Below are 105,654 nucleotides of genomic sequence, written 5' to 3'. Positions count from 1 at the left end.
TACTCACTACCTGCGTGGCACTGGTCGTTGCCACGCCCGCCCGTGCCGCCGGTTCGTCCATGCCATGGGAAGCGCCGCTGCAGGCCATCCTTGAATCCATCCAAGGCCCGGTCGCCAAGATCGTCGCGGTGATCATCATCATCGCCACCGGCCTGGCGCTGGCTTTTGGTGACACATCGGGCGGGTTCCGGCGGCTGATCCAGATCGTCTTTGGCCTGTCGATCGCCTTTGCCGCGTCATCCTTCTTCCTGTCCTTCTTTTCCTTTGGTGGCGGAGCGCTGGTCTGATGGAGAGCGGTGCATCCAATTTGCCTAATGGCTTCGTGGCCCCGGTTCACCGCGCGCTGACCGAGCATATCCTGCTTGGCGGCGCACCGCGCGGGCTGGCGATTGCCAACGCCACGCTCGCGGGAGCCATCGGTCTGGGCCTGCAATTGTGGATTGCGGGGCTCGTCTTCTTCGCGCTCGGCCACATGGTGGCGGTCTGGGCAGCGCGGCGCGATCCGCAATTCGTAGACGTCGCACGGCGGCATCTGCGCTTTCCTGCTCTTTGCGGGGTGTGAGTGATGTTCTCGCTGCGTGAATATCGAAACAAGGCCGACCGGCTCGCGGACTTCCTGCCCTGGGCAGCGCTGGTCGCGCCGGGCGTCGTGCTCAACAAGGACGGCAGCTTCCAGCGCAGCGCGCGCTTTCGCGGGCCCGACCTCGACAGCGCAACGCCTGCCGAGCTGATCGCGACCACCGCGCGGCTCAACAGCGCATTGCGGCGGTTGGGATCTGGCTGGGCGATGTTCGTCGAAGCCGTGCGCCGTCCGGCGCTGGACTATCCGGTCTGTGACTTTCCCGATCCGGCATCGGCACTTGTCGAGCGCGAACGCGCCGCGCAATTCGCGGAGGAAGGCGCGCATTTCGAGAGCCGGTATTTTCTCACCTTCCTGTGGATGCCGCCCGCCGAGGACGCCGCACGGGCCGAAAGCTGGCTTTATGAGGGTAAGGCCGAGAAAGGCATTGTCCCACGTGAATTGCACGACGGCTTCGTGGATCGGACTGACCGGCTGCTGCGCCTGTTCGAAGGCTTCTTTCCGGAGGCTCATTGGCTCGATGATGGCGAAACGCTGACCTATCTCCACAGCTGCATTTCGACCCGGGCACAGTCCGTCCGCGTTCCTGAAACCCCGATGCATCTCGATGCGCTGCTCGCCGACGAGCCCCTCACCGGCGGGCTTGAGCCGCGTCTGGGCGAGGCGCACCTGCGCACGCTCAGCGTGATCGGTTTTCCGAGCGCGACCTTCCCCGGCCTGCTCGATGAATTGAACGCACAAGGCTTCGTCTATCGCTGGTCGACCCGGGCGATCATGCTCGACAAGAGCGACGCAACCAGGCTGCTCTCGAAGATCCGCCGCCAATGGTTTGCCAAGCGCAAATCGGTCGCAGCGATCCTCAAAGAGGTGATGACCAACGAGGCTTCGGTACTGGTCGACAGCGATGCGGCCAACAAGGCGGAGGATGCGGATACTGCGCTGCAGGAATTGGGCGCAGACCATGTCGGTCTGGCGCTGGTCACCGCGACCATCACCGTCTGGGATGAGGATGCAGCGCTTGCTGCTGAAAAGCTGCGCCTTGTCGAGAAGGTCGTCCAGGGGCGCGATTTCACCTGCGTGACCGAAGGCATGAACGCGATCGAGGCGTGGCTCGGATCGCTGCCCGGCCATGTCTATGCCAATGTCCGGCAGCCTCCAATATCGACGCTCAATCTGGCGCATATGATGCCACTATCGGCGGTCTGGGCCGGGCCCGAGAGCGATGCGCATTTTGCTGCGCCGCCGCTCTTCTATGCGAAGACCGAAGGCTCTACCCCGTTCCGCTTTTCGCTTCATGTGGGCGATGTCGGACACAGTCTGGTGGTCGGCCCCACCGGAGCAGGCAAGTCAGTGCTGCTGGCCATGATGGCGCTGCAGTTCCGCCGGTATGCTGGCTCGCAAATCTTCGCTTTCGATTTTGGCGGGTCGATCCGGGCGGCAGCGCTCGCATGCGGCGGCGACTGGCAGGACCTGGGATCAAGCCTTTCAGAGGACGGCGACGAGGCCGTGATGCTGCAACCGCTCGCGCGGATCGACGAGCCGGCGCAGCGCAACTGGGCATCCGAATGGCTGCAGGCAATCCTTGCTTCGGAAGGCGTCACCATTGACCCGGTTACCAAGGACCATCTCTGGTCCGCACTGACCTCGCTATCGACCGCGCCAATTTCCGAACGCACGCTTACTGGCCTCGCCGTCCTGCTCCAATCGCAGGGCTTGAAGCAGGCCCTCGCGCCCTATTGCATCGGCGGTCCTTTTGGTCGGCTGCTCGATGCTGAAAGCGAGCGGCTTGGCGAAGCGAGTTTTCAGGCTTTCGAGACCGAGGGGCTGACCGGATCGGCAGCGGCCCCCGCAGTCCTCTCCTATCTCTTCCACCGCATCGAAGGACGGCTCGATGGTTCGCCCACGCTGATCATCATCGATGAGGGCTGGTTGGTGCTCGACAGCCCAGCCTTTGCCGCGCAATTGCGCGAATGGCTCAAGACCCTGCGCAAGAAGAACGCGAGCGTCGTCTTCGCAACGCAGAGCCTTGCCGATATCGAGAGTTCGGCGATTGCGCCCGCGATCATCGAAAGCTGCCCGACCCGTATCTTCCTGCCCAATGAGCGCGCGGTCGAACCGCAAATCCTCGCCATCTACCGCCGCTTCGGGCTCAACGATCGCCAGATCGAAATCCTCAGCCGGGCAACCCCCAAGCGCGATTATTACTGTCAGTCAGCGCGCGGCAACCGTCTGTTCGAGCTGGGCCTGGGCGAAGTGGCGCTCGCCTTCACCGCCGCCTCGTCCAAGAGCGACCAGCTCGCCATAGCGCGGATCATCGAGAATTCTGGCCGCGCAGGGTTCGCCGCCGCCTGGCTGCGCCATCGCGGTCTCGACTGGGCCGCCGACCTTCTCGGCACCCCCGAGCACACCTCCCTTTCCCCCAGCCCCCAACAAGGAGACCTCCCATGATTCCCCGTAAATACTTCCGCAGCATTTTGACCGGCGTCGCGCTTGCCTGCGCTGGCTCGGGAGCCTTGGTTTCCGCGCCAGCAGAGGCGCAGTTTGGCGGCATTGTCTATGATCCGACGAACTATGCCCAGAACGTGCTCACCGCTGCGCGCACGCTCGAGCAGATCAACAACCAGATCCGCATGCTGCAAAACCAGGCCAACTCGCTCGTCAACGAGGCGCGCAATTTGCAGAGCCTGCCGGTTACCGTGCTCCAGCCCCTGCAGGACCAGATCAGGCAGACGCAGCAATTGCTGCAGCAAGCCCAGCGCATCGCTTATGATGTGCGCGCAATCGAAACGACTTTCGATGCCCAGTACAAGAATATTCCGCTGAATGCCTCCCAGCAGGCGATGGTCAATGGCGCCGAGGCGCGCTGGCAAAACAGCGTGGCCGGTTTCGAGGACGCATTGAAGGTCCAGGCGGGCGCGGTCGCCAACATCGAAGGCTCGCGCGAAGCGGTGGGCAATCTGGTCAGCGCCAGCCAGTCGGCCACCGGTGCCTTGCAGGCCGCGCAGGCAGGCAACCAGCTGCTGGCCGTGCAGGCAGGCCAGCTCGCCGATCTCACGGCCACGCTGGCGGCGATGAGCCGGGCGCAGGCGCTCGATGCTGCCGAAAGCGCAGCGGCCAAGGCTCAGGCGCGGGAACAGCTGCGGCGCTTTCTGGCCAATCGCCCGCGCTACCTGCCCAGCGGGCAAAAGTGATCCGCCATGGATAGCAAGCTCCTCGCGCGCGTCGGTGCCGCCGTCTTCGTCGGCCTCTCCTTCGCTATGACGCTCGTGCAGATGCGCGAGGAGCCTGCCACGCGGCCCGACTCCGTGCCTATTGCATGGGTGCCCGACGGCGACCCGCTGCCCTTACAGATCAAGGCCTGTGCAGAGATGGGCGAGTTGGCGCTGTCCTCACCCGATTGCCGCGCGGCCTGGGCCGAAAAGCGCCGCCGCTTCTTGGGCGTGGATCATCCAGAGGCCTATTCTGAGCTCGCTGATCCTGCGCCGCCGGACGCGCCTGACCTTCCGATACCAACCCCGGTTGGCGAACATCGAGGGGAGAACTGACGTGGGCGGCACCGGCGTCGTCGATCGCTTTCTGGCGATCTTCTCCCAATATATAGACAGCGGCTTTGGCCTGCTCTCTGGCGAAGTCGCGTTCATCGCGACCACGCTGATCGTGATCGATGTGACGCTCGCGGCTCTGTTTTGGAGCTGGGGCGAGAATGACGACATCATCGCCCGGCTCGTCAAGAAGACGCTCTTCGTCGGCATCTTCGCCTATATCATCGGCAATTGGAGCGCGCTCGCCAACATCATCTTCAACAGCTTTGCCGGGCTGGGCCTGAAGGCCAGTGGTTCGGGGCTTGGCGCTGCGGACTTGCTGCAGCCGGGCCGGGTCGCGCAGGTCGGCATCGATGCCGCCTGGCCACTGATCGAATCCATCGCCGATCTGATGGGCTATGTCGGCTTCTTCGAGAATTTCCTGCAGATCATCATTCTGCTGCTTGCCTGGGCGGTGGTTATCATCGCCTTCTTCATCCTCTCGATCCAGCTCTTCGTCACGCTGATCGAGTTCAAGCTGACAACGCTCGCGGGCTTTATACTTATCCCTTTCGGCCTGTTCGGCAAGACCGCCTTCATGGCTGAACGCGTGCTCGGCAATGTGGTTTCTTCGGGCATCAAGGTGCTGGTGCTCGCGGTCATTATCGGCATTGGCTCGACGCTCTTTGCTGAATTTACCAGCGCGATCCCTGGCGAGCCAACCATCGAGGATGCGCTTGCCATCGTGCTTGCAAGTCTGACCCTGCTCGGCCTGGGCATCTTCGGTCCCGGCATCGCCAACGGCATCGTGGCTGGCGGGCCGCAATTGGGAGCGGGCGCTGCAGCAGGCACCGCCTTGCTCGCAGGCGGCGCCGCCGTAGGCGGAATTGCCGGAGCCAAGCTGGCTGGCGGAGCGGTGGCGAGCGCAGCATCTTCGGTCGCGCAGGGCACATCGCGCGCTGCGGGCGGAGCGAGTATGGCCTATGCCACAGGTTCCGCAGGCAAGACCGGCGGTGCGGCTGTCGCAGGCGGTATGGCCGGTGTCGGCCGCGCCGCGGGAGGTGCCGCCATGTCGCCGCTGCGCAAAGCGGCTGAGAGCGCCAAAGACAACTTCCGCAGCGGAGCACGAGCGTCTGTCAGCAATATGGGCGGACGCATTGTGCCGGCATCAGGGAGTACGCCGTCGGGCCCACAGCCCGAAAGCGGGCAGCCCGCCTGGGCCAAATCCATGAAGCAGCGCCAGTCGCTCGGCCACTCGGCTTCACTCGCCGCGCACACTGTGCGCTCCGGTGACGGCCACGGCGCAGGCTCCTCCATCGACACCAAAGAGAAGGACTGACGGATCATGTTCAAACGCCCCTCGATCCGATACGGCAAGACGCCGCAACCCGAGACGCCCTATCAGCGCGCGGCACAGGTCTGGGACGAGCGCATCGGCTCGGCCCGCGTTCAAGCGAAGAGCTGGCGCTATGCCTTCTTCGGCGCGCTCGGCCTGTCGGCAGCGCTGACGGGCGGTCTCATCTGGCAAAATGCGCGCGGCACCATCGTCCCTTGGGTGGTCGAGGTCGACAAGCTTGGCGAAGCGCGCAGCGTCGCGCCTGCCGATGCCGAGTTCGCGCCGACCGATCCGCAGATCGCCTTCCACCTTGCCCGCTTTATCGAACATGTCCGCGCCATTCCCGACGATGCCATCGTCGTGCGGGAAAACTGGCTCAGAGCCTATGACTTCGCGAGCGACAAGGGCGCGCTGGCGCTCAATGACTATGCGCGGGCCAATGATCCCTTTTCCGTGATTGGACGCGAACAGGTGGCGGTCGATGTCACCAGCGTGATCCGTGCTTCGCCAAGGAGTTTCCGGGTCGCATGGGTCGAGCGCCGCTACCGTGACGGCGCACTGGCCGAGACGAGCCGCTGGACCGCAATCCTCGGCATCACCGTGCAGCCGCCCAATAATCCCGATGCGCTCACCAAGAATCCACTCGGCATCTTCGTCACATCCATCAACTGGTCAAAGGAGCTCGGCTGATGTCCCGCTCGCATACTCTGTCTCGCAAAATCTATGTTAGCCTGTTTGGCGCTGCCTCGCTGGCGCTGACTTCCTCGGCTTCGGCGACACCCGCACCTATGGCTCCAGCAATGCGGACGGCTCTTGGCGCGCTGGTAAAGCTGCGTCCTGTCGCTGCGATCCGATCGCTTGAGCACATCAATTCCCTTTCGCGGCAGGCCTCCCCCCCTGCCGCGCGCCGCTCCCGCCCCCCTGACCCCGAGGACGAGGTGGGAGCGGCAAACGATGCTGCCCGTATCCAGCCCGAAGATGCAGGGTTCCAGAACGCGATCCAGCGCTATACCTATAGCGAAGGCGCGCTGTTCCAGATCTATGCCAAGCCCGGTCAGGTGACCGATATCGCGCTGCAGGAAGGCGAGCAGCTGGTCGGCCCCGGCCCGGTTGCGGCAGGCGATACGGTACGCTGGATGATTGGCGATACGCTAAGCGGAGCGGGCTCCACACAGCGGGTGCATATCCTCGTCAAGCCGACCCGGGCTGACATCACCACCAATCTCGTGATCAACACCGACCGGCGCACCTATCACGTCGAACTGCGCGCCAACGCCCGCGTCTACATGGCCTCGGTCAGCTGGTCCTATCCCGAAGACGAGCTGATCGCATTGCGCCGGGCAGAAGCCGAAGCCGTGCGCACGGCGCCGATTGCGGACGGGTTCACGATCGAAAACCTCAATTTTGATTACCGGATATCGGGCGACAAACCCGATTGGCGGCCGCTGCGCGTGTTCGATGACGGCCAGCGCACACTCGTGGAGTTCCCGCCCGACATTGCCCAAGGCGAAATGCCGCCCTTCTTTGTCATTGGCGAGGAGGGCGAGGCCGAACTGGTCAATTACCGGGTGAACGGGCGCTATTTGATCGTCGACCGGCTGTTCCATAAGGCGGAATTGCGGCTTGGCGCGGGACGCAGGCAGGTGCGCGTCAAAATTTCCAATCGGGCGCGGAGCGAGTGATGAGCAGCGAGCCTGATCCCGAACGGCCCGTCGACGCCGAACCCATCACCAGCCTGCGCGGCGAGGGCCCGCGCGTCGTGCGGCTGTCGCGAAAGGCAATTGGTATCGCCAGCGCCGTCGGACTATCGCTGGTGGGAGGAGCTTTGCTCTATGCGCTGCAGCCTGCCTCGCAAGGGAGCGAGGAGGAGCTGTTCAACACCGATGGTGTAGCGGTGGCCGACGGTCTGGCATCGGCCCCGAGGGATTATTCGCAGGTACCAAGGCTTGGACCGCCGCTTCCCGGCGATCTCGGCAAGCCGATCCTCGATGCGCAGGAGCGCGGGGCCGTTGCTGCATTACCGCCTGTCGGCGCGCAACCGCCCCCACCGCCGCCGCAGGGCATCAGCCCTGAGGAAGCGGCGCGTCAGCGGCTAGAACAGGAACGTGAAGCCGCTCGCGGTAGTCGGCTGTTCTTTGGCGGCGGAACGCCCGCTGCCAGTCTAGCGCAGGCGCTCCCGCCCTCCGATCCATTGCCTGCATCAGCTCAGTCTTCGGTTTCTGCTGGTCAGCCTGCTTTTCTTGATCGCCCCGCCGAGCGCCGGACGGTTTCGCTCCAAAGGCTCGATGCCGCACCATCACCAGCCTTCTTGCAGGCCGGTTCAGTCATCCCCGCTGCGCTCATTACCGGTATCCGCTCCGACCAGCCCGGGCTTGTGACCGCGCAAGTGACCCAAAACGTCTATGACAGCCTAACCGGACGCCGCTTGCTGATCCCGCAGGGCGCGCGCCTGATCGGCGACTATGAATCCGATGTCGGCTTTGGCCAGCGCCGCGTGCTTCTCGCCTGGAACCGGCTTATCCTGCCCGATGGCCGTTCAATTGTGCTCGAACGCCAGCCCGCGGCCGATCCCTCCGGCTATGCCGGACTGGAAGACGGAGTCGACTATCACTGGGGCAGCGTGCTCAAGGCCGCGTTGGTCTCGACCTTGCTCGGCATCGGCGGCGAATTGGGTTCGGGCAGTGACAGCGATCTCGCACGAGCGCTGCGGCGCGGTAGTCAGGACAGCGTCAACCGTGCAGGTGAGCAAATCGTTTCGCGCGAGGTGAACATTCGCCCGACGCTGACCATTCGTTCGGGCTATCCTGTGCGCGTGCTGGTCACCCGCGATATCGTATTGGAGGGCGGGGTATGACCCGGCTCAAGCTTTCCGACATTACCGACGAGAAGCCGGTCAAGCTGACCATCGAGATACCCGCACGGCTGCATCGCGATCTGGTTGCCTATGGCGTAGTGCTGAATGGCGGGGAAGAAAGCGATGCGCCGGCACCAGAGCAGCTTGTCACGCCAATGCTTGAGCGGTTCATTGCGACCGATCGGGCTTTTGCGAAAGCCCGGCGGGCAACTCAGCCAGCCGCGGTTAGCGGATAGCGTTCATCGATCAGCTTGAAAAAGCGGGCGAGAGCGGGATTGTCGTTGTCCTCGCGCCACCAGGCTGCAAAATCGAGATGCGCAGCACCGCTTGGGTCGGTTATCTCGCGGAACACGACATCAGGCCGGGCAGCGCCGGTCGCGCTTTCGGGCACAACGGTAATGAACTTGCCGAAGGGCACCATCGCGGCGATGGTTTCGGCACTCGTCTCCTGCGTGATGATATTGGCCTTGAAGCCATTGCTGCCGAGTCGCTGGCGGATAACTTCGGCGATCCTCGGTCCGCTTCGCTCCTGCGGCATCACGAAGACCGACTTACGCAAATCGGTCCAGAACAAGCTTTCACTCTTGGTCAGGCGATCTTCCTTGGGCAAGACAACCATCAGCCGTTCGGACCACAGCCAGCGCTTGGTGACTCCGGGTTCCTCGATCTGGCTGGCATGGATGGCGATGTCGACGATGCGGGTTTGCAGCCCTGGCAGCATGCGTTCCGGACTGGCTTCAAGTGCATCGAGTTGCACATCGGGAAAGCGTTCAAGCAGATCGCCAAGCAGAAGGCGTAGATTGCCGGTGCTGAGCGAGCCGGAAAAGCCGACCATTAACCTTCCGACCTCGCCATATCGCACTGCCTTTGCCGTCGTCAGCAGATTGTCGGCATCGGTAACGATCCGCCGCGCGACTTCCAGGAAGGCCTTGCCGGTCTCTGTCGGGACGACACCTCTGGTGGAGCGTTCGAACAGGGTAATGCCAAGACGATGTTCGAGCGCCGAGACCGTTTTGCTCAGTGTCGACTGCTTGACGTTAAGCTGCTTCGCCGCGCGCAGGAAGCTGGCTGTATCTGCTGCGGTAACAGCGAAGCGAAGCTGGCGCAGCTCTATAGTCAAAGGCTTTGCCCCACCTTGCCCTTAATCATTGTTGCGGCCCCATAATTTGAACGAATGTTCCGTTGTCGATGCTGCATAGTTCATGCCAAGAACCACGGCTGAGTCAATTCACCGCACACGCAGCACAAGCTGTCGCGCTTACATTTTGCTTACACGAAGGAGCGCAGAGAGCCGTGTAAGCGCCCCTAGTTGGCGCCTACCGGCTATACACATTTGAATATACGAAGAAAAACTGGAGCGGGCGAGGCGATTCGAACGCCCGACCCCAACCTTGGCAAGGTTGTGCTCTACCCCTGAGCTACGCCCGCTCACTGACGCTCTGCAGAATCGGAAAAAGTCATCCGGCCCTGCTGGGGAGGCGGGCAATTAACAGCGGCGCGCGCAGCCTGCAAGCCCAAAGTTGCAGCAAATTTGCCTTGATCGTCTGCCAGACACACGCCAGCACGCGCATTCGGCAAACGCGCGCTTCAAATCGCGCGAATACGCCCCACATGGGGCCCAGGTTATTTCACGGACACGCAACAGGAGCATTCCTTTGGCCAGCATGGGTCTGAATATAGAAGAGCAAAAGGCCGTCGAGCGATTCCGCAAGGACGTCGTCGATCCATCGCAGACGAAACTCGTCATTCTGGATTTCTGGGCAGAGTGGTGCGGCCCGTGCAAGGCGCTTGCCCCGATGCTGGAAAAGGTCGCGGCGGAATACGCGGATAAAGGCGTGTTGCTTGCCAAGCTGAATGTCGATGAGGAACAGTTCATCGCTGGGCAATTCCAGGTCAAATCGATCCCCACCGTCTATGCGATGTTTCAGGGCCAGCCGGTCGCCGATTTGACCAGTGCGCGCACTGAATCGCAATTGAAACAGACGCTCGATCAACTGCTGGTGCAATTGCCTATTCAGGCCGGTGATGGAGAGGCGGGCGCACCGCAAGGGCCATCGGCGGAAGAAATCGAACAGGCGGTCAAAATGGCCGAAGATTCGCTTTCCGAAGGGGACGCGGAGCGTGCCGCAGGGATTTTTGCGCAGGTGACAGAATTTGCCCGCGACAATGGCCCTGCCCATGCCGGCCTTGTTCGCGCGTTGGTTCAATTGGGTCAGGTCGAAGAGGCCGAGCAGGTCATGGCCGCGATCGAAGCTGATCCTGCGCTTTCACAGGACCCTTCTATTGCCGCTGCGAAAAGCGCGCTGGAACTTGCCGGAACGCAGGTTGATGACGGTGAACTGGCGGCGCTGAAAACCGCTGCCGAAGCGGACGGCGCCGATATGGACGCAAAAATGGCTTATGCCGAGGCTGCTTTCGCTGCGGGTCAGCGCGATGCCGCCGCCGATATTCTGCTATCAATGGTTGAGCAGGACCGCGAGTGGAACGACGGTGCAGCACGGGCCAAGCTGGTCCAGATTTTCGAGGCAGTCGGCCTTGAAGACGAATGGGTGGTCGCAACGCGCCGCCGCCTTTCCAAAATCTTGTTCGGATAAAGCGATTGAGCACACGGCTTTCCATCTTCCCCCTTCCCGGCGCAGTCCTCTTCCCCGGACTGCAGCTGCCCCTGCACATATTCGAGCCGCGCTATCGCTCGCTAATCGGGGATTCTCTGGTCCGTGACCGCAAGATAGCCATGATCCAGCCTCAGGAAGCCATCGAAGGGTCGCCGCTGTTCAGCGTCGGCTGCGTTGGCCACATTGGCGAGATCGAGGCGATGGACGATGGCCGCTACAACCTCATCCTCGAGGGCAAGAGCCGGTTCAGGCTGATCCGCGAGCTGGATGTCGCAACGCCGTTTCGTCAGGTCGAAGGTGAAATGATCGATGACGATGAAAACGAAACGCTAAGTTACGCGCAGCGCGGCGGGTTCGAGATCGAGGCGCGGAAGTTTGCCGACAGGCAGGGCTATTCGGTTGATTGGGATTCGGTCGAGCGGCTTGATGATCAATCGCTGATTAACGGAGTGTCGCAAATCGCTCCGTTTGATTCCGCGTCGAAACAGGCCCTGCTTGAGGCTGAAAACCTTTCGGCGCGGTGCGAATTGCTGGTGCAACTGATGCAGTTTTTTGGCCGCAGGGATGGCGGCGAAGAGATCATGACGCTGCAATAGGACGCCGCACGCCAACAGACGCGTGATCGGCGCGCTTTACACCGATTAAACCGCGAAGCTGCCGCGCAGGCCGTCAATCACATATTGGGCGGCAAGCGCCGCCAGCAACACGCCCAGCAGCCGCGTGATGACCGCCTCCACCTTATCGCCAAGCAAACGGATGAGCGGACCCGCGGCAACCAGAGCGGCGGCCGTCAGGATCAGCACGGCGGCAAGGGCTGCGAACACTTCAAGCGTCTGTTCGACACCGTCAGCCTCATTCATCAACAGCATGATCGCTGCGATTGCGCCCGGCCCCGCCAGCATCGGCATAGCCATGGGGAACACGGACACGTCCTCAACCTCCGACGCGGTCACTTTTTCAGCGCGTTCTGTGCGGCGCTGGGTGCGTTTTTCGAAGACCATTTCAAAAGCGATGAAAAACAGCATCAATCCGCCCGCAATGCGGAAACTGTCGAGCTCGATATGCAGCGCGCCGAGCAGGTCTTCGCCGAAAAACGCGAAAATCGTCAGGATAACCGCCGCAATGCCCGTCGCCCGAAGCGCCATGTTGCGGGCCTGTGCGCGGGTCGCATCCTTGGTCAGCCCAGCATAAATCGGAGCGCAGCCCGGCGGGTCAATCACCACGAACAGGGTGATGAAGGCAGAGATGAAGAGTTCGGTCAGGACCATCGGGCCAGCCTATGCGTTTAGAGGGGCGGTTGTGAAGCGCCGCCCATCATCATCCTTCGGCTGGAGATGCAAGCAATTCTTCGATCGCGGTCACCCATTGGCCATTATAGTAATATTCCGCAGCAACGTATTTCGTGCCATCGGCGCGGTGTTCCCAGCGCCATCGCAGCGTTCCATCGCGCGATAGCTGCGCTAGTCCGGATATGTCCTCGCCAATGGAGAGCGGCGGTGGCGGCGGTATGGTTTCCCCGCCGCGCGGACATGTTGCCACTAGACCTTCAACAGAATCGATCGCGGTCACGACGATATCGCCGTCTTCGAATTCTTTGCGCGGAGGCGGCTGTGGATCGTCGCGGCCGGCCACATCGTAAATCCATTTGTATTCGCCGTCTTGCTGACGCACCCAAGCCGTCACGTAATTGCCGACGAATCCCTCGGTATCGACAAATCGCCCCTGGCTCAGGGCGATTTGCCCGTCGCAGCTCATCACGACCGCGCTCGGCGACCATTCGTTTGCCTGCTGGGGGTCAGGTAATCCCGCAAACAAAGCGGGCGCGGAAACAGGGCCGTTCCTACCGTGAAGCTGCGCGCCGGCGGCGGCAAAGTCCACTGCAGCGGTGTATTGCCCCTGTTCCTGCGCGGCACGGGCATAAGCGATCTCTGTCTTGACAATGGTGCTGGGCTGCGCAGCGCCCGGCGCGGATTGAAGCGCGCGCGCAATCACCCTGTCCGATGGACCGCGCGGCTGCGAACCGGCGCAGGCCGACAACGCCAATGCCAGTGTTCCGGCTGTCAGAGCGAGGGGGATTTTTGTCATGGAGCCTCCGCAAGCGATATCTGTTCGGCGGGATGCCCGCGCGCAGGTTTACCCTGCCTGACTATCGAAATAGATCAAAGGTCTTCCGGGACATCCAGTCCGGCATTGCGGTGCGCGGCGACCAGTGTGTTGCGCAGCAGCACGGCAATCGTCATTGGGCCTACGCCGCCGGGGACAGGCGTGATCGCGGCTGCGACCTCGCTCGCCTCGTCAAAGGCAACATCACCCACCAGCTTGCCCTTATCTTTGCCAGGCTCGGGCGGAAGGCGGTTGATGCCGACATCGATGACGGTCGCGCCGTCTTTCAGCCAATCCTTGCGGATCATTTCAGGGCGTCCGACCGCGGCGACCACGATGTCCGCGCGGCGCACAACGCCAGCCAGATATTTCGTCCGGCTATGCGCGATGGTGACGGTCGCGTTTGCATCAAGCAGCAATTGCGCCATCGGTTTGCCGACAATGTTCGACCGGCCAATCACAACCGCCTCCAGACCTGAAAGATCGCCCAGCCTGTCCGTCAGCAGCATCATGCAGCCGAGCGGAGTGCATGGGACAAAGCCGCTTTGTCCGACGCTGAGCCGGCCTGCATTGATAACGTGGAAGCCGTCCACATCCTTATCTGGGCTGATCGCGGCGATGATGCTTTGTTCATCGAGGTGATCTGGCAGCGGCAACTGGACGAGTATGCCATCGACGCTTTCATCGTTGTTCAGCCGCTCAACCAGAGCGAGCAGCGCCGCCGACGTGGTATCGGCTGGCATACGGTGTTCGAAACTGGCCATATTGGCCGCCAGCGTCGCCTTGCCTTTTGCGCCGACATAAACCTGGCTTGCGGCGTCTTCGCCCACCAGAACCACAGCCAGTCCCGCGCGGCGGCCAGCGGCTTCGGCAAAACGCGCGGCATACTCGCCCACACGCTCCCGCAATCGGGCTGCGAACGCCTTTCCGTCGATCCGCGTTGCGCTCATCAGTATGCGACCGATCGGATCACGGCTGCGAGAACAATTTCGAGAACCTGCAAAAGAATAATCAGCACCAGCGGCGAAAAATCGATTGCGCCCGTATTCGGCATCAGGTTGCGGATTGGTCTGAGCAAGGGGTCGAGCAGGCGATTGATCGCCTCGTAAACCTGCATCAAAAACTGGTTCGAGGTGTTGACCACATTGAATGCGAACAGCAGTCCGATCACGAACTGGACGATGATCAGCATGATCAGCGCGCTGGTTATGAGGCCGATGATTTGTTGAACTGCAATCAGTCCTGACATTGATGATTTCCTGTCTTTTAAACTCTGACGCCAACAGTCCCTGAGAGGCGTGTTATAGATGTAATACGCTTAAATCCAGTATCAAGCCAATATCGCGGCGATCACGCGCGCACCAGAGTGCCTGCGCCGCGGGCTGTGAAGAATTCCAGCAGCATGGCGTGCGGCACCCGCCCGTCCAGCACAACTGCCGCTTCGCAGCCCGATTCCACCGCCGAGACGCACGTCTCTAGCTTTGGCACCATGCCGCCCTTGATCACACCTTCGTCGCGCAATTTGGCAATGTCGGCAGGGCTCAGATCGCTCAGCAATTTGCCGTCCGCATCCAGCACGCCTGCGACATCTGTCAGCAGGAACAACCGCGCCGCGCCCAGCGCTGCGGCAATTGCGCCTGCCATGGTGTCGGCGTTGATGTTATAGGTTGATCCGTCTTCGCCGCCCGCAATCGGCGCGATAACCGGGATCATGCCCGCCGCGACCGCCGTATCGATGACGCTGGTGTCCACTTTTGCCGGTTCACCGACAAAGCCGAGGTCGATGACGCTTTCGATCAGGCTTTCGGGATCGCGCGTCGTCCTCTCGACCTTGCGCGCGGTCACCAGTCCGCCATCTTTCCCGGAGATGCCGATGGCTTTGCCGCCGGCATTGGAAAGCCAGCCGACCAGCTCTTTATTGATCGCGCCTGACAGGACCATTTCGGCAACCTTGGCGGTGGCTTCGTCCGTGACCCGCAGCCCATCGACAAAGGTGCTTTCCACGCCCAGCCGCGACAGCATTTCACCGATTTGCGGCCCGCCGCCGTGAACGACGACAGGGTTGATGCCGACCGCTTTCAGCAATACGATATCTTCGGCAAAATCACGCGCTGCCTGCGGTTCGCCCATCGCGTGACCGCCATATTTCACCACGAAAGTGCGCCCGGCATAACGCTGAAAATAAGGCAGCGCCTCGATCAGCGTTTCTGCTTTGGATAACCCCTGCGCCTGCGCTGAAGATTCCGCATCGCTCGTCATTCTCGAAATCCCTTTATCGATCCGTGATGCTGCCCGGTGGCCGCCGTGAAGGGGCCGGTTGCCGCGCCTAGCCGCTTAAGACAGCGACTGCAAAGGCGAAGCACCAGGGCGGCCTGTAACCAATTGCCCAATTTCGCCGAAACAATTGATGATGGCACCGCTTAAGGTTTGCCTGAAAACTTTTGAAGAGGAGGAATATATGACCACTACACGTATCATGGGTTCGATTACCTTAGCCGCAGCAGCGAGCCTTGCCGCGGCCTGTTCGGGCGGCGCGGATGCCCCCGCCACCACCGAAGCCGAAGCTCTCGCAGCGGCAGGCGGCGGGGAGAAAGAGAAATGCTACGGCGTGTCGAAGGCCGGCATGAATGATTGTGCAGCCGGACCGGGCACAAGCTGCGCGGGAACCAGCGTCGTCGATTATCAGGGCAATGCATGGACGTATGTTGACGCGGGCACCTGTCTTCAGATCGAAACGCCTGCTGGCACCGGATCGCTTGAGCCGATCAACGCCTGATCGGGCACGGCAGACGGAATAAGGCCGCAGGGGTTCATCCCTCGCGGCCTTTTTCGTGGCCAAGCCAGCCGGGTGAAACGCGGCTCGAACCGTTCAGGCCTGGCGCAGTTGCTGCTAAGCCTTCGCGCGATGCCAAAACGCCGCCTCCGCCTGGTGCGACCTAACCGTCCATCGCGACCCGAATCGCGGTGGCCCGCTGCGCGCGTGCCGGTGCTGCTACTGCTGGGCCTTGCAGCGTGGTGGGTCTTCGACAAAACGCACATTCAGGAACGCGGCTGGGTGCAGGCGAATTTCGATTTCGCACTTTGCGGGCAGCCTTGGGGCGGTGCGGCGGGCTGCGTTGTTGATGGTGACACCGTGGTAATCGGCAACGGACCGGGCAGGCGGCGCATCCGCCTGACCGGCTTCGACACGCCGGAACTGAACGGCCAGTGCGAGGCCGAAAAGGCTAAGGCCATGCGGGCACGCTCGGCCCTGCATCGCTGGCTCGCGCGCGGTTCATTTGAATGGAGCGGAGATACCGATCCGCCCTATGACAAATATGGCCGTGAATTGCGCCGCGTCAGGCGCGTGGATGCCGGCGGGAAGCGCGAATATCTGGAAGATCACATGACGCAGCGCGGCCTCGCGCAAGGCGATGGCTGGGGCGGCATGTATATCGACTGGTGCGACTGATATGGGTCCGCGCGCGCGCCTCCTTTCGCATTAGAGGCTTGTCCAATCGCCGCTTTTGCATAGACTGCACAGACACTGTCAGCGGCCAAAGGGGATCAGCCATGACCAGCCAACCTGTGAAAAGCGGATTTCAATTCAATAATCCGGCGATAATCAGCCTGCTTTATCTCGGCAGTTTCCTGACCGGGTTCAGCGGTTTGGTGGGCATCGTGCTTGCGCATATCTGGCAGGGCGAAGACAAGGAAGAATGGGCCGCGTCGCATTACACATACCTGATCCGCACCTTCTGGATCGGACTGGTTGGAAGCCTTATTAGTTTCATTTTGATGTTAGTGTTTATCGGCTTCCTCACGATGCTGGCCGTCGGCATGTGGTTCGGGGTGCGGAGTGTCCTCTCGCTTGTCAAAGCGCAGCGCTGCGAGCCGATGGCTGACCCGCAAACGCTGCTCTTTTAAATAGCGCCGCCGCGGCGGATTACCCTGCGGCGAACCCCGCATTGATCTCTTCGGCCAGCGATGCAAAATTGGAATGGCCGGTCTGCGGCGCGACCTGCTCAGCCCACATCGCATCGATTGCGTCCGCGAGCGCATCAGGCAGCGCCTCTGCCTTGCTGCCGGTTTTCTGCACCTTGGTGGAATCGCTTGCCGCCGGAATGCCGCATTTCTCTTCGAGCACTTTACAGACCATGCCATCGTCAAAGCGGTCTTTATGATCATGCATGAATTCGCGGGTCGTGCGCTCAATCACCAATGCCTCGCCCTGCGAGGTCAGCTCTATCCCGCACAAATGCGCCATCGCGCGGATCGCAGAAAGCCTGTTTTGCACCGCCCAGCGATAGGTCATGACGAGGCTATCTGGTTCATTGCGCCGTGAATACCAGCTGAGCAGGTGGGTAAAGTAATCGCATCCGCCGGGTCCGCCGCTCAGCCATAACGGCATGAACTCCTCCATCGAAACCGCACCGTCCTCCAGGTGCCAACCATTGATGAACCGGTAGAAAGAAACATACGTCTCCTTCGGATCGCGCAGGCTTACAATATATCGCATACCCTCGGGCAGCCGCTCGTATTCGCGGTGCGATTTGAAGCCGCGCGGTGCGGCTGGCTGGGATGCGGTCATGTCGAAATCGAGCAGTATTGCCATATCGTCCCATGGGACAACGCGGCATATGTCGTCGAAATCCATGTCGCCGCCTGATGCCGCAGTGCGCACCTGGTGGAACATTTGCTGCATCAACGTGGTGCCGCTTTTCGCCCAGCTGGTGATGAAAGTATCGCCTGCTTGCGGAGCGTATGGGCGGTGATTTGGTCTATCGCCCTGCATGGCGATACCCATGATTTCGCCGAACCCTTCAATACTGCGTGCCTGTCCGATTTTCGCGCCGGTCATGTCTCATTACCCCTCACCTGATCGCGCCCCGGCAACCGGTGTATAGGATGCAGGGGTTAGGGCAAGCTCGGCGACCTTTCGCAAAGCTGCGCTGGTCATGCGAATAGGCAAGAGAGTAATTGGCAGGTAGAGCGGAGCCATGAAACGCAATGCTACCGCTCCGCTGATCCTCGCCACCGCCTTCGTTCAAGCGAGCTGCGCCGAACCTGCGCCAAGCCGCGATGAAACGGCGGAATCCTCGTCCGCTGGCTCGGCAAGTGAGCAAGACGCATTTTTCAGCGCGCTTTCAAGCCACTGCGGCAATGCGTATTCAGGCCAACTGGTCAGCGATGATCCCGTCGACGCCGATTTCGCGAGTGCCGAGATGGTCATGCATGTGCGCGAATGTTCACCCGACGCCATATCTGTCCCCTTCCATGTCAAAACCGCCGAAGGCTGGGACCGGTCGCGCACCTGGGTGCTGAGCCGCACCGAAAGCGGGCTGCGCCTCAAACATGATCACCGTCACGAAGACGGCACGAGCGATGCGGTTACGATGTATGGCGGAGATACGGCGGATGCGGGCACATCCCAGTCGCAGGATTTCCCGATCGACCAAGAAAGCATCGACCTGTTCCAGCGCGAGGGGCTCACGGCGTCGCTTACGAATGTCTGGACGGTTGAGATTGATCCGGCCGGAACCGACGATGCCGCATTTGCCTATCAGCTCAGGCGTACGGTGGATGGCGGCGCCCCGGAAGAACGATTTTTCCGCGCAGAGTTCGACCTGACCGATCCTGTCATTGCACCGCCGCCTGCATGGGGCCACGACTGAACACGCGCACGCAAGGCAGTCCTTTTGAAACTGGTGGGAGCAGCGCATCGCCTCGTGCACCGCCCCCATAGATGTCCGCGCGTGCCCCGGCTGCTCTCCCAAACACGGGGGGCTCCGCGCGGACGGGCGGCCTTCATGCCGGTGGGCGTCAGGCCGCGTAAAGCATTGATAGGCGGTTGCGCCCGTTAGGCATGGGCAGGCGCCCCGACCATGGCGCAGTCAGCGCGCTCTATGATCAGGGTGATTTCATCCAGCATGGCAAGGCGCTGTTTCTTTAATCGCTCGACGTGGAAATCGCTGCACCGTTCAACCTCGGTTTCAAACCGGTGAATAGCGCGGTTAAGCGCGTGATATCGCCCCGCCAGGCGGTTGAAATGGGCATCGCCCAGCTTCAGCCGCCGCACCACCGCTGTGTCATGCGGAAATTCGTCATGCAGTTCGTGGGGGGTGTGGGCCGACATCGCGCTTTTCTCCGATTGGTTTCGGAGCCTGAATAGAGCTTACGATTACCGCATGTCTTTGATTTGGGTCAAACCACCGGGCTTGTCGGTATCGCCGCTTTAGAAAAGCACCGCAAACACGCACAATCCGCCCAGTAGGCCAAGCACGCATCCACCGATTGCTTCCAGAACGACCATCATATTTCCTTTATCTCGTTAACTAGGGGCCTTATCTGTCCCATCCGTTACCAAAACCTTAGGAAACCAAGGGAAATTACGTGTCTGGTAAGGCTATGTTGACCCTGCCGATTGGCCTTGCGTTAACACTTCGGCGTATGGCGGGTTAATACGTTAAGGCAGTTCTTACTATGCACCCGTAGGACCCGTGATGACCGTTCAGTCTTCGATGGGGACGGTCGGCTCTGCGCCCGATCCGCGCTCTTCTGGCATCGCACCTTCGGCGGAGGCTTCGGGCACAGCAGTCTCGGGGGATGCCTCGCCCTGTTTCTCGGGGATTCCGACAGCAGCAGCGTCCGCATCGGTGACGGTGGCTTCATCAAGCGGCGTTTCGGCGACCTCGTCAGGCTCAGTCGTGCAGGCGGCGAGAGAAAGGCTGGTTGCAGCGATTGCGGTCAGCAGGATGGGCGCGGATTTGGATGGGTGGCGCATAAGAATGTCTCTTTATGAATGTTGGTCTGATTGGGCGGAGGCGCGGCCGAATGCGCGGGATCAGTCGCCGGGCTGTGCTTCGCGGTCGGGATCGGCGTCTTCGGTGTAGACGATGTTGCCCTCTGCTTCGTTGAGGTCGGCGGTCGTGCCGGTTTCCCCTTCGGGCGCGGCCGCTTCTACGCCGGGCACCGCTTCTGAAATTTCCGCGCCGGTCAGATCGGCACCGTCGGCAGGCGCTTCGATCCCGGCTTCGGGCGCAGCCGCACCCTCTTCCGTTTCGGCAGTGCAAGCGGCCAGAGTGAAGCTGGCGGCGGTGACGGCGGTCATCATGGTGACGATGGGCTTGAATGTGGTGCGCATTAAATTGATCCTTGGAAATCTGTCTGGTTGATTAACCAATGCAAATGGGGGCCTGCCTGTTCCGAAAAGAAGTGGGCGGCATCAGTCAGCCCCCTTCACCGCCAAGATCCCGACCCTGGTCGATTCAGGCCGTTCCGGCCCGCGCGGCTGAAACAGTCGCGGTGATTTCATCGAGCAGTGCCCGGAGCTGTTTCTTCAGCGCCTCGGTCCGATGAACGCTGGCCGCTTCGGTTTCAACCTCGGTCCGGTGCGCTTGGCGGTTCGATTACAGCGGTCGTGCTTCAGTATTTCGGTGAGTTTATAGGCCGTTTGCCGAGACCTACCGGGGCCCTCCCGCTTTTGAATGTGATGTCAGTTTAGCGCAGCGTGCAGGCACGCCTTTGATATGGGTCAAATCTGCGCGGTAAGTTTCGGTGCTATAATGTGAATATGGAAAGTGACCCGGCAGCAGCGCCGATATCCCCCCGCCCAGCTTTGGTGCACGCTAGCATCACGTATTGGGCGGTCATTTTCAGCCTCGGCTTTATACTGGGCACGGCGCGGACGGTTTGGGGCGGCGACGCTGTGGGTGAAAGCACATTCATCCTGATTGAAATCCCGATCATTCTGGCAGCAAGCTGGATCGCGGCACGGCGAGTGATGCGGCGTATGAAGATAGACAACGCATGCTCAGCTCTGGCGATGGGCGCTCTTGCCTTTGCGCTGCTGATGGCATCGGAAATGGCGCTAGCTGCATTGCTGGCCCATGATGCGGGGCGATCAGAGGCAGTGCGCTCATGGCTTGCCTCACTGATTGCGCCGCCAGGTTTGTACGGGTTTCTCGGGCAGATCGCGTTTGGACTGATACCCCGGCTCGCGGCGAGGGGCCGGTAAAAGCCTTACGCGTTCGCTTTTTCGTGCGCGGCGAGCATATTTTGCAGCACGGCCACGCGCGCGCGCTCTTCGGGAAAAGCCTTGTCCGGATGCGCTTCAAGCTTGTCGAGCAGGTTTCGCAGTTCCTTCTTGCGGTCGGCGATAGTGGTTTCTTGCATGGAGTGGCTCCTTTCTGTTTGGAGCCGCAGCTTAGCACAACATCGGCGGACGAACGGACAATTACATTCCATTACCCGCACGGATCGCTGACGCTTGCGTCAGAATGACACCGGGCAGGCGAATGAAACGAGGTCGGGGGAAAGCATCGCGGCTCTCCCCCAAACACGGTGATTATTCAAATTTGAATTTGTCGTCTGTTGATCGCCTTAAGCAAGGCGATCAATGCAAATTACTCCGCCGCTTCGACAGCTCCGAACATATCCGGGCCTTCATCCGCCGCTTCGTCTTCGTTGACGGCTTTGGCCTTCTGGCGCTTGTCGAAGCTGGACCATACGGTGTTCCAGTCGCCGGTGGTGGCACCTTTGGAATATTCGGTGGCGCGCGCTTCGAAGAAGTTGGCGTGCTCCACACCGTTCAGCAGCGGGCTGAGCCATGGCAGCGGGTGCTCTTCGATCAGGTAGATCGGCTGCAATTTCAGCTGCTTGAGCCGCCAGTCGGCGATGTAGCGGATGTATTTCTTGATATCGGTCGGGGTCATCCCTTCAACCGGGCCCATTTCGAATGCGAGGTCGATGAAAGCATCTTCGAGACGGACGGTTTTCTGGCAGATATCGATGATGTCTTCCTTCACCGCCTTGGTGAGGCACTGGCGCTCCTCGCAGAAGGTGTGGAACATCTTGATGATGCCTTCGCAGTGCAGCGTTTCATCGCGGACCGACCACGATACGATCTGGCCCATGCCCTTCATCTTATTGAAGCGCGGGAAGTTCATCAGCATCGCAAAACTGGCGAACAGCTGCAGCCCTTCGGTAAAGCCGCCGAACATGGCGAGCGTGCGGGCGATATCCTCGTCCGTTTCGACGTTGAACTGGTGCATGTAGCTATGCTTGTCCGCCATCTCCTCATATTCGAGGAAGGCGCTGTATTCGCTTTCAGGCATCCCGATTGTGTCGAGCAGGTGGCTGTAGGCGGCGATATGCACGGTCTCCATATTGGAGAACGCGGCGAGCATCATCTTGATCTCGGTCGGTTTGAAGATCCGGCCATATTGTTCGTGATAGCAGTTCTGCACCTCGACATCGGCCTGGGTGAAGAACCGGAAGATCTGGGTGAGCAAATTGCGCTCATGCTCGGTGATTTTCTGCGCCCAATCGCGGCAGTCCTCTCCCAAAGGCACCTCTTCGGGCATCCAGTGGATTTGCTGCTGGCGTTTCCAGAAGTCGTAAGCCCACGGATATTCGAACGGCTTGTAGGTGGAGCGGGCTTCGAGCAACGACATGTTGTGTTTCCTTCGGTTCGTATTCGCTTACCCATATAGGGAAACAGAGCTACGAAACGAAGGCAACCACGTAGGTTTATGCGGGGATAAACCGTGTAAAATTTGAGTCGAACCGAGTCGGGTCAGGAGGCGAAGTGCGGGGCCGTGCGCGCTATGCAAGTGCGGTGATTGCACGGTGCGCAAACGCCGGTGTTTCTCACCCTTGCATGAACAATACGACGAGCCACAAAATCGGCAGGAAAGCGAGCACTACAGGGATGTGGATGCGCGCGGCATTGGCGGTGTGGCCGGTCTGGGCCGTGCGCAATTTGCGGATCGCGGCAATCAGAAACACGAGCGCCAGTGCGGTGCCAGCGATCCCGATCCAGGTGATTGGCGTCATGATGTCATCTTTCTTAATCGCAATCTCCGGGCCGGAATGCGGCCCAGTCAGCGAATGATGACACAATTATTGCCCGCGCGCGAGTGGGCCGCGCCCGCATTTTGGCGCGCCATCAGCGAAAACACGATATGCGTTCAGCAGAAACGGTGCGGCTTTGCCTTTGATAACTGGTCAAGCGTGTCCGCCTGCGCGGTGCCGGGTGTGCCGGGCTCTTCGCCGTTTTCGAACGCGTCGATTTGCGGCTGCGTAAACGGCGCGGCGAATGTCACGCCAACTTCGCCATTTTCACTCCAACGGACATTGGCGCGGTGGGGACCGGATGCGCCGATATACACTTGCAACGGAGTGCCCGGGATGAGCGCCTTTCCCGGTGCGGCAAAGCGGCAACCGCCCACCGATAGCTCACTCAAGGTGACATCGACGAGCTGGCCTGCGCCGGTGTAAAAGCGTCCGGGCAAGCTGATCGTTTTGCGCGAAGTCTGACGTGTCTGCATAACGCGCATGCGCTACAGCGATAGGCTTAAGTCTGCGTAAACGCGCAGCCACGTGCACGCCGAGGCGACCAAGAAAAACCCCGCGAAGCGCTTTGCCTCGCGGGGTTTTGCAAGATTGGAAAAACGTCACACGCTTACTGGCAGCTGAGGCATTCCTCGTAATCGGTCTGCTGTTCGCCAAGTTCGGCTTTCAGTGCGATTTCGGGCGCGTCTTTCGTGTTGTCAGCCTCGACGCCGCCGGCAAAGCCTGCGCGCTGCACCGATTTGGAGCGGAGGTAATAAAGCGATTTGATGCCTTTTTCCCACGCCTGGAAGTGCAGCATCATCAGGTCCCACTTGTCGACATCCGCCGGGATGAACAGGTTCAGCGACTGCGCCTGATCGATGTAGGGCGAACGGTCGGCGGCGAATTCGAGCAGCCAACGCTGGTCGATTTCAAAGCTGGTCTTGAAGCTCGCTTTTTCTTCCGCAGTCAGGAAGTCGAGGTGCTGGACGCTGCCGCCCTGCTCCAGGATCGAATTCCAGATGTTGTTTGAATTCTTCGATTTTTTATCGAGCACCTTTTCCAGATACGGGTTCTTCACGATGAAGCTGCCCGACAGGGTTTTGTGGGTGTAGATATTCGCCGGGATCGGCTCGATGCAGGCAGACGTACCGCCGCAAATGATGCTGATCGACGCCGTTGGTGCGATCGCCATCTTGCAACTGAACCGCTCCATCGCGCCCATATCGGCGGCGTCGGGGCACGGCCCGCGTTCCTGCGCCAGCAACATGCTCGCCTCGGACGCCTTGGCCTGAATATGCTTGAACATTTTGAGGTTCAGCGCCTTCGCCATCGCAGTTTCGAAGCCCAGCCCTTTTTGCTGAAGGAAGGAATGGAACCCCATGACGCCGAGGCCGACCGAACGTTCACGCTCTGCGGAGTACTTTGCGCGGGCCATCTCGTCCGGCGCGCGGTCGATATAATCCTGTAGAACGTTGTCGAGGAAACGCATTACGTCCTCGATGAATTGCTTGTCGCCGTTCCACTCATCCCACTTTTCGAGGTTGAGCGAGGATAGGCAGCATACCGCCGTACGGTCATTGCCAAGGTGATCGATACCCGTCGGCAGGGTAATTTCGCTGCAAAGGTTCGAGGTTGAAACCTTGAGGCCCAGGTCGCGGTGATGCTTTGGCATCATGCGGTTCACCGTGTCGTTGAACACGATGTATGGCTCACCAGTGGCAAGGCGGGTTTCGACCAGTTTCTGGAACAGCGAACGCGCATCCACTGTGCCGCGCACTTCGCCGGTCTTTGGTGATTTCAAATCAAACTCGGCGCCATCGCGCACGGCTTCCATGAAATCGTCGGTCAGCAGCACGCCGTGGTGCAGGTTCAACGCCTTGCGGTTAAAATCACCCGATGGTTTGCGGATTTCAAGGAATTCCTCGATTTCAGGGTGCGACACATCGAGATAACACGCCGCCGACCCGCGCCGCAGAGAGCCTTGCGAGATCGCCAGCGTCAGGCTGTCCATGACGCGCACGAACGGGATGATGCCGCTGGTCTTGCCGTTAAGGCCGACCGGTTCGCCAATGCCGCGCACATTGCCCCAATATGTGCCGATCCCGCCGCCCTTCGACGCGAGCCACACGTTCTCGTTCCAGGTGTCCACAATCCCGTTCAAGCTGTCGGACACGCTGTTGAGATAGCAGCTGATCGGCAGGCCGCGCGCGGTGCCGCCATTGGAAAGCACCGGGGTAGCCGGCATGAACCACAGGTTCGAGATGTAATCGTACAAGCGCTGCGCGTGTTCCTGATCGTCGGCATAGGCATCGGCCACGCGCGCAAACAGATCCTGGTATGTCTCACCCGGCAGCAGGTAACGATCGGTGAGCGTTTCCTTGCCGAATTCGGTCAGGTTCGCGTCTCGCGATGCGTCGGTCGTGATCGTGAAGCGGCGGTCATTGACCTTTTTGCTGTCGGTGTCGCCAGCGGCCTTGGCCACTGCGCCCATCGCGCCAGCAAGCGCCTCGCCCGCTTTTTGTGCGACCAGCTCTTCGCTGCCTTTGTCGCTCGTTTTCATGCTCACCGCTTTCGTTGCCGGGGGTGTTGTTCTCGTGGGGGCGCTATCGCTGGCCGCACCGGTATCAGTGTCGGTCAGCAGGTCGCCTGAAGTTTCGTTTGGCACGCCATCACTCGCTTTAAATTCCATCGTAGCCCCGCTCGGTTCGCGAATCGGGGTGCGACGCCCTTCTAGCGAAGAAAGTCCCATGTTCCGATTCTGTTCTCTACCAGACAATCCTCAGGATATCCCCGGTAAAGCCACAGCTTGTCCCGAAACTTATACCCCGATGTGCCCCCTGCCGGTGCCGCACAACCTGAAAGGGAGACTCCGATCCCCTGCGCAAAAGCCCCGATTGCCTATATGGGGCTCAAGCGCTGCGATCACTAGGTCTTGTGGGTGTGCAGCCCCGAACAACCACTAAATACTGAATCATGCGCTGCCAGCGCGCAAGAGGGTAAATGCCGATTAAGGGAAACTGCGCGGCCAAATCGCCGGTGTATTATCCGCCTGCAACGCCGCGACGCGCCGGTTTTCCTAGGCTTGTCAGACGCGCAAGCCCAAAAACGAATCTGCGAAAAAATTTTGGCGTGCAAAAGGATGTGCGCGGGCTTGTGAATCAATCGAATCCAGATGCGCAACAATCGAATCCGTAGCGCCCCCTCGGGGCGCCTCCGCTAGCCTGCGATCACAGCCGCGCAGGACGCTCCAATGCCGATTTGGCGCATCTGGTGCGATCTGCAGGCTCCGCTCTTCGCGATGCCGCTAATCGCGCCTCACACTATCAGGCGCTGGCCGCGCTGACCTCGGCATTCACAGATTTGGCATGGCCTACGATTTCCTGCGCGATCCGGTCCACCAGCTCAATCGGAAGATCGTGGCCCCAGCCGGGCATGGTGACCAGTTTCGCGCCAGAAATATGCGCAGCGGTGTCTTTCCCGCCCTCCAGCTTGACCAGCGGATCATCCTCTCCGTGCAGCACCAATGTTGGTGTAGTCACGGATTTAAGCCGCTCTCTGCGGTCGCCATCGTCTATGATCGCGGCCAGCTGGCGCGGCAGGCCGGCGGGATAAACGCTGCGGCGCACGGCTGTCTTCACCCGCTCGCGCCGGCGTTCAGGATCGGCAGGGAAGCCAGGACTGCCGATGCTTTGCTGAATATTGATGCCGTGCGCGATCAGGTCTTCTTCCTCCATCGACTTGATCGGGGCGATCAGCGCGTCCATCGCCTGTTTATCGGCAGTCGGCAGTTTCGGGTGGCCGGTGGTCGACATGATTGACGTCATCGACAGCAGTTTGTCCGCGTGATTGATCGCCATGAGCTGCGCGATCATTCCGCCCATCGACGCGCCGACGACATGCGCCCGGCCGATTTCCAGCGCATCAAGCAGCCCTGCGCCATCCGCCGCCATATCGGCCAGCGTATAGGGCACACGCGCAGGAAATCCGATCATCTTGCGCAGCACCTGTGTGCGGAGACCGGGCGCCTTCGCCCCTTCCATCTTCTGCGACAAACCGATGTCGCGATTGTCGTAACGGATAACGCGGAACCCGTGCCCGACGAGCGCCTCGACCAGTTCATCGGGCCACAGGATCATCTGCGCGCCAAGGCCCATCACCAGCAGGATCGGTTCATCGCCTGCATTTCCGTTGTCTTCGTAAAACAGCTCGACGCCGTTGGCGGTGGTGGTTGGCATTGCGTTCTCTCCGTAAAACTTCAGCAGAGACGAATGCCCTAAATTTGTCTGTGACCCAACCCCTTGGTCGTGAGGACCACCCATGTGCGCGGAAACACGCCGCACCCGGCCTGCCTACACGGGGTATCCGCGCGGGACTGGAGACAGGAGGATGCGGCGCGCCCGGCCCTTCTTTGCGAAGGCCAGCATTGGCGGCGGGTATTAACGGTTTCCAAGGGGCGGAACCGGTCAGCCGCCAAGCAGGATCACATTGGTTTCACCCTCTGCATAAGCAAACCGCTGGGCCGCGCGTTTCTGCTGCACCTGCTCTGCCAGCTTGCGATGCGCGGCGCGGTCATCGGCGAAGATTATGCTGGCGATAAAGCGGACATCCTTTGGCGCGGAAACCGGCACATCAGACAGCGAACGAAGGCGGGTGACAGCATAGGTCGCGGCTTTGCGCGCGGCCCAATTGCCTTTGCCTTTCAGCACTTCGACATTTTCGGCCCGGCCATCAGCGCCAAGGGTAAAGGCAACCTCGACGATGCCTTCATTGGGCACCATCGTCTGGCGAATTGGCGCATGGCCAAGGGCGCGGTTCAAATCTTTGGTGGTTTCGTCCTGCCACTTTTCCATGGCGGCGGCTGAGCGCACGACGATGGACGTTTGTTCCTTGGGTTCACCGGCAAAGGCAGGTGCGGCGAAAGTCAGGCTCGCAGTCGCAGCCAACGCGGCGGCGGACACGGTTTTGGACATGGTAATCATCAGATCATCCTCCTTAAAAGTTCGAAGACGATCGATCGCAAGGACCAGACGCGCCGAGCACCAGTCCCATTTACTCGTGCAGTGGCTCTGTCGGTCGATCAGACACGGCGGGCGGTTGTCGCAAGAGTTACCGTAAGGGCTGCCCGCCGCGTCCTTCATCAAAGTCGCAGAATGTTGGATTATTTCAAATATGTATCGTCCAGCGGCGGTTTATGTCGCCTAGCGGGGTATGGAGATCGATAAACTGCGTATTGCGCCTGCCGAGCGTCTTTGCCGCATCTGTGTGAAAGGCCCCGTCTAGCGCCAGGCAGGGCCGCCAATATCGAATCCGCGCTGTTCCAGCATGTCGAGCACGCCGCCGTCTTCGGCGAGCACCCTCAACGGCACAGCGGCCACCGTTACTCCGGTATCCGCAGCGGCGCTTTCAATGGCACCGACCCAGATGCCGCGCAATTCCTCGCCCAGTTGAGGATCAGCCCACGGCCAGCACCGGCCAAGCGCGATTTCTAGCGGGTTAGCCATGACCGCAGGCACATCGCGGGCGCGCCAGTCTTCCCCGCGCTGTATGATGACGTCGCTGCCCGCTTCGGTTGCGGCCATCGCGGCCTCGAGGCAGGGGATATGGCTTTCCGGCGGCGCTTCGGCGAGGTTGTCCAGCAGGTCTTCCCCGCGAAACCGTTCTGGCCGCGTGATCTGCACATCGGCGTTCTCCGCCGCCTCGCGCACGATGTCGGTCGCATCGTCGGTGGTATCGTCATCGAAATCGAGCCTGCGTGCGAGCAGGTCGAACGCCGTCATCAGCAGGCTGCGGCGATCATAATCCTGATCATACCGCTGTTCGAGCGCAGCGAGCCGAGCGCGCTGGGCTGCATCAAGGTAGTCGGCGGCGACCGTGTCATCGGGCAGTTTGGTGAAGCGGCCTCCGCGAAAAATCAGGCGGAACACGTCCCCTGGCGAAAACTTGGGCCGCGCGCGGATGATGACATTGTCCGCCTCGCCCACCGCCTCCTCCAACCGGTCCGGCTGCCACGGCGTCGCCTTGGGCACGTTGCGGATTTCTCCGACAAGGATGACGGTGCCGGTATCGGTGTGCACCGTCCAAAGCGGCGCACCGGACCGCTGCGCGGTGACGACGATCTGGTTCTGGGTGATTGGCGCAGTCTGGGCGCTCGCCAAAGATGGTACGATGGCGCAAGCCGCACTTAGAGAGATCACAAGAAGGTGTTTCAGCATTGCACCAGTCTAGCGTGCGCCGCATTGCGTGAAAATGTATGAAAGGTGGTGCCGGGTTCCAGTTGCCATTGCCAGATCGGCTACGAGCCGTGAACTCCGCAAGGGGATGGGACGATCGGGGCATTTCTTTTCCGAACCCCGGCGCCACCGAACTCCTGCACCGCCGAACCCCAGCACCGGCCACCTGTTTCTCCGCAGAATTCAGACAAGCACAGTGCTGGGGCCATTTCGCCTGAGTGCTCAGACGGAATGAAGAGCGGCAAGACCGCTTTTACGGATAGTGAATCAGGCTGCTCAGTAACCGAGCGCGATATATTTTTGCTTCTCGCCCGAAGAGGCGAAGCGGGCACGTTCCATCGATACTAGCCGTTCCATCAGACGGCCTTCGATCAATTTGTTGTCGGCAAAAATGATATTGGCCAGGAATTCGATATCTTGGGGATCAGATACCGGCACTTGATTCAGATCTCTCAACCGGCGGACCGCTCGAACAGCCACATGCCGTGCATACTGGTTGCCTTCATCGTTGTAGAACTGCAGATCTTTGGCCCTGCCATCAGGCCCCAGAGTGAAGGTTACCTGGACAATCGCGTTATCGGGCCGTCCGCGATAGGTATGGCCTGTCCGTTCAAGCACGCGGTTAAGTTGCCGCGCGGTTGCCTTTTGCCACTTTTCCATAGCGGGCTGTGACCGCACGACGATGTCATCGCTGTCGTCCGAAGCGACCGCATTTACCGGCATGGCAAGCAGCATTGCCGCGCCAAGAGCGCGGTATATCAGGGTGGATTTTTTCGTATTCGTAGTCATGGCGTCATCCTCTCGATTGAACGTTGGATGATCGGCCAGGAAAAGACCTTCGCAGTATATCTTCGCGACCCATTATCGTTAGCGAGGAGATTTCAGGTCGATCTCAGCAAAGCGCCTGCGGAACGCTTCGACGTATAAATTCCCACCTAATCACGGCAAAATAAAGGCAAGCGCTGCGCCGCCGGGCCGAGGTTAGGTTAAAGAGCTAAAACCATTCACTAAGTTTATATTGTGATTTTGAGGCAAGGTCATGTTTTACTTGTATGAATGCGCCAAATTTTACTGCGACTCCGAATGCGGTCTTGGCTTGGTTTGCTTTTGGCTATTTGCGTCCTTTCGCGGTTTACTTTCGCGCCAAACGGTTAACTCCTTGGCCGACGCACGATGTGTGCCATGGCTTTAAGGCACTAGCACCGTATCGCGCGCCACCTCATCCGTGTTGGGATAGTCGAGCGTGTAATGCAGACCGCGGCTTTCGTGCCGTTCGAGCGCGGATTGCACGATCAACTCTGCCGCCTGCAGGAGATTGCGCAGCTCGATGAGGTCGGTGGTGACGCGGAACGAACCGTAGTAATCTTCGACCTCGCGCGACAGCAGCTCAATCCGGTGCTTGGCACGCTCCAGCCGTTTGGTGGTGCGGACGATACCGACATAGTTCCACATGAAGCGGCGAATTTCGGTCCAGTTCTGTTTGATGACGACCTCTTCATCGGAATCGGTCACGCGGCTTTCATCCCACGGCAGGATCGCGGGTGGCTCTTCGAGACTGTCCCAGCGCGACAGGATGTCTTCCGCTGCCGCCTCGCCAAACACAAAGCATTCTAGCAGGCTGTTGGAGGCCAGCCGGTTCGCGCCGTGCAGGCCGCTTTCGGTGACTTCGCCTGCCGCCCACAGGCCGGGCAGGTCGGTTCTTGCGTTCAGATCCACCACCACTCCGCCGCAGGTATAATGCTGCGCCGGCACGACCGGGATCGGGCCGGTCGTCATGTCGATGCCCAGACCCGTCAGTTTTTCATGGATCGTCGGGAAGTGTTCTCGCACGAATTCAGCCGGCTGATGACTGATGTCGAGATGGACGAAATCAAGTCCGAACCGCTTAATCTGGTCGTCGATCGCGCGCGCCACAACATCGCGCGGGGCGAGCTCCATGCGCTCGGGATCGTAATCTGCCATGAACCGGTGGCCGGTTTCCGGGTGCAGCAAATGCCCGCCTTCCCCGCGCACAGCCTCTGTAATCAGGAAGTTTTTGACCTCCAGATTGTAAAGGCAGGTGGGGTGGAATTGCATCATCTCCATATTGGAGACACGCGCACCCGCCCGCCATGCCATGGCAATGCCGTCTCCCGTAGCGCCGCGCGGGGCAGTGGAAAATAGATAACAGCGGCCCGCCCCGCCAGCGGCCAGAATGGTCGCGCGGGCGATGTGGCGTTCGACCCGCCCGGTTTCCTCGTTCAGCGCGTAAACGCCCCAGACGCGGCCAGCGGCGGAAAACTTCTCGCGGTGGCGATCTGTTATGAAATCGATGCAGGTCCGCCCGGCCAGCATGGTAATGTTCTCGCTGGCCTCCGCCGCTTTCAACAGAGCGTCCTGAACCGCCCAGCCGGTGGCATCGTTCACATGCACAATCCGGCGGTGTGAATGCCCGCCCTCGCGCGTCAGGTGCAGCGCATCTTCATCGCGGTTAAACGGAACGCCCAGTTCGCATAGCCGATCAATCGCTTTAGGCGCGCCTTCGATGACGAATTCCACCGCTTCGATGTCGTTCAGACCCGCGCCTGCCACCATCGTATCGCGCACATGGTTGTCGAATGTGTCGCCTGCATCCAGCACGGCGGCAATCCCGCCCTGCGCCCAAGCTGTCGATCCGCCGGTTAACAAGCCTTTCGCCAGAACCAGCACTCGTTTCGTCTCGGCAAGTTCCAATGCGGCGGTTAGCCCGGCGGCGCCGGAGCCGATAACGATCACGTCGTAGCTTTGCGGATTTTCGGTTTGTGCAGACATTGCAGAGCCATGGCGCGCAATTCGTCACGGGGCAAGAGCGCGATATCGCGCCGAAGCGAAGCAGCCAGCGGCGGCGACCGAAGGCGCTGCGTCAGCTTCCGGTGCCGGTAAGCTGGACGAATACGTCTTCCAGATCGGCTTCACGAGTCGTCACATCCTCGACCGTCAGGCCCTGGTCCTGAAGGATGCCCAGCACCTGGCCTGCGCTCATCTTGTCCTTGTCATAGGTCACTTCGAGCGCGCGGTCGTTCAGCTTTTCAACTTTGGCAAATGCTTCATGCGAGGGCGTTTGCGCGATGTCTGCATCGGTTTCGACCCGCACGATTTTTTCGCGCGCCATCTCGATCAGCTCCCGCGTCGGTTTATTCGCGATCAGCTTGCCGTGATTGATGATCGCGATACGATCACACAATTCCTCCGCCTCTTCCAGATAATGAGTGGTCAGCACCACTGTCACGCCTTCGCGGTTCATTTGCGTGACCAGCTCCCACAGCTGGCGGCGCAGCTCAACATCGACGCCGGCGGTGGGTTCATCCAGCACGAGGATCGGCGGAGAATGGACCATCGCCTTTGCTACCAGCAGGCGGCGTTTCATTCCGCCCGATAGCGTCCGGGCGTAAGCGTTGCGTTTATCCGCCAGACGCACTGCGGCGAGCAATTCCTCGCTACGCCGGTCGCGGGCGGGAATGCCGTAGAACCCGCCTTGGTTTTCCAGCACTTCATAAGGCGTGAAGAACGGATCGAATACGATTTCTTGCGGGACAATCCCGATAGCGCGGCTGGCGTTGCGCCGCTGCTGATCAATATCGAAACCCCAGATGTTCGCTGATCCGCCGGTTTTGTTCACCAGTCCGGCAAGGATATTGATCAGCGTCGATTTGCCCGCGCCATTCGGCCCTAGCAAGCCAAAGATCGACCCTTCAGGCACATCGAAGCTGACCCCGTCGAGCGCCAGCTTGCCTTGTGCCTCGTCGCCCTTTGCGCCTTTGGGCGGGGCATAGCGTTTGGCGAGATTGTCGATGCGGATGGCTGGCGGGGTCGGCATAGGCCGTGCACTATGTCAGCCACTCGCCGGGGGCAAGTGCCTGCCGCGGGCGGAGTTAATGAGGGCGCGGCGACACAGGAAGCATTTCGCGCATGATAGCGATTGAATTCGCAAGCCTGCGGGATTATTCGCCTGACGCATGAACACACCTCCACCCGAAGTGATTATGGTAGAAACCAAGCGTGTGAGCTGCGACGGCGCAAGCTCCATTCGCGGGGGCGCGGGCTATCGCCCCGCAGCCCTCGGACATCCGCGCATCTATCTGGAAATCGACGAGCACGGCTATGTCGATTGCGGCTATTGCGACCGGCGTTTCGTCCTGAAAGGCGGACCGGCTGACGGCGCGGATCAGGCCAGCCTGCCCGACATTTCCGAAGGGGCCGATCCCGGCCACCGGTAAAGCTCCGGGAATTTTTGCGGGAACGCGGCAAACGCTCCGTCCGGTAAATGTGGTCAGCATGCGTTCAGCCGTGATATGCTGTATCGGGCGATCAGGCCCGTTCAAGTCCTGCGAAAAGGAGAATGCTATGTCCCGTTCCCCCCTCCTAACCAAAGCGTCGCTTCCGGTTGCTGGCGCTGCTGCTGCGCTCGCTCTTGTCGCCAGCCAGCCTGCCTCTGCTGAAAGCGATCAGGATGCCAGCGCGGAAATGTCCGAGCTGACCGAGGGTGAGCAAAAACTTGCCGAAATGCTGGAAGGACGCGTTGCAGGGGAGCCGAAACGCTGCATTCGCACCCGTCCGAATTACCGTCTCCGCGTGATCGATGAAACCGCTTATGTCTATGGCAGCGGCAACACGATCTATGTCCAGCGCACCAAAGATCCCGAGCGGATCGACCGTGACGACATCCTGGTATCGCGCCGCTTCAACGCGTCGCAGATTTGCAAGCTGGACATTGTGAGCACCGCCGAACGCACGCTGGGCATCTTTACCGGCAACGTGTTCCTCGATGACTTCATCCCTTATACGCGGGTGAAGCAAGACTCAGGCGCCAGTTGACCTTTACCACGCGGACGCGCCGGCTTCACTGACCCATGCGGGTTGACGATTATAGGTGCGTTCGGTGCGAAGTGACTGCAGGCTCTCTGCGTCAATAGTGCGCGACACCGGGGCGACATCCGAAATGCGCGGAGATTCTTCACCAGGCGCGATGTAGATGGCGCCGGCAGCGGAATCGTCCATTTGCCCGTTAGCGTAAGCGTCCAGCATACGGAACGATTTCTCGTAATGGTTGAGAATGTGCGCTGCTCCGGGATCGGGCTTGGCGCCGTCCTCATACGCATCGAGGTTGAAACGTCCGTAACGAGGTGCCGGGCGCTGCGCAGCCGAAAAGGCCTGAGCGCGATCATTGGTTCTGTACTCGGGCTGGGGTTGCGGCTGGGCTTCCGGCTGGGGCACTTCGACCGAAGCGAGCGAAGAGGATGCAAATTCTCGCGCCTTCATCAGCTGGCCCAGAGGGTCCAGCTGCGCATCGCTGGCAGAACGCACCGGCTGCACATTCTGAAAAAGCGACGCGACACCGGCGGGCGATTCAGCCCGCGCGCGGCTCATCAGGCGTTTCATCCGCCATGCGCCCAGCATCTCTCCAGAAAACAGGCTGAGAACACTGGATGCCGCAATCAGCACCATCCACATTTCGAGCGATAATTCCTGCACCCTTGTCATACTCCCCAGCGCGGATCGGACGCGTTCAACGCAGCCCTGCCCGGTTTACAGATCCCTGCCAAAAGGGGCAGTGACCAGCCGCCTCCCCGAATAGACGGTGACTATCGCGCGCACTTTTAAAGAGAGCTTAGGCGTCCCCTACGTAATTCCCCCAAGCACCACGCAGGATCGGCGAAGGGTAATATTCAGGCTTTCGTTATGGAATTCATGCGGGCAATGATGTCATCCGCCTCTTTCATGATGCCGTCGATCAGTTCCTGACAGGTGGGCACATCATTGATGAGACCGGCAACCATGCCGCACGACCATGCGCCCTTGTCCATCTCACCCTCCATCATGATCGACGGATACACGCCCGCGACCTCTGGCAGGATATCCTGAATGGTGATCGCATCGCCCAACTCTTTTTCCTTTTCCAGCAGGCGTTCCACGGCATCATTGGCAAGCACGCGTTCGGTGTTGCGCAGCGGACGCATGACAAGCCGCGTGTCCAGCTCTGATGCCTCAACAATCGCCTGTTTCACATTTTCGTGCACGGGCGCCTCCTTGGTCGCGATAAAGCGTGTGCCCATGTTCATGCCTTGTGCGCCCATGGCGAGGCTGGCGACGAGGCTGCGACCATCGGCCATACCGCCGCTCGATACAAATGGAATGTCCAGCTCGTCTGCGGCGCGCGGCAGCAAGATAAAGTTTGGAATATCGTCCTCACCCGGATGTCCGCCGCATTCAAAGCCATCGACCGAAACAGCATCGCAGCCGATGTCCTGCGCTTTCAGGGAATGGCGCACGCTGGTGCATTTGTGGATCACCTTGATCCCTGCATCTTTCAGCGGGCCAAGCAGTTCGACCGGATTGCGGCCTGCGGTCTCGACCACTTTCACACCGCCGTCGATAACGGCTTTTACAAGGCCGGGATAATCAGGCGGGGTTAGTGTCGGCAGGATGGTAAGGTTCACGCCAAATGGCTTGTCCGTCATGTCGTGACAGCGCGCAATTTCATTGGCGAGTTTCTCCGGCGTGCCCTGCGTCAGGCCGGTGATGATACCCAGCCCCCCGGCATTGGAAACCGCCGCCGCCATTTCGGCAAATCCGACATAATGCATGCCGCCCTGAATGATGGGATGCTGGATGCCGAACATTTCGGTGATGGCGGTCTTCATTGCGGTGTTTCCTCTCGTGATTGCGTAATTTGGACGCGAAACAAGCGGAAGTTGGGTGGTCTTGCAAGCGCGGTTTTGATGAGGCGCAAAGCCGTAGCGTCAGGCAGCGGCTTTCTTCGGCTTGATTATGGTGAGCACGATCCCCGCAACGATTAGAGCGCCGCCGGCCACCAGCCGCCAGCCCAGCGGCTCACCCAGCAAGATGATGCCGCCAATCGCAGCGACAACCGGGGTTGCCAGTTGCACGCTTGCCGTCGTCCCCAGCCCCAGTCGCGGCGTCACTTTGTACCACAGCACGTATCCGAGCCCCGATGTCAGCGCGCCTGCAATGATGGCCAATAGAATGCCATGCATACTAGGCAAGGCTGTGTCGATCAGCAGCATCGGCAGAACCAGCGGCGACGCGAGCAGAAAATTGCGGGCCGTGCTGCCCGCAGGATCGCCGCCGACCCGCCCAATCAATGTGTAAGCGCCCCAAGCGGCACCAGCGACGCCCATCATGATCGTAGGCAGCAATTCAACCGCTTCGCCTCCGGGCGCGAGTAGCACCAACAAGCCGGCCATCGCCATGGCAAACCCGGTCCAGCCAAGCCGGTTCAGCGCCCCGCCGCGCGTATACCCCACCGTTAGAATCGTCGCCTGCACACACGCAAAGAGGATGAGCGCACCCGTGCCTGCGTCGAGGCTTAGATAAGCTAGCGAGAACCCTCCAACATAGACGGCGAGCGATACGGCTCCGGGAAAGTCGCGTTTGTCAGGAAAGCGGCCCAGAAACGGCAGCAGGACAATCGCGCCTGCCGCCAGCCGGATCGCCGAAAACGCGCCAGCTTCTATGGCTCCATCCGCCAGCGCAGCGCGTGCGATCAGCGAATTGCCCGCAAAAGCGGCAATCGCGAAACTTGCCAGAATAAAGGTGAGGCCCGCGCCGCGCATCGCTTGTCCATGAATTACGCCGCATCGTCTCCTTCGCGGCTTATCGGCCCCGTCTCGCACAAATCGCTGACCGGGCAAATCCCGCATTTCGGAACACGCGCGCGGCACACTTTCTTCCCAAACTGGATCAGCCAGAAATGACCATCCGCCATGGCCCATTGAGGGCTGCGATCTTCAAGCTGCTGCGCAGTTTTTTCCGCGGTCTTCGCCTCTGTCAGACCGGTCCGGTTGCAAAAGCGGTGTACGTGCGTATCGACCGCGATCACGTCTTTGCCGAAGGTGAAGCTCATCACGATATCGGCACATTTTCGGCCAATGCCGGGCAGGCTCATCAATCCTTCGCGCGTGTCAGGGACCACGCCGCCATGATCGCCGAGCAAGGCGGTGCAGAACTTGCGAATGCTTTTGGTCTTGTTGTTGTAAAGCCCGCACGGCTTGATCGCGGCGGCAATCGCCTCATCTTCCAGCGCGAGCATTTCCTCGGGCGTCGTGGCAAGCGCAAACAGCGCGCGCGTCGCGGCGGCAGTGTTCCGATCGAGCGACTGGGCAGACAGCATACAGGAAATGCAAGACCGGAACGCATCGGGCTGCCCCTTTGGCCCCTTGGCATTCTTCGTCCGCCCCGGCATTTTTTCCGAAAGGATGCGGTAAACCTGTTCGACCTGTTCTTCGCTCAGCATAGTGCCAGAGCGATTTGCGGGCCGAAGCGGTTCCCGCGCACCGTCAACCTTTAGGTTTGAGCAGCTTGTCCGGCCTGATCCGGCGCGCCTCGCCAAACATCGAATAGGTCTTGTTCACGTAATTCGAAACATCGACGATGCTCTTGAGATATTTGTCCAGCTCCTCGGTGTCTTCCTGCTCGACCAGCCGAATATGCGCCGCCGGATTTTCGGTTTCAAAGCGGACATAGAACCACGGCTCCCCGCGTTTCAGCACCAGCGGTTTGCTCACGTCGTGCCATTCAAAACCCCAGCTAAGGGGGCGCGGCCAGATATGGACCGGGAAACGCCCGCCCATCTGCACACCGGGCCGCGGAGTGGGAAAATAGTCGAGATAGGGCGCGGTCTGCACGACATAGCACGGCTCATCCGCGACAAAGACATACGGCGCAACGATCTGGATGATGGGCCGTTCGGGATGCCGCCATTCGCTTTGCGGATGCAGCAGCATCATGCTGTTGCGGCCCTGCGGACGCATCGCGGATTTCTGTCCGTCGGCGTCCATCAGTTGCAATTGCCCATTCGGCTGGCGGCCAATAGTCAGGGTGAGGTCGATTGGGCAGGGAATGACAAAATGCCGCCGGTCGAAATCAATCGCCGCCGGGCAGACCTGCACCGATTTTGCCGAGGCTGGCTTTGGGTCTTTGCGGGAAAACGGCTTTGGCGGGGACCAGATCGCATCGCCGCCTTGGGGAAAGCGCACCGTCCAGCCAACAGTTACGCTGCGCGATTTGCCCTGCGCATCGCCTTCGCGTCGGTCGGCTTCCTCGGCAAATTGGTCTTCCCAGCTCATCGTCCCATCCTTCGTAACCTTGAAGATGACGTCATGGCGCGGCTGACCCCAGCTTGCAATCCTGCCTCACCGGACAGCCATCACACATGGGTTTGCGCGGGCGGCAATAGGTCTGGCCCAGTTTTTTGAGCAGCAGGTGGTGTTCGTCCATGTCCGCCGCGCTCCATTCCTCCGGGACAATAGGCATCAGCGCGTCATAGGTTTTGGCCGTATCAGCCTTCGGCGGCACGATCCCCATGCGCTGCATGATCCGGCGGTGGTGCCCGTCAATCACCATCGCGCGGCGATTAAAGGTGCTGGCGTTCATCACTCCAGCCGAATTTTTGCGCGCGACACCGGGCAATTGCTCCATCCAGGCCATCGCCTCTGCGGTTTCCAAATTGGAGAGGTGCCGCAGATCCGCGCTGCCGCGTGCCGCGATGATTGCATTCAGGCAATCCTTCAGCCTTCTGGCTGCAACGGTTGGAAAGGTCTGCCGCTGAAGCCGTTCTTCAAGGTCCGAAACCGGAGCCTGTGCCGCCGCCTCCCACGATCCATATTCTTCCAGCAGCGCATCGGTAGAGGCGTTGGACGCCGCAGTTTTCGTCTGCGCACCAATCACGCCGTGGACCAGCACCCAGACCGGATCGCGGCGTTTTTCAGGGGGACGTACGACCCTCCCAAACTCCGCAATCAGCGCAGCCTGCATCCGGCGAAGGATACCGGTGCGCGGATCAGGGCCGAGGTCGAGTTGCATGGAGCCGGAAAACCACGCCTCTACTGGCTGCGCTAAATACTATTGTTCAAGCTGGCCGCGAATTGCGCCCTTGGGATATTCGGCAGTGTGCACATTCACGTAGTAGTTGGAGAGGCCCTCATCGAATGCCTGCTGCACCCATGACGTATCAGTACTGCAGCCGCGCCAGCCGCCTTCTGTTGCCTGTGCGAGAGCGAGCACGACCGGCCCATCAATTCCAGCAGCACCCCGGTGGATGTGTGCACCCGTAATCGGGCCTAGCCCCTTGAGCTTGTTAAGATCCCAACAGACCCGTGAAAGTTCATCGGCAAAGCTGATTTCCGCCGAGCCGGAGCCATCGGGATCGCCCGCATGAACCTCATTTGCGCCCGAAAGCTGGGCTTCATATGTAGACGAAGTCGTCTCGGTATAAGCTTCCTGCAGAGTTTCGCATCCCGAAAGGGAAATGGCTGCGGTGCCGAGCAGGGCGATAGTGAAAGTTCGTGTGCGGGTCATGGAATACAGGCTCCTTAGCTGGTTTGGTCCACCTGATCCGTAACGTGCGGGAATCAGGGGCGTTCTGGTCTACCCGCCTATTGAGATGGCAGGCATCACTCCCATTCGATAGTACCCGGCGGTTTGCTGGTGTAGTCATACACCACACGGTTGATGCCTTGAACCTCGTTAACGATGCGGGTTGCGCATTGCGTCAGGAAGCTCGCGTCGAAGGGGTAGACATCCGCCGTCATTCCGTCAGTCGAGGTTACGGCGCGCAGCCCGCAGACGCTGTCGTAGGTGCGGCTATCACCCATTACGCCGACTGTCTTGACCGGCAGCAGCACCGCAAATGCCTGCCAGATCGCATCGTATAATCCGGCGTTGCGGATTTCTTCGAGATAGATCGCGTCCGCCTTGCGAAGGATATCGCAGCGTTCTTTGGTCACTTCGCCGGGAATGCGGATGGCGAGGCCGGGGCCGGGGAACGGGTGGCGGCCCACAAATGCTTCGGGCAGGCCAAGCTCGCGGCCCAGATCGCGGACCTCGTCCTTGAACAATTCGCGCAGCGGCTCGACCAGCTGCATGTTCATGCGTTCGGGTAGGCCGCCGACATTGTGGTGGCTTTTGATTGTAACGCTCGGTCCGCCGGTGAAGCTGACGCTTTCGATAACATCGGGGTAGAGCGTGCCTTGGGCGAGGAATTCGGCCCCGCCGACCTTTTTGGCTTCGGCCTCGAACAGGTCGATGAACGCGCCGCCGATAAACTTGCGCTTTTTCTCAGGATCAGTGACCCCGGCGAGGCCGCTGAGGAATGTTTCCTCGGCATCCACTGCCACCAGCGGGATGTTGTAATGATCGCGGAACAGCGAGACGACCTGCTCTGTCTCATTGAGGCGCATCAAACCATGATCGACGTAAACGCAGGTTAACTGATCGCCGACCGCTTCATGGATCAGCACCGCGGCAACCGCAGAATCGACGCCGCCGGATAGACCGCAAATTACGCGGCCAGAGCCAACCTGGGCGCGGATTTCTTCAATCTTGGTCTTGCGGAACTCCGCCATGGTCCAGTCACCTGTCAGACCGCAGACATGGCGCACGAAATTGGCAAGCAGTTTGCCGCCATCGGGGGTATGAACAACCTCCGGGTGGAACTGAGTGCCGTAAAATTTGCGCTCTTCATCGGCGATAACAGCGAACGGTGCGCCGTCGCTGGTAGCGACAATTTCGAAACCGGGCGCGAATTCGGTGACCTTGTCCCCGTGGCTCATCCAGACCTGATGCCGCTCGCCTTCTTTCCAGAGGCCGTCGAACAGGGCGCAGTCTTTTGTCACGGTTAGGTAAGCGCGGCCAAATTCGCCGCCTTCTCCCGTTTCATGGCCCGGGCGCACTTCGCCGCCGAGCTGCTGGCTCATGACCTGCTGGCCGTAACATATGCCAAGGATCGGCACGCCCGCCTCGAAAAAGCTTTGCGGAGCGCGCGGCGATCCGTCGTCGGGCACGCTTGCCGGAGAACCGGAAAGGATAATGCCTTTCGGTTTCATCCGTTTGAACGCGTCTTCAGCCATGCTGAACGGCGCGATTTCGCTGTATACGCCTGCCTCGCGCACGCGGCGGGCAATAAGCTGGGTAACCTGGCTGCCGAAATCGACGATCAGGATCGAATCTGGGAGGTGCTCTGCGTCCATCGGGCCGAGTTACGGAGCAAGCCCGATCCTGTCCAGCATGCCGTAACGTCAGCGCAAGACCTTTCGACAGATATTGCACTGCAGCACGCTAGACCTGCCGCAAAAGTGGGAAAAAATGTTGCATCTGCGGGAACCGATGCTGCGTAGTTCGCATTTGCAACATATCATTGTGCATTGCACCACAGTTTCTGACAACAATCGAGCGCCGGACAGCGGTGCCAATCAACCTCTCATCCCTCGGAGTTTATCAATATGCGTTTCTCTCTCCCGATCATCGCTCTCGCCGCAATCGCCGCCCCTGCCGCAGCTACACCGCAGTCCGGCGACGTTACCGTGCCAGTACGCATCGCATTCGCTGATATCGACGTGACCAGCAATGAAGGCCGCGCCGTTCTTGAACAGCGCATCGAAACCAAAATCGAAGCCGCCTGCACAGTTGAGCGTAATTCACGTTACAGCTTTGGCCGCGACGTAGTGGATCAGACCTGCGTCAAGAATGCCCGCGCAGAAGCTTTCGCCGCGGTTGAGCGGGTTGCTGCTGCAAAGTCACGCGGTGGCCGCGAAATTGCCGCCAACTAAACGGCTCTGCGCATCTCGCGCAGCCTGAATGCAAAAATCGGCCGTCGGAGCGTTCCGGCGGCCGTTTTGCGTCTATCCATTCAAATCCGATTGGCGCGATACCACGGCCACCTGGATGCCACCACCTATGTTGCAAAATATGCAAACAATTTCGATATTTTCGCATTTGAGTTTTATGTAATCGAACATCATTTAGCGGCTCTCAGCACGGTTCGGGCGTATCTCTCTCCACCCTCGAACGTGCTGTCGGTGCAATAACTGCCCCTCCCCGGACAGTAAGTTGCCAAACTGCTTGCTGCCTTTCAGCAGCCAGCCCTGAACATCAGGCAATTGCTTTCGTGCAATCAGCCGCTGTTTACGGGCACATGGCGCACTCCCCCTGCGCGCGGCTCTATCAGGCAATGCCAATTCGGCAGCAACGCAGCGAGTGAGACGCGGCCACCATACTCTCCCCCCTCCCCCTTGGTGGCCGCGTCTCCCTTCAAATCGCATCACGGAGCGATAGGCGGTGTTCCTCTGGAGCGGTGATCGCAAATAGCGATTACAGCGACCGGTAATTACTGTGCATCGTATAGTAACAATCTTGCCCTGCGCTTCGTATTTATAACCAGAACCACGGCGCAATCACGCGCCGGGCCGCCCCGCATCCAGGGCGCGGAACGGAGTAAAGACTATGACCGTCATCACTGAAAAGGCGATTGCTTTCGCCATCGCTCTCAGCGTCAGTGCAGTCTCGCTCAACACACTCATCGTGTAAGCGACTGCGCAATAGAAGTGCGGCGACTGCCAACCGGCAGCGCCGCACTTTTCACGTCTCAATCAATGCCGGCTCAAGCTGTGCTGGTTTGGTGTTCGGCCCGTTCGCGCAGTTCGGTTTTCAGCAATTTGCCGATATGGCTGCGCGGCATTTCGTCTACTGCGTAAAGCGCAGAAAGACGCTGCGTCTTGCCGACCCGCGCATTGACCGCGCCGCAAATCTCTTCGCAGCTGCGCGCGCCGCCTTTCAGCACCACGAAACCGACCGGCGTTTCCCCCCATTGCTTTGAAGCGATACCGACAACGGCAGCTTCTCTCACCTCCGCTTCCTTTTCCAGTTCCTCTTCAAGGTCGCTGGGATAGATGTTGAACCCGCCGGAGATGATCATGTCCTTCGCGCGCCCGACCAGATCGACAAAGCCGTCCTCGTCCACCCGGCCGATATCGCCCATTCGCATCCATGCCTCGCCGGTTTCTGGATCGATCCACTGCGCCTCTGCCGTTTTGTCCGGGCGGTTCTTGTACCCGCTCATCATCGTCATTGACCGTCCGATCATGTTTCCCGGCGTACCCGGGGGCACTTCGCGATCATCATCGTCCAGCACCCTCAGCTCGCTCCCCGGCGCAGGCCGCCCGACCGTGTGCAGCTTGTCAGGGAATTTATGCGCCTCCAGCAGGCAGACGACCCCGCCTTCGGTCATGGAGTAAATCTCTATGAGACCGCCCGGCATCCGGCGCAGGACCTCACCTTTCAATTCGGCAGAAAACGGCGCGGAGGTGCAATATTTCAGCGTGAGCGAAGACAGGTCGAAATCATCGAAGCCTGCAAAATCCATCAAACGCTGATATTGCACCGGCACCAACATCGTTACCGTCGAACGATCGGCTTGGGCATTGGTGAGCCAGCGCGCGCAATCGAACTTACCCATGATACGCACCGTGCCGCCCGCTGCCAGCACCGGCAGAAATGCGACCATCGTGGTGTTGGAATAGAGCGGGGTCGAGGCGATCGACCGGATTTCGATGCCCGCCTGCAGATACGAAAGCCCAGTCGCGGCGAATTGGGTCCAGCGCATCTGGTGCGAATGCACGATCCCTTTGGGAATGCCGGTCGTGCCGGAGGAATAGATGATGTTGAACGGATCGCGTTTATCCGGCTGGAAATCGGGTGCGCTCGTTCCAGCCGGCGCCATCCAGCCGCGCACGTCCTCCAGCGCGATGTGCTGCATGTCCGGCATGAAGGCTTCGTCCATCTCCGCCGATTTTGCTGCATCGATGAACAGGTGCCGTGCACCGGAATCGCGCGCCATCCCGGCAAGCTGCTCGGTCGATGCACTGGTGGTGAGCGGCGCAGCAACCCCGCCTGCGCGCACTGCGGCGAGGAAAACCAGCGCGTAATTGATCGATGACGTGCCAAGGATCGCCACCGACTGACCGCGTTCCAGCCCGGTCTCCACCAGACGCGTGGCGAGCCGTTCCACCATGTCCGCCAGATCGCGCCAGTTCAGCGTGCCCGCATCATCAATCAGGGAGGTTTTGTCCGGCTGAACTTGCGCCCATTCGCGCAGCAACGCTGGATACGAACCAAACGGGCCTGCAAGTTTTTCCTGCATGGATTGCACGCGATTATCTCCCACAAACTTTCTTTGCGGCAAGACTAAAGCGGACCGGCAATCTTGACCAGTGGTTGCGCCCGTCGCAGTGTCGCGTCCGTCAGTGGAAAACCGGCCAGAAATCCCCGTTGAAAGTTTGGGTTTCTCGGTTGCAGCGCCTATATAAATAGGATGAAAGAAAACACTGAAACTCCGCCTGAAAAAGCAAAGATGCAGGGCGAATACGGCGCCGATTCAATCAAGGTTCTCAAGGGACTAGATGCGGTCCGCAAACGGCCCGGCATGTATATCGGCGATACCGATGACGGATCGGGCCTGCACCATATGGTGTTTGAAGTGTCCGATAACGCCATTGATGAGGCGCTGGCCGGCCACTGCGACCTTGTTCTGATCGAACTGAATGCCGATGGCAGCGTATCTGTTGAGGACAACGGCCGCGGCATCCCTGTTGGCATGCACAAAGGCGAAGGCGTTTCGGCAGCCGAGGTCATCATGACCCAGCTGCATGCGGGCGGAAAGTTCGAAAACACCTCCGATGACAACGCCTACAAGGTGTCGGGCGGCCTGCACGGGGTTGGTGTTTCAGTGGTGAACGCCCTGTCTGACTGGCTGGAGCTGGTCATTTGGCGGGACGGCACAGAACACTGGATGCGGTTTGAAAACGGCGATGCAGTAAATAGTCTCGAAGTGCGCGGCGATGCGCCCAAGGTTGATCGCAATCCTGACGAAAATGGCTTTAAAAAAGGCACGCGGGTAACCTTCCACGCCTCTGACAGCACATTCAAGAATGTGACCGTGTTCGATTTCGACAAGCTGGAGCACCGTTACCGAGAATTGGCTTTTCTCAATTCCGGCGTCCGCATCCTGCTGCGCGACAATCGCGGCGAGGAAGTGCTGGAGCATGACCTGTTTTACGAAGGCGGCATTGCAGCCTTTGTCAGCTATCTCGACCGTAACAAAGAGCCGCTGATCGCAGCGCCAATCTCTGTTTCGGCTGAAAAGGACGGGATCGGGATCGATGTCGCTCTGGAATGGAACGACAGTTACTACGAAAATGTACTCACGTTCACCAACAACATCCCTCAGCGCGATGGCGGCACACACCTGGCCGCATTCCGCGCTGCATTGACGCGCACGCTTAACAATTACGCCGCCTCCAGCGGGCTTTTGAAAAAAGAGAAAGTCAGCCTTTCAGGTGAAGACATGCGCGAAGGGCTCACCGCCATTGTCAGCGTGAAACTGCCCGATCCCAAATTCGGTTCACAGACCAAGGACAAGCTGGTCAGCTCCGAAGTGCGACAGCCGCTCGAATCGCTGATGGGCGAGAAGATGAGCGAATGGCTTGAAGAAAACCCCGGTGAGGCGAAGATCATCATCCAGAAGATCATCGACGCTGCCGCCGCACGCGAGGCTGCGAAACGCGCCCGCGAAATGAGCCGCAAGGGCGCGATGAGCGTCGCCTCGCTCCCCGGTAAACTTTCCGATTGCCGCGAACGCGATGCAACGAAGGCCGAGATTTTCCTGGTCGAGGGCGATTCGGCAGGTGGTTCGGCCAAGGGTGGGCGTGACAGCCAGTATCAGGCGATCCTCCCGCTCAAGGGCAAGATCCTCAATGTCGAGCGCGCGCGGTTCGACCGGATAATTTCATCCAAGGAAGTCGGCACGCTGATCCAGGCGATGGGCACCGGCATTCGCGATGAATTCGATATCGAGAAACTGCGCTATCACAAGATCGTGATCATGACCGATGCCGATGTCGACGGGGCGCACATCCGCACCTTGTTGCTGACATTCTTCCATCGCCAGATGCCGGAAATCATCAAGGCAGGCCATCTCTACATCGCCCAGCCACCTTTGTTCAAAGTCGCCAAGGGACGCAGCGAGGTTTACCTGAAAGATCAGGCCGCGCTGGACCGGCATCTGGTCAGCGCCGGGCTTTCGGGCCGCGTGCTGGAAACGGCGACTGGCGCCCGCTCTGGTGAAGACCTGCATAGTCTGGTCGAACACGCACTGCAGATCCGCAATCTCATCGCGTTCGTGCCGCGCAAATACGACGTTTCAATTGTCGAACAGATGGCACTGTCCGGCGCACTCGACCCTGCGATAAACGACAGTGAGCGGGAAGCCGCTCTTGCTCTGACAGCACAGCGGCTTCAAAAATCCGATGAGGATGCAAAATGGTCCGCCGATCTGCGCGCCGATGGGTCGGTCATGTTTGCCCGCGTCTGGCGCGGTGTAACAGACGCACACGAGATCGAGGCGAAGTTCCTGACCAGCGCCGAGGCACGCAAGCTGCACACGCTTACCGCTGAACATGCCGAAGTTTATGCAAGCGCCGCCCAACTGGTGAAGGCCGGGGCGGTCAGTGAGGAAGAGCCGGAAGTGTCCGCCGACGATGAGGAAGTCATCGATGCCAGCTCGGATGATGCAATCTTCCGCCCGACCGAGCTTCTCGACAATGTCCTCGCCGCCGGACGCAAAGGTCTTTCGATTGCACGCTACAAAGGCCTGGGTGAAATGAACCCCGAGCAATTGTGGGAGACCACTCTCGATCCCGAAGCGCGCGTTCTGCTGCAGGTAAAGGTCGAGGACGCCGATGTGACCGACGAAATCTTCACCCGCCTGATGGGCGACGTAGTTGAGCCGCGCCGCGAGTTCATTCAGAACAATGCGCTGAATGTCGCCAATCTCGACGTGTAATTTGGCCACAGGCCGCCCGATTTGAGTTCTTTGACGCTTGATGTTTGGCTGATTTGGCCCGACATCAAGCGTCATGAGCAGCAAACCGCATCACACCCAGGATCTTCAACAGATCAGCTTTCTGATGGTGCTGGCCGCTGTCACCTTCCTGCTGGTGTGGATCGCGTGGCCTTTTGCCACGCCGCTCTTGTGGTCGGCGCTGGCTGCGATCATGTTCCAGCCGCTTTACAAATGGGCGCTGGTCAAATGCCGGGGGCGGCGAAATCCCGCAGCGCTGTTATCGCTGCTTATCATCCTGCTCGCCGTGATTCTTCCGGCGCTGTGGGTCGGGTCGCTGGTCGTGCGTGAGGCGTTATCTGCGATTGCGATGCTTCAGGAAAATCCCATCGACCTCGCCGCGCTGGCAAACGATATTTATGCCATGCTGCCCCGCGCCGCGCAGGAACTGGCCGAAGAAAGCGGCTGGACCGATGTCAGCGAGGCGCAGGAACGGCTTCAGGATATGCTTGGTGAAAGCGCCGGGATGCTCGCGAGCGAGGCTGTTTCGATCGGCAGCGGTGCTCTGGGCTTCATACTCAGCTTCGGTCTTGCCCTTTATGTGACCTATTTCCTGTTGCGCGACGGATCACGCATTGGTGAGACTTTGCTGCATTCTGCCCCTGTGGAGCGCGAAATTGCGGACCGGCTCGCTGAACGTTTCCTCGGCATTGTCCGCGCAACGATCAAGGGGTCCGGCGTGGTCGGCCTGGTTCAGGGCACGTTGGGCGGCATCACCATGGCGATTGCCGGCGTGCCATCGCCGCTATTGCTGGGTGTGATGATGGCGATCCTCGCGCTGATCCCGGCAGTGGGGACGGCGCTGGTGTGGGGACCGGTCGGGATATGGTTGCTGGTTTCGGGCGAGGTCTGGCAGGGCGTATTCGTGCTGGGCGCGGGCTCTATCGTGATCAGTTCCGCCGACAACGTCCTGCGCCCGATACTGGTTGGCCGCGATACCGGCATTCCCGACTGGATCATTCTGGTGACGACGCTGGGCGGGCTTTCGATTGCGGGCTTTTCCGGCATCGTGCTTGGCCCACTGGTCGCAGGCTTGTTCCTTGCGAGCTGGTCAATCCTGCAGGAACAGCGCGCAGAGGATGAGGAGGCAGCCGAGAAATACCGCACCCGTGTCGGCGTTGATGGCAAAGCGCGGCCACAGGTGGACACACAGCTGGACCAGAAACCTGTTCGCCGCCAGGAAGACGCCTAGACGATGCAGTCACTGGTCGCACCCGGCAGTCAGGCAGAACAGCTTGGGCGGCTGATGCTGGCCGGGATATTGGTGATCGTCCTGCCGGGCCTGCCTTTCGGCAATTACCTCATCTATCCCTTCGTGATCCTGACCACCTGGTTTCATGAAATGGGCCACGGCCTCGCTGCAATCGCGATGGGTCAGGAATTTGTGCAGCTGCGTATCTACCCCACCGGATCGGGCGTGGCGGAAAGTCTGGTCGATCCCAATGCCGGTGTTCTGACCCGCGCAGCCATTGCAGCGGGCGGGCCGCTCGCCCCAAGTTTCGTTGGCGCGGCGCTTATCATGGCCAGCGCCCATTCCCGGCTATGGCGACCTGCCCTGTGGGGTGTTGCCGCTGCAATCGTTCTATCGGTGCTGATCTATGTCCGCTCGTTCGTCGGCATTACCGTCCTGCCGCTGGTAGCAGCCGGGCTAGCACTGATCGCATGGCGGGCGAGCGCGGGTGCGGCGCGGTTTATGCTGCAATTTGTCGGCGTGCTGGGCGCGATGAGCATGCTGGCCGATTTCAATTACCTCTTCACAGAACGCGCGGTGATCGGCGGCAGTTCGATGCTGTCCGATACAGGACAAATCGAGGCCGCGCTTTTCCTGCCCCATTGGGTCTGGGCAAGCCTGATCCTGTTGCTATCGGCGCTGATGGTCGGGGGCAGTCTGAAATATGCGCTGAGCGAAAACCGGGGCCGCCCGCGCCGGCCAAAACCGCCGGCCAATGTGGTGCAATTCAAACGAAAGCCCTGATCCGCTTCCGAATGAGCCTAGGTCGCAATCCGCAGCTTGTTAACCCCGGCTGCCTCTGATCCGGCCTCATCACACAGACCTGTGAAGATGGTGTCGATGATCCGCGCAAGCTTTTCTTCTGACAGCTTTTCGCCAAGATAGATGACGGCATCGGGCATGGTGTAATTCGCCACCATCTGGTTGATCAGCGAAAGCGTTTCATCGATGCCCAGCCCGGCGAAATACCCGTCCGCCTGCGCCTCTGCGATGATTTCGCACTGGTAGTGATCGGCAAGGTCGACATAGGACCGGACGCGCTCGAAATTGGCAGCGCCCATTTCGCAGACATTGGTGAAAAATTCGGGGTCGGTGCGGAACCGTTCACGCGAAATCTCGAAGCGTCTGCGGAAAAACTCATACATCTTGCGATTCGGCGGAAGATCGGTCGCCAGCACCTCTTCCATCGCGGTCATGTGTGGTTTCAGCCAGACCTGCGCGATGGCATCGAACAAATCGTCATAATCATCGAAAATCTGATCAAATCGCGGGCGGGAAAGGCCGCTTTCGCTGACGGCGACCGCGTGCGGAATTTCAGCGCCGCGTTCCTTCACCAGGTCGAGCACCAGCAGCGCGATCCGCTCACGCTCGCTCTGCCGTGTTTGCTGGCTAAGTGCCATTGCGAAAGCCCTTCCTCATTTGCGCCCATTTAGGAAGCGGGCGCTGCGGATTAAAGGCTATAGCAGGATAATGTGTGCACCGCAGTATCGCGGTGCTCGCACTGTCTAGTCTGCGGGTGATTTGGGCGGAAGCGGGAAGAATGACGAGGTCCGCCGCTTGTAATCGGCGTATTTGTCACCTTTCGATTTATCCATATTCTTTTCGGTCAGCGACACGCCCGACCATTTCGTCAGGGTGAAGGTGAGGAACAGCGGTCCGACCACGGTATACAGCGCGTATTCCCAGCCTGCGCTCGCGCAGACCAGCCAAATGCCCCACCATGCCATGAAATCCCCGAAGTAATTCGGGTGGCGGGTATACCGCCAAAGGCCGGTATTCAGCACCTTGTCTTCGTTATCAGGATCGGATTTGAAACGGACCAACTGCCAGTCGCCGACCCATTCGAAAAAGATGCCGATCAGATAAACCGCCAGCCCAGCATAAGCGAGCGCGGTTATGGGCGCGGGCTGCGCGCTGGCTAGAATGCCGACTTGCGCAGGGCTGGACACCGCCATCAGCAGCGCCGCCTGCCCCAGCCACACTTTGGTCAGCGCGGCGAAGGCAAAGCTTTCTTTCTCGCGGTCTTTCTTGAGGATTTGTTTATAGCGTTTATCCTCGCCCTCTTTCCACCAGCGCGCGAATAGGTACGCACCCAGGCGAAATCCCCAAGCGCAAGTCATCACCGTCAGCAACACGGCGAGCGCGCCAGGGGTGTCGAGCTGGAAATAGCTGACGAGCGCCATTACGCCCATTCCTGCGCCCCAGAACGCATCAACAAATGACACGTCATTGATACGAACGGAAAGGCGCCACTGGATCAGGACCAGCGCGACAAGGATCGCTGTATTCAGCAGCAGGGCTTCAAATATCATTCTTGCCTTCGATGATCGCTTTCGCCTGCGCCTCGAGCACCTTGAACCGGTCGTAATCGGGGAGCTTTGAACGGAACCACTGAGCGAGCCTCAGTAGGTCTTCTCCATAATTCCCGGTCGGGATCAGAGGTTCCCCGAAACCGATGACCATCTTGTCATTATCGGCATAGGCCGGAACGATCGGCACGGCTGCGGCCTGGGCAATGTTGTAAAACCCGGATTTCCATTTGCCGTCCGAGGACCGCGTGCCCTCACACGCAATTACCAGCGCCAATTCGTCGCGCGCTTCGAATTCGGCCGCAACTTGATCGACGGCATTGGTCTTTTTGGTGCGGTCAATGGGGATGCCGCCCATGTCGAACATGAAGTTGCGCATCATCCCTTGAAACAGCGTGTGTTTGCCCATGAAGTTGGGCTGCACGTCCTCTTCGTGTGTTGCCCCTGCAAAAAACACGAAATCCCAATTCGACGTATGCGGCGCGCCAGCGATCACGTATTTCTTGAGGTCTTTCGGCAGCGAGCTTTCAACCTTCCAGCCTTTGAAATGGTAAATCCAAATGATGATCCGCCGCACTATGCGCGACAGCAGAGTAGGCCTGCGGGTTTCGTTTTGTGGCAATTGTCTCTCCCCGAGCGCCGCTGTCTCTCAATCGGGGGAGTTACGCAAGGGAAAGAGCGAGGGTTGCACTGCTGACGGGCACTGGAGTTAAAGCCCGCCGATCCTGACCCATCGCCAAGGCTGGATCAGTTAGCAGTACAGGCCTGGGTAAACATGCGGCTCTGTTCAATCTGCTGGCCGGCCCTGAAACCGGCGAGCGGATTGCGCAGCGTATACCAGTCGGTTGACGGATCGGACCGTAGCGCGATGAACGATGCCTCATAGCCAGACTCTATCCGCCCCGCTTTCCGGTCTTCACCAAATGCAATTTTGATACCGTTTTCAGTGCCGATCCGAAGCAATTCCGGCCCTTCGAAAAGGCCGGTGGCGCGCAGCAGGTCCAGCTCATCCAATGCATCGGCGCTGTAGCGATCCGATCCTGCACCGATCACCACACCGGCATCGCGTAGCAATTTCAGATTGTAGGCCTGCAATTCCTGAGCGTCTTTGAGCGCCTGCCCCGATGCACCGTTGAAAGCGATTGCGACGGTCGGGACGACAGCGACATTATTCCTCGCCGCAATCGCCGCGTCTTCCGCCGTCAGCCGATACGCGTCGATCAAATCGCGCCGCGCACCTGCATGTCCGGGCATATGCACAATCGCCGCCACGCCCAGTTCAAATGCAAGACGCGCATCGGCTGCGAATTCGACATGAACCATTGGTCTCAGCCCCAGCTTTTTCGCCTCGTCCACCGCCGCGCGAAAGCGTTCCCCGTCCAGCGCCTTGGTATCGGGTGACTTGTGATCGTAAAGCATCAACTTGACCGCAGTCGCGCGGGTCGCGGCCACAGCACGCACCGCAGCGCGGACATCTTCGGCGGTAGCAGCCTCGTGATAGGCACGGCCCGGCAGTTCCTCGACCGTGATCTCGCGGTAGATGCGAGCGCGCACCAGCCCTTCGTAAAGCGGGCGCGGATGGCCGCCCGGTCCGGTGATGCCGCCCCCGGTATAGGCCATTTCGACCTGATCTGGGGCCAGCGGCAACGCCGCGTCATCGTCACGTAGGATGCTGTTGGGGTTGAGCGCGTAATAGATGCCGCGATCCAGAAATCCGCGATGCACCGAACTGCCGGGCCGCATCACTTCGTCGAGCGTATGGGTATGGGCATCGACCAACGGCGGAATAATATACATCCACCCAGCCTCAATCTCAGGTGCTCCGACAGGATGCTCACTAACAAAGCGCCTACCGTCGATCGACACATCGCGCGTCTCGAACCCATCACCTGTAAAGACGTTCGCATCTTTCAGAGTGAACTGGCAGGTCGGGATTTCCTGCGCAGCGGCTGGCGCTGCAAGGACCGCACCCATCAAAGAAATCGGTGCGAGGAAGGTTTTGAGGTTGCTGTGTTTTGTCATGCCCGATTGTTAGCTTGGCATGACGAAATCGGCGAAATTTTGCGGCGAACGGTCAATTCATCCCGTGAATGAACCGCTGTCAGAGGCTACGATCGCGCAGAACTTTGGCACCCGTCTTGCTCGTGGTGACACTGCGCCCCTCTTCCAGGTGAAGCACCATGCGCCCGCCTCCGGCAGGCTCTGCCCGCACGATCCGATCGAGATTGACGATGGCGCCGCGATGAACCCGGGCGAAGGTATCGGGCAATTCTTCTTCCATCTGACGCATGGTCCGCCGGACTGTGAGCACACGCGCGCCGACATCAATCTCCACATAATCGTCGGCGGATGTGACGAGCAGGATATCATCCAGTGCCAAAGTAACCAGTTCATCGCCGCTTCGCACGAGCAGATTGTTCCCGCTAGAAAGTTGCACCGGACTGCCCGTTGCCGCCGCTATCTTCGGCACGGCGCGCGGGATAGCGGCATAAACCAGCGCAGCGAGCGCGCCGTAGATCGCAAAACCCTGAAAATACTGCCACAAGAATGCAGGGCCGCGAAATGGCTCGATCAAGGCTCCGCTCACAAGGGAACCGTCGCGCCAGCCCAGTATCGAGATGTCGAAGATATACCAGACCAGGGAGAATGTCGGCGCAAGCACGACGTGCGCAGCAACTTGCACAATCACGCGCTGGGTTAGGACTACCCGGCGAATAATGACCGCAAAAGCAAGACCAGCAGCCCAGCTCGACCCGGTGTTGATCAGTGCGCTTGAAAGCGCCTCGGGAACGCTGTCAGCGCGTCTGGCGAGGAAGAGCCAAAGATATCCCATTGCGAGAGTGACGTGGCCCAATGTCCATGCCGCCAGAAAGGCGTGCCTCACCAACCACGCTTCGATTGCGAAGAGGTTGGATGCGCGAGGCATTGGGTTGGACTTACTGGCGCGCGAGGCCATTGATGATCCTCCTAATAGCGGGATCGCAGTTCTGCTGGCGCACGGCATCGTTGGTTAGGCGATGATGCAGGTCACACCGTTTGTTCATCCGAGCTACGCAAATGGCAGTGCACGGGTTGCAGGGTGCGAGCGTTCTTTGATCCAGAGCTCTTCCCAGCGTTCCTCGGCTCACATCCTGAACACACCAAACGCGGGCCGCTCGGCAATCGGAGCTTCCAGCGTTGCGGCAAAGGCAAGGCCGAGCACGTCGCGGGTCTGTGCCGGGTCGATCACGCCGTCATCCCAAAGCCGCGCTGTGGCATAATACGGGTTGCCTTCTTCTTCGTATTTTTGCCGGATCGGGGCTTTGAAAGCCTCGGCCTCTTCCTCGCTCCAGCTGTCCGCATCGCGGTGGACGGTCGCAAGCACACTTGCGGCTTGCTCGCCGCCCATCACGCTGATCCGCGCATTGGGCCATGTGAACAGGAAACGCGGAGAATAGGCGCGGCCCGCCATGCCGTAATTGCCCGCGCCAAAGCTGCCGCCGATCACTACGGTAATCTTGGGCACGGTCGCGGTGGCGACAGCAGTGACGAGTTTCGCGCCATGCTTGGCTATGCCCTCCGCTTCGTATTTCCCGCCGACCATGAAGCCGGAGATGTTTTGCAGGAACAACAGCGGAATGCGGCGCTGGCAAGCAAGCTCGATGAAATGCGCGCCCTTTTGCGCGCTTTCGGAAAACAGCACGCCGTTATTGGCGAGGATCGCGACCGGCATCCCCCAGATATGCGCAAAGCCGCACACCAGTGTTGAGCCGTATTGCGCTTTGAATTCATGGAACTCGGAGCCATCGACCAACCGCGCAATCACTTCTTTCACGTCATAGGGCGCGCGCACATCGTCCGGGATGATCGAATACAGGTCGTCCGCATCGAATTTTGGCGGGCGCGGGTCTTTGAGGGCTATGTTGGTGGCAGCATCGGTGTTCTCGCCAAGGTGGCTGACGATATCGCGCACGATGGTGAGCGCGTGTTCGTCATTCTCGGCCAAGTGATCGACCACGCCCGATTTCTTAGCATGGAGGTCCCCGCCGCCGAGATCCTCAGCAGTGATCTCTTCCCCCGTTGCGGCTTTCACCAGCGGGGGTCCAGCAAGGAAGATCGTGCCCTGATCCCGCACAATCACAGTCTCGTCCGACATGGCAGGCACATAGGCGCCGCCCGCGGTGCAACTGCCCATCACGCAGGCGATCTGCGGAATGCCGAGCGCGGACATATTCGCCTGGTTGAAGAAGATGCGGCCAAAGTGGTCGCGATCGGGAAAGACCTCCGCCTGGTGCGGCAGGTTCGCCCCGCCGCTATCGACCAGATAAATACAAGGCAGGCGGTTTTCCTGCGCAATTTCCTGCGCGCGGAGGTGCTTCTTCACCGTCATCGGGTAGTAAGTGCCGCCCTTAACGGTGGCATCGTTGCATACGATCATGACCTGACGGCCCGAGACACGCCCGATCCCGCAAATCAGCGATGCGCCGTTGATGTCACCTTCATACATGCCGTTAGCGGCAAGCTGACCCACTTCAAGAAACGGCGATCCGGGATCAAGCAGCCGCTCCACACGCTCGCGCGGCAGCAATTTCCCGCGCGAGACATGACGTTCACGGCTTCGCTCGGGCCCGCCCAGCGCGGCCTCGGCCACATTTGAGCGCAAATCACCGGCCAGCGCCCTGTTATGCTCCGCGCGGGCTTTAGTCTCCGGGCCTTCACGATCGAGCGTTGATTTGAGCACAGGAGCGGTCATTCAGTGTCTTCTTTTTCCTCGGGCGCTTTCACAAACAAATAACGATAGACGCCAACACCGTTGATGCACAGCAGGCCAACATTCTGCCATCCCACTGCGAGACCCTGTTCGCCAAGAAATGCCCATGCGACCAGCGCCGCCGAGCTCGTCACAAAAATGACAAAGCCCCAGCCGGTCCATTGCGCGCCGAGGTTAAGCGAGACGATCAAAGCCGCCACCAGTCCCGATGCCGCGCCGTAAATCTGCAAGGCGGTCAGCAAGCTGTCGCTCACCCCGCCGCTCCGATCAGCTCGCGCCCGATTAGCATACGGCGGATCTCGTTCGTCCCCGCCCCAATGTCCAGCAGCTTCGCATCGCGCATGTAGCGTTCGACTGGCCAATCGAGCGTGTAGCCTGCGCCGCCCAGCGCCTGAACACTTTCAGCGGCGACGCGAAAAGCGTTTTCCGATGCCAGCAGTATTACCCCCGCCGCATCGAAGCGTGTCGTGTTGCCCGCATCGCAGGCTTTCGCCACAGCGTAAGTATACGCCCGCGCCGATTGCAGCGCGACATACATATCGGCGACCTTCGCCTGCATCAGCTGGAAACTGCCGATCGGTTTGCCGAACTGTGTGCGCTCTCGCAGATACGGGATGACAGTATCGAGACACGCCTGCATGATGCCAAGCTGCAATCCGGCGAGCACGACGCGCTCGTAATCCAGCCCGCTCATGAGGACCCCGACCCCGCCATTGACCGGTCCCATCACGCGGTCTTCGGGTATATGGCAATCATCGAACACCAGCTCTGCTGTGGGCGAGCCTTTCATGCCGACTTTCTCGATCTTCTGACCGATGGAGAAGCCTTCATCGCCTTTTTCAATCAGGAAGGCGGTGATTCCGCGCGATCCGGCGTGGCCATCGGTTTTGGCATAGACGACCAGCGTGTCAGCCTCAGGCGCATTGGTGATCCAGAATTTGGTACCGTTGAGCACGTATCCGCCCTGCACTTCCTCGGCTTTCAGCTTCATCGATACCACGTCCGAACCGGCGCTGGCTTCGCTCATGGCGAGGCTGCCGACATGCTCGCCGCTAATGAGGCCGGGGAGGTATTTCGCTTTCTGTTCTTCATTGCCCCAACGGCGGATCTGGTTGAGGCACAGATTGGAGTGTGCGCCATACGACAGGCCCAGCGATGCGCTCGCGCGGCTGACCTCTTCAACCGCGATCACGTGTTCCAGATAGCCGAGACCAAGCCCGCCATCTTCCTCTTCGACCGTAATGCCGTGCAAACCCATCTCGCCCATGGGTTGCCACAGGCCGCGCGGGAACCAGTCTTCGCGGTCAATCTTTGCCGCGAGCGGAGCGATCTGTTCGTCGGCAAAGCGGCCAACGCTCTCGCGGATCATCTCGGCGCTCTCGCCAAGCTGGAAATCGAAATCGGGGGTAGCTCGCATTGATCCTCTGTCCATTTGTATGCCCGGCCTCGCCGCGCCCGGCTTATGCGATAGCGGTGGCTGACAATTGACTTGCATTGCGCCTTAGCAACGCCGTCAGCAAACGCCAACGCCTTGGCTGACGAAGCAGCGGGTTGAATATGGTCGCACAGGCATACCGTTTTGACGTGCCGAAACTTTCATGTATTGCCCGGGACGTAAGTCTCGCTCCCGGAGGTAAGGCGCTGTGACTGTTGCAGAAAATGCTACTTGGCCTGTAGGCACTCCGCCAGCGAGTAACTTTTGTTCCGACGATGAACGCCTCATGGTGCTCGCCAGCTACGGATTCGATGCGCTCGCCGGGGACGATGAACTGGCAGGGATCGCAGGTTTTGCCGCAAAATTATGCGAAGCGCCCATAGCCCTTGTCAGCATTGTCGAGGCGGAACGGCAACGTTTCCTTGTGGCAGAAGGACTGGAAGAAACGGAAACGCCGCGCGAATGGAGCTTCTGTGCGCATGCCATGCAGGGCGGCGTGCCGATGATAGTGCAGAACGCGCTGGATCATCCAACCTTTGCCGCGAACCCTCTGGTCACTGGCCCGCCGCACATCCGCTTTTATGCAGGTATCCCGCTTATCAGTAGCGAGGGCGCGCCGCTCGGCACGTTGTGCGTGATCGATACTGAGCCGCGTTCCGAGCCGCTGTCCGACATCCAGCTGGAAGGTTTCACTGTGCTTGCGCAGGCGACCAGGCGCCGTCTGGATGCGCACAGGCAGGCCGGGATAGCCGGTGCAGAAATGGAACAGAGCGCGGAACGAGTGAATTTCGTGCTGAATAGCGTGCCCGATATTGCATGGTCGGCCGACGCGAACGGAGCGTTCGATTACGTCAACGCGCGCTGGGGCGAGATAACAGGCCTACCCGCCCCCACCAATGTCGAGGATTGGCGCGCCGCAATCCATCCCGATGAATATGAAAGCTCGTTGGCCAAATTCACTCACGCCTTGGCCAATACGGAAATGTTCGAGGACGAATGGCGACTGCGGCGGGCTGACGGATCGTATCGCTGGGTGCTGTCGCGCGCAGTCCCCTCGTCCAGCGACCAGAAAACCGCGCGTTGGTATGGGACAATCACCGATATCGACGATGCCCACAGGATTTCCGAGGAGCGCGAGTTGCTGGCCGGGGAACTCGCGCACCGGATCAAGAACATCTTTACCGTCATCATCGGGCTGATTTCGATGCATTCGCGCGGCGATGCCACGATCCAGGCCTTTGGCGAAATGCTGTCCGACAACATTCGTGCACTATCGCGCGCGCAGGAATTTGCGCTCAAATTGGACGGCCCGACCGACGATGATCTCGCCGCACTGCTCGCGATCCTGATGGCGCCGTATGGTGTGGCCGGGAAAAGCGCGATCAACATCAGCGGAGAAGAGGTCGCCGTGGGCAAACGCGCCGCCACTCCGCTCGCGCTCGTCTTCCATGAGCTGGCTACAAATTCCGCCAAATATGGCTCGCTCAGCGTGGCTGAAGGCCGGCTTGCGATATCGGTGACGCGGGCGGGCGACAATGTGGTGATCAAGTGGTGCGAGACAAATGGTCCCGCGACTCTCGCGCCGGAGGCGACCGGATTCGGTTCGCGGCTCATTAACATGGCGATCCGTAACCAGCTGACAGGCGGCATTGAACATGACTGGCGGGCAGAGGGTCTGTGCGCGGTTATCACCATTCCGGCAGAGCGGCTGGCCGAATAGCGCATCAACCGCTATCGCCTACGGACCATGGCAGCCGATCCCGACGCTTCATCCCCCATCCTGACATTTAACCGCGCCGAAAAAAGCTACGGCGATGATGGTGACGTGATCGCGGTAGGCGGGGTCGATTGCACCATCGCCGCGCGCAGCTTTGTCGCACTTGTCGGCGCGTCGGGATCCGGCAAATCAACATTACTCAAAATGGTCAACACGCTGGTCGAGCCAAGCGCGGGCAGGGTGTTGTTCGGCGGTGAGGATGTCACCGCGCTCAACCAATCGCATTTGCGCCGGCGCGTCGGCTATGTCTTTCAGGGCATCGGCCTGTTTCCCCATATTACGGTGAGGGAGAATATCGCCATCGGGCCGCGCCTTGCGGGAGAGCGGCTCCAACCCTCACGCATTGAGGAACTGCTCACGCTGGTAGAGTTGGAGCCGGAAATGGCCGGCCGGATGCCCGATGAATTGTCAGGCGGACAGCGTCAGCGCGTCGGCGTGGCGCGCGCGCTGGCGGGCGATCCAGAGATGCTGTTGATGGACGAACCGTTCGGCGCGCTCGACCCGATCACGCGCGATGCGCTGGGCGAGAAAGTGCGCGAGCTGCATAACAGGCTTGGCCTGACCACGGTCATGGTGACGCACGATATGGCCGAGGCGCTGCTATTGGCAGACCGGGTTCTGGTCATGGACGGCGGCTTTCTGGTGGCAGATGAAACACCTGCATCGCTGCTTGCGGGAGGCGGCGGAGAAATCGCGCAAGGGCTGGTCGCGGTGCCGCGCCAGCAGGCCGAACGGCTTGCTGCGATGGAAGCGGCGGGCGCGAACCATGGGAACACGGCCCCATGAATGGATTTTGGGAAACACTGTTCGGTTTGGGCGACAAGCTGGCGGCGCACGTTATCCTGTCCGCCAGCGCGATCGGATTGGGCATAGCAGTGGCTTTGCCGCTGGCTGTCTGGGCGAGCCGTTCGCGCAATGTAAATCGCATCGCACTTGGCTTTGCCAGTCTGGTGCAGACCATCCCGGCGCTGGCTCTGCTGGCGCTGTTTTTCCCGATCCTGCTCAGCCTGCGGTCCGTATTCGGAGAAGGTCTGCCAACCTTGGGATTTCTGCCTGCGCTGCTGGCGCTTGCGCTTTATGCGTTGCTGCCGATTTTGCGCAATGCCGTTACCGCGCAGGCCAATCTCGACCCCGGCATCTTAGAGGCTGCGGACGGTGTCGGCATGACCGCATGGCAAAAACTGCGGCTGGTTGAGGCGCCGCTTTCCGCGCCGTTCATCATGGCCGGCATCCGCACCGCGAGTGTCTGGACGATCGGCGCAGCAACGCTGTCCACCACGATCGGCCAGCCGAGCCTGGGCGATCCAATCTTTGCCGGATTGCAGACCCAGAACTGGGTGTTGGTGCTGGCCGGATGCTTTGCAAGCGCGGCGCTGGCATTGGTCACCGATTTGCTGCTGGGCCAGATCGAGCGCGGGCTGGCCGCGCGTAAACGCTGGCAATGGGGCGGAGGATTGTTGGCGGTGGCGCTCGGCCTGATAGCAGCGCTCGTATATCAGTTCGGCGATGACTGGTTCGGTGAAGAACGCGAGGAGGGCGATATCGGCCCTGTCATCATCGCCTCGAAACAGTTTTCCGAACAATATATCCTCGCGCGTTTGATCGGTTCGCAGCTTGAGCAAGCAGGCTTTGATGTCGATTACCGCGACGGGCTGGGATCAGCGGTGGTCCACAATGCTGTCGCGTCTTCTAACATCGACATCTCGGTGGACTACACCGGCACAATCTGGACCAACAATCTCAAACGAACGGACAACCCCGGGCGCGAGGCGATGTATGAAACGATCAAGGCGTGGGAGGCCGAAGAAAACGGCGTCCGCGTTCTGGGACGGCTTGGTTTTGAAAATGCCTATGCCTTTGCCATGCGGGAAGACCGCGCAGCATCGCTGGGGGTGGTTTCGCTGGAGGATCTCGTGCCGGTTGCAGGGCGCCTGACCGTCGGCGGCGATCCTGAATTTTTTGAACGCCCGGAATGGATTGCGGTCAATCAGGCCTATGATCTGAACTTCGCCGAAGAGCGCAATTTCTCGCCGACTTTCATGTATAACGCCCTGCGTTCGGGAGAGGCCGACGTAATCAGTGCCTACACGTCGGACGGGCGGATCGCGGCGGACCGTCTGGTCGTGCTCGAAGACCCGAAAGAGGCACTGCCATCTTACGATGCGATGCTGATGCTGTCTCCGCGCGTCGCAAACAACGAAGCCATTGCAGAGGCGCTGCGCCCCTTGATCGATGCAATCAGTGTCGAGGATATGCGCGAGGCCAATTTCGCCGTGGACCGCGAGGGCGAAGGGAAATTAAGCCCGGCACAGGCGGCTGAAGAACTGGCCGCAAAAATCGGGTTAGGGGCAGTCCGGCAGGACTAGGTCAGACGCAATCAGCGCGCCCGCTTCCAGATTTGCGTCTGGCAAAACGGGCCTATGCAGCCCTTGACCTCCAGCGTGTTCGTATCCCTGCGCCGCAAGATCGAACGGTAGGATTTGCCGGTTTTCGGATCATAAATGCGCCCGCGCCATTCATCGCTGTCAGCGGTAAAGCCAGACAGGACCGGCAGGCCCAGCAGCTTGCGGGTCTTCAGCTTGGGATCGGGATTGTTAATGTCGCGCTGATCAGGTCCGCCAGGCGGCGGCACCAGAAACCGGGTGATGCGCCCGCATGTGGATGAGCCGCATTTCCCTATGCTTACAACCGCATCCTTCTCCGCAGTGATCCAGCGTCCTTCAACGGAATCGGTCGCGAGTGCAGGGACCGCCAGAACGGCAAGCACAAGCGCGGCAGCTGTTTTACCAGCCAATTTAGCAGTAAGTCGCGGAGCCATCATCTTCTCCCAAATCGTCGATCGGTATTCGTTCGAAAGGGTGCAAAAGTTACACAGGACTAGTCGAAGCCTTCCCCCCGCGGCCAGCGCCTACCGCTTATGCCTAGAACCTTAAACAAAGCGCCCATCTGGTCATCCTCAACCAGACGATCACGTTGGCGCTGCACCTGATCCGCCATCCCGGGTGATTTGCGCTTGAGCGCCTCCAGCCGGGTGTCGATATGCAGCTGACGCAGCCATTCGCCCTGCATTTGCAGACCCATGAAATCCGCACCGTTGTTTTGTGCGACCTCTTGCAGCATCTCGAAATCGACATGCGCCGTCAGGTCCGCCTCGCCCGGATTGATTAGCGGATCGACCTTCTTGTGTTCTTTGAGAGCCTGCAATGTTGATCCGGCGCGCAGTTCGCTAGCCCCGTAATCGATAATCAGCGCAACGCCGCCCTGATTGACGAGGCGCTGTGAGATCTCCGCCATAAGCGCAGAAGCGGCTGGACTCGTTTCAATCATCGAACCTTGGGCGGCGCTGCGCCAGCTGGTTGGCACGATCGAATCCATCGGCTTGTCACCGGCAACAAATGCCAGATCATCGCCCTCCAACCCGATCATACGTTCATGCCACCCATTGGCGGAGCGGACGAGCTGGTGGATGGGAAGTGCATCGAAAAATTCGTTGGCGACGATCAGCAGCGGGCGGTCTTCGGGTAGGCTCGAAAGATCATTGTGAAACCTAACCTTTGGCACTGCCTGGCGCTGAAGCTTGCGCAATTCCATTGACCCTTCGACAAAGTGGACCTGCGGGTCGAAGCCATACTTTCCAGCCGTTCGCAGGACATCCCTGGCAAGAGTGCCGCGTCCCGGACCAAGCTCGACGTAATGAATATTGTCAGACGCGCCCATTTTCACCCACACATCGGCAAGCCAAAGGCCGACGAGCTCACCGAACATCTGGCTGATTTCGGGCGCTGTGATGAAATCGCCGTCATCGCCTAACGGGTCGCGGCTGTCATAATAGCGCGCATTGCTCTCCCCCATGAACTGGGCGAGGCTGATGGGGCCGGTTTCGCGGATCAGACGGCGGAACGTCTTACCCAGATCCTTTGCCTTCAGACGGGCGGCGACGGCTTCTTCTTCAGCCTTGCGCTCCTCTTCGGCCTTGCGCTCTTCTTCGGCGACTTTTTGTTCCGCCTCAGCTTTGGCTTTCGCTGCAGCTTCGGCCTCCTTGCGCGCCTTTTCCTCGGCCTGTTTCTTCGCCTCCGCTTCAGCTTTGGCCTTTGCCTCCGCCTCAGCTTTTGCTTTGGCTTCTGCTTCCTTCTTCGCTTTGGCTTCTGCTTCGGCTTTGGCTTTTTTCTCGGCCTCCAGCTTGGCCTTGCGCTCCGCTTCGGCTTTGGCTTTTTTCTCGGCCTCCAACTTGGCCTTGCGATCGGCTTCGGCCTTCGCTTTCTTTTCTGCCTCGGCCTTGGCTTTCTTTTCGGCTTCTAGCTTGGCCTTCTTTTCCGCTTCCTCGTGAGCCTTTTTCTCGGCAGCTGCCTTTGCCGCAGCTTCCGCCTTCGCCTTGCGCTCCGCTTCTTCGCGCGCCTTTTTCTCCGCCGCCGCTTTTGCTTTTCTGGCCTCTTCTTCTTTCGCCTTGCGGTCGGCTTCGGCTTTCGCTTTTTCCTCAGCTTCCAGCTTGGCTTTGTGTTCTGCCTCGGCTTTGGCCTTTTTCTCGGCCTCTTCTTTTGCTGCCTTTTCCTTTGCAGCTTGTTCTTCTGCGGCCTTCGCGAGGGCAGCGGCTTCCGCTTCCGCCTCAGCTTTTGCTTTGGCTGCCGCCGCTGCATCGGCCTTGCGCTTGGCTTCGGCCTTGGCCTTCTTGTCCGCTTCTTCGCGTGCCTTGCGCTCGGCCTCTTCCTTTGCCGCCTGTTCGGCAGCTGCTTTGGCCTCGGCTTCTTGTTTTGCTTTTAATGCCGCTGCTTCTGCCACCTTGCGCTCGGCTTCCTCGCGGGCTTTCTGTTCGGCAGCAGCTTTAGCCAGCTCTTCGGCTTCCTGTTCAGCTTTGGCTTTAGCTGCTGCCTTCGCCATGGCTTCATTAGCGGCCTTGCGCTTGGCATCCTGCTTGACCGGGGGCACGTCGATGCCGCCGGGCAGTGCCGCCGGAACGCGTGTTTCGGTTCCGTCGGGTTCGATCAACAACAGACCCGAAGGCTGCCATGCAAATTGTTCGTCGCTCAGGCGGTCGCCGACTTGCTTTCCGAGATGCTGCCGGTTCCCACCGGCTTCCTCGTCAGCGCGTAGAGCGTTACAATCAACCCAATCAAGATCAGCGGTATTGTTAGCCATTGCCCCATCGATAGCCCGGTCCGGGCCGCAAATTCCGCTAGCTGGGTATCAGGTTCGCGGAAAAATTCGTTAACGAAACGGGCAATGCCCATGCCCAGCGTAAAAATCCCCACCAGCAAACCGGGGCGATAGCGCGCATTTGTCTTCCAGAACAAGAGCATCAGCACAACCAGCAATGCCAGCCCTTCCAGTCCAGCCTGATAAAGCTGGCTTGGGTGACGGGCGATTTCGCCTGCGCGCGGGTCGGGAAAAACCATCGCCCATGGCACATCGGTGGCGCGGCCCCACAACTCGCCATTGTTGAAATTCGCGAGCCGGCCCAGCATCATCCCCATCGGCACGTTGACCGCAATATAGTCGCAAACCCGCAGGAACGACAGATTGCCGCGCCGCGTGACCCACGCAATCGCGATCAGCACCCCGACCAGACCGCCGTGAAAACTCATCCCGCCTTCCCATAATTTCAGGATGTCGAGCGGGTTGTCCCAGAGATTCGGGTTGTAAAAGATCGCATACCCGATCCGGCCGCCCAGAATGACCCCGAGCGTGCAATAAAAGAACAAATCATCGGCATGACGTTGCGCTAGCGGGGCGCCCGGCTGTTTGATCATCTTGGACAGGTGCCAATAAGCGAAGATCACGCCTAAAAGGTATGCAAGTGAATAGAAACGTAGCGTAAAAAATCCTAGGTCGATCCCGGGGCGCAGGCCCAGATCGGACCAGTAGATCGGATCGGCAACGGCGCCGCTTGCAGCAAGTAGTGACAGCATCAAAGGAACCTCTTAATAGCCATTGCAAGCCGCCTCAGCGACCAAAGTTGAGCGGCTTGTGGCACAGCGGCGCGTTGGGGGAAAGAGCTTTGGGGAAGGCCTGCCCAGTCAGCATCGCCATGCTTTAAACAAGTGTTTACCGGCGCCAGCAGATGCCGGATGCATCAGAGACGAGAGACCTGAAGGAGAGAAAGCTAGGATGCCCACACAGCTGGACACTGCGCTCGAAGCGATAATGAGCGAACTGACAAAAGACGGAATGCCGTTCGCGACCACCACGTTTGAACGTAACGGCGTGGAAATGCCCGCTTTTGCAGCCGCGCCTCCCACGCTCGCACATTACTTTGCACATTTCTGCAACGAGCATAAGGATATCCCCTTCCTCGTCGATGGCCACGTGCGCCTGACATTTGGCGAGACTTATTCCGCCGCCGTTTGCGTCGCGGAAGGCCTGGTCAAGCATCACGGCGTCGAGAAAGGCGACCGGATCGGCATGGCGGCGCGCAATTCGGCCAACTGGATGATCGCCTACATGGGCATCATCATGGCTGGCGGCTGCGCCACCTTGCTCAACGGGTTCTGGTCAGGCGATGAACTTGCCTACGGTGTGCGCCTCGCCGAGTGCAAGATGGTGCTGGCCGATGAGGGCCGTGCGAGACGGCTGGACGGCACCGATCATCCGGCGAAACTTGTCCTGTTCGAACACGGCGGTGCGCCTGCCGATGGTCTCGCCAACATCTGGGCAGCACCAGCTGATCTGCAAACTTCGGTGGCGATGCAAACGCTCGCCCAGCTAGGCCCAGACGATATTGCGACCATCCTTTACACATCCGGTTCGACCGGCAATTCCAAGGGCGCATGGTCCGATCACCGCGGCGTTGTCGCCGGTGTGATGAGTTATGTCAGCCAAAGCGCGATGGCGAAACTGCTGCTGGAAAGCCAGGGTCAAGAGCTGACCGATCAGCCCTGCGCGCTGATCGCGGTTCCGCTGTTCCACGTGACCGGCGAAGTGCCATTGTTCCTGCAAAGCTATGCCATCGCCCGCAAACTGGTGCTTATGCCAAAATGGGATGCCGAAGAGGCGCTGCGCCTGATGCAGAACGAGCGGGTCACCTATTTCGTAGGCGTCCCGCTGATGAGCTATGAAATGGCCACGCACCCCAATCGCGGACAATATGATCTGTCTGCCTGCAAAAGCTTCGCTGCCGGCGGCGCGCCGCGCCCTGTCGACCATGTGACCAAGATCAAGGAAGCCTTTCCCGAAGGTTTCCCGCTGCTCGGTTATGGCCTTACCGAAACCAATGCGGTGGGCTGCGGCAACTTCAACGAAAACTACCTCGCCAAACCGGGATCAACCGGGCGCGCATCGAAACCGATGGTCGACCTGCGCATACTCGATGATGATGGAAACGAACTGCCGCAAGGCAGCGTGGGCGAAGTTTGCATCCGTTCGGTCGCCAATTTCAAAGGCTATTGGAACAATGACGAGGCAACGCGCGAAGCCTTCACCGATAACGGTTTCTTCCGCACCGGTGATCTCGGCTATCTCGATGAAGACGAATACCTTTTCATTGTCGATCGCAAAAAAGACATCATCATCCGCGGCGGCGAAAATATCTCCTGCATAGAGGTCGAGGATTCGATCTACGCGCATGACGACATTGCCGAATGCTCGGTCTTTGGCCTGCCGGATGAACGCATGGGCGAAGTGCCCGCCGCTGTCATTCGCGTAAAAGAGGGCCGCGATCCGATGACGGCCGCCGACCTGCGCGAATTCCTGCTCGGCAATACGGCCCCCTTCAAAGTGCCGCTTGAGGAACATATCTGGGTAGTGAACGATGTGCTGCCGCGTCTCGGCACGCAAAAGATCGACAAGAAAACGCTGCGCCAGCAATACACCGAACAGGTGAGTGCTGCCTGATCCGCAAAGTGCCTGACCATCACCGGGCAATCCGAAGGAGCCGAATTTGACCCGCACACGTGTGCCCGGACAGCGCGCCATCATAGATCGCCGCGCGCTGTCCGAGCGCGTGTCGCAGCTTGCCGAAGCCGGTGGGCCGGACGCCCGGCAAGACATTGTCGGCGCATTGCGGGACGCATTATCAGCGGGGCGCGAAGAGCTTGACCGGCGGCTTTTGGAAAAACCATCGGCCGGACATGAATGCGCGGCGGGCCACGCGTTTCTGACCGATCAGATGATCCGTGTGATCCACGATTACGTGATCGCCCATGTCTATCCGGTCCACAATCGGACAGCGGCGGAGCGTCTCGCAATCCTTGCTGTTGGCGGCTACGGGCGCGCGGAGATGGCTCCGCATTCCGATGTCGATATCGCGTTTATCACCCCACTGAAACGCGCGCCTTGGTGCGAGCAGGTGATCGAGGCAATGCTTTATCTGCTGTGGGATCTGGGGCTGAAGGTCGGCCATTCCAGCCGCACCATCGGCGATACGATGCGCATGGCGAAAGAAGACCTGACAATCCGCACCGCGCTGCTCGAAGGGCGGTTGGTTTGGGGCGATGAAGGGTTATACGAAGAGCTGCGCCAGCGGTTCTGGCAAGAGGTCGTGCGCGGCAGCGAGCGGCAATTTCTCACCCAAAAGCTCGAGGAGCGCAACCAGCGTCACAAACGGATGGGCGACAGCCGCTATGTGGTTGAGCCCAATGTGAAAGATGGCAAAGGCGGCCTGCGTGACCTCCAGACGCTTTACTGGATCGGCAAATACACACACCGCGTGGAAACAGCCGCCGACCTTGTCGGGATCGGGCTCTTTACGCAAACCGAATATCGCAGTTTCCGCCGTGCAGAAGGGTTCCTGCTCGCGGTGCGTTGCCACATGCATGTCATCACGGACCGCGCCGAAGACCGCCTGACATTCGACCTGCAGCGCCAGGTCGCAGAACGCATGAATTTCGCCGACCGGCCGGGCAAAAGCGCGGTCGAACGCTTCATGCAGTTCTACTTCATGCAGGCAAAACGGGTCGGCAGCCTGACCGGAGTGTTTCTTTCCCACCTTGAAGAAGAGAACAACGCGTCGAAAGTGCGCAGCGGTTTCTTTGCCGGGTGGAGCCAGAAAAGCCGCGAGGTCAGAGGCTTTGTAATTTCCGGCGGGCGCATTCGCGCGCCTTCGGATGACTGGTTTGCCAAGGACCCTGTGCGCCTGATCGAGTTGTTTCAGCTGGCCGAGACTGAGGGCGTTGAAGTGCATCCTGAAACCATGCGTCAGGCGGATCGCGATTCGCGTCTGATCAATGCCAAGGTGCGCAAGGATCCGCGCGCCAATGCGTTATTCCTGGACCTGCTAAGCGGGCGCAAAGACCCTGAAACGGCCTTGCGCTGGATGAACGAGGCCGGGGTGTTCGGGCGCTTCGTTCCCGATTTTGGCCGCGTCAACGCACAGATGCAGTTCGACATGTATCACCACTACACAGTCGACGAACACACCATCCGCGCCATCGGGCTGCTCAGCCAGATTGAGCGCGGCTTGCTGGAAAAAGACCATCCGCGCGCAACCAGGGTGGTGCACAAGATCAGCTCTCGCAGGGCGCTGTATGTCGCGGTACTGCTACATGACATTGCCAAGGGGCGCGGCGGCGATCACTCGGTTCTGGGCGCCGAGGTTGCGCGTCAGCTTTGCCCGCGCTTTGGCCTTGATAGCAAGGAAACCGAGCTGGTCGCGTGGCTTATCCTTCAACATCTGCTGATGAGCTCCACCGCGCAGAAACGCGATCTCACCGATCCGAAGACAATCGAGGATTTCGTGGCCGAGGTGAAAAGCGTTGAGCGGCTGCGCAATCTCGCGATCCTGACCGCGGTCGATATCCGCGCGGTCGGGCCCGGAACTTGGAACAGCTGGAAAGGTCAGCTGCTGGGCGAGCTTTACGATGCCGCACAGGAACGCCTGCGGCTGGGTCACAAGCGCACCGGCAGAACGCAGCGCGTGGCCGCACGCAAGCAGGGCGCTGCCGAAGTGCTCGGCGAGAAAGCCTATCTGGTCGAACAAACAGGCGATCTGCTGAGCGATGCCTATTGGATCGCAGAACCCGAAGACATCATCGCCAAGAACCTGATCCAGTATGAAGAAGCGCGGCGGATCGACGATCATCTGTCGATCCATTGTGAGGTCGATGAGGAACGCGGTGCCACTCTGGTCAGCGCGATTGCGCCCGATCATCCGGGCCTGTTTTACCGGATGGCAGGCGGCATCCACCTTGCCGGGGCGAACATCATCGATGCGCGCATCCACACCGCAATGAACGGCTATGCCATCGACAATTTCCTGGTCCAGGACCAGCACGGCATGCCTTTCAGTGAGGAAAGCCAGCTCAAACGTCTAGAAAAAGGCATTCGCGACGCTCTGAGCGGCAAGAACGAATTGGTGCCCAAACTCGCCGCCCGTCCGCTGCCGCATTCGCGCGCCAAGGCGTTTTCCGTCGCGCCCAGTGTCAGCTTCGATAATTCAGCATCGAACCACTTCACCGTGATCGAAGTCACCGCGCGGGACCGGCCTGCGCTGCTCAACCGATTGGCCTACGCGCTTTTCAAGGCAAACCTGATCGTCCAGTCGGCGCATATCACCGCATACGGGGAATCGGCGGCAGACACATTTTACGTAACTGACCTAACCGGCAGCAAAATCACGGCTCCCGACAGGCTCGCCGAGATCGAAGCGGCGCTACTCGACGCGGCGAGCGACCGGAAACAGCAGCAGCTCGAAAACGCCTGAGCGCGGAAGCGGCTGATCGTAGGAAGTCTTCCGTCGGCCAGTGTAGGCCGCCGATCCGATGGTTAACGCAAGTAGGTTGCATTTTGCAGACTGAACGTTAAGGGCGAGGCCATCACCTAGGAGAGGATGACCATGACCAACCGTACCCCCGTGCGGCGCAGCTTTGGCATTGCCAAGCTTGCGCTGTTGCTTTCGACGACTGCCGCTTTCCCGTTTGCAGCGCATGCGCAGGATGCAGACGATACCGAAACCGCCGAAGAAGCGCCTCAAAAGCGCACCGGCGCACTCGACACGATCGGCAACATCATTGTCACCGGGACCAAGACACAAAATCCCGAAGACGTGCAAGACGTCCCCCTCGCTGTGACCGCATTCAGCGCCGACACACTCGAAGCGCTAAAAGTGCGCGATGTGCAGGGTCTTACCTATTCGGCTCCGAACGTGTCGCTTGACCAGATCGGCACCAGCCGCGGGACCGCGAACTTTTCGATCCGCGGGCTTGGCATCAACTCCTCGATCCCTTCGATCGACCCGACCGTCGGCGTTTTCGTTGATGGCGTTTACCTTGGAAACAATGCCGGCGTAGTATTTGACCTGTTCGACTTGGAAAGCGTCGAAATTCTTCGCGGGCCGCAGGGCGTCCTGTTTGGCCGTAACGTGACGGGCGGCGCGGTTCTCATCAACACCGGCAACCCGACCGAGGAATTTGAAGGCAAATTCCGCGCAGCGGTTGACGGTCCGTTTGCCGATGGCGGACGTGGCGGCGCCAACTACACCGTAAGCGGTGTGGTCTCCGGTCCGATTGTAGAGGACGTGCTGCTGTTCAAGGTTGGTGCGTATTACAACAAGGACGAAGGTTACTTCACCAACCTTTTTGATAATGCAAACCACGGCGAAGCCGAGACGAAGATCTTTCGCGGTGCACTCGAAGGGCGCTTTGGCGACCTTACGCTGACCGGCAAGCTCGACTATTTCGAAAGCGACGGCGACGGACCATCTGCACAGAACCGCGGCACGTTCGAACGCGATACCTTTGATTTCGCCATCGACTTTCCCGGCTTTTATGCTAACGAAATCTGGACCGGTTCGCTTACTGCCGAACTGGACATTGGCCCGGGAACGCTGACCAATATCTTCGGCTACCGCGAATATAGCGGCACGACCGGCGGTGACATTGATGCACTGCCAGTCTTCATCTTCCATTCGGATACCGAGACCGAGCAAGAGCAGATTTCGAACGAGCTGCGCTATGCGATTTCGACCGACAATTTCGATCTGACAATTGGCGGTTTCTATTTCGACCAAAGTCTTGCCTACACCGAGATTCGCGATCTGCCGCCAATTTCGCCGCTCACTTTCTACGGCGGTGGCCGTCAGGATCACGAAGTCCTGGGGGCATTTGCGAACGGTCAATTCTATCTGACTGATGCTCTTTCCATCATCGCCGGGATTCGCTGGAGCCAAGAGACGAAAGACGCGGCGATCACGTATATCCGCCCGCGCGTTGCATGTTCGGTGGTTGAAGAAACATGTCCGACCAGCGGCACAAACTCGCTGATCCCGACTGAAGAAAACGGCTTCACAGATGATGTGCGGTTCCGCAACGTCTCGCCAAAACTGGGACTCCAGTACGAATTCGAAGACAGCCAAATCTACGGTCACTGGACCCGCGGTTTCCGTTCTGGCGGTTACAATTTCCGCATCACGGATATTCCCGGTTTTGCCAACGCTGTGGCTCAAAGCGGCGCTCTCTCTTTCGGTGAGGAACAGGTCGACAATTTTGAGATCGGCGGCAAATTCCAGACCAGTGACGGCGCATTCACTATCAACCTCGCAGCCTATCTGACCGAAATTCAGAATATGCAGCGTGAAGTGAACGTCGCGGATCCGGGGTCGGGTGTTGTTCAGAACATTCTCAATACCGCAGATGCATCGATCCTCGGCTTTGAAGCCGAAGCGCGGGCACGCCTGTCAGATTCGCTTCTGTTCACGGCAAATATCGGCGTGATCGACGCGAGTTACGATTCGGTCCTGTTCGATATTTCAGGTGATGGGGTGATCAATGATGCCGATCTGGACTTGGCTCTACCGCGCGTACCAGAAGTTACCTGGGGTGTTGGCCTCGTGCATGAACTCCTGCTCGGTAGCAGCGAAATTCTGAGCCGGGTGAACTTCCAGTATCGTGACGAATTCGCCTACACCGACAACAACTTCGGGTTCATTCAGGACTCGAGCAATCTTGAGGCCAACGTCACCTGGATCACCCCGGTCGATGGGCTCAGCTTCTCGGTCTATGGTCGCAACCTGCTCGACCAGGTGCAGGCGGGCGGTGACACGCAATTGAGCGCGTTCTTCGGCGGGCCGCTCTCGACCGGCGTGGCGACCCCGTTTGCAGACAACCCGACCGGTGGCACTTTCTCTCCGCTGTCGAAAGGTCGTCAGCTGGGTGTCGAGGCGATGTTCGAATTCTGATCCTGAGCGATCAGCTCAAATCAAAGGAGGGGCGCTTTTCGGAGCGCCCCTTTTTTTACGCCTCCGCGATCAGCAACAAGGCGATGTTCGCGGTATCAAAACAGACAAAACCCCATTCGGTCGGCGCGCTCGATATCGGATTCCACAGCCCGTCATAACGATTGGCAACGACTGTCAGCGACGCCGCATCGAAGCAGGAAAGCAAGTCGGCTGCGCATTGTTCCGCTTGCCGCTTGCTTAGCCATGGTTGCGAAGGATTGGTGATCTGGCCCGAAAGCGCTTCGCACAGCTGCCCGATTGCCGAACGCGGCGCCTCAGCGGAGCAATGCGCGTCGAGCAATTCCCAATTAAATCCGATGGCATCGTAGCCGAGGCTGGAGGCGAACCCGTTGGCAATCGCAAAATGCAGGCCGCCGGGTTGCATCAGGTCAGTATGATGAAAAACGGTTTTCGCGCCGTCATTGAGGCGCGCGAGCCACCGATCCTCGAACTGCGCGAAATCGCTAGCCACCGCGCGCCCCGAACAGCGCCGTGCCGACACGCACATGCGTCGCGCCCAGCTGGATAGCGGTTTCATAATCGCCGCTCATCCCCATCGACAGGCCCGAGATGCCGTTGTCCGCTGCCAGCTTGTAAAGCAGCGCGAAGAATGGCGCAGGCTCGATCCCAGCAGGCGGCAGGCACATGAGGCCCGCAACCGGGATATCCGCATCACGCACCTTGCCCAGAAATTCGGGAAGCTGCGTGATGGCGCATCCGCCTTTTTGTTCTTCATCGCCGATATTGACCTGAACAAAACAAGGCACGCGCCGGTCCGCTTTGTCCATCGCCTTGGCAAGCGCTTTGAGCAGGCTGGGGCGGTCAAGCGCGTGGATACAATCGAACAGTGCGACCGCTTCGTCGGCCTTGTTCGATTGCAATTGCCCGATAAGATGCAGCTGGGTTCCGGCATATTGCTCACGCATGGCGGGCCATTTCTCCTGCGCCTCCTGCACCCGGTTTTCGCCAAAGACACGGTGGCCGGCTTCCAGAAGCGGCTCGATTTTCTCTGCGGGATGCGTCTTGCTAACGGCAATCAGGGTGATGTCCGCCGGATCGCGCCGCGCCGGTTTGCATATGCGGGCAATGTTCGCGTTCACTTCGGCCAAACGCGCGGCGGACTGGGTGGCTGCATTTTCCATAGCGCCGCGCTATAGGGCGCTCGTGCTGCAAGACCAATCCCTACCTCACATCTGGCTGATTTCAGATAAGCGCAATGATCACGTTCTGGAAGACGCGCTACTCCGATTGCCAAGGAGTTCGGGGTTCATCTACCGGCACTACCATCTCGATGATCCGCAAAGATTTGGCCGCTTTCGCTCGCTGCACCGGATCGCGCGGGCGCGGGGACATACGATCATCCTCGCCGACAGCGCGCTGACGGCGCGGGAATGGGGTGCTGACGGGATTTACGGTGCACCGCGGTCCCTGGTGCCGCGCCGCGATGGAATGCTGCGCTTGGCCACGGCGCACAATCCGAAAGAAGTGGGTCTTGCGAACCGTTCCGGTTGCGATGCAGTCCTGATATCACCAATATATCCCACCCGCTCTCATATCGAAGGCGTGGCTTTGGGTCCGGTCCGTTTCAGGCTGTTGGCGCGGCTGGCATTGATGCCGGTAATTGCCTTGGGGGGCATGGACACATTCCGTGCACAGGCGCTGGATTGGCCGCGATGGGCCGCGATTGACGGGCTCAGCTAACCGCACTCCGCTTGACCACGACTGCGTGAGGATTCATGGTGTGTTCTAATAGGAGCACCCCATGGCGACCCGCGCTATCAACACCCGTAAATCGACCGCAGACTGGCGCGCCGGGCTGCGCCGCAGCATCCGCCGCACCGCGCAGGTCACAGGCGCGGCTTTGCTGTTTGCGGCCATGGTGTTTTTCGCGCTTTCGCTGGCGAGTTACACGCAAACCGATCCCAGCCCGTCGACCGCAGCATCATCCGATCAGGTCAGCAACTGGATGGGGCTGTCCGGCGCCTGGGCGGCCGATCGCGCTTTCTTCATTTTCGGATTGCCTGCAATTCTGTTGCTGCCGCTGCTTTATATTTCCGCGCGCAAGCTGTGGCGCGACGTCGAAAACGATGCTGAGTTCGGTGAGGACGAGCCAACGCGCTGGTGGCTGCCCGCCGGGATGTTGCTGGCCGCAATGGTGCTGATTTCCACCGTCCTCGCACTCGCATTTGACGGGCCGGGCGGAACATTGCCGGCCCAGCTTGGCGGAGCGTCGGGCCTATTGGGCGCACGCGGTATTTATGCGGTGGCAGAGCGGTTCGGCGATCAGGCATCCGGCTGGATCGTGCTAGGCGGGGCATTTGCGTCTCTGGCGGGCGGAGTTGCCCTTGTCACTCGTGTGTTTGCGATCGACTGGCGGGCATTGCTGACGCTCCCGAAATTCCTTGGTGGAGGCGCACTGGGCGGCGGGCTGCTTTCTCGTTTGCCCTTTGGACGGAAAACCGATGATCGTCAGCTTTCGTTTGCGGACGATGAAGATGCAGCGCCTGCTCCCAAAGCCCGGCGCAAGGCAAAAGCTGAACCGGAACCGGTTGCCGACATCGCGCCGCGCCGCGCGCCGGAAATTACCGATCCTTCCGCGCCGCCGAAGAAGGCGTCTCCCTCGAAGCAAAAACAGAGCGACATGTTCGCTGCATACAACCTGCCCAGCCTCGACCTGCTGGCACCGATCCCCGAGGATTCCGGGCCAAAGCTCGACAAGCTGGCGCTTGAACGCAATGCGCGCCTGCTCGAAAACGTGCTCGACGATTTCAATGTGAAGGGCGAGATTACGGCCGTTCGCACCGGCCCGGTCGTCACCATGTACGAACTGGAGCCCGCACCCGGTATCAAGGCGAGCCGCGTCGTCGGACTTGCAGAAGATATCGCCCGCAATATGAGCGCGATTTCCGCGCGCGTCTCGCCCATTCCGGGCAAGACAGTGATGGGCATTGAGCTGCCGAACAAAGACCGGCAGATGGTGATGCTGAAAGAGCTGGCCGCCTGCGCCGCCTTTGCCGAGAACAAGGGCAATCTGCCGATCATTCTGGGTAAGGATATCGCTGGCGAACCGATCATTGCCGATCTTGCCGCGATGCCTCACCTGCTGGTCGCCGGTACGACAGGTTCGGGTAAATCGGTCGGGCTGAACTGCATCCTTCTCAGCCTGCTGTATCACTTCACGCCGGCCGAATGCCGGTTGATCCTGATCGACCCCAAGGTGCTGGAATTAAAGAGTTACGACGATATTCCGCACCTGCTCTCCCCGGTGGTGACAGAGCCGCATAAAAGCGTGCGCGCGCTCAAATGGGCGGTCGAGGAGATGGAGCGGCGTTACCGAATGATGAGCTCGGTCAATTCGCGCAATATCATCTCTTTCAACGACAAGGTGCGATCCGCGATTGCCAAAGGAAAACCGCTCGGCCGCCGGGTGCAGACCGGTTTTGACCCCGATACAGGCGAGCAATTGTACGAGGAAGAACAGCTCGATTACGCGCCCCTGCCGCAGATTGTGCTGATCGTGGACGAGCTAGCCGATCTCATGGTCACTGTGGGCAAGGAAATCGAAGTCCTGATCCAGCGCCTCAGCCAGAAATCGCGCGCAGCGGGCATCCACTTGATCATGGCGACCCAGCGCCCATCGGTCGATGTCATCACCGGCGTCATCAAAGCCAACCTGCCGACCCGTATCAGTTTCAAGGTGACCAGCCGCATCGACAGCCGCACGATCCTGGGCGAACAGGGCGCAGAACAGCTGCTTGGCAAAGGCGACATGCTTTACAAGCCGAACACCGGAGCGATGGTGCGCGTCCACGGCCCGTTTGTCAGCGACGAAGAAGTGGAAGCGGTCGCAGATTTCTGGCGTGCGCAGGGCTCGCCTGAATATGTGGACGCCGTTACCGAAGAACCCGAAGACGGCGGCGGTCTCAATTTCGAAGATGACCTCACTGCCTCAGACAGCCCGGAAGAGCGGAAATACCGCCAGGCCTGCCAGATCGTGATCGAAAACCAAAAAGCCTCCGGCTCGTGGCTTCAGCGGCAGATGGGCGTAGGCTACAACACCGCAGCCAAGTGGATTGAGCGCATGGAGAGCGAGGGTCTTGTTGGACCTGCCAACCATGTCGGGCGGCGCGAAATTTTCCGCGATCAGGACGGCAACCCTCTGTAACAAAAACCCGCAGGTTTGCCCGCGAGCGCTGATGTGAGTCTTACAGCACGCGCTAAACCCTGGCTTTTGCCGTCAACGGCCAGAGGGAATTTGCGGCGCAATCAAGAAAAAGTTCGTTTGAAATCAGCGAAGTGACTGGTTGAGAATTAGGGTTAGGATTTTCTAAATTACCACTGCGTAGAGATACGCAGATGTTCGATTATCACACCGTAACGCGGGCCCGCCGCGCCCTGACCGTGCTGTGCCTCGGCACAGTCGCCATTTTTACAGGTGCGAGCGCCTCTGCTCAGGCAGATGGCTGGACGCTTGAACCCGATGCGCGAGTGGAATTGGGGATCGTCAGCGCTGAAGCCGCTACCCGCGATGAACAGATCATCGTCGATGGCGATGCAATTACCGCCCGTGCGCAGGTCGGCGTGGATTTCGAAGACGAGGACACACGGTTCCGGTTAGAGGCAGACCGGATCGAAGTATTTCGGTTGGGCGAAGGGCGCAGCGACAGCAATAGGGACCGGATCACCGCCACGTTTGAACAGGAACTCAGCAACGACTGGGATGTTCAGGTTCGCGGCCGATATTACGATGATCTGGTCACTGCAGAATCGAGCGATACGGACGAATTGCAGGGTTCGGTTCGCGTTTCATACGAGCCGACCCGCGCCAACCGTTTCCGCGTTCGCGGCACGTGGCGGGATCGCGAATATGACAATAGGGCAGATCTCAAGACAACCGGAGAAGGTCCGCGGGTAGATGCGCAATATCGCCACCGGTTCGGACGATACAATTACCTGACATTCGACCTTAGGGCGGAATCGATTGAATCAGACGATCCCGATCGCGGATATTCCCGCGAATCCGCGAAAGCCTCTTACACCCAGCCGATCACGCCGGATTTGCGCGTGCGCCCCGCAATCGAACTGCTCAAGACCCGATTTGATGGGCGGCTGACGCCCGATGGCGACAGACGTGCGGATGAACTCATCGTGCCAGAAATTGAGCTGCTGTGGTGGCCCGACAAGTGGCGCGTCGAAGCAGAAGCGAAATACATCTTTTCCAGCAGTAACCAACCTACGCGAGAGCGTGAAGGGTACCGGCTCACTCTGACGGTCGGGTATGTATTCTAAGTTTGTAGCCAAGTTCAAACTGATAAGGGACCGCGCGACCCCGCAGGTCAGGCGCCCCTTTTACATCGGACTCGCTGTCGGGCTGTGCCTGGCGGTGCTCGTCGCGCTTGGCCTGCTGAATACCGAACAGTTTCTCGCGCTGCCTTCAGAATTCGAAGGCGTTGCGACGTCGCAGGCGATCTGGGGCCTTAAACCATCGAACCTGATGATGGTCCTGCCGCTGGGCGCATTTCTGGTCGTGCTGGCGCGCAGCTTTATCGGGTTGAAGGCATTCGGCCTGTTCACCCCCATGCTGGTGGCGCTCGCTTTCCTTCAGATCGGTCCGATCATGGGTCCGATCGTGCTCGGCACCTCGGTCGGCGTTGGCATGATCGTAGCCCCCAGCCTGCTGAAACTGCGCATGACGCGCGTCGGGTTCCTGGGGGTGCTAATCTCGCTCATCGTGCTTGTGCTCGTGGCGCTGCAGATGATCCTCGACACGCAATTGCAGGTCGATGCGTTTCCCGTCGTTGTGTGCGCTCTCGTAGTGGAGCGGTGGTGGCGACAATGGGAAAAAGACGGCCCGTTCGAGGCCGCGCATCAGGCGTTCAACACCTTCATGATTTCCATCGTCATTCAGTTCGTGATGGTTTCGCACCTCGCGCTGATGCTGATTGAGGCGTCGCCTCTGCTGATGCCGGGCGGCACAGCCATCGCGATTGCCATTCTGGGCCGCTATCGCGGGCTGCGGCTCACGGAAATCGGCCGGTTCGCACCCATCTGGCTGGAGCGAAGGCGCAACTCGCAAGCCGATGAATTGCCCGCAGACGTCCCGCTCGACCGGCGAAAACCCGAAAACGAACCGCCGGCGGACGAAAAACCTGTGGTTGCCGCTCAGTCAGTTGCAAAGGAACGCGCGCCGCCCCTCGAAGGGGCATGGGTTATCGCGTCGCACGATGACCTCATCCGCTTCAATCGAAGGCGAGTGCCCCAACCTCGCAAGCCTATGGAACCTGATAGCGAGGCTCAGTTTGTGCCTCGCATTGGTGCGTCTGGACGGCCCCCGGTCCACAATGCCTGGCTGATCCGAAAAGAAGAGGACGTCTGAGATGTTCATGCCGCTGCAAAAGATATTTCGCAGGGAGAAACGGGCGCGCAGCCTGATGCCTCAGCAGATGACCCCGATGGAGGAAATCCTCGGGATCAATATGCGCAACGCCCTTATCGCGAAATACAATCCGCGCATCGCGATTGAGCGGGCGCGTGACAAGGTTGCAGCCAAGGTCGCGCTTGAGGCTGCTGGGATCGCCTGCACCGGGACCGTCGCCGTGATCGACGATCACCAGAAACTGAACGCTTTCAAACCGACCCGCGACATGCCCGATTCCTGGGCGATCAAACCGGCACGCGGATCGCAGGGTGATGGCATCCTGCTCGCTGTGCGCCGCGAAGGGGACGTCTGGTTCAAGGGGTCAGGCACCCCGCTCACCGAAACCGATGTGATGCACCATATCCAGAGGGTTGTTGATGGCGGATTTTCCGGGGACACGGCGAGCGAGGACGCGGCGCTCATCGAACCGCTGATCATAGCTGATCCGACACTCGCCAACCTTGTGCCCGAAGGGTTGCCCGATCTGCGCGTCATTTGTCTTCACGACGAACCGCTCATGGCAATGCTGCGCCTGCCGACCAACGAATCCGACGGGAAAGCCAATTTGCACCAGCGCGCCATCGGTGCGGGGATCTCGCTTGAAACAGGGAGAATTACGCGCGCTCTGGTGCAAGGCGAGGCAATCACCCACCACCCCGACACTGGCACCAAACTGATCGGATACGAAGTGCCCGGCTGGGACCGGGTGCTGGAACTGGCGAGCCGGTGCGGCCCCGCCATCGGTTTGGGCTATAGCGGATCGGACATCGTGCTCGACAAAAACGAAGGCCCGCTCATCATCGAAGTCAATGCGCACCCGGGGATCGAGATCCAAAACATCTGCCAATTGGGGCTAAAAGCCCAGATGGCCGCCGTGGGCGAGGATTTCCGGTAAGGCGGTTACCCCGCGTCCGCCCCTGCTGCAGGCGCTTCGCCGGTCAGGTCTTCGCGGGTCATCACGATCTGTTCGTTCACCTTGCGCTCGTTCTCGGCCATTTTGCCAGGTGCAGAGGCAACCATCCCGACGCGCGCAAGTGATCCGTCTGGCCCCCAGTTCTTGACCCATTCCTGCAGGAACGCATCAAGGCCCGGAATTGCGCGCATATGCGCTTTCTTCACATAGACATACAGCGGACGCGCGCCGGGATAATCGAAATTGGCGATGTTTTCGTAGGTCGGATCAACCCCGTTCATCGGCAGGCCCTGAACCTTGTCGGAGTTTTCTTCGAGATAGGAGAACCCGAACACACCGACAGCGCGCGGATTGCTCTCGATCTTCTGGACGATCAAATTGTCCTGCTCTCCCTGATCGACATAGGCGCCGTCACTGCGCACTTCGGTGCAGATTTGCTGGTGGCGGTCCTCGTCTTCGTCCTTGAGCGCCTCCATCGCGGGATTGCTGTCGCACCCTGCCTCCAGCACCAGTTCTTTCAGCGCGTCGCGCGTGCCCGACGTGCTTGGCGGACCGTATACCAGGATCGGCACATCGGGCAGCGACGGGTCGACATCCGACCACACCTGCGCGGTCTGTTCCCCGCCATAAGGATTGGCGGCAAGCGCCTCATAAACGATCTGCGGTGACAGGTTTAGCATGATGCCGCCGGCTGCCGAGGCAAAGGCAATCCCGTCCAGCCCGACTTGCAATTCGATCACCTGATCGACGCCATTGGCGATGCAACGTTCGAATTCGGACAGTTTCATCCGGCGCGAGGCATTGGCCATATCAGGGGAATCTGCACCGATCTTGGAACAGAACAGCTGGATCCCGCCGCCCGTGCCGGTGGATTCGATCAGCGGCGATTTGAAATCGGGGTTCGAGCGCGCATAGCTTTCAGCCACCTGTTTGGCGAACGGGTAGACTGTCGATGAACCTACAGCACGGATGGAATCGCGCGATCCTCCGCCGCCGTCGCAGCCGCCCAGTGTCGCTGCCGCGAGGCCCAAGGCAACCATACCCAATTTGCGCATAAACATAGTTCTACCGATCCCTTTTCGCACCCTGCGCTAGGCGCGATCTGTGACACGGATATTACGTAGCAAGCGCAGCAATGCCACTAGTATAAAGTCCCTGCAAAAACGGTCGCCGCGTAAACGCAAATTAATGGTTTCGCCCTAGAGGATCGTCATGAATCTGACACGGGGTCGATCCTTGCGCGTGCTCGTTGGCGCACTGCTTGTGGTTGTTGGGGCTTTCGCCGCACACTTCCCTGCGCTTGCGGATCACACAGCTGCCCCATGCATGTTTCCGAGCGATCGGCCTCTGGCAATCATGGACGCAGAGGCCCTAGATCGGCTGACGGATGTAAAATGCTCTAAACTCTCCGGCGAGCCCGAAGGCGGCGACTGGACCACACGGCTTACCGTGGACGCAGACGCTAAGCCGCCAAACATTCTATACACGCGGCTCGGATATTTCGATCGGCTGGAAATTGCCGCACGCGATGTGTCGGGGAACTGGACGAAGCGGTCCTATACGATCGGCGAAGTGGAAACTGCTATCGGTGAGCCCTTCATTTACGCCAAACTCCCGCAGACCGAGCTTCCCACACAGATGGTCGTTGCGGAGTTTGTCGGCAATGGACACGGGCCGACATTGGTCAAAGCCGAATTGCGCAGCGAATTGCCGGCGCTGACAAACGATGACGTTATCCATCTGATGATCGTCGCCGCACTGGTCGGTGTCCTGCTGATCCCGATTGCCCTTGATGCCGCAATCCTGCTGGTCATGCGCCAGTCGTTCTTGGCCTGGCATATTGTTCTGTCTGTAAGCTTTGCCTTTCATATCGCTGGCCGGGCCAACCTGCTCGGGCTTGGGTTTCCGGTATCGGCAGATCTGTGGCGCTGGGTTCTCATCATGTCGATGGGCTGCGTGGTTGCCGCTGCGCTCATGTTTACGCGCAGTTTTATCGAGCCGGGCAAGCTTCCGGCTTGGCTCCAGCGCGCCATGCCGGTTGTGGCCATCTGGACTATCGGCATCAGCGCAGTTCACGCCGCATCTTTTGAGGTGCTGCGCCCGCTGGGCGGCAGCCTGCATTCATTCGGAATGCTCGTGCCGCTTGTTATTCTCATCCTATCTCTTGCCATTGCCTGGCGGCGCGGCAGCCGCGCGGTCTGGTTTCCCATGCTGGGCTGGGCACCGATTTTCATTTCCAGCGCCATCCAGTTTGCCACCCATGCAATCGGCATAGGGGTGCAGCAGGACGCAAATTCGATCTTCATGCTGGGCGTAATGTGCGAAGCAATCGCGACCGCTTTGGGTGTGGCCGACCGGTTCACGACTTTGCGCCGCGAACGCGACAAGGCGCGCCGCGATGCCGTGGTCCTTTCGCGCCTGTCGGAACGCGATCCGCTGACCGGTCTGATTAACCGGCGCGCAGTCACCATGCGGTTTGCCGATTTGCGCGCCGAGGGGTTTGATACATTCGCGCTGATTGACCTCGACCGGTTCAAGGCGATCAATGACCGGTATGGGCATCAGGTTGGCGACGCGACCCTGGTCGTCTGCGCGGAAGCTCTTTCCAGCAATCCTGACCGTGATGCGGTGGCGGTGCGGTTGGGCGGTGAGGAATTCGTCGTCCTGCTGCGCGGGCGCGACGCGATCAAGCGGGCAGAGGCACTGCGCCAGTCAATCCCGATCCACGTCGCCCACAATGTCGCCGGATTGGAATGGCCTGTCACTGCGAGCATGGGCGTTATCGAACTGCCACAGGCATCAAAGGCCGGCATTTCTTTCGAAGAGATGTATGCGCGCGCCGACCAACTGCTTTACGATGCGAAGAAATCGGGACGAAACCGGATGGCGTATGAACGGCTGAAAATGTTCAACGAAGCCCCTCCGCCGCGTTCCGCCGCCACTGCCAGCACCGCTGAAAAGGCAGCCTGAACGAGCGGCCAGCCGCTATTGCTGAAACGGCGCGAGTATCTCGGGCCTGACCCTTGCAAGCCGCTGCGTTGCCCGGTCTAACATCGCCCAGGTTGTTTGCGCCGTGACCAGCCGATTGCCCGTTTCATCGACGAATTCGACGTGCCGCACCGATTTCGCGCCGCGAGCGGGATCAGGTATCCATGTGGTGCCCGTTGCCGTTTCACCCGCTGCAATATTGCCGCGATAATCAATCTCGTGCCGGATCACGACCCAAAAGTATTGCTCGTGATCTTCGGGCCGAGCAACCGCGTCCCAATGGGCAGTGGCGAGGTCCTGAATCCACTGAACCCAGACCGTGTTGTTCACATGGCCCAGTTCATCGATATGCGCAGGCGCGGCGGCGAAGGTCTTTGTAAAAGCCTTGGTCACTCAGCGCCTTTCGCGTCAGCCATCCCCATCTGCCACAGGATAAACGCGAATTCCTCGGCCGTTTCGTAAAGCGAATTCCAGCGGCCAGACTTGCCGCCGTGGCCTGCACCCATATTCGTTTTCAGCAGCAGGACATTGTCGTCGGTCTTGTGCTCGCGCAGTTTGGCGACCCATTTGGCAGGTTCCCAATATGTCACGCGCGGATCGTTCAGCCCTGCGGTTACCAGCATCGGCGGATAATCCTGCGCGCTTACCTGATCGTAGGGGGAATATGACAGGATATAGGCGAATGCCTGCTTGCTTTCGATCGGATTGCCCCATTCCTGCCATTCGCCCGGCGTCAGCGGCAGCTCTTCGTTGAGCATCGTGTTCAGCACATCGACGAAGGGTACGTGGCTGACGATCGCGCCGTATTGCGATGGGTCCTGATTAATGATCGCACCCATCAGCTCACCTCCGGCCGATCCGCCGCTGGCGGTGACTTTGCCCTCTGCAGTATAGCCCTTTGCAATCAGGCCGCGCCCCGCATCAACAAAATCGTTGAAGGTGTTGGTGCGCTCATTCAGCTTACCCTGAAGATACCAGCGCCGTCCCAGATCATCGCCGCCGCGAATATGCGCGATGGCATAGGCAAAACCGCGGTCCACCAGGCTCAGCCGCGTGGTCGAAAAACCCGGCGGCACAGCATAGCCATACGCACCGTAAGCATACAGGTGCAGCGGCCCCGCGGCGCCGCCGTTTAGCGTATCGCGGTCCTTGCGCATAATGATGCTGACAGGCACCATCGTCCCGTCGCGCGCTTCGATCTCAACCCGCTCGGTGGTGTAGAGCGATGCGTCATAGCCGCTGGGGATTTCCTGCTGCTTCAGCTGTTCGAGCGAACGGCTGGCGACATCGTAATCAAACACCGTGTCAGGCGTGATCATGCTTTCATACGACAGCCGCAGTTTGGTCTGATCGTATTCGGGATTGTTGGACAGACCCGCGCTGTAACTTGCCTCGGGAAAGGCGATGGGGCTAACCATGGTCGGCGCGTCGTAAGTGCGCAGCTGAACCTGATCGAGGCCATTGAGCCGACCTTCGGTGACGAAGAAGCCTTTGAACAGGTCGAAATCCATCAGGTAGAATTCATCAGAACCGGCCAGCACCGTTTCCCAAACGTCCGGCGCATCGATCGATGCCTTGGCGAGGCGGAAATTGATGTGATCGTCATTGGTGTGGACGAACAGTTCGCCGTCACGGATGTCGATGTCGTATTCAACGCCCTTTTCCCGCGCGCGCACCAAAGTCAGCGGCGCGGTCGGATCGGCGGCCAACACAAAGCGCACCTCGCTTGTCTCGTTATCGCCGGCAGAAATGATCAGGTAATCTTCCTGTGCGGAAAGGCCCGCGCCGACGCTGAAACTTTCATCGTCCTCTTTATACAGCACCGTATCATCTTCGACCGGAGTGCCGAGCACGTGCAGCCGGGCCTCTAGCGTGCGCCAATTCTCGCTCGACGGGCCGTAAACAAGCGCAGTGTCGCCTGCGACCCAGACAAGGTTACTGCGCAGATTCGGAATTTCATCCGGCAGCAATTCACCGGTCTGCAAATCCTTGATCCGCGCCGTGTACCGCTCTGCCCCGCTGGTGTCGGTGGCATAGGCCATCAAACGGCCATCGCGGCTGATGGACAGGGCGCCGAGCCGGAAATATTCGTGACCTTCAGCCAGAGCCGTTTCGTCGAGGATCAGCTGATCATCACCGCCCGCGACAGGCTTGCGCCAATGCTTGCGGTATTGCGCTCCTTCCTCAAATTCGGACCAGTAAAGGAAATCGCCGCGCCGCTGCGGCACGGTGCTGTCGTCTTCCTTGATACGGGCGCGCATCTCGGTGAACAGCGCCTCCGTCAGCTCTTTTTGAGGCGCCATGTTCGCTTCAAACCAGGCGTTTTCCGCCTTGATGTGATCCAGCACATCCTCGTCGTCGATGGTCGGATAGGATTTGTCGTAGAGCCAGTCATATGGATCGGAAATGGTGATCCCGTGGTGGGTGTAGCTGTGCTCGCGCTTTTCCGCGACTGGCGGAGAGGTGGGTGCCTCGTGTGTCACTTGGGGTGTATCCTCGATGGTGGAAGCATGGGCCGGAGCCATCCCTAACAGCGCAAGCGCGGCGAAAGGGGCCAAACGTCTGGTCAGGGAAAAGGTCATGGGCATCTTGCGTTTGGGCGACATCATGAATCGCCGAGGTGGAAAGCGGAGGCCAACAGGCCTATGTCTAGGCGTAGTAATCACATATTCGCGCAGCACAATGGCGCGATGTAAGCAGGACACATCCCGATGCTGATGCAAACCCACGAAGCCCGTCTGAAAGCCCTGCGCGAAGAATTGAAACGGCGCGATCTTACCGGATTCATCATCCCGATCTCAGACGAGCATATGAGCGAATATGTCGGCGAATATGCGCAGCGGCTGAACTGGCTTACAGGCTTTGGCGGCTCTGCCGGGTTCGCTGCGGTGACACTGACCCATGCGGCTATTTTCGTCGACGGACGCTACACCGTGCAGGTCCGCGATCAGGTGGATGAAAGCCTGTTCGAATATCGCACCATCCCCGGCGACAGCCTGGGCGAATGGATCGTAAGCGTGGCCGAAGACGGGGCAAAGATTGCCTATGATCCGTGGCTGCATACGTGGAACTGGGTCGCTGCGCTGGAAAAGCAGGTTGAGCCCAGCGGCATTGCGATGGTCCCGGCTGAAACCAACCCGATTGACGCAGTCTGGGCCGACCAGCCCGAACCATCGGGCGCGCAGGCTATCGTGCATGATGATACGCTTTCGGGCCGACCGTCGGCAGAAAAACGCTCCGATGTGGCAGACTGGCTTACCCGGAACAAGCTGGATGCCGTGGTGATCCCTGCGCTCGATTCGATTGCATGGCTGCTCAACATTCGCGGCGCCGACGTGGCGCATACGCCGGTCGCGCTCTCCTATGTGATTGCGCACAAGGATGGCCGCGCGGAACTGTTCATCGCACCTGAAAAGGTAACGCCTGAATTGACCAAGCACCTTGGCAATGCGGTGAGCGTGCGCGGCCGCGACGAATTTACCGCAGCGCTGGGTGAATTTGCGGGCAAGCGCGTGAGCGTCGATCCCGAATTCGGTGTGGTCGGCATCGCGCAGGGGCTGCGCGAGGGCGGTGCGGATTTCGTGTTCAAACAGGATCCGACAATCCTCGCCAAAGCGATCAAGAACCCCGCCGAACAGCAGGGCCACCGCGATGCGCAGGCACGCGACGGTGCCGCCGTCAGCCGCTTCCTGCGCTGGCTGGAAGTGACCGCGCCATCGGGCGAAGTCGATGAACTCGCCGCCGCCGCGAAACTCGAAGGGTTCCGCCGCGAACACGGCGATCTGCGCGATACCTCGTTCGACACGATCTCCGCTGCATCGGGCCATGCTGCCCTGCCGCATTATAAAGTGGACGAGGACAGCAATATCTCGATCCCGCCTGGATCGATCTATCTGGTCGATAGCGGCGGGCAGTATCCTGCAGGCACCACCGACATCACCCGCACGATATGGATCAATTCCGCAGACGGCTCCGCGCAGCCGACAGCGGAAATGAAAGACCGCTTCACCCGTGTTTTGAAAGGCCATATCCAGATTGACCGCGCGCGTTTCCCGCAGGGGACTAACGGCGGCCAGCTCGATTGCCTTGCGCGGCAATATCTGTGGGAGGCGGGCGTCGATTACGCCCACGGGACCGGCCACGGCGTCGGCAGCTTTCTGGGCGTGCACGAAGGGCCGCAGCGGATTGCCAAACCGTCCGGCGGACAGGCCGGAACGGGGCAGGAATTGTTCGCAGGGATGATCTGCTCGAATGAGCCGGGCTATTACAAAGCCGGTGAATTCGGTATCCGAATTGAAAACCTCGTCCTGATTACACAGCAGGACATAAACGGGGCAGAGGGACCTTATCTCGGGTTTGAAACGCTCACATTCGTGCCTCTGGACCGCACCCTGATTGAGACGGACCTGCTGACCCAAAGCGAGATTGAATGGGTCGACAGTTATCACCGCGATGTGCGCGCGCTGATCGCTCCGCAGCTCGAAGGCGACGACCTTGCGTGGCTGGAAAGGGAGTGCGCGCCGCTTTAACCGCGCTTGGCGCTTAACCCTTGTTCTGGTAATGTTCTCATACCGCGAGTCGCAATCGGGCGCGCTCGCTTCAGGAGGACTTGCGAATGATCGGCTACGTAACTCTGGGCACCAATGATCTGCCACGTGCAGCGGCTTTCTATGATGCGATTGCCGAACATTTTGACGTCGGGCGGATGATGGAGTTTGAAACCTTCATCGCTTGGGGAGAAATGGGCGGCGCTCCGGGTATAGCGGCGACATTACCGTTTGACGGGAAAGAAGCGACCACCGGAAACGGCACGATGGTCGCGCTGCAAGTCGATGGGCCAGAAGCTGTGCAGGCGGTCTACGACACGGCCATTGCCAATGGCGCCGCTGACGAGGGGGCGCCCGGACCGCGCGGCGATGACGGATTTTACGCAGGCTATTTCCGCGATCCCGACGGCAACAAACTCAACGTCTTCTGCATGACCCCCGTCTAAGCGTCATGCGCGGATCTAACGCATTTCTCGCGCGCAAATGAACCAGATCGCGGCTTAAATGGCGGCGGGATTAACGGGTCTGTCAGGCTGATACATAGCGCGACAAATTTGCCGTTTTTCGGGATAATCCTGCGACACAGACCCTCTAGAACAGGTTTCATGAGTTGCGGCGGGCATGCCATGGCAAACCCCTCCCCTTTGACAACACGGCCCCTCCCCCTGTGCCGATTGTCTTGCCCGGCAGGTTCGCCGCAGCTCTTCGATAGTAACGAAGTTTTGGAGAATATAATGCGTAAACTGACATTGACCCTTTCTGCTGCCGCCCTTGCACTGGGCGGCGCCGGCGTTGCCTTGGCCGATGGCCACTCGGGCAAACGCGGCATGATGAATGCCGACGCGGATGGCAACGGCATCATCACCCTTGCCGAAACCAAGGCGAAGGCGGACGAACGCTTTGCCAAGATGGATGCAAATTCCGACGGTTTGTTGAATGCCGAAGACCGCGCAGCAAAGCGCGCTGAACGCTTCGCTGAAACCGATGCAAACGGCGATGGCGAAGTCACTGCCGAGGAAATGGCCGCAGCGCGCGAAACCCGTCAGGCTGAACGCGCCGAACGCCGGACAGAGCGCCGCGCAGAGCGCTTTGCCTAACTCGACACCGATAACAGCGGCGGTCTGAGCGAAGCGGAAATGGCCGCTGGCCAAGACGCCCGGAGTGAACGCCGCGGCAATCGCGGTGAGATGCGCCGGGGCGCAAAGCGCGGCGGCAAGGGCGGTATGAAGATGCTGCGTCAGGCCGACACCAACGGTGATAACGCGGTCAGCCGCGCTGAATTCGACGCCGCGATCGAAGCCCGCTTTGCCAGGGCCGATGCCAACGGTGACGGTTCAGTTACCGCCGAAGAACGCGAAGCAGCAAAAGAGGCCCGCAAACAGCAGCGCGGCGAACGCGGTGAACGCGGCCAGCGCGGCGGTGCAGCCACGAACTGACGCGCAAGTTTTGATCCGGGCGAGCTGATTTACCTCTCACCGTCCGGATGAAACCCTCCCGGCCCGGCACGCCGACCCATCGCGGGTTGCGCGCCGGGCCGGTTCCTTTCATGACAGCCGCGCGCGCCGTGCCTTTCGCAGTGCGCTACGGCTTACCCAAGAGATTTCGAGATGAGCGACGACACCCTGATTTCAGTCCTTCTCGTCGATGACGAGCCGACTTTGCGTGAACCGCTGGCTGAATATTTGACCGGTCAGGGTTTTTCCGTGACCGAAGCTAACAGCGCAGCAGCTGCGCGCAGCGAACTGGCGAAATCGACGTTCAATATCGTCCTGCTCGATATCATGATGCCTGGCGAAGACGGTCTGTCGTTTTGCCGCCATCTGGTCGAAACCCAGAAAATTCCCGTCATATTCCTGACCGCCCGCGGCGAACCGACCGACCGGATTGTCGGTCTGGAACTCGGCGCGGACGATTATGTCGTCAAACCGTTTGAGCCGCGCGAGCTCGTCGCGCGAATACGTACGGTCCTGCGCCGGGTTGCGCGCGGACCGGTGGCCCATGAACAGTCCGAAGACTGGCTCTACAAATTCGAAAACTGGCAGCTTGATCCATTGAAGCGCAAGCTGATTGATCCCGAAGGCGCGGTGATCCCGCTATCGACCGCAGAGTTTCGACTGCTACGCGCGTTTCTCGACAATCCGCGCAAAGTGCTCGACCGCGACCGGCTGCTGGACATGGTGCAGGGCCGCACCGCGCACCTGTTCGACCGCGCAGTCGATAACCAGGTCAGCCGCCTGCGCCGCAAGGTTGAAGAGGACAGCCGCGATCCGTTATTGATCCAGACAGTGCGCGGCGGCGGATACCGCTTTGCCGCCGAAGTCCGCCGGGCACCGCTCGGTTCTGGCCCCGGTTCCGGCCCTGAATCTGCATGACGAAATTGCTGCCTCGAAGCCTTTTGGGCCAGACGATGATGGCCATCGGTGCCGCGCTGCTTGTCACCCAGCTGGTGTCTGCGGCGCTGCTTTACCGGGCAGTTGAAAACCGCCAGATCACAGGCCAGCTCAACCGCGCGGCGATCAGCCTGCTGGTCGATCCCGAGGCACGCAGCAACAGGATCGACCGCGCGCTGGAGCGGCGCGGCCTGCGCGGCAATGGCAATGACCGCAGGCAAAATCGCGGTAGGCAGAATCGCCGCATCAGAAACAGCGACACCGCGCCGCTGCTTCCGGGCGAGGCGAATATGGACAGTCAGGTGGCGGAGCTGACCAATATCCTCGGCAGCCAGGGGCTTGATCCCGTTGCGGTCCAGGTGACGCGGCGGCGCGCCGGTGATGACCCCGTCCTACAAGCGCGCGCAAGCAGCAACCGGCGGTTCGCATCACGCGCTGGCTGGGCCGACGAAACGCTGCTGGTGGCTGGCATCCAGCTAGAACCGGGCGGTGTCTGGCGTGTGTCGCGCACGATCGTCCAGCCGCGGGAGCCGCGCACCATCGGCGCAATCGTGACACAAACCGCAATGCTGTTCGTGGTGCTGATGGCGGTGCTGTTTTTCATCCTGCGGCGGATCACCCAGCCGCTCGCGCGCCTGACCGCGCGGGTAAGCGATTTTTCCGAGCATCCTGAACAGACCCGGCCGCTTGAGGAAAGCGGCCCAGCCGACATGCGCGGGCTGATTGCGGCGCATAATGCGATGGAGACCCGCATCAGCGCGCTGCTGGATGAGAAAGACGTGATGCTGGGCGCCATCGGACATGACCTCAAAACACCGCTCGCCGCACTGCGCGTGCGGATCGAAAGCGTGCCGGATGAAAGCCAGCGTGAACGCATGGCCGCATCGATTGAGGATATCACCGCGACTTTGGACGACATCCTGACGCTGGCGCGGGTAGGCCGTTCGCAAAACGAGATCGAAAAGGTTGAACTGGGCGCGCTGGCTGGCAGCATTGTCGATGAATTCGAAGATCTGGGTGAGCCGGTCACTCTTGGCAAAACGTCGCGGACGGTTGCTCCGGTGCAGGTCACATGGCTGAAACGGGCGCTGCGCAATCTTGTCAGCAATGCCGTGCGTTACGGCGAGAGCGCGGCGGTTTCGGTCTTTTCCGATGGTGATCAGGCGGTGCTGCGCGTTGATGATACCGGTCCCGGCATCCCGCCAGACCGGATCGCCGATATGCTGGAGCCGTTCACTCGGGGTGAGGCTTCGCGCAATCGCTCCACCGGAGGAGCAGGCTTGGGCCTGACGCTTGCACGGGCGATTGCCGAACAGCACGGAGGCACTCTGGTGTTGGCCAACCGCGAAAACGGCGGGCTGCGGGCGGAGATCCGTATTCCGCTGACCGCCCGCCAAACGCCCTAACGCATCAGCCCGCCGATCAGGTTGCGCACGAACCGGCCTGCAATCGGACCGGCAAGGTCAGTCGCTATCGACCCCGCAGCCGATGTTATGCCCGACGCGACCGGATTCGCGCGGCTTTTCTTGCCCAGCACTGCTGCCGCCGCCGCACCGGCCATGCCGCCAGCGGCAACCTTGGTCCCGCGCGACATTGCTTTTTCCCAGATCGATTTGGACTTGCGAGGACGCTTGCGCACTTCCTCTTCGCCTTTTTCAGCAACCTCTTCGGCGGTTTCAGCGGCGTCGGCGGCTTTCTGCGCGAGCACTTCCTCGGCGCTTTCACGGTCGATTGCCTCGTCGTATTTGCCGTCAAACGGGCTGACCGACTGAATGATTGCGCGCTCTTTTTTATTCACCGGACCAAGGCGCGAACGCGGCGGTTTGATGAGGGTGCGCTGCACGATGGTCGGCGCGCCTTCCTCATCCAGCGTTGAAACCAGCGCCTCGCCTACGCGCAGTTCGGTGATGACCTCCTCTGTGTCCAGATCGTCATTGATGCGGAATGTTTCCGCCGCCGCCTTGATCGCGCGCTGATCCCGTTTGGTAAAGGCGCGCAGCGCATGCTGGACGCGGTTGCCGAGCTGTCCGGCGACTTCTTCGGGAATGTCGATCGGGTTTTGTGTGACGAAGAACACGCCAACACCTTTGGACCGGATCAGGCGAACGACCTGCTCGATCTTTTCCTGCAAAGCCTTGGGCGCATCATCAAACAGCAGGTGCGCTTCATCAAAGAAGAACACGAGGCTGGGTTTTTCCGGGTCGCCAACCTCTGGCAGGCTTTCAAACAGTTCTGCCAGCAGCCACAGCAGGAACGTCGCGTAAAGTTTGGGGCTGCGCATCAGTTTATCGGCGGCCAGCACATTGACATAACCGCGCCCGGTCTCATCCGTTTTCAGGAAATCGTCGATCTCCAGCGCTGGTTCGCCAAAAAAGTGGTCCGCGCCTTGCGCTTCGAAACTGAGCAATTGCCGCTGGATCGCGCCAACCGATTGCTTCGACACATTGCCGTAAACGCCGGACAGCTCTTTTGAATTTTCGTATGCCCATTGCAGCAGCGATTGCAGATCGCCGAAATCGAGCAGCAGCAGGCCATTGTCATCAGCATGGCGGAACACGATCTGCAGCACGCCTTCCTGCGTATCGTTAAGGTCGAGCAGGCGGGACAGCAGCAGCGGCCCCATTTCGGTGATCGTGGTGCGGATCGGATGGCCCTGCTCTCCGTAAAGATCCCAGAAAATGACCGGATTGTCGGAATAGGCGAAATCTTCCATGCCCAGATCCTTGGCCCGCCCTTCCAGCTTGTCGGCATGTTTGAAAGTGGGCGAGCCGGGCATGGCGATGCCGGACAGATCGCCCTTCACATCGGCGACAAATACCGGGACGCCGTTTGCGGAAAAACTCTCTGCCAGGCCCTGGAGCGTGACGGTTTTGCCCGTGCCGGTCGCACCTGCAATCAGCCCGTGCCTGTTGGCCCGGCTTAAAGCGAGGCTCTGATTTTCGCCATTACCGCCCAACCCTAGGAAAATATCGCTCATGCCGGGACTGCCCCTTACCGTTTGTCCGTTCGATGCCGGAATGCAGAGCCAAATCGTAGCGGTCAAGCACTCGACTTGATCTGCCAATGGGCTAAGGCGCATCTCATGGGTTCCAAAGCTCCATTCGTACTGCTTGACGATGCGCGCAGCGAAAATGCTGCCGATGCGTTGCTGTATGAAAACCCGTCAGAGATTTTTACAGCCGTCCGGCCCGATCAGGTAGAGGACACGCTAGCGCGCGCGTCGAAGGCGCAGGGCGAAGGGCGCGGCACGCTGGCAGGCTATATCGCGTATGAAGCGGGCCTTTCGCTGGAGCCGAAACTGGCCGGTGCAGCGACGGGGCGCAGCGGCGATGCTGGTCCGCTTGTCTGGCTGGGCCTGTTTGGTGAGCCGCAGCGCATCCCTGCGGCCGATGTCCCGGCGTGGCTGGCTGGCCAAAGCGATGGCACCGCGTCTGTTGGGCCGATGGAGCCGCAGCTTTCGCCCGGCGGATATGACGCGGCGTTTGCCGCCATGCGGGAGGCGATCCATGCGGGCGATATCTATCAGGCCAACCTGACCTATCCGCTGGCCGGTTCGTATCGCGGCGATCCGATTGCGCTGTACGCCTCGCTGCGCCCCTCAGCGCAGGCGGGATATGGCGGCATCCTGTTCGACGGATCGCACTGGCTTCTAAGCTTCTCGCCCGAATTGTTCGTCTCGCTTGACGGGGACAGGGCAAAGGCCAAGCCGATGAAAGGCACGCGGCCGCGCGGCGCAGATGCCGCCGAGGATGCGCAGCTTGCCGAGGAACTTGCCTCTTCGGTCAAAGACCGCGCAGAAAACCTGATGATCGTCGATTTGATGCGCAATGATCTATCGCGCGTGGCGGTGCCGGGCAGCGTGCGGGTCGATGCGCCTTTCGCGGTCGAAAGCTATCCCACGGTTCACCAAATGGTTTCCAGCGTGCGCGCGCAATTGGCGCCCGAATACGGCGCGATGGATATGGTGCGCGCACTGTTTCCCTGCGGGTCGATCACCGGAGCGCCAAAAATTCGCGCAATGGAGCTGATTGGCGAACACGAGAGGGACAGCCGCGGCCCTTATTGCGGAGCAATCGGCCGGATCGATGCAAACGGCGATGCGGCATTCAACGTGGCGATCCGCACGCTGCGCCTGACCCCTATTGAAAACGGTCAGGGCACTGCGGTTCTGGGCGTCGGCTCGGCAATTGTCGCGGACAGCGATCCGATGGCCGAACGGCGTGAGTGCGAGGTCAAGGCAGGCTTTATCCGCCGGTCATCACCCGATCATACCGCGCCGCAATTCGACCTCATCGAGACAATGGAATTCAACCCCGAAATCGGCATCGCCCTGCTGGAGCTGCATCTGGCACGCATGAAGAAAAGCGCGCAGGCGCTAGGGTTTGAATTTGATCGTCATGCCGCGCGCAACCAGATCCAGGCGCTGTGTTTCGAGCTGGAGCAGCCGGCAAAGCTGCGGATGCTTGTCTCGCGCAAAGGCGCAACCGCGCTTGAGACCGGACCGATGCCAGCGGCCCTGCCTGATCCTGCACCCGTGATCGCGCTGCCCAACCCGCTTGATCCGTCCGACTGGCGGCTTGCGCATAAAACCAGCGACCGGGGCTTTTACGAGGACGCGCTGGATGCAGCGCACGGCGCGGGCGCGGTCGAGGCTATTCTGGTGCGCGGCGATGGCCTTGTGACAGAAGGGTGCTACACCAATATCTTCGTAGAGCGCGATGGAATGTTGCTGACCCCGCCTGCCGCGCTCGGCCTGCTGCCGGGCGTCTTGCGCGAATTTCTGATCGAGAAGAAAAGCGCACGCGAGGCCAACCTGACGCTGGACGATCTTTCCCATGGCTTTCTGCTCGGCAATGCCGTGCGCGGCCTTTTCAAAGGCACGCTGATATGAATATCCCGATCCTGTTCGAAGACGGCGAGGCGCTTGTCATCAACAAACCCGCCGGATTGCCCGTCGACCGGCCAAAACGCGGCGGGCCGGCGCTGTTTGACCATATCGAGCAACTGAAACTCGGCTTCCAGCGTCCGCCTGTCGCGGTGCACCGGCTGGACACCGACACCAGCGGCTGCCTGCTGATGGCGCGCAATCCCAAGGCGCTGAAACGGTTCAACAAGGCATTCGAGGATCGGCTCGTGGGCAAGACATATCTTGCCATCATCGATTTCGAGCCTGCGCAGCCATCCGGCACGATCGAATTGTCGCTTTCCAAGATCAGCTCGGCGGAAAAAGGCTGGCGCATGATTGCTGCGAAGAAGGGCAAACCTGCGATCTCTCACTGGGAGCTGCTGGAAACCATCGGCGAAGGGAGCAAGAAACGCTCGCTTATCCGTTTTCGTCCTGAAACCGGGCGCACGCACCAATTGCGCGTCCACGCATTGCAAGGGCTGGGCGCGCCGCTGCTGGGCGATCCGGTTTACGGCCCTGTTCGCGGACAGAATAAAGGCGCGCCTCGCACCATGCTTCACGCAGAGGCGATCCATGTCAGCCGCGCGGGCAAGGATGCAGTCAGCGCCTTTGCTCCGTTCCCGGAAGATTTCATTCGCGCCGGTCTGACTGCGCCTGAACCGCCTGCCCCGCCAGAGCGTAAGCAAGCCGAACCGGCGCCGACCACCGACTGACTCTGCCCGATGGATAAGGATCTGCTCAACCGCGCGCACGGCGCAGCAGAGGAAAGTTTCCTCGCCGGGTCGGGTCCGGGCGGGCAGAACGCCAACAAGGTCGCGACCGAGGTGCAGCTGCGCGTCAACATTTACGCGCTGCGCCTGCCGCCGCCGGTTTTTGCGCGGCTGCGCGACATTGCCGGGTCAAAGCTGACGAGTGCGGGCGACCTGCTGATCACGGCCCGCCAGCACCGCACGCAAGATGCGAATCGGCAGGCCGCGCGCAACAAACTTGAAGAGATATTGGAGGATGCGCATCGCCAGCCGAAAAAACGTGCCAAAACGCGCGTAAACCGGATCGGCAAGACGAAACGGCTGAAATCCAAGAAAGCGCGGGGGGAAGTGAAGGCAAAACGGGGCAAGGTCAGCCGTTCCGATTGGTAACCGGCGCGTGCTGTTCCGCTTGACTTTTGCACATGGTTCGCTCATTTGCGCGCCCTGAAACGGCGGTGCACGACGCGCCGCCCTTATTTTTTCAGGCCGACAGGCCACCACCCGATCTTAGGAAACCATCATGGCGAAGCCTGCAACCGTCAAGATCAAGCTCGTCTCGACCGAGGGCACGGGCTTTTACTACACGACCAAAAAGAACCCGCGCAACATCACCGAAAAAATGGTGTTCCGTAAATATGATCCGGTCGCGAGAAAGCACGTCGAATTCAAAGAAGCGAAGATCAAGTAAGTCTTTGCCAGTCAGGCGATTGGCCGGGCATTTGCATCGGCATCACCTTGCCACTTGAATTCCTTGCAGTTCAGCCGCAGTTCAACGCCTCATCCATAGGACACGAGGCATGAAATTGCTGAACCCATTCTCCGATAGCCGTCCCCGCAATCTGCCGGGCCGAATCGCCCTTGCCGGGGCAGCAGGCGCGCTTGCGCTGACCGTCCCGCTCGGCTCACCCTCCCAGATTGTGCCCGCAGCGCAGGCGCAGGCGACCAGCGCGGATATGGACCGCGCGGTATCCGCCTTGCGCGCCATTTCGACCATGCGCGCCGATTTCACACAAACCGACCGTGCCGGAAACATCGTGCGCGGCACGATGACGCTGAAACGTCCCGGCAAAATCCGCTTTGACTACGGCAAGGATGCCGACCTTCTGGTCGTGTCCAATGGCAAATCGCTGTACATGGTCGATTACGAGGTACGACAGGTCGAACGCTGGCCGATCCGCAATTCGCCGCTCGGCGCGCTGCTGGATCCGGGCCGCGACGTTAAGCAATATGGCAAGCTCAATCCGACCAGCAATTCCGACGTGCTGAGCATCGAGGTGCGCGATCCCAAGCGGCCTGAATTCGGCGTCATGAACCTGATCTTTGTTCGCAATCCGGCTGCTCCGGGCGGAATGCAGCTGACCCATTGGGTCGCGCTGGATGCGCAGAATTATCGCACCACCGTGCGTCTGACGAATCACCGTTACGGAATGAGCGTGCCGGAAAGCACTTTTAAGTTCCGCGACCCGCGCCGCGCGTCTCGTCGTCCGGGGTAAACGGTTCAACGGCCAGAAGTTGTAGGAATGCGACAAAACCCGCGCATCATTCATATACGTGAAAGCCGGAAGCGCGTATTTCTACAAGAACAAGGAGGCTGAAGGTCTAAGTTCCCCCCCTGTTGCTATGATCTTCGTGAAGGCCGTCTTGGACAAGCGTGACGAACGCTAAATGGACCCCTGCCCCACCGCCCCCGGGGTAGGGGTTTATTTTTGTCCGCCCGTTATTCCCAGCCAAACGCCTTGCGAATGATGTCGTAGACCTTGTTCTGCTCCATCACGCCGCGCGCCTCGCCTGCGCCGGGGCCTTGCGCGTAAAGCGCCACGTCTTCGCCCGCATGCGTTTCGCTGCCAGTGGGAATTGCTGATTGCTGCTGCGCGTTGACGCCGGTTTCAGGCATGGGCCGCTCCGCCATGTTGGCGATGGAGCCGGGGCCGTTACCGTATCCCAGGGTCGTGTAGGGTTTACCATCCTCGGCGGTGGCAGCCTCCGCAACTTCTTCGCCACCTTCGGCAGGGGGGACGACCAGCCCAAGGATGTCGTTACCGCGCCGCGGATAGCCTGCGATGGTGAAAACGTGGCTGTGATCCGCTGTCACCAAGATCAGCGTTTCTTCCGGATCGGTGTTGTCGATCGCGTATTGGATCGCGCGCGCGAATTCGACCGTTTCTTCCAGCGCCCATCCGGCGCGCCCGGCATGGTGACCGTGATCGATGCGGCCCGATTCGACCATTAGGTAATAGCCATCGGGATCGCTCTGCAGCCGCCCCATGGCTTGCGCGGTCATATCGGTCAGCGTCGGTTCGGCGGAGGTTTCCTCGCGCTGGGCCATGTAGGTCATGTGGCTTGGCGAAAAGATACCCAGCACCGGCTTGTCCATCGGTGCAGCTGCCAGTTCGGCGGCATCGCGCACAAAGCTGCCGCCTGTGCGGGCGGCCCAATTGGCGGGCAGGTTCGCGCTTTCATCGGCGCGGCGTCCGCCAAATTCGCTGCCAAAGAACGCGGCCAGACCGCCTCCCAGCGCCACGTCCCACTCGGCACTTATCAGCTGGCTTGCAATATCATCACAGCCCAGACCCTGCTGGTCTTCCGGGATTGCGGCATCAGCCTCCCAATTGCGGTCCGCACTGCGCGCGTAAACGCTGGCAGGGGTCGCATGGGTCAGGCGCGCGGTAGAGACGATGCCAAGCGCTAAGCCTTTGGCTTTCACTTCCTCGCCCAGCAATGGCAGCGGATTGGCTAGCGCCGATGCGCAGTCGCCGCGCACGGCATCTGGGCCAATGCCCAAAACGCCGATCCGCGTTTTCTTGCCCGAGTGCATCGCCGTCGCCGTGCCCGCACTGTCGGGCACCTGCGCATTGGTGTTGTAGGTTTTGACCAGCGCGACGTTTTCGAACGCTTCGAACGGCAGGACATATTCCTCGCCCGTTTGCCCACGCTTTTGCCCGGCGTAAATGCGAGCGGCAGTAATGGTGGAAATGCCCATGCCATCGCCGATGAACAGGATCACGTTTTTCGCTTTTGCCGGGGTCTGCGCATCTGGTTCGCCCGCCGCTGACAGGCCATCGCTGTAATTGTAATTGTTGGTCGTGGTGGCACATGCCGATAGCGGCAGAACCGCCGATGCGAGCAGGGCGGCGAATTTGGGCGAACGGATCATCGGTGTGTCTCCTAGACAATATCCGCGGTGCTATCGGATCAAAGTGTGACGTGAAAGTGAAAGGTGGAGTTTCTGCCCGTCTCATCCTAAATCGCTGCGCATGGTTTCTGTAGCTACCTGGAACATCAATTCCGTCCGCCTGCGCCTGCCGCTCGTCGAGAAATACCTGCGCGAGGAAGCGCCCGACATCCTGTGCCTGCAGGAAATTAAATGTCAGGAACATCAATTTCCCGCAGAGGCGCTGGCAAAGCTTGGCTACGAACATCAGGCGGTCCACGGGCAAAAGGGGTATCACGGCGTTGCGACAGTCAGCCGCCTACCGATCCGCGAAATCTCGCGCTATGACTGGCAGGACAATGGCGAGGCGCGGCATGTCGGTGTCGAGGTAGTCGGCAAGGATATGATCGTCGAGAATGTCTACGTGCCCGCAGGCGGCGACGTGCCCGACCGCGAGGTGAATGCGAAATTCGGCCAAAAGCTGGATTTTCTGGAGCGCATGACCCGCTGGGCCGATGCGCTAGACAAACCCACGTTGATTGTTGGCGATTTCAACATCGCTCCGCTGGAAAGCGACGTGTGGAGCCACAAGCAGTTGCTGAAAGTCGTCAGCCACACCCCGCTTGAGGTGGATACGCTCCAGCGGTTCAAGGATGCGCGCGGCTTTGTCGATATCGGGCGCGAGCATATCCGCGATCCCGAACGTTATTTTAGTTGGTGGTCGTATCGCTCGCCCGACTGGCGCAAGAATGATCGAGGGCGCAGGCTGGATCACATGTGGGCCAGCGCCGATCTTGCAAAGCAGGCGGTTGGCCACCGTATCCTCGAGGATGCGCGCAGCTGGGAAAAACCATCCGATCACATCCCGCTACTCACGGAGTTCGATCTCTGAGCGAGAGCGCACCTTCACCAGCGCGCCGCGCCGCGCAAGCGGTTGATGCGCTGCGCCACGGCTGGCCGCTCGCATTTGACGGCGGCCCGGTGCTCCTGCCGGTTGAAACGGCCATCGCGAGCGGTGCGATGGCGCCGCAAATGCTGATTTCATCGGCCCGCGCAGCCACGCTTAAGCTCGCCAACCAATTAGAGGCAGCGGCCCCTCAGGCGCCGGTTCTGATCCGGGGAGGAGAGCCATTCTCCTTGCGCGATGCCGTGCCGATTGCGGACCCTGCGCTCGATCTCGACAAGCCGATGAAAGGCCCGTTCCGCGCGGAAAATCTCGATTGGCAGGGCCCAGCGCAGGCCGCGCTCGAACTGGCGCGGATCGCCGGAATTTTGCCTGCGTTTCTGGTCGATCCGAAAGATGCGGGCGAAGCGCAGCCTGTCAGTGTCAGCGACCTTACCGCTTACAAACAGACTGGCGCGCTCAAAATCGTGACGCGCGCGCGCCTGCCCGTCACGGCCAGCGATACGGCAGAGATCGTCGCGTTCCGCTCGTCTGCCGACACGCGCGAGCATGTTGCGCTGATCATCGGAGAGCAGCGCGGGGACCGAACACCGCTGGTCCGGTTGCATTCGGAGTGCCTGACAGGGGACATCCTCGGCAGCCTCAAATGCGATTGCGGACCGCAGCTGGACGCAGCGCTCGCGGCGATGGCGGATCATGCAGCGAACGACGGAGGATGGGGCGCACTGCTGTATATGCGGCAGGAAGGGCGCGGCATCGGCCTGGTGAACAAACTGCGCGCCTACCGGCTTCAGGATGAAGGGTTCGATACAGTCGATGCGAACCAGCGGCTCGGCCTGCCGGACGAAGCGCGCGATTTCGCCACGGCTGCGCGAATGCTGGACCTGCTGGGCGCGAACACGATCCGTTTGATGACCAACAATCCGAAAAAGGTCGATGCGCTGGCGCAGGCCGGGATCGCCGTAAGCGAGCGGGTGGCGCATCAATTGCCGGATAACCCGCACAATGCGCGTTACCTAGCGACCAAACGCGACCGGTCTGGGCATTTGCTCACATGAAGGGGCCGCAGATCCCGATCACGCTTCGGCCCGAGATGCCGGGGGACGAAGAGACGATCCACCGGCTCACCGAAGCAGCCTTCAGAGATATGCCCTTTTCAGACGGCGACGAGCATCACCTTGTCGACCAGCTGAGAAAGGCAGGCGATCTGACACTGTCCCTGATTGCAGAGGATGCGGAACGGATCGTAGGTCACATCGCGATGTCGCCGGTGACAATCACCGACGGTGCGCGGGACTGGTACGGGCTGGGCCCGGTGTCGGTCTGGCCCGAAATCCAGCGGCGCGGGATTGGCGGCGCGCTGATCAAACGGGCGATTGCCGATATTCGCGCGTCGGGGGCGAAGGGCATCGTTTTGCTGGGCAGCAACGAATATTATCCGCGCTTTGGCTTTATGCGTGAACCGCAGCTTACCTATCCCGGCGCGCCTGCGGAATATTTCCAGTGCCTAGTTTTGGATGGAGAATTGCCAAGCGGAACGGTGTCTTTCGCGCCCGCTTTCGGTTAAAGCTTTAGCGCCGCTCGAACTGCTGCAACCCTTGGGCGAGGCGATTGCCCGACATCGAAATGCTCGCGCCGGTCCAGTCGGCCAGAAACGTGCTTGAACGCCTGAGACCGGGCACGAAGCGCGCTTCATTACCGTTCACGGTAAGGCCATCGGAGGAATGGATCTGCTGCTCTGCGCCGAGCGCGATGAATGCGGAGTAATTCTCTTTATCGCGGCCCTGCACAAACCAGTTGTTCGCGATCCGCCCCGTGCTGCCCGCTGGCAGGTCGATCATGTAATTGGTGCCGCTGCCATTGGCATCATCGAACGAATTGTTCTCAATCACGACATTGCCCGCGCGCGCTTTCAGGTAATGCCCGCCGCGCCCGCGTTCAAAGCGGCTTTCACGAACGGTCAGCTCGCCATAATCGCCGGTGTAGATCGAATGCGCGCACCCGGCAGAATTTTCGCAAGTGCCCAGACCGCTAAAGGTAGAGCGCGTGATGTAAATTCGGCCGCCGGGATCATTCGCGGTCAAGATGCCCTGCTGGCTATCAAGGAAACGCGTGAAAGCAACGTTGAGCGCGCCTTTTTCCAGCCGGATGCCCGCACCATTCCCGTCGCGGACATTGATGCCGGTAAATGTCAGTCCGCGAATTTCTGCGCCGCTGCCGCGCAGCACCAGCGCCGCCTTGCCTTCGCAGGCGGTGCCTTCGAAGATGGACGTGCCGTATTCGCGCGCAGTATAAGTGATCACGCCCTGCGTCTGCACGGCGCATTGCTGGTAGGTGCCCGGCGCAATTTCGATGGTGGCCCTGCCCGCTCCGACGGAGTTGACCGCGCTTTGCAGCGTATCGAAACCGCGCCCCGTCTCCTCAACGACAAAGGCTGCACGCGGCGGCTGCTGCGCCAGCAATGCCGCCAGCGGGATCAGCGCAGCGCACACACCGGCCACGCCAAAGCTAATCGCAATCCACTTGGTGGAGAGCGTTGGCGCAGGGGGGCGGATATCATGCGGGCGGGCCATATGCTGCTAGTGATAGAGCAAACTGGTTAAATACGGGCTAAGCACCGGTTAAGGGCATTAAGGCCGCCCTGATGATGATGCGACCGCGGCCAATGCCGACCACCACAAATTCGCTCTTGGCGAGTGCCCGCGGTGTTCGCTACACCCCGCCCAGAAAAATATGACACCCGAGGAGGATCGACCAATGAAAACACTCACCCGCATGGCCGTGATCGGCACCGCGACCTTTGCTCTTGCCGCGTGCGGCAGCAGCGATGACGCATCGAGCGACCTTGAGGTTGAAACGGTCGAGGAAGTCGCGGACGAGGCGCTGGAGCCTGTGACCGAGATGCCGGTCGAAGACAGCGCCGCAGCCATCGAAGAAGTCGAAGCGCCCGCGCCGGTCGATACCCAGACAGCCAACGAAGCCGCCGATGCAGCGGAAAATGTCGCCGCCGCAGTCGAAGCGGCAGAGGCTGCCGAAGCCGCTGCGGCAGCGGATGCGGCGGCAAACGCAGACGCCGCAGCCGCCGCTCTCGAAAGCGAATGACGAACCCCGGATCGCGCTTTGCCATAGCGGGCTTGCTTCTGACCGCACTGCCATCCTGCGGCGAGGCTCCGGGCACAGCTCCGGGCGCCGTTAGCGAAGGCGAAGCGCGCGCGCTGGAAGAGGCCGCTGAAATGCTGGACGAGCGCCGCCTGCCCGAAGGGGCGCTGCCCGAAACCGGCGCGCCTGAAGAGGCGGCTGACGAAGGCTCCGAAATGACAGGCGACAGCGCAGGCTGAATACGGCCAAAACCCGACATATCCCGAACAAGGACAGATGCTGCATGAATGCCCCGACCAACCCCGTTCGCTCAAATCCCGGAATGGACGAAGATGTATTCGAACAATTTGCCGAGCAGCTTGACCGGTATGTCGCAGAGCGGCTGATCCCGGCGGAAAGTGACCTGATCGAAGCTGACGCGGTGCCGCCTGAAATCGTGCAGGAAATGCGCGAGATGGGCCTGTTCGGAATTTCCGTGCCGGAGGAATATGGCGGGGCGGGGCTGAACGTCACGCAATATGCGCGGGTGGTGAACGCGATGAGTTACGCCGCGCCCGCTTACCGTTCGATCTTCTCAATCAATGTGGGCATGTTTGCCAGCGCGCTAAAAAACGGCGGGACAGAGGCGCAGCGGGCCGAATGGTATCCCAAACTGGTCGAAGGCAAGATTGCCTGTTTCGGGCTGACAGAGCCGGGATCGGGCAGTGACAGCGCGGCGATGCAAACCACCGCCACGCCTGACCCGGACGGCAACGGGTGGGTGCTCAATGGCACGAAACGCTATATCACCAATGCGCCGCACGCCGATGTTGCGCTGATCATGGCGCGCACCGAAAAAGACGCGCTACCCAAGAACGCCCATGTCAGCGCGTTCCTTGTACCCATGAATACACCGGGCGTTTCAACCGGATCGCCGGACAAGAAAATGGGCCAGTCCGGCAGCCACATCTCCGACATCATGCTCGACGATGTGAAAGTGCCCGGCGATGCCCTGCTTGGCGGCGAAACCGGCATGGGCTTCCGCTTTGCAATGCAGAGCCTCGACAATGGCCGCATCAGCGTGGGGGCAGCGGCCACCGGTTATGCTCGCCGCGCGCTCGATTCCGCGCTGCGTTACGCAAATGAGCGCAAAGCGTTTGGCGAACCCATTGCCCGTTTTCAGCTGATTCAGGCGATGCTCGCCGACAGCGAAACAGAGATTTACGCCGCCGAGTGCATGATGAGGGACGTGACCGCGCGCGCGGATCGCGGCGAGAACATCATCACCAAAGCCGCCGCGTTCAAAGTCTTCGCCTCCGAAATGTGCGGGCGCGTGGTGGACCGCGTGGTGCAGATCTATGGCGGCGCAGGCTATCTGGCCGAATACGATGCCGAGCGGTTCTACCGCGATGCGCGCATTTACCGCATTTACGAAGGCACGACCCAGATCCTGCAGCTCCAGATCGCCAAGCATATGCTGCGCGAATGGGAAGCAGCCAATTCCTGATCGCGGCGCGCCAGCCTAGGAACAGCCATGTACAACCTGTTATCTGACCTCTCTATCATCGAGGTTTCCAGCTTCGTCGCCTCCCCCACTGCGGGCCTGTATTGCGCCCAACTGGGTGCGGAGGTCATCCGCATCGATCACAAGGCAGGCGGGCTAGATTACGACCGCTACATGCTGACGGAGGAGGGCCGCTCGCTATCCTGGGAGAACCTCAACCGCGCCAAGAAATCGGTCGCGCTGGACCTGCGCAGCGGTGAAGGGCGCGAGCTGTGCGTGGAGCTGGCAGCAAAGACCGGGCAGTGCATCACCAACCTGCCGGAAAAGAGCTTTCTCAGCCACGCCGCGATGAAGGCTGCGCAAGCCGCACTTGGACCGGAAGGCGCACCCGATATGACATCGGTCCGCATCATGGGCTGGCATGATGGGCGCCAGGCGATGGATTTCACGGTGAACGCAGCCAGCGGGTATCCGCTGATGACAGGGCCGGAAGACTGGGACATGCAAACCGCGCCGCCGGTTAATCAGGTTCTGCCCGCATGGGATTTCATCACCGGGGCGTATTGCGCCTTTGCCCTGATGGCGGCGCTGCGCCACCGCGATGCAGGTGGGCAGGGCAGCGAAGTGCGCGTGCCGCTGGGCGATGTCGCCATTGGAACGGTCGCCAATTCGGGCATGATGGCCGAGATGCTGTTTCGCGGCGCGGACCGGCAGCGACTGGGCAATGCGATCTGGGGCGCGTTCGGGCGCGATTTCCGGTCCAAGGACGGCGTGCGCTTCATGGTCGCCGCGCTCACGGCAAAACAATGGGACGGTCTGGTCAAAGCGTTCGGGCTGGAAGTGCCCATCGGGCAGCTGGAGGTCGAGGTTGGCGTCACCTTTGCCGATGGAGACGATCCGCGTTTCAAACACCGCCACCGCCTGTTCGACCTGTTTCAGCGCGTCGCGGGCAGCCACGATTACGCCGCGCTGGAATCGCTCATGTCAGCCCATGGCTGCACTTTTGAGAAATATCGCACCGCACACGAGGCTGCGAACGATCCGGTGCTGGTGGCGGATAATCCGCTGTTTGGCCCCTCACCGGCGAACCCGTCCGGCTTTGAATATCCAGCGGCCCGCAGCTTTGCCAATTTCCCCGCGCAAGAAGCTGGCGATCCCGCACCCGCGCCGTATCTTGGCCAGCATTCCGAAGAGGTGCTGGCCGAACGCCTCGGCCTATCCAGCGGCGCCATTGGCAAGCTGGTGGATGCGGGCACTGTCGCCCTCTCCGATGCCAATCGCAATTAAGGACACGCAATGACCAGAAGAGCCGCCATCGTATCGCCGCTGCGCACCCCGGTTGGAAAATTTCTGGGCGGGCTGTCCAGCCTTAACGCAGGCGAGCTTGGCGCGATTATCCTCAAGGCTCTGGTCGAAAGGTCCGGCATTGATCCCGAACGTGTCGATGATGTGGTTTTCAGCCAGGGTTACGGCAATGCAGAGGCGCCGGCGATAGGCCACTGGTCATGGCTGGCAGCGGGGTTGCCGCTGGAGGTTCCGGGTTACCAGCTGGACCGGCGCTGCGGCTCTGGCGTTCAGGCCGTCGCCAACGCGGCGATGATGGTGGAAACGGGCATGGCAGACGTAGTGGTCGCAGGTGGGTGCGAGAGCATGTCCAACGTCGAACATTACACATTGCAGGGGCGCGGCGGCGCGCGCATGGGCGACATCACCCTGCATGACCGGTTGTCGCGCGGACGGTTGATGAGCCAGCCTATCGAACGGTTCGGCGTGATCACCGGGATGATCGAAACTGCAGAAAACCTCGCCAAGGATTACGAGATCAGCCGCGAGGAGGCCGATGCCTTCGCGGTGCGATCACATCAGAACGCGGCCTCTGCGTGGAAAGAGGGCAAGTTCGATGCGCATCTGGTGCCAGTAGAGGTGCCTCAGCGGCGCGGCGATCCGGTGACTTTCGCCCAAGACGAGGGATACCGCGCCGATGCCTCGATGGAGACGCTTGGCACGCTGCGCGCCATTGACGGACGCCGCGACCCAGACGCCATCGTCACGGCGGGCAATGCCAGCCAGCAGAACGATGCAGCGGCGGCATGTCTGGTTGTTGCAGAGGACAAGCTGGAGGAGCTTGGCCTTGAACCATCGCTGTGGTTCGGCGGGTGGGCCGCCGCGGGCTGCGATCCTTCGCGCATGGGCATCGGCCCGGTGCCTGCGACCAAGCGCCTGTTTGAACGGCGCGGTTACAGCTGGGACGATATCGGCCTTGTCGAACTGAACGAGGCGTTCGCGCCGCAGGTGCTCGCCGTGCTGAAAGGGTGGGGCTGGAGCGATGATGATAGCCGCTGCGATATCCTGAACGTTAACGGCTCGGGCATTTCGCTGGGCCACCCGATTGGCGCGACGGGCGGGCGCATCCTTGCCGATATGGCCGCTGAGATGCACCGGCGCGAGGTCCGCTACGGGCTGGAGACTATGTGCATCGGCGGAGGCCAAGGCATCGCCGCAATATTCGAGCGCGCCACCTGATGAGCGCATTCGCCAGCTGGATTGGCCGTGCACAATCGGCCAGCGACACGCTGGATGAAGCGCGCGCGGCGCGATGGCTCGCGACATTTGATCTGAGCGCGCACATGGGCGAGGCCATGCCGCAGGGTATCCACTTCTGCCTCTGCACCCCCGACGCGCCGACCGCGCAGCTAGG

104 protein-coding genes and 1 tRNA gene (1 of these 105 cut by a window edge) are annotated in these 105,654 nt (G+C 60.2%); 55 read left to right on the top strand and 50 right to left on the bottom strand.

Annotation, left to right across the window (positions count from 1 at the left end; all coding sequences use genetic code 11):
• Positions 1-14 precede the first annotated feature (14 nt).
• The 10 genes from ACGHU1_RS11480 to ACGHU1_RS11435 are packed head-to-tail and all read left to right on the top strand — an operon-like array spanning position 15 to position 8,527.
• Positions 15-287 carry a TrbC/VirB2 family protein gene (locus tag ACGHU1_RS11480; protein ID WP_390587050.1) on the top strand — a complete coding sequence of 91 codons (273 nt, stop codon included), beginning with the start codon at positions 15-17 and terminating at the stop codon, positions 285-287.
• Positions 287-562: a VirB3 family type IV secretion system protein gene (locus ACGHU1_RS11475; RefSeq protein ID WP_390587030.1), complete on the top strand. Its 276-nt coding sequence runs from the start codon at positions 287-289 to the stop codon at positions 560-562. Before ACGHU1_RS11480 ends, ACGHU1_RS11475 begins: the two co-directional genes overlap by 1 nt.
• A 3-nt stretch (positions 563-565) precedes the next feature.
• Positions 566-3,028, top strand: coding sequence for a conjugal transfer protein TrbE (gene trbE, locus ACGHU1_RS11470; protein ID WP_390587028.1), 2,463 nt, complete (start codon positions 566-568; stop codon positions 3,026-3,028).
• Positions 3,025-3,771, top strand: coding sequence for a P-type conjugative transfer protein TrbJ (gene trbJ, locus ACGHU1_RS11465; RefSeq protein ID WP_390587026.1), 747 nt, complete (start codon positions 3,025-3,027; stop codon positions 3,769-3,771). Before trbE ends, trbJ begins: the two co-directional genes overlap by 4 nt.
• Positions 3,772-3,777: 6 nt before the next feature.
• Complete coding sequence (trbK-alt, locus tag ACGHU1_RS11460) at positions 3,778-4,125, top strand: putative entry exclusion protein TrbK-alt (RefSeq protein WP_390587024.1); 348 nt, start codon at positions 3,778-3,780, stop codon at positions 4,123-4,125.
• 1 nt (position 4,126) lies between these two features.
• Positions 4,127-5,440: a P-type conjugative transfer protein TrbL gene (gene trbL, locus ACGHU1_RS11455; RefSeq protein ID WP_390587022.1), complete on the top strand. Its 1,314-nt coding sequence runs from the start codon at positions 4,127-4,129 to the stop codon at positions 5,438-5,440.
• 6 nt (positions 5,441-5,446) lie between these two features.
• Positions 5,447-6,127: a conjugal transfer protein TrbF gene (gene trbF / locus ACGHU1_RS11450; RefSeq protein WP_390587021.1), complete on the top strand. Its 681-nt coding sequence runs from the start codon at positions 5,447-5,449 to the stop codon at positions 6,125-6,127.
• Positions 6,127-7,119, top strand: a complete 993-nt coding sequence (trbG, locus tag ACGHU1_RS11445; protein WP_390587019.1) for a P-type conjugative transfer protein TrbG — start codon at positions 6,127-6,129, stop codon at positions 7,117-7,119. Before trbF ends, trbG begins: the two co-directional genes overlap by 1 nt.
• Complete coding sequence (locus tag ACGHU1_RS11440) at positions 7,119-8,291, top strand: TrbI/VirB10 family protein (RefSeq protein ID WP_390587018.1); 1,173 nt, start codon at positions 7,119-7,121, stop codon at positions 8,289-8,291. Before trbG ends, ACGHU1_RS11440 begins: the two co-directional genes overlap by 1 nt.
• Positions 8,288-8,527 (top strand): DUF2274 domain-containing protein, encoded by a 240-nt coding sequence (locus ACGHU1_RS11435; protein WP_390587016.1) that lies wholly within the window; start codon positions 8,288-8,290, stop codon positions 8,525-8,527. The genes ACGHU1_RS11440 and ACGHU1_RS11435 overlap by 4 nt, the downstream gene beginning before the upstream one ends.
• Here ACGHU1_RS11435 and ACGHU1_RS11430 read toward each other — a convergent pair.
• Together ACGHU1_RS11430 and ACGHU1_RS11425 are read right to left on the bottom strand one after the other, a co-directional pair.
• On the bottom strand, positions 8,503-9,411 hold the full coding sequence (locus ACGHU1_RS11430; RefSeq protein ID WP_390587014.1) for a LysR family transcriptional regulator: 909 nt from the start codon (positions 9,409-9,411) through the stop codon (positions 8,503-8,505). The genes ACGHU1_RS11435 and ACGHU1_RS11430 overlap by 25 nt on opposite strands.
• Positions 9,412-9,644: 233 nt before the next feature.
• Positions 9,645-9,719: transfer RNA gene (locus ACGHU1_RS11425), tRNA-Gly, on the bottom strand.
• 236 nt (positions 9,720-9,955) lie between these two features.
• On the opposite strand from ACGHU1_RS11425, the gene ACGHU1_RS11420 reads away from it, so the two are divergent.
• Together ACGHU1_RS11420 and ACGHU1_RS11415 are read left to right on the top strand one after the other, a co-directional pair.
• Positions 9,956-10,885, top strand: coding sequence for a tetratricopeptide repeat protein (locus ACGHU1_RS11420; protein ID WP_390587012.1), 930 nt, complete (start codon positions 9,956-9,958; stop codon positions 10,883-10,885).
• A 5-nt stretch (positions 10,886-10,890) separates the two neighbouring features.
• On the top strand, positions 10,891-11,502 hold the full coding sequence (locus tag ACGHU1_RS11415; protein WP_390587011.1) for an LON peptidase substrate-binding domain-containing protein: 612 nt from the start codon (positions 10,891-10,893) through the stop codon (positions 11,500-11,502).
• A 45-nt stretch (positions 11,503-11,547) separates the two neighbouring features.
• On the opposite strand, the gene ACGHU1_RS11410 is transcribed toward ACGHU1_RS11415, so the two are convergent.
• The 5 genes from ACGHU1_RS11410 to argB form a co-directional block, all read right to left on the bottom strand.
• Positions 11,548-12,168 carry a MarC family protein gene (locus tag ACGHU1_RS11410; protein WP_390587048.1) on the bottom strand — a complete coding sequence of 207 codons (621 nt, stop codon included), beginning with the start codon at positions 12,166-12,168 and terminating at the stop codon, positions 11,548-11,550.
• Positions 12,169-12,223: 55 nt separating this feature from the next.
• The gene (locus ACGHU1_RS11405; protein WP_390587010.1) at positions 12,224-12,991 is read right to left on the bottom strand and encodes a hypothetical protein; all 768 of its coding nucleotides are present in this window, start codon (positions 12,989-12,991) and stop codon (positions 12,224-12,226) included.
• 74 nt (positions 12,992-13,065) lie between these two features.
• Positions 13,066-13,959 carry a bifunctional methylenetetrahydrofolate dehydrogenase/methenyltetrahydrofolate cyclohydrolase FolD gene (folD, locus tag ACGHU1_RS11400; protein WP_390587008.1) on the bottom strand — a complete coding sequence of 298 codons (894 nt, stop codon included), beginning with the start codon at positions 13,957-13,959 and terminating at the stop codon, positions 13,066-13,068.
• Positions 13,959-14,258 (bottom strand): YggT family protein, encoded by a 300-nt coding sequence (locus ACGHU1_RS11395; protein ID WP_390587006.1) that lies wholly within the window; start codon positions 14,256-14,258, stop codon positions 13,959-13,961. The genes folD and ACGHU1_RS11395 overlap by 1 nt, the downstream gene beginning before the upstream one ends.
• A gap of 101 nt (positions 14,259-14,359) precedes the next feature.
• The gene (argB, locus tag ACGHU1_RS11390) at positions 14,360-15,268 is read right to left on the bottom strand and encodes an acetylglutamate kinase (protein WP_390587004.1); all 909 of its coding nucleotides are present in this window, start codon (positions 15,266-15,268) and stop codon (positions 14,360-14,362) included.
• 199 nt (positions 15,269-15,467) lie between these two features.
• Here argB and ACGHU1_RS11385 point away from each other — a divergent pair, with 199 nt between their 5' ends.
• The 3 genes from ACGHU1_RS11385 (at position 15,468) to ACGHU1_RS11375 (ending at position 16,915) form a co-directional block, all read left to right on the top strand.
• A complete protein-coding gene (locus ACGHU1_RS11385) occupies positions 15,468-15,785 on the top strand; it encodes a DUF2282 domain-containing protein (RefSeq protein ID WP_390587002.1) in 318 nt (105 codons plus the stop codon).
• 129 nt (positions 15,786-15,914) lie between these two features.
• Positions 15,915-16,460 (top strand): thermonuclease family protein, encoded by a 546-nt coding sequence (locus ACGHU1_RS11380; protein WP_390587000.1) that lies wholly within the window; start codon positions 15,915-15,917, stop codon positions 16,458-16,460.
• 101 nt (positions 16,461-16,561) lie between these two features.
• Positions 16,562-16,915, top strand: a complete 354-nt coding sequence (locus ACGHU1_RS11375) for a DUF4870 family protein (RefSeq protein ID WP_390586998.1) — start codon at positions 16,562-16,564, stop codon at positions 16,913-16,915.
• 19 nt (positions 16,916-16,934) lie between these two features.
• Here the strand turns inward: ACGHU1_RS11375 and ACGHU1_RS11370 are convergent, their stop codons facing one another.
• The gene (locus tag ACGHU1_RS11370) at positions 16,935-17,849 is read right to left on the bottom strand and encodes a sulfotransferase domain-containing protein (protein WP_390586996.1); all 915 of its coding nucleotides are present in this window, start codon (positions 17,847-17,849) and stop codon (positions 16,935-16,937) included.
• 139 nt (positions 17,850-17,988) lie between these two features.
• Between ACGHU1_RS11370 and ACGHU1_RS11365 the strand changes: the two genes are divergently transcribed.
• Positions 17,989-18,663 (top strand): hypothetical protein, encoded by a 675-nt coding sequence (locus ACGHU1_RS11365; RefSeq protein ID WP_390586994.1) that lies wholly within the window; start codon positions 17,989-17,991, stop codon positions 18,661-18,663.
• A 185-nt stretch (positions 18,664-18,848) separates the two neighbouring features.
• Here the strand turns inward: ACGHU1_RS11365 and ACGHU1_RS11360 are convergent, their stop codons facing one another.
• The 3 genes from ACGHU1_RS11360 to ACGHU1_RS11350 form a co-directional block, all read right to left on the bottom strand.
• Positions 18,849-19,124: a YdcH family protein gene (locus ACGHU1_RS11360; protein WP_390586992.1), complete on the bottom strand. Its 276-nt coding sequence runs from the start codon at positions 19,122-19,124 to the stop codon at positions 18,849-18,851.
• Between the two features lie 375 nt (positions 19,125-19,499).
• On the bottom strand, positions 19,500-19,772 hold the full coding sequence (locus ACGHU1_RS11355) for a hypothetical protein (RefSeq protein WP_390586990.1): 273 nt from the start codon (positions 19,770-19,772) through the stop codon (positions 19,500-19,502).
• Between the two features lie 60 nt (positions 19,773-19,832).
• Positions 19,833-20,132 carry a hypothetical protein gene (locus tag ACGHU1_RS11350; RefSeq protein ID WP_390586989.1) on the bottom strand — a complete coding sequence of 100 codons (300 nt, stop codon included), beginning with the start codon at positions 20,130-20,132 and terminating at the stop codon, positions 19,833-19,835.
• A gap of 477 nt (positions 20,133-20,609) precedes the next feature.
• Between ACGHU1_RS11350 and ACGHU1_RS11345 the strand changes: the two genes are divergently transcribed.
• Complete coding sequence (locus tag ACGHU1_RS11345) at positions 20,610-21,005, top strand: hypothetical protein (protein ID WP_390586987.1); 396 nt, start codon at positions 20,610-20,612, stop codon at positions 21,003-21,005.
• 5 nt (positions 21,006-21,010) lie between these two features.
• Here ACGHU1_RS11345 and ACGHU1_RS11340 read toward each other — a convergent pair whose 3' ends face one another.
• From ACGHU1_RS11340 to ACGHU1_RS11290, 11 genes are all read right to left on the bottom strand, one after another.
• Entirely contained in the window at positions 21,011-21,163 is a 153-nt protein-coding gene (locus tag ACGHU1_RS11340) for a hypothetical protein (RefSeq protein WP_390586985.1), read from the bottom strand.
• Positions 21,164-21,393: 230 nt separating this feature from the next.
• Entirely contained in the window at positions 21,394-22,443 is a 1,050-nt protein-coding gene (locus ACGHU1_RS11335) for a ribonucleotide-diphosphate reductase subunit beta (RefSeq protein ID WP_390586984.1), read from the bottom strand.
• A gap of 196 nt (positions 22,444-22,639) precedes the next feature.
• Positions 22,640-22,825, bottom strand: a complete 186-nt coding sequence (locus ACGHU1_RS11330) for a hypothetical protein (protein ID WP_390586982.1) — start codon at positions 22,823-22,825, stop codon at positions 22,640-22,642.
• Between the two features lie 134 nt (positions 22,826-22,959).
• Entirely contained in the window at positions 22,960-23,319 is a 360-nt protein-coding gene (locus ACGHU1_RS11325) for a PilZ domain-containing protein (protein WP_390586981.1), read from the bottom strand.
• A 134-nt stretch (positions 23,320-23,453) separates the two neighbouring features.
• Entirely contained in the window at positions 23,454-25,514 is a 2,061-nt protein-coding gene (locus ACGHU1_RS11320) for a ribonucleoside-diphosphate reductase subunit alpha (RefSeq protein WP_390586979.1), read from the bottom strand.
• 634 nt (positions 25,515-26,148) lie between these two features.
• Positions 26,149-27,060 (bottom strand): alpha/beta fold hydrolase, encoded by a 912-nt coding sequence (locus ACGHU1_RS11315; RefSeq protein WP_390586977.1) that lies wholly within the window; start codon positions 27,058-27,060, stop codon positions 26,149-26,151.
• Between the two features lie 228 nt (positions 27,061-27,288).
• The gene (locus ACGHU1_RS11310; RefSeq protein ID WP_390586975.1) at positions 27,289-27,804 is read right to left on the bottom strand and encodes an energy transducer TonB; all 516 of its coding nucleotides are present in this window, start codon (positions 27,802-27,804) and stop codon (positions 27,289-27,291) included.
• Positions 27,805-28,101: 297 nt separating this feature from the next.
• On the bottom strand, positions 28,102-29,037 hold the full coding sequence (locus ACGHU1_RS11305; RefSeq protein ID WP_390586973.1) for a TraB/GumN family protein: 936 nt from the start codon (positions 29,035-29,037) through the stop codon (positions 28,102-28,104).
• Positions 29,038-29,331: 294 nt separating this feature from the next.
• Positions 29,332-29,844 (bottom strand): hypothetical protein, encoded by a 513-nt coding sequence (locus ACGHU1_RS11300; RefSeq protein ID WP_390586972.1) that lies wholly within the window; start codon positions 29,842-29,844, stop codon positions 29,332-29,334.
• Positions 29,845-30,243: 399 nt separating this feature from the next.
• Positions 30,244-31,845 carry an L-aspartate oxidase gene (gene nadB, locus ACGHU1_RS11295; protein ID WP_390586971.1) on the bottom strand — a complete coding sequence of 534 codons (1,602 nt, stop codon included), beginning with the start codon at positions 31,843-31,845 and terminating at the stop codon, positions 30,244-30,246.
• Between the two features lie 91 nt (positions 31,846-31,936).
• Positions 31,937-32,890 (bottom strand): ABC transporter ATP-binding protein, encoded by a 954-nt coding sequence (locus ACGHU1_RS11290; RefSeq protein ID WP_390586969.1) that lies wholly within the window; start codon positions 32,888-32,890, stop codon positions 31,937-31,939.
• A gap of 139 nt (positions 32,891-33,029) precedes the next feature.
• Here ACGHU1_RS11290 and ACGHU1_RS11285 point away from each other — a divergent pair, with 139 nt between their 5' ends.
• Together ACGHU1_RS11285 and ACGHU1_RS11280 are read left to right on the top strand one after the other, a co-directional pair.
• A complete protein-coding gene (locus ACGHU1_RS11285; RefSeq protein ID WP_390586968.1) occupies positions 33,030-33,290 on the top strand; it encodes a zinc-finger domain-containing protein in 261 nt (86 codons plus the stop codon).
• 127 nt (positions 33,291-33,417) lie between these two features.
• A complete protein-coding gene (locus tag ACGHU1_RS11280) occupies positions 33,418-33,888 on the top strand; it encodes a hypothetical protein (RefSeq protein ID WP_390586966.1) in 471 nt (156 codons plus the stop codon).
• Positions 33,889-33,891: 3 nt separating this feature from the next.
• Here the strand turns inward: ACGHU1_RS11280 and ACGHU1_RS11275 are convergent, their stop codons facing one another.
• The 8 genes from ACGHU1_RS11275 to guaA all read right to left on the bottom strand — a co-directional run bounded on the left by ACGHU1_RS11275 (position 33,892) and on the right by guaA (position 41,060).
• Complete coding sequence (locus tag ACGHU1_RS11275) at positions 33,892-34,554, bottom strand: hypothetical protein (RefSeq protein WP_390586964.1); 663 nt, start codon at positions 34,552-34,554, stop codon at positions 33,892-33,894.
• 185 nt (positions 34,555-34,739) lie between these two features.
• On the bottom strand, positions 34,740-35,714 hold the full coding sequence (locus ACGHU1_RS11270; protein ID WP_390586962.1) for an NAD(P)H-dependent flavin oxidoreductase: 975 nt from the start codon (positions 35,712-35,714) through the stop codon (positions 34,740-34,742).
• Positions 35,715-35,813: 99 nt separating this feature from the next.
• Positions 35,814-36,647 carry a DMT family transporter gene (locus ACGHU1_RS11265; RefSeq protein ID WP_390586960.1) on the bottom strand — a complete coding sequence of 278 codons (834 nt, stop codon included), beginning with the start codon at positions 36,645-36,647 and terminating at the stop codon, positions 35,814-35,816.
• A gap of 14 nt (positions 36,648-36,661) precedes the next feature.
• Complete coding sequence (gene nth, locus ACGHU1_RS11260; protein WP_390586959.1) at positions 36,662-37,327, bottom strand: endonuclease III domain-containing protein; 666 nt, start codon at positions 37,325-37,327, stop codon at positions 36,662-36,664.
• A 43-nt stretch (positions 37,328-37,370) separates the two neighbouring features.
• Positions 37,371-38,159, bottom strand: a complete 789-nt coding sequence (locus tag ACGHU1_RS11255; RefSeq protein WP_390586957.1) for a hypothetical protein — start codon at positions 38,157-38,159, stop codon at positions 37,371-37,373.
• Between the two features lie 31 nt (positions 38,160-38,190).
• Positions 38,191-38,895: an endonuclease III domain-containing protein gene (nth, locus tag ACGHU1_RS11250; RefSeq protein ID WP_390586955.1), complete on the bottom strand. Its 705-nt coding sequence runs from the start codon at positions 38,893-38,895 to the stop codon at positions 38,191-38,193.
• 39 nt (positions 38,896-38,934) lie between these two features.
• Positions 38,935-39,390, bottom strand: a complete 456-nt coding sequence (locus tag ACGHU1_RS11245) for a CHRD domain-containing protein (RefSeq protein WP_390586953.1) — start codon at positions 39,388-39,390, stop codon at positions 38,935-38,937.
• Positions 39,391-39,485: 95 nt separating this feature from the next.
• A complete protein-coding gene (gene guaA / locus ACGHU1_RS11240; protein WP_390586951.1) occupies positions 39,486-41,060 on the bottom strand; it encodes a glutamine-hydrolyzing GMP synthase in 1,575 nt (524 codons plus the stop codon).
• Positions 41,061-41,312: 252 nt separating this feature from the next.
• On the opposite strand from guaA, the gene ACGHU1_RS11235 reads away from it, so the two are divergent.
• On the top strand, positions 41,313-41,639 hold the full coding sequence (locus ACGHU1_RS11235; RefSeq protein WP_390586949.1) for a UrcA family protein: 327 nt from the start codon (positions 41,313-41,315) through the stop codon (positions 41,637-41,639).
• 830 nt (positions 41,640-42,469) lie between these two features.
• On the opposite strand, the gene ACGHU1_RS11230 is transcribed toward ACGHU1_RS11235, so the two are convergent.
• On the bottom strand, positions 42,470-44,008 hold the full coding sequence (locus tag ACGHU1_RS11230) for an AMP-binding protein (protein ID WP_390587047.1): 1,539 nt from the start codon (positions 44,006-44,008) through the stop codon (positions 42,470-42,472).
• 171 nt (positions 44,009-44,179) lie between these two features.
• On the opposite strand from ACGHU1_RS11230, the gene gyrB reads away from it, so the two are divergent.
• The 3 genes from gyrB (at position 44,180) to ACGHU1_RS11215 (ending at position 48,740) form a co-directional block, all read left to right on the top strand.
• The gene (gene gyrB, locus ACGHU1_RS11225) at positions 44,180-46,708 is read left to right on the top strand and encodes a DNA topoisomerase (ATP-hydrolyzing) subunit B (protein WP_390586947.1); all 2,529 of its coding nucleotides are present in this window, start codon (positions 44,180-44,182) and stop codon (positions 46,706-46,708) included.
• A gap of 73 nt (positions 46,709-46,781) precedes the next feature.
• Positions 46,782-47,957, top strand: a complete 1,176-nt coding sequence (locus ACGHU1_RS11220) for an AI-2E family transporter (protein ID WP_390586945.1) — start codon at positions 46,782-46,784, stop codon at positions 47,955-47,957.
• Between the two features lie 3 nt (positions 47,958-47,960).
• Positions 47,961-48,740 (top strand): M50 family metallopeptidase, encoded by a 780-nt coding sequence (locus tag ACGHU1_RS11215; RefSeq protein WP_390586944.1) that lies wholly within the window; start codon positions 47,961-47,963, stop codon positions 48,738-48,740.
• Positions 48,741-48,757: 17 nt separating this feature from the next.
• Here the strand turns inward: ACGHU1_RS11215 and ACGHU1_RS11210 are convergent, their stop codons facing one another.
• The 8 genes from ACGHU1_RS11210 to ACGHU1_RS11175 all read right to left on the bottom strand — a co-directional run bounded on the left by ACGHU1_RS11210 (position 48,758) and on the right by ACGHU1_RS11175 (position 56,472).
• A complete protein-coding gene (locus ACGHU1_RS11210) occupies positions 48,758-49,396 on the bottom strand; it encodes a hypothetical protein (protein WP_390586942.1) in 639 nt (212 codons plus the stop codon).
• 105 nt (positions 49,397-49,501) lie between these two features.
• The gene (locus tag ACGHU1_RS11205) at positions 49,502-50,308 is read right to left on the bottom strand and encodes a DUF1295 domain-containing protein (RefSeq protein ID WP_390586940.1); all 807 of its coding nucleotides are present in this window, start codon (positions 50,306-50,308) and stop codon (positions 49,502-49,504) included.
• Positions 50,298-50,927 (bottom strand): lysophospholipid acyltransferase family protein, encoded by a 630-nt coding sequence (locus ACGHU1_RS11200; RefSeq protein WP_390586938.1) that lies wholly within the window; start codon positions 50,925-50,927, stop codon positions 50,298-50,300. The genes ACGHU1_RS11205 and ACGHU1_RS11200 overlap by 11 nt, the downstream gene beginning before the upstream one ends.
• A gap of 125 nt (positions 50,928-51,052) precedes the next feature.
• Positions 51,053-52,327: an amidohydrolase family protein gene (locus tag ACGHU1_RS11195; protein WP_390586936.1), complete on the bottom strand. Its 1,275-nt coding sequence runs from the start codon at positions 52,325-52,327 to the stop codon at positions 51,053-51,055.
• 79 nt (positions 52,328-52,406) lie between these two features.
• Complete coding sequence (locus ACGHU1_RS11190; RefSeq protein ID WP_390586933.1) at positions 52,407-53,231, bottom strand: LytTR family DNA-binding domain-containing protein; 825 nt, start codon at positions 53,229-53,231, stop codon at positions 52,407-52,409.
• Positions 53,232-53,429: 198 nt separating this feature from the next.
• On the bottom strand, positions 53,430-55,037 hold the full coding sequence (locus ACGHU1_RS11185) for a carboxyl transferase domain-containing protein (protein ID WP_390586930.1): 1,608 nt from the start codon (positions 55,035-55,037) through the stop codon (positions 53,430-53,432).
• Positions 55,034-55,309 (bottom strand): hypothetical protein, encoded by a 276-nt coding sequence (locus tag ACGHU1_RS11180; protein ID WP_390586927.1) that lies wholly within the window; start codon positions 55,307-55,309, stop codon positions 55,034-55,036. The genes ACGHU1_RS11185 and ACGHU1_RS11180 overlap by 4 nt, the downstream gene beginning before the upstream one ends.
• A complete protein-coding gene (locus tag ACGHU1_RS11175) occupies positions 55,306-56,472 on the bottom strand; it encodes an isovaleryl-CoA dehydrogenase (RefSeq protein WP_390586924.1) in 1,167 nt (388 codons plus the stop codon). The genes ACGHU1_RS11180 and ACGHU1_RS11175 overlap by 4 nt, the downstream gene beginning before the upstream one ends.
• Before the next feature lie 226 nt (positions 56,473-56,698).
• On the opposite strand from ACGHU1_RS11175, the gene ACGHU1_RS11170 reads away from it, so the two are divergent.
• The 3 genes from ACGHU1_RS11170 to ACGHU1_RS11160 are packed head-to-tail and all read left to right on the top strand — an operon-like array spanning position 56,699 to position 60,633.
• A complete protein-coding gene (locus ACGHU1_RS11170) occupies positions 56,699-58,210 on the top strand; it encodes a sensor histidine kinase (protein WP_390586921.1) in 1,512 nt (503 codons plus the stop codon).
• Between the two features lie 27 nt (positions 58,211-58,237).
• On the top strand, positions 58,238-59,053 hold the full coding sequence (locus ACGHU1_RS11165) for an ATP-binding cassette domain-containing protein (RefSeq protein ID WP_390586918.1): 816 nt from the start codon (positions 58,238-58,240) through the stop codon (positions 59,051-59,053).
• On the top strand, positions 59,050-60,633 hold the full coding sequence (locus tag ACGHU1_RS11160; RefSeq protein ID WP_390586915.1) for an ABC transporter permease/substrate-binding protein: 1,584 nt from the start codon (positions 59,050-59,052) through the stop codon (positions 60,631-60,633). The genes ACGHU1_RS11165 and ACGHU1_RS11160 overlap by 4 nt, the downstream gene beginning before the upstream one ends.
• An 11-nt stretch (positions 60,634-60,644) precedes the next feature.
• Here the strand turns inward: ACGHU1_RS11160 and ACGHU1_RS11155 are convergent, their stop codons facing one another.
• From ACGHU1_RS11155 to lgt, 3 genes are read right to left on the bottom strand one after another with little or no spacing between them, the layout of a single operon-like run.
• Complete coding sequence (locus ACGHU1_RS11155; protein ID WP_390586913.1) at positions 60,645-61,088, bottom strand: DUF2147 domain-containing protein; 444 nt, start codon at positions 61,086-61,088, stop codon at positions 60,645-60,647.
• Positions 61,089-61,144: 56 nt separating this feature from the next.
• Complete coding sequence (locus tag ACGHU1_RS11150) at positions 61,145-63,400, bottom strand: class I SAM-dependent methyltransferase (protein WP_390586911.1); 2,256 nt, start codon at positions 63,398-63,400, stop codon at positions 61,145-61,147.
• Entirely contained in the window at positions 63,289-64,170 is an 882-nt protein-coding gene (gene lgt, locus ACGHU1_RS11145) for a prolipoprotein diacylglyceryl transferase (RefSeq protein WP_390586909.1), read from the bottom strand. Before lgt ends, ACGHU1_RS11150 begins: the two co-directional genes overlap by 112 nt.
• A gap of 199 nt (positions 64,171-64,369) precedes the next feature.
• Between lgt and ACGHU1_RS11140 the strand changes: the two genes are divergently transcribed.
• The 3 genes from ACGHU1_RS11140 (at position 64,370) to ACGHU1_RS11130 (ending at position 71,369) form a co-directional block, all read left to right on the top strand.
• On the top strand, positions 64,370-66,091 hold the full coding sequence (locus tag ACGHU1_RS11140) for a class I adenylate-forming enzyme family protein (protein ID WP_390586907.1): 1,722 nt from the start codon (positions 64,370-64,372) through the stop codon (positions 66,089-66,091).
• 46 nt (positions 66,092-66,137) lie between these two features.
• Entirely contained in the window at positions 66,138-68,897 is a 2,760-nt protein-coding gene (locus tag ACGHU1_RS11135; RefSeq protein ID WP_390586905.1) for a [protein-PII] uridylyltransferase, read from the top strand.
• Positions 68,898-69,029: 132 nt separating this feature from the next.
• Entirely contained in the window at positions 69,030-71,369 is a 2,340-nt protein-coding gene (locus ACGHU1_RS11130) for a TonB-dependent receptor (RefSeq protein WP_390586903.1), read from the top strand.
• A 55-nt stretch (positions 71,370-71,424) separates the two neighbouring features.
• On the opposite strand, the gene ACGHU1_RS11125 is transcribed toward ACGHU1_RS11130, so the two are convergent.
• Together ACGHU1_RS11125 and ACGHU1_RS11120 are read right to left on the bottom strand one after the other, a co-directional pair.
• Entirely contained in the window at positions 71,425-71,880 is a 456-nt protein-coding gene (locus ACGHU1_RS11125) for a hypothetical protein (protein WP_390586900.1), read from the bottom strand.
• Entirely contained in the window at positions 71,873-72,550 is a 678-nt protein-coding gene (locus ACGHU1_RS11120) for a YggS family pyridoxal phosphate-dependent enzyme (RefSeq protein WP_390586898.1), read from the bottom strand. Before ACGHU1_RS11120 ends, ACGHU1_RS11125 begins: the two co-directional genes overlap by 8 nt.
• Between ACGHU1_RS11120 and ACGHU1_RS11115 the strand changes: the two genes are divergently transcribed.
• The 5 genes from ACGHU1_RS11115 (at position 72,534) to ACGHU1_RS11095 (ending at position 78,721) form a co-directional block, all read left to right on the top strand.
• Positions 72,534-73,109, top strand: coding sequence for a thiamine phosphate synthase (locus ACGHU1_RS11115; RefSeq protein ID WP_390586895.1), 576 nt, complete (start codon positions 72,534-72,536; stop codon positions 73,107-73,109). The two genes, ACGHU1_RS11120 and ACGHU1_RS11115, sit on opposite strands and share 17 nt — an antisense overlap.
• Positions 73,110-73,170: 61 nt before the next feature.
• The gene (locus ACGHU1_RS11110) at positions 73,171-75,573 is read left to right on the top strand and encodes a DNA translocase FtsK 4TM domain-containing protein (RefSeq protein ID WP_390586892.1); all 2,403 of its coding nucleotides are present in this window, start codon (positions 73,171-73,173) and stop codon (positions 75,571-75,573) included.
• A 191-nt stretch (positions 75,574-75,764) separates the two neighbouring features.
• Positions 75,765-76,697 (top strand): hypothetical protein, encoded by a 933-nt coding sequence (locus ACGHU1_RS11105; protein ID WP_390586889.1) that lies wholly within the window; start codon positions 75,765-75,767, stop codon positions 76,695-76,697.
• Complete coding sequence (locus ACGHU1_RS11100; protein WP_390586886.1) at positions 76,687-77,784, top strand: 7TM domain-containing protein; 1,098 nt, start codon at positions 76,687-76,689, stop codon at positions 77,782-77,784. Before ACGHU1_RS11105 ends, ACGHU1_RS11100 begins: the two co-directional genes overlap by 11 nt.
• A gap of 1 nt (position 77,785) precedes the next feature.
• Positions 77,786-78,721 (top strand): sugar-transfer associated ATP-grasp domain-containing protein, encoded by a 936-nt coding sequence (locus ACGHU1_RS11095; protein ID WP_390586884.1) that lies wholly within the window; start codon positions 77,786-77,788, stop codon positions 78,719-78,721.
• 5 nt (positions 78,722-78,726) lie between these two features.
• Here the strand turns inward: ACGHU1_RS11095 and ACGHU1_RS11090 are convergent, their stop codons facing one another.
• Positions 78,727-79,794 (bottom strand): substrate-binding domain-containing protein, encoded by a 1,068-nt coding sequence (locus tag ACGHU1_RS11090; protein ID WP_390587045.1) that lies wholly within the window; start codon positions 79,792-79,794, stop codon positions 78,727-78,729.
• 301 nt (positions 79,795-80,095) lie between these two features.
• Between ACGHU1_RS11090 and ACGHU1_RS11085 the strand changes: the two genes are divergently transcribed.
• Positions 80,096-81,709: a diguanylate cyclase gene (locus ACGHU1_RS11085; protein ID WP_390586881.1), complete on the top strand. Its 1,614-nt coding sequence runs from the start codon at positions 80,096-80,098 to the stop codon at positions 81,707-81,709.
• A gap of 15 nt (positions 81,710-81,724) precedes the next feature.
• Here the strand turns inward: ACGHU1_RS11085 and ACGHU1_RS11080 are convergent, their stop codons facing one another.
• Positions 81,725-82,120, bottom strand: coding sequence for an acyl-CoA thioesterase (locus ACGHU1_RS11080; protein ID WP_390586879.1), 396 nt, complete (start codon positions 82,118-82,120; stop codon positions 81,725-81,727).
• Positions 82,117-84,309: a S9 family peptidase gene (locus tag ACGHU1_RS11075; protein ID WP_390586876.1), complete on the bottom strand. Its 2,193-nt coding sequence runs from the start codon at positions 84,307-84,309 to the stop codon at positions 82,117-82,119. Before ACGHU1_RS11075 ends, ACGHU1_RS11080 begins: the two co-directional genes overlap by 4 nt.
• Before the next feature lie 129 nt (positions 84,310-84,438).
• Here ACGHU1_RS11075 and ACGHU1_RS11070 point away from each other — a divergent pair, with 129 nt between their 5' ends.
• From ACGHU1_RS11070 to ACGHU1_RS11045, 6 genes are all read left to right on the top strand, one after another.
• The gene (locus tag ACGHU1_RS11070) at positions 84,439-86,256 is read left to right on the top strand and encodes an aminopeptidase P family protein (protein ID WP_390586874.1); all 1,818 of its coding nucleotides are present in this window, start codon (positions 84,439-84,441) and stop codon (positions 86,254-86,256) included.
• Positions 86,257-86,342: 86 nt separating this feature from the next.
• On the top strand, positions 86,343-86,720 hold the full coding sequence (locus ACGHU1_RS11065) for a VOC family protein (protein WP_390586872.1): 378 nt from the start codon (positions 86,343-86,345) through the stop codon (positions 86,718-86,720).
• Positions 86,721-87,008: 288 nt separating this feature from the next.
• Complete coding sequence (locus tag ACGHU1_RS11060) at positions 87,009-87,371, top strand: signal transduction protein (protein WP_390586871.1); 363 nt, start codon at positions 87,009-87,011, stop codon at positions 87,369-87,371.
• A 39-nt stretch (positions 87,372-87,410) separates the two neighbouring features.
• Entirely contained in the window at positions 87,411-87,710 is a 300-nt protein-coding gene (locus tag ACGHU1_RS11055; RefSeq protein ID WP_390586869.1) for a hypothetical protein, read from the top strand.
• Between the two features lie 171 nt (positions 87,711-87,881).
• Positions 87,882-88,646 carry a response regulator gene (locus ACGHU1_RS11050; protein WP_390586867.1) on the top strand — a complete coding sequence of 255 codons (765 nt, stop codon included), beginning with the start codon at positions 87,882-87,884 and terminating at the stop codon, positions 88,644-88,646.
• Positions 88,647-88,681: 35 nt separating this feature from the next.
• Positions 88,682-90,070 carry an ATP-binding protein gene (locus tag ACGHU1_RS11045; protein ID WP_390586864.1) on the top strand — a complete coding sequence of 463 codons (1,389 nt, stop codon included), beginning with the start codon at positions 88,682-88,684 and terminating at the stop codon, positions 90,068-90,070.
• On the opposite strand, the gene ACGHU1_RS11040 is transcribed toward ACGHU1_RS11045, so the two are convergent.
• Positions 90,067-91,641 carry a helicase HerA-like domain-containing protein gene (locus tag ACGHU1_RS11040; RefSeq protein ID WP_390586861.1) on the bottom strand — a complete coding sequence of 525 codons (1,575 nt, stop codon included), beginning with the start codon at positions 91,639-91,641 and terminating at the stop codon, positions 90,067-90,069. The genes ACGHU1_RS11045 and ACGHU1_RS11040 overlap by 4 nt on opposite strands.
• Positions 91,642-91,746: 105 nt before the next feature.
• Between ACGHU1_RS11040 and pabB the strand changes: the two genes are divergently transcribed.
• The 5 genes from pabB to ACGHU1_RS11015 all read left to right on the top strand — a co-directional run bounded on the left by pabB (position 91,747) and on the right by ACGHU1_RS11015 (position 95,812).
• On the top strand, positions 91,747-93,555 hold the full coding sequence (gene pabB / locus ACGHU1_RS11035; RefSeq protein WP_390586859.1) for an aminodeoxychorismate synthase component I: 1,809 nt from the start codon (positions 91,747-91,749) through the stop codon (positions 93,553-93,555).
• A complete protein-coding gene (locus tag ACGHU1_RS11030; RefSeq protein WP_390586857.1) occupies positions 93,552-94,283 on the top strand; it encodes an RluA family pseudouridine synthase in 732 nt (243 codons plus the stop codon). Before pabB ends, ACGHU1_RS11030 begins: the two co-directional genes overlap by 4 nt.
• 9 nt (positions 94,284-94,292) lie before the next feature.
• The gene (gene arfB, locus ACGHU1_RS11025) at positions 94,293-94,709 is read left to right on the top strand and encodes an alternative ribosome rescue aminoacyl-tRNA hydrolase ArfB (RefSeq protein ID WP_390586854.1); all 417 of its coding nucleotides are present in this window, start codon (positions 94,293-94,295) and stop codon (positions 94,707-94,709) included.
• Between the two features lie 130 nt (positions 94,710-94,839).
• Positions 94,840-95,007 (top strand): 50S ribosomal protein L33, encoded by a 168-nt coding sequence (gene rpmG, locus ACGHU1_RS11020; RefSeq protein ID WP_108789883.1) that lies wholly within the window; start codon positions 94,840-94,842, stop codon positions 95,005-95,007.
• Between the two features lie 109 nt (positions 95,008-95,116).
• The gene (locus tag ACGHU1_RS11015) at positions 95,117-95,812 is read left to right on the top strand and encodes an outer membrane lipoprotein carrier protein LolA (RefSeq protein ID WP_390586852.1); all 696 of its coding nucleotides are present in this window, start codon (positions 95,117-95,119) and stop codon (positions 95,810-95,812) included.
• Positions 95,813-96,036: 224 nt separating this feature from the next.
• Here the strand turns inward: ACGHU1_RS11015 and ACGHU1_RS11010 are convergent, their stop codons facing one another.
• The gene (locus ACGHU1_RS11010) at positions 96,037-97,473 is read right to left on the bottom strand and encodes an alkaline phosphatase (RefSeq protein WP_390586851.1); all 1,437 of its coding nucleotides are present in this window, start codon (positions 97,471-97,473) and stop codon (positions 96,037-96,039) included.
• Positions 97,474-97,573: 100 nt separating this feature from the next.
• Between ACGHU1_RS11010 and xth the strand changes: the two genes are divergently transcribed.
• The 3 genes from xth (at position 97,574) to ACGHU1_RS10995 (ending at position 99,941) form a co-directional block, all read left to right on the top strand.
• Positions 97,574-98,362 carry an exodeoxyribonuclease III gene (gene xth / locus ACGHU1_RS11005; RefSeq protein WP_390586849.1) on the top strand — a complete coding sequence of 263 codons (789 nt, stop codon included), beginning with the start codon at positions 97,574-97,576 and terminating at the stop codon, positions 98,360-98,362.
• 89 nt (positions 98,363-98,451) lie between these two features.
• Positions 98,452-99,432, top strand: a complete 981-nt coding sequence (gene ribA / locus ACGHU1_RS11000) for a GTP cyclohydrolase II (RefSeq protein ID WP_390586847.1) — start codon at positions 98,452-98,454, stop codon at positions 99,430-99,432.
• Entirely contained in the window at positions 99,429-99,941 is a 513-nt protein-coding gene (locus ACGHU1_RS10995; protein WP_390586845.1) for a GNAT family N-acetyltransferase, read from the top strand. Before ribA ends, ACGHU1_RS10995 begins: the two co-directional genes overlap by 4 nt.
• A 4-nt stretch (positions 99,942-99,945) precedes the next feature.
• Here the strand turns inward: ACGHU1_RS10995 and ACGHU1_RS10990 are convergent, their stop codons facing one another.
• The gene (locus tag ACGHU1_RS10990) at positions 99,946-100,947 is read right to left on the bottom strand and encodes a right-handed parallel beta-helix repeat-containing protein (RefSeq protein WP_390586843.1); all 1,002 of its coding nucleotides are present in this window, start codon (positions 100,945-100,947) and stop codon (positions 99,946-99,948) included.
• Between the two features lie 184 nt (positions 100,948-101,131).
• Here ACGHU1_RS10990 and ACGHU1_RS10985 point away from each other — a divergent pair, with 184 nt between their 5' ends.
• The 6 genes in view from ACGHU1_RS10985 to ACGHU1_RS10960 are tightly spaced (at most 44 nt apart) and all read left to right on the top strand, a layout consistent with a single transcriptional unit that may run on beyond the window.
• Positions 101,132-101,476, top strand: a complete 345-nt coding sequence (locus ACGHU1_RS10985) for a hypothetical protein (RefSeq protein ID WP_390586841.1) — start codon at positions 101,132-101,134, stop codon at positions 101,474-101,476.
• Positions 101,473-101,712: a hypothetical protein gene (locus ACGHU1_RS10980; RefSeq protein WP_390586839.1), complete on the top strand. Its 240-nt coding sequence runs from the start codon at positions 101,473-101,475 to the stop codon at positions 101,710-101,712. Before ACGHU1_RS10985 ends, ACGHU1_RS10980 begins: the two co-directional genes overlap by 4 nt.
• Before the next feature lie 44 nt (positions 101,713-101,756).
• Positions 101,757-102,959, top strand: a complete 1,203-nt coding sequence (locus ACGHU1_RS10975) for an acyl-CoA dehydrogenase family protein (protein ID WP_390586838.1) — start codon at positions 101,757-101,759, stop codon at positions 102,957-102,959.
• A 27-nt stretch (positions 102,960-102,986) separates the two neighbouring features.
• Positions 102,987-104,243: a CoA transferase gene (locus ACGHU1_RS10970; RefSeq protein WP_390586836.1), complete on the top strand. Its 1,257-nt coding sequence runs from the start codon at positions 102,987-102,989 to the stop codon at positions 104,241-104,243.
• Between the two features lie 9 nt (positions 104,244-104,252).
• Positions 104,253-105,479: an acetyl-CoA C-acetyltransferase gene (locus ACGHU1_RS10965; protein ID WP_390586834.1), complete on the top strand. Its 1,227-nt coding sequence runs from the start codon at positions 104,253-104,255 to the stop codon at positions 105,477-105,479.
• Positions 105,479-105,654, top strand: partial view of a MaoC family dehydratase N-terminal domain-containing protein gene (locus ACGHU1_RS10960; protein WP_390586832.1) — the 5' end (the start) only. The gene runs 682 nt beyond the window's last position; 176 of the gene's 858 nt are visible here — the first part of the coding sequence; it begins with the start codon at positions 105,479-105,481; its stop codon lies off the right edge, out of view. Before ACGHU1_RS10965 ends, ACGHU1_RS10960 begins: the two co-directional genes overlap by 1 nt.

This window comes from Erythrobacter sp. MTPC3 (assembly GCF_042854385.1).
GTDB lineage: Bacteria > Pseudomonadota > Alphaproteobacteria > Sphingomonadales > Sphingomonadaceae > Erythrobacter.
The sequence above is the reverse complement of the archived record's forward strand: the minus strand, read 5'-3'. Positions and strand labels throughout refer to the sequence as shown.

What these genes read in the sequence shown, in the direction of transcription:
- ACGHU1_RS11475 (WP_390587030.1), top strand. Translation starts at nt 287, where the DNA reads ATGGAGAGCGGTGCATCCAATTTGCCTAATGGCTTCGTGGCCCCGGTT.
- trbE (WP_390587028.1), top strand. Translation starts at nt 566, where the DNA reads ATGTTCTCGCTGCGTGAATATCGAAACAAGGCCGACCGGCTCGCGGAC.
- trbJ (WP_390587026.1), top strand. Translation starts at nt 3,025, where the DNA reads ATGATTCCCCGTAAATACTTCCGCAGCATTTTGACCGGCGTCGCGCTT.
- trbK-alt (WP_390587024.1), top strand. Translation starts at nt 3,778, where the DNA reads ATGGATAGCAAGCTCCTCGCGCGCGTCGGTGCCGCCGTCTTCGTCGGC.
- trbF (WP_390587021.1), top strand. Translation starts at nt 5,447, where the DNA reads ATGTTCAAACGCCCCTCGATCCGATACGGCAAGACGCCGCAACCCGAG.
- trbG (WP_390587019.1), top strand. Translation starts at nt 6,127, where the DNA reads ATGTCCCGCTCGCATACTCTGTCTCGCAAAATCTATGTTAGCCTGTTT.
- ACGHU1_RS11440 (WP_390587018.1), top strand. Translation starts at nt 7,119, where the DNA reads ATGAGCAGCGAGCCTGATCCCGAACGGCCCGTCGACGCCGAACCCATC.
- ACGHU1_RS11435 (WP_390587016.1), top strand. Translation starts at nt 8,288, where the DNA reads ATGACCCGGCTCAAGCTTTCCGACATTACCGACGAGAAGCCGGTCAAG.
- ACGHU1_RS11420 (WP_390587012.1), top strand. Translation starts at nt 9,956, where the DNA reads ATGGGTCTGAATATAGAAGAGCAAAAGGCCGTCGAGCGATTCCGCAAG.
- ACGHU1_RS11405 (WP_390587010.1), bottom strand. Translation starts at nt 12,991, where the DNA reads ATGACAAAAATCCCCCTCGCTCTGACAGCCGGAACACTGGCATTGGCG.
- folD (WP_390587008.1), bottom strand. Translation starts at nt 13,959, where the DNA reads ATGAGCGCAACGCGGATCGACGGAAAGGCGTTCGCAGCCCGATTGCGG.
- ACGHU1_RS11395 (WP_390587006.1), bottom strand. Translation starts at nt 14,258, where the DNA reads ATGTCAGGACTGATTGCAGTTCAACAAATCATCGGCCTCATAACCAGC.
- argB (WP_390587004.1), bottom strand. Translation starts at nt 15,268, where the DNA reads ATGACGAGCGATGCGGAATCTTCAGCGCAGGCGCAGGGGTTATCCAAA.
- ACGHU1_RS11385 (WP_390587002.1), top strand. Translation starts at nt 15,468, where the DNA reads ATGACCACTACACGTATCATGGGTTCGATTACCTTAGCCGCAGCAGCG.
- ACGHU1_RS11380 (WP_390587000.1), top strand. Translation starts at nt 15,915, where the DNA reads ATGCCAAAACGCCGCCTCCGCCTGGTGCGACCTAACCGTCCATCGCGA.
- ACGHU1_RS11375 (WP_390586998.1), top strand. Translation starts at nt 16,562, where the DNA reads ATGACCAGCCAACCTGTGAAAAGCGGATTTCAATTCAATAATCCGGCG.
- ACGHU1_RS11370 (WP_390586996.1), bottom strand. Translation starts at nt 17,849, where the DNA reads ATGACCGGCGCGAAAATCGGACAGGCACGCAGTATTGAAGGGTTCGGC.
- ACGHU1_RS11365 (WP_390586994.1), top strand. Translation starts at nt 17,989, where the DNA reads ATGAAACGCAATGCTACCGCTCCGCTGATCCTCGCCACCGCCTTCGTT.
- ACGHU1_RS11360 (WP_390586992.1), bottom strand. Translation starts at nt 19,124, where the DNA reads ATGTCGGCCCACACCCCCCACGAACTGCATGACGAATTTCCGCATGAC.
- ACGHU1_RS11355 (WP_390586990.1), bottom strand. Translation starts at nt 19,772, where the DNA reads ATGCGCCACCCATCCAAATCCGCGCCCATCCTGCTGACCGCAATCGCT.
- ACGHU1_RS11350 (WP_390586989.1), bottom strand. Translation starts at nt 20,132, where the DNA reads ATGCGCACCACATTCAAGCCCATCGTCACCATGATGACCGCCGTCACC.
- ACGHU1_RS11340 (WP_390586985.1), bottom strand. Translation starts at nt 21,163, where the DNA reads ATGCAAGAAACCACTATCGCCGACCGCAAGAAGGAACTGCGAAACCTG.
- ACGHU1_RS11335 (WP_390586984.1), bottom strand. Translation starts at nt 22,443, where the DNA reads ATGTCGTTGCTCGAAGCCCGCTCCACCTACAAGCCGTTCGAATATCCG.
- ACGHU1_RS11330 (WP_390586982.1), bottom strand. Translation starts at nt 22,825, where the DNA reads ATGACGCCAATCACCTGGATCGGGATCGCTGGCACCGCACTGGCGCTC.
- ACGHU1_RS11325 (WP_390586981.1), bottom strand. Translation starts at nt 23,319, where the DNA reads ATGCAGACACGTCAGACTTCGCGCAAAACGATCAGCTTGCCCGGACGC.
- ACGHU1_RS11320 (WP_390586979.1), bottom strand. Translation starts at nt 25,514, where the DNA reads ATGGAATTTAAAGCGAGTGATGGCGTGCCAAACGAAACTTCAGGCGAC.
- ACGHU1_RS11315 (WP_390586977.1), bottom strand. Translation starts at nt 27,060, where the DNA reads ATGCCAACCACCACCGCCAACGGCGTCGAGCTGTTTTACGAAGACAAC.
- ACGHU1_RS11310 (WP_390586975.1), bottom strand. Translation starts at nt 27,804, where the DNA reads ATGATTACCATGTCCAAAACCGTGTCCGCCGCCGCGTTGGCTGCGACT.
- ACGHU1_RS11305 (WP_390586973.1), bottom strand. Translation starts at nt 29,037, where the DNA reads ATGCTGAAACACCTTCTTGTGATCTCTCTAAGTGCGGCTTGCGCCATC.
- ACGHU1_RS11300 (WP_390586972.1), bottom strand. Translation starts at nt 29,844, where the DNA reads ATGACTACGAATACGAAAAAATCCACCCTGATATACCGCGCTCTTGGC.
- nadB (WP_390586971.1), bottom strand. Translation starts at nt 31,845, where the DNA reads ATGTCTGCACAAACCGAAAATCCGCAAAGCTACGACGTGATCGTTATC.
- ACGHU1_RS11290 (WP_390586969.1), bottom strand. Translation starts at nt 32,890, where the DNA reads ATGCCGACCCCGCCAGCCATCCGCATCGACAATCTCGCCAAACGCTAT.
- ACGHU1_RS11285 (WP_390586968.1), top strand. Translation starts at nt 33,030, where the DNA reads ATGAACACACCTCCACCCGAAGTGATTATGGTAGAAACCAAGCGTGTG.
- ACGHU1_RS11280 (WP_390586966.1), top strand. Translation starts at nt 33,418, where the DNA reads ATGTCCCGTTCCCCCCTCCTAACCAAAGCGTCGCTTCCGGTTGCTGGC.
- ACGHU1_RS11275 (WP_390586964.1), bottom strand. Translation starts at nt 34,554, where the DNA reads ATGACAAGGGTGCAGGAATTATCGCTCGAAATGTGGATGGTGCTGATT.
- ACGHU1_RS11270 (WP_390586962.1), bottom strand. Translation starts at nt 35,714, where the DNA reads ATGAAGACCGCCATCACCGAAATGTTCGGCATCCAGCATCCCATCATT.
- ACGHU1_RS11265 (WP_390586960.1), bottom strand. Translation starts at nt 36,647, where the DNA reads ATGCGCGGCGCGGGCCTCACCTTTATTCTGGCAAGTTTCGCGATTGCC.
- nth (WP_390586959.1), bottom strand. Translation starts at nt 37,327, where the DNA reads ATGCTGAGCGAAGAACAGGTCGAACAGGTTTACCGCATCCTTTCGGAA.
- ACGHU1_RS11255 (WP_390586957.1), bottom strand. Translation starts at nt 38,159, where the DNA reads ATGAGCTGGGAAGACCAATTTGCCGAGGAAGCCGACCGACGCGAAGGC.
- nth (WP_390586955.1), bottom strand. Translation starts at nt 38,895, where the DNA reads ATGCAACTCGACCTCGGCCCTGATCCGCGCACCGGTATCCTTCGCCGG.
- ACGHU1_RS11245 (WP_390586953.1), bottom strand. Translation starts at nt 39,390, where the DNA reads ATGACCCGCACACGAACTTTCACTATCGCCCTGCTCGGCACCGCAGCC.
- guaA (WP_390586951.1), bottom strand. Translation starts at nt 41,060, where the DNA reads ATGGACGCAGAGCACCTCCCAGATTCGATCCTGATCGTCGATTTCGGC.
- ACGHU1_RS11235 (WP_390586949.1), top strand. Translation starts at nt 41,313, where the DNA reads ATGCGTTTCTCTCTCCCGATCATCGCTCTCGCCGCAATCGCCGCCCCT.
- ACGHU1_RS11230 (WP_390587047.1), bottom strand. Translation starts at nt 44,008, where the DNA reads ATGCAGGAAAAACTTGCAGGCCCGTTTGGTTCGTATCCAGCGTTGCTG.
- gyrB (WP_390586947.1), top strand. Translation starts at nt 44,180, where the DNA reads ATGAAAGAAAACACTGAAACTCCGCCTGAAAAAGCAAAGATGCAGGGC.
- ACGHU1_RS11220 (WP_390586945.1), top strand. Translation starts at nt 46,782, where the DNA reads ATGAGCAGCAAACCGCATCACACCCAGGATCTTCAACAGATCAGCTTT.
- ACGHU1_RS11215 (WP_390586944.1), top strand. Translation starts at nt 47,961, where the DNA reads ATGCAGTCACTGGTCGCACCCGGCAGTCAGGCAGAACAGCTTGGGCGG.
- ACGHU1_RS11210 (WP_390586942.1), bottom strand. Translation starts at nt 49,396, where the DNA reads ATGGCACTTAGCCAGCAAACACGGCAGAGCGAGCGTGAGCGGATCGCG.
- ACGHU1_RS11205 (WP_390586940.1), bottom strand. Translation starts at nt 50,308, where the DNA reads ATGATATTTGAAGCCCTGCTGCTGAATACAGCGATCCTTGTCGCGCTG.
- ACGHU1_RS11195 (WP_390586936.1), bottom strand. Translation starts at nt 52,327, where the DNA reads ATGACAAAACACAGCAACCTCAAAACCTTCCTCGCACCGATTTCTTTG.
- ACGHU1_RS11190 (WP_390586933.1), bottom strand. Translation starts at nt 53,231, where the DNA reads ATGCCTCGCGCATCCAACCTCTTCGCAATCGAAGCGTGGTTGGTGAGG.
- ACGHU1_RS11185 (WP_390586930.1), bottom strand. Translation starts at nt 55,037, where the DNA reads ATGACCGCTCCTGTGCTCAAATCAACGCTCGATCGTGAAGGCCCGGAG.
- ACGHU1_RS11175 (WP_390586924.1), bottom strand. Translation starts at nt 56,472, where the DNA reads ATGCGAGCTACCCCCGATTTCGATTTCCAGCTTGGCGAGAGCGCCGAG.
- ACGHU1_RS11165 (WP_390586918.1), top strand. Translation starts at nt 58,238, where the DNA reads ATGGCAGCCGATCCCGACGCTTCATCCCCCATCCTGACATTTAACCGC.
- ACGHU1_RS11160 (WP_390586915.1), top strand. Translation starts at nt 59,050, where the DNA reads ATGAATGGATTTTGGGAAACACTGTTCGGTTTGGGCGACAAGCTGGCG.
- ACGHU1_RS11155 (WP_390586913.1), bottom strand. Translation starts at nt 61,088, where the DNA reads ATGATGGCTCCGCGACTTACTGCTAAATTGGCTGGTAAAACAGCTGCC.
- ACGHU1_RS11150 (WP_390586911.1), bottom strand. Translation starts at nt 63,400, where the DNA reads ATGGCTAACAATACCGCTGATCTTGATTGGGTTGATTGTAACGCTCTA.
- lgt (WP_390586909.1), bottom strand. Translation starts at nt 64,170, where the DNA reads ATGCTGTCACTACTTGCTGCAAGCGGCGCCGTTGCCGATCCGATCTAC.
- ACGHU1_RS11140 (WP_390586907.1), top strand. Translation starts at nt 64,370, where the DNA reads ATGCCCACACAGCTGGACACTGCGCTCGAAGCGATAATGAGCGAACTG.
- ACGHU1_RS11130 (WP_390586903.1), top strand. Translation starts at nt 69,030, where the DNA reads ATGACCAACCGTACCCCCGTGCGGCGCAGCTTTGGCATTGCCAAGCTT.
- ACGHU1_RS11120 (WP_390586898.1), bottom strand. Translation starts at nt 72,550, where the DNA reads ATGGAAAATGCAGCCACCCAGTCCGCCGCGCGTTTGGCCGAAGTGAAC.
- ACGHU1_RS11110 (WP_390586892.1), top strand. Translation starts at nt 73,171, where the DNA reads ATGGCGACCCGCGCTATCAACACCCGTAAATCGACCGCAGACTGGCGC.
- ACGHU1_RS11105 (WP_390586889.1), top strand. Translation starts at nt 75,765, where the DNA reads ATGTTCGATTATCACACCGTAACGCGGGCCCGCCGCGCCCTGACCGTG.
- ACGHU1_RS11100 (WP_390586886.1), top strand. Translation starts at nt 76,687, where the DNA reads ATGTATTCTAAGTTTGTAGCCAAGTTCAAACTGATAAGGGACCGCGCG.
- ACGHU1_RS11095 (WP_390586884.1), top strand. Translation starts at nt 77,786, where the DNA reads ATGTTCATGCCGCTGCAAAAGATATTTCGCAGGGAGAAACGGGCGCGC.
- ACGHU1_RS11090 (WP_390587045.1), bottom strand. Translation starts at nt 79,794, where the DNA reads ATGCGCAAATTGGGTATGGTTGCCTTGGGCCTCGCGGCAGCGACACTG.
- ACGHU1_RS11085 (WP_390586881.1), top strand. Translation starts at nt 80,096, where the DNA reads ATGGACGCAGAGGCCCTAGATCGGCTGACGGATGTAAAATGCTCTAAA.
- ACGHU1_RS11075 (WP_390586876.1), bottom strand. Translation starts at nt 84,309, where the DNA reads ATGACCTTTTCCCTGACCAGACGTTTGGCCCCTTTCGCCGCGCTTGCG.
- ACGHU1_RS11070 (WP_390586874.1), top strand. Translation starts at nt 84,439, where the DNA reads ATGCTGATGCAAACCCACGAAGCCCGTCTGAAAGCCCTGCGCGAAGAA.
- ACGHU1_RS11065 (WP_390586872.1), top strand. Translation starts at nt 86,343, where the DNA reads ATGATCGGCTACGTAACTCTGGGCACCAATGATCTGCCACGTGCAGCG.
- ACGHU1_RS11060 (WP_390586871.1), top strand. Translation starts at nt 87,009, where the DNA reads ATGCGTAAACTGACATTGACCCTTTCTGCTGCCGCCCTTGCACTGGGC.
- ACGHU1_RS11055 (WP_390586869.1), top strand. Translation starts at nt 87,411, where the DNA reads ATGGCCGCTGGCCAAGACGCCCGGAGTGAACGCCGCGGCAATCGCGGT.
- ACGHU1_RS11050 (WP_390586867.1), top strand. Translation starts at nt 87,882, where the DNA reads ATGAGCGACGACACCCTGATTTCAGTCCTTCTCGTCGATGACGAGCCG.
- ACGHU1_RS11045 (WP_390586864.1), top strand. Translation starts at nt 88,682, where the DNA reads ATGATGGCCATCGGTGCCGCGCTGCTTGTCACCCAGCTGGTGTCTGCG.
- ACGHU1_RS11040 (WP_390586861.1), bottom strand. Translation starts at nt 91,641, where the DNA reads ATGAGCGATATTTTCCTAGGGTTGGGCGGTAATGGCGAAAATCAGAGC.
- pabB (WP_390586859.1), top strand. Translation starts at nt 91,747, where the DNA reads ATGGGTTCCAAAGCTCCATTCGTACTGCTTGACGATGCGCGCAGCGAA.
- ACGHU1_RS11030 (WP_390586857.1), top strand. Translation starts at nt 93,552, where the DNA reads ATGAATATCCCGATCCTGTTCGAAGACGGCGAGGCGCTTGTCATCAAC.
- arfB (WP_390586854.1), top strand. Translation starts at nt 94,293, where the DNA reads ATGGATAAGGATCTGCTCAACCGCGCGCACGGCGCAGCAGAGGAAAGT.
- rpmG (WP_108789883.1), top strand. Translation starts at nt 94,840, where the DNA reads ATGGCGAAGCCTGCAACCGTCAAGATCAAGCTCGTCTCGACCGAGGGC.
- ACGHU1_RS11015 (WP_390586852.1), top strand. Translation starts at nt 95,117, where the DNA reads ATGAAATTGCTGAACCCATTCTCCGATAGCCGTCCCCGCAATCTGCCG.
- ACGHU1_RS11010 (WP_390586851.1), bottom strand. Translation starts at nt 97,473, where the DNA reads ATGATCCGTTCGCCCAAATTCGCCGCCCTGCTCGCATCGGCGGTTCTG.
- xth (WP_390586849.1), top strand. Translation starts at nt 97,574, where the DNA reads ATGGTTTCTGTAGCTACCTGGAACATCAATTCCGTCCGCCTGCGCCTG.
- ACGHU1_RS10995 (WP_390586845.1), top strand. Translation starts at nt 99,429, where the DNA reads ATGAAGGGGCCGCAGATCCCGATCACGCTTCGGCCCGAGATGCCGGGG.
- ACGHU1_RS10990 (WP_390586843.1), bottom strand. Translation starts at nt 100,947, where the DNA reads ATGGCCCGCCCGCATGATATCCGCCCCCCTGCGCCAACGCTCTCCACC.
- ACGHU1_RS10985 (WP_390586841.1), top strand. Translation starts at nt 101,132, where the DNA reads ATGAAAACACTCACCCGCATGGCCGTGATCGGCACCGCGACCTTTGCT.
- ACGHU1_RS10980 (WP_390586839.1), top strand. Translation starts at nt 101,473, where the DNA reads ATGACGAACCCCGGATCGCGCTTTGCCATAGCGGGCTTGCTTCTGACC.
- ACGHU1_RS10975 (WP_390586838.1), top strand. Translation starts at nt 101,757, where the DNA reads ATGAATGCCCCGACCAACCCCGTTCGCTCAAATCCCGGAATGGACGAA.
- ACGHU1_RS10970 (WP_390586836.1), top strand. Translation starts at nt 102,987, where the DNA reads ATGTACAACCTGTTATCTGACCTCTCTATCATCGAGGTTTCCAGCTTC.
- ACGHU1_RS10965 (WP_390586834.1), top strand. Translation starts at nt 104,253, where the DNA reads ATGACCAGAAGAGCCGCCATCGTATCGCCGCTGCGCACCCCGGTTGGA.